Origin of the sequence: Treponema ruminis, assembly GCF_014201975.1 — a bacterium.
Lineage (GTDB): Bacteria > Spirochaetota > Spirochaetia > Treponematales > Treponemataceae > Treponema_D > Treponema_D ruminis.
Genome location: NZ_JACHFQ010000005.1, coordinates 288,358 through 392,488, shown reverse-complemented (window position 1 = coordinate 392,488; position 104,131 = coordinate 288,358). Strand labels below are relative to the sequence as shown.

Annotated in this window: 75 protein-coding genes (1 of these 75 cut by a window edge); 49 read left to right on the top strand and 26 right to left on the bottom strand. The window is 45.9% G+C overall.

Annotated elements, in window-relative coordinates:
* Positions 1–92: 92 nt before the first annotated feature.
* From HNP76_RS09525 to HNP76_RS09515, 3 genes are all read right to left on the bottom strand, one after another.
* Positions 93–851 (bottom strand): Rpn family recombination-promoting nuclease/putative transposase, encoded by a 759-nt coding sequence (locus tag HNP76_RS09525; protein WP_184659861.1) that lies wholly within the window; start codon positions 849–851, stop codon positions 93–95.
* Between the two features lie 291 nt (positions 852–1,142).
* Positions 1,143–1,385, bottom strand: coding sequence for a hypothetical protein (locus HNP76_RS09520; protein WP_184659859.1), 243 nt, complete (start codon positions 1,383–1,385; stop codon positions 1,143–1,145).
* A 52-nt stretch (positions 1,386–1,437) separates the two neighbouring features.
* On the bottom strand, positions 1,438–2,418 hold the full coding sequence (locus tag HNP76_RS09515) for a hypothetical protein (protein ID WP_184659857.1): 981 nt from the start codon (positions 2,416–2,418) through the stop codon (positions 1,438–1,440).
* 155 nt (positions 2,419–2,573) lie between these two features.
* Here HNP76_RS09515 and HNP76_RS09510 point away from each other — a divergent pair, with 155 nt between their 5' ends.
* The 3 genes from HNP76_RS09510 to HNP76_RS09500 all read left to right on the top strand — a co-directional run bounded on the left by HNP76_RS09510 (position 2,574) and on the right by HNP76_RS09500 (position 5,734).
* Positions 2,574–3,263 (top strand): M15 family metallopeptidase, encoded by a 690-nt coding sequence (locus tag HNP76_RS09510; protein ID WP_206173036.1) that lies wholly within the window; start codon positions 2,574–2,576, stop codon positions 3,261–3,263.
* A 212-nt stretch (positions 3,264–3,475) separates the two neighbouring features.
* Positions 3,476–4,966 carry a glycine--tRNA ligase gene (locus HNP76_RS09505; protein WP_184659856.1) on the top strand — a complete coding sequence of 497 codons (1,491 nt, stop codon included), beginning with the start codon at positions 3,476–3,478 and terminating at the stop codon, positions 4,964–4,966.
* 3 nt (positions 4,967–4,969) lie between these two features.
* Positions 4,970–5,734 (top strand): aldo/keto reductase, encoded by a 765-nt coding sequence (locus HNP76_RS09500; protein WP_184659854.1) that lies wholly within the window; start codon positions 4,970–4,972, stop codon positions 5,732–5,734.
* Here HNP76_RS09500 and HNP76_RS09495 read toward each other — a convergent pair.
* The 4 genes from HNP76_RS09495 to lepB all read right to left on the bottom strand — a co-directional run bounded on the left by HNP76_RS09495 (position 5,727) and on the right by lepB (position 11,643).
* Positions 5,727–7,001 carry an HD-GYP domain-containing protein gene (locus tag HNP76_RS09495; protein WP_184659852.1) on the bottom strand — a complete coding sequence of 425 codons (1,275 nt, stop codon included), beginning with the start codon at positions 6,999–7,001 and terminating at the stop codon, positions 5,727–5,729. The two genes, HNP76_RS09500 and HNP76_RS09495, sit on opposite strands and share 8 nt — an antisense overlap.
* 319 nt (positions 7,002–7,320) lie before the next feature.
* A complete protein-coding gene (locus HNP76_RS09490; protein ID WP_184659850.1) occupies positions 7,321–9,261 on the bottom strand; it encodes a motility associated factor glycosyltransferase family protein in 1,941 nt (646 codons plus the stop codon).
* Entirely contained in the window at positions 9,242–11,116 is a 1,875-nt protein-coding gene (locus HNP76_RS09485; RefSeq protein WP_184659848.1) for a PASTA domain-containing penicillin-binding protein, read from the bottom strand. Before HNP76_RS09485 ends, HNP76_RS09490 begins: the two co-directional genes overlap by 20 nt.
* Positions 11,107–11,643 carry a signal peptidase I gene (lepB, locus tag HNP76_RS09480; RefSeq protein WP_184659846.1) on the bottom strand — a complete coding sequence of 179 codons (537 nt, stop codon included), beginning with the start codon at positions 11,641–11,643 and terminating at the stop codon, positions 11,107–11,109. The genes HNP76_RS09485 and lepB overlap by 10 nt, the downstream gene beginning before the upstream one ends.
* Before the next feature lie 63 nt (positions 11,644–11,706).
* Between lepB and HNP76_RS09475 the strand changes: the two genes are divergently transcribed.
* From HNP76_RS09475 to aroC, 5 genes are all read left to right on the top strand, one after another.
* A complete protein-coding gene (locus HNP76_RS09475) occupies positions 11,707–12,888 on the top strand; it encodes a peptidoglycan DD-metalloendopeptidase family protein (protein ID WP_184659844.1) in 1,182 nt (393 codons plus the stop codon).
* A gap of 29 nt (positions 12,889–12,917) precedes the next feature.
* Positions 12,918–13,151, top strand: coding sequence for a zinc ribbon domain-containing protein (locus HNP76_RS09470; RefSeq protein ID WP_184659842.1), 234 nt, complete (start codon positions 12,918–12,920; stop codon positions 13,149–13,151).
* A gap of 62 nt (positions 13,152–13,213) precedes the next feature.
* A complete protein-coding gene (locus HNP76_RS09465) occupies positions 13,214–15,430 on the top strand; it encodes a polysaccharide deacetylase family protein (RefSeq protein ID WP_184659840.1) in 2,217 nt (738 codons plus the stop codon).
* A gap of 132 nt (positions 15,431–15,562) precedes the next feature.
* Positions 15,563–19,390, top strand: coding sequence for a pectinesterase family protein (locus tag HNP76_RS09460; protein ID WP_184659838.1), 3,828 nt, complete (start codon positions 15,563–15,565; stop codon positions 19,388–19,390).
* Between the two features lie 91 nt (positions 19,391–19,481).
* Complete coding sequence (gene aroC, locus HNP76_RS09455; RefSeq protein ID WP_184659836.1) at positions 19,482–20,585, top strand: chorismate synthase; 1,104 nt, start codon at positions 19,482–19,484, stop codon at positions 20,583–20,585.
* Here aroC and HNP76_RS09450 read toward each other — a convergent pair.
* Complete coding sequence (locus HNP76_RS09450) at positions 20,582–22,162, bottom strand: D-alanyl-D-alanine carboxypeptidase family protein (protein ID WP_184659834.1); 1,581 nt, start codon at positions 22,160–22,162, stop codon at positions 20,582–20,584. The two genes, aroC and HNP76_RS09450, sit on opposite strands and share 4 nt — an antisense overlap.
* Positions 22,163–22,377: 215 nt before the next feature.
* Here HNP76_RS09450 and HNP76_RS09445 point away from each other — a divergent pair, with 215 nt between their 5' ends.
* The 14 genes from HNP76_RS09445 to HNP76_RS09380 all read left to right on the top strand — a co-directional run bounded on the left by HNP76_RS09445 (position 22,378) and on the right by HNP76_RS09380 (position 51,561).
* On the top strand, positions 22,378–23,334 hold the full coding sequence (locus HNP76_RS09445; protein ID WP_184659832.1) for an ACP S-malonyltransferase: 957 nt from the start codon (positions 22,378–22,380) through the stop codon (positions 23,332–23,334).
* Positions 23,335–23,348: 14 nt separating this feature from the next.
* Positions 23,349–24,098, top strand: coding sequence for a 3-oxoacyl-[acyl-carrier-protein] reductase (gene fabG / locus HNP76_RS09440; RefSeq protein WP_184659830.1), 750 nt, complete (start codon positions 23,349–23,351; stop codon positions 24,096–24,098).
* A gap of 32 nt (positions 24,099–24,130) precedes the next feature.
* Complete coding sequence (fabF, locus tag HNP76_RS09435; protein ID WP_184659828.1) at positions 24,131–25,375, top strand: beta-ketoacyl-ACP synthase II; 1,245 nt, start codon at positions 24,131–24,133, stop codon at positions 25,373–25,375.
* 12 nt (positions 25,376–25,387) lie between these two features.
* Positions 25,388–25,825 carry a 3-hydroxyacyl-ACP dehydratase FabZ gene (fabZ, locus tag HNP76_RS09430; RefSeq protein WP_184659826.1) on the top strand — a complete coding sequence of 146 codons (438 nt, stop codon included), beginning with the start codon at positions 25,388–25,390 and terminating at the stop codon, positions 25,823–25,825.
* Positions 25,826–26,031: 206 nt separating this feature from the next.
* A complete protein-coding gene (locus HNP76_RS09425; RefSeq protein ID WP_184659824.1) occupies positions 26,032–26,826 on the top strand; it encodes an ABC transporter substrate-binding protein in 795 nt (264 codons plus the stop codon).
* A gap of 8 nt (positions 26,827–26,834) precedes the next feature.
* The gene (locus HNP76_RS09420) at positions 26,835–27,494 is read left to right on the top strand and encodes an amino acid ABC transporter permease (RefSeq protein WP_184659822.1); all 660 of its coding nucleotides are present in this window, start codon (positions 26,835–26,837) and stop codon (positions 27,492–27,494) included.
* A gap of 15 nt (positions 27,495–27,509) precedes the next feature.
* Positions 27,510–28,268 (top strand): amino acid ABC transporter ATP-binding protein, encoded by a 759-nt coding sequence (locus HNP76_RS09415; RefSeq protein WP_206173037.1) that lies wholly within the window; start codon positions 27,510–27,512, stop codon positions 28,266–28,268.
* A gap of 105 nt (positions 28,269–28,373) precedes the next feature.
* Positions 28,374–30,869, top strand: coding sequence for an adenylate/guanylate cyclase domain-containing protein (locus HNP76_RS09410; protein ID WP_246462608.1), 2,496 nt, complete (start codon positions 28,374–28,376; stop codon positions 30,867–30,869).
* A complete protein-coding gene (locus HNP76_RS09405; protein ID WP_184659820.1) occupies positions 30,832–33,606 on the top strand; it encodes a FecR family protein in 2,775 nt (924 codons plus the stop codon). The genes HNP76_RS09410 and HNP76_RS09405 overlap by 38 nt, the downstream gene beginning before the upstream one ends.
* Complete coding sequence (locus HNP76_RS09400; protein WP_184659818.1) at positions 33,596–35,104, top strand: hypothetical protein; 1,509 nt, start codon at positions 33,596–33,598, stop codon at positions 35,102–35,104. The genes HNP76_RS09405 and HNP76_RS09400 overlap by 11 nt, the downstream gene beginning before the upstream one ends.
* Positions 35,105–35,128: 24 nt before the next feature.
* The gene (locus HNP76_RS09395; protein WP_184659816.1) at positions 35,129–37,234 is read left to right on the top strand and encodes an InlB B-repeat-containing protein; all 2,106 of its coding nucleotides are present in this window, start codon (positions 35,129–35,131) and stop codon (positions 37,232–37,234) included.
* Between the two features lie 15 nt (positions 37,235–37,249).
* Positions 37,250–50,038 (top strand): FlgD immunoglobulin-like domain containing protein, encoded by a 12,789-nt coding sequence (locus HNP76_RS09390; protein ID WP_184659813.1) that lies wholly within the window; start codon positions 37,250–37,252, stop codon positions 50,036–50,038.
* A 74-nt stretch (positions 50,039–50,112) separates the two neighbouring features.
* Entirely contained in the window at positions 50,113–50,493 is a 381-nt protein-coding gene (locus tag HNP76_RS09385) for a hypothetical protein (protein WP_184659812.1), read from the top strand.
* 24 nt (positions 50,494–50,517) lie between these two features.
* A complete protein-coding gene (locus HNP76_RS09380) occupies positions 50,518–51,561 on the top strand; it encodes an SAM-dependent methyltransferase (protein ID WP_184659810.1) in 1,044 nt (347 codons plus the stop codon).
* Between the two features lie 176 nt (positions 51,562–51,737).
* On the opposite strand, the gene HNP76_RS09375 is transcribed toward HNP76_RS09380, so the two are convergent.
* The gene (locus tag HNP76_RS09375; RefSeq protein ID WP_184659808.1) at positions 51,738–52,646 is read right to left on the bottom strand and encodes a homoserine O-succinyltransferase; all 909 of its coding nucleotides are present in this window, start codon (positions 52,644–52,646) and stop codon (positions 51,738–51,740) included.
* Between the two features lie 70 nt (positions 52,647–52,716).
* Here HNP76_RS09375 and HNP76_RS09370 point away from each other — a divergent pair, with 70 nt between their 5' ends.
* The 4 genes from HNP76_RS09370 to HNP76_RS09355 all read left to right on the top strand — a co-directional run bounded on the left by HNP76_RS09370 (position 52,717) and on the right by HNP76_RS09355 (position 56,992).
* Entirely contained in the window at positions 52,717–53,697 is a 981-nt protein-coding gene (locus HNP76_RS09370; protein WP_184659806.1) for an alpha/beta hydrolase fold domain-containing protein, read from the top strand.
* A gap of 2 nt (positions 53,698–53,699) precedes the next feature.
* Positions 53,700–55,196: a peptidase U32 family protein gene (locus tag HNP76_RS09365; protein WP_184659804.1), complete on the top strand. Its 1,497-nt coding sequence runs from the start codon at positions 53,700–53,702 to the stop codon at positions 55,194–55,196.
* Positions 55,197–55,298: 102 nt separating this feature from the next.
* Positions 55,299–56,027 carry a hypothetical protein gene (locus HNP76_RS09360; RefSeq protein ID WP_184659802.1) on the top strand — a complete coding sequence of 243 codons (729 nt, stop codon included), beginning with the start codon at positions 55,299–55,301 and terminating at the stop codon, positions 56,025–56,027.
* On the top strand, positions 56,024–56,992 hold the full coding sequence (locus tag HNP76_RS09355; RefSeq protein ID WP_184659800.1) for a metallophosphoesterase family protein: 969 nt from the start codon (positions 56,024–56,026) through the stop codon (positions 56,990–56,992). The genes HNP76_RS09360 and HNP76_RS09355 overlap by 4 nt, the downstream gene beginning before the upstream one ends.
* A 23-nt stretch (positions 56,993–57,015) precedes the next feature.
* On the opposite strand, the gene HNP76_RS09350 is transcribed toward HNP76_RS09355, so the two are convergent.
* Positions 57,016–58,827 (bottom strand): RelA/SpoT family protein, encoded by a 1,812-nt coding sequence (locus HNP76_RS09350; RefSeq protein ID WP_184659798.1) that lies wholly within the window; start codon positions 58,825–58,827, stop codon positions 57,016–57,018.
* Positions 58,828–58,948: 121 nt separating this feature from the next.
* On the opposite strand from HNP76_RS09350, the gene HNP76_RS09345 reads away from it, so the two are divergent.
* From HNP76_RS09345 to HNP76_RS09280, 14 genes are all read left to right on the top strand, one after another.
* On the top strand, positions 58,949–59,125 hold the full coding sequence (locus tag HNP76_RS09345; protein ID WP_184659796.1) for a hypothetical protein: 177 nt from the start codon (positions 58,949–58,951) through the stop codon (positions 59,123–59,125).
* 45 nt (positions 59,126–59,170) lie between these two features.
* On the top strand, positions 59,171–60,385 hold the full coding sequence (locus tag HNP76_RS09340; protein WP_184659794.1) for a hypothetical protein: 1,215 nt from the start codon (positions 59,171–59,173) through the stop codon (positions 60,383–60,385).
* Positions 60,386–60,401: 16 nt separating this feature from the next.
* Complete coding sequence (locus HNP76_RS09335; protein ID WP_184659792.1) at positions 60,402–63,314, top strand: BspA family leucine-rich repeat surface protein; 2,913 nt, start codon at positions 60,402–60,404, stop codon at positions 63,312–63,314.
* A gap of 22 nt (positions 63,315–63,336) precedes the next feature.
* Positions 63,337–65,886 (top strand): leucine-rich repeat domain-containing protein, encoded by a 2,550-nt coding sequence (locus HNP76_RS09330; protein WP_184659790.1) that lies wholly within the window; start codon positions 63,337–63,339, stop codon positions 65,884–65,886.
* Between the two features lie 375 nt (positions 65,887–66,261).
* Entirely contained in the window at positions 66,262–67,131 is an 870-nt protein-coding gene (locus HNP76_RS09325; RefSeq protein WP_184659788.1) for an Rpn family recombination-promoting nuclease/putative transposase, read from the top strand.
* On the top strand, positions 67,128–67,343 hold the full coding sequence (locus HNP76_RS09320) for a hypothetical protein (protein WP_184659786.1): 216 nt from the start codon (positions 67,128–67,130) through the stop codon (positions 67,341–67,343). The genes HNP76_RS09325 and HNP76_RS09320 overlap by 4 nt, the downstream gene beginning before the upstream one ends.
* Positions 67,344–67,453: 110 nt before the next feature.
* Entirely contained in the window at positions 67,454–68,515 is a 1,062-nt protein-coding gene (locus HNP76_RS09315) for an NAD(P)-dependent alcohol dehydrogenase (protein WP_184659784.1), read from the top strand.
* A 46-nt stretch (positions 68,516–68,561) separates the two neighbouring features.
* Positions 68,562–69,524, top strand: a complete 963-nt coding sequence (locus HNP76_RS09310) for a CobW family GTP-binding protein (protein WP_184659782.1) — start codon at positions 68,562–68,564, stop codon at positions 69,522–69,524.
* A 140-nt stretch (positions 69,525–69,664) separates the two neighbouring features.
* Positions 69,665–70,891, top strand: coding sequence for an iron-containing alcohol dehydrogenase (locus HNP76_RS09305; protein WP_184659780.1), 1,227 nt, complete (start codon positions 69,665–69,667; stop codon positions 70,889–70,891).
* A gap of 170 nt (positions 70,892–71,061) precedes the next feature.
* Positions 71,062–72,462 (top strand): 3-phosphoshikimate 1-carboxyvinyltransferase, encoded by a 1,401-nt coding sequence (gene aroA / locus HNP76_RS09300; RefSeq protein WP_184659778.1) that lies wholly within the window; start codon positions 71,062–71,064, stop codon positions 72,460–72,462.
* A 2-nt stretch (positions 72,463–72,464) separates the two neighbouring features.
* Complete coding sequence (locus tag HNP76_RS09295; protein WP_184659776.1) at positions 72,465–74,147, top strand: formate--tetrahydrofolate ligase; 1,683 nt, start codon at positions 72,465–72,467, stop codon at positions 74,145–74,147.
* 175 nt (positions 74,148–74,322) lie between these two features.
* The gene (locus tag HNP76_RS09290) at positions 74,323–75,060 is read left to right on the top strand and encodes a hypothetical protein (RefSeq protein WP_184659774.1); all 738 of its coding nucleotides are present in this window, start codon (positions 74,323–74,325) and stop codon (positions 75,058–75,060) included.
* 162 nt (positions 75,061–75,222) lie between these two features.
* Positions 75,223–76,167 carry an ABC transporter substrate-binding protein gene (locus tag HNP76_RS09285; protein WP_184659772.1) on the top strand — a complete coding sequence of 315 codons (945 nt, stop codon included), beginning with the start codon at positions 75,223–75,225 and terminating at the stop codon, positions 76,165–76,167.
* A gap of 97 nt (positions 76,168–76,264) precedes the next feature.
* Positions 76,265–77,221 carry a DMT family transporter gene (locus HNP76_RS09280; protein WP_184659770.1) on the top strand — a complete coding sequence of 319 codons (957 nt, stop codon included), beginning with the start codon at positions 76,265–76,267 and terminating at the stop codon, positions 77,219–77,221.
* On the opposite strand, the gene HNP76_RS09275 is transcribed toward HNP76_RS09280, so the two are convergent.
* Positions 77,218–78,732 carry an RluA family pseudouridine synthase gene (locus HNP76_RS09275; RefSeq protein ID WP_184659768.1) on the bottom strand — a complete coding sequence of 505 codons (1,515 nt, stop codon included), beginning with the start codon at positions 78,730–78,732 and terminating at the stop codon, positions 77,218–77,220. The genes HNP76_RS09280 and HNP76_RS09275 overlap by 4 nt on opposite strands.
* Before the next feature lie 123 nt (positions 78,733–78,855).
* Here HNP76_RS09275 and HNP76_RS09270 point away from each other — a divergent pair, with 123 nt between their 5' ends.
* The 4 genes from HNP76_RS09270 to argB all read left to right on the top strand — a co-directional run bounded on the left by HNP76_RS09270 (position 78,856) and on the right by argB (position 82,434).
* Positions 78,856–79,164, top strand: coding sequence for a hypothetical protein (locus HNP76_RS09270; protein WP_184659766.1), 309 nt, complete (start codon positions 78,856–78,858; stop codon positions 79,162–79,164).
* A gap of 11 nt (positions 79,165–79,175) precedes the next feature.
* Positions 79,176–80,111 (top strand): tRNA glutamyl-Q(34) synthetase GluQRS, encoded by a 936-nt coding sequence (gene gluQRS, locus HNP76_RS09265; protein ID WP_184659765.1) that lies wholly within the window; start codon positions 79,176–79,178, stop codon positions 80,109–80,111.
* A 123-nt stretch (positions 80,112–80,234) separates the two neighbouring features.
* Positions 80,235–81,512, top strand: a complete 1,278-nt coding sequence (gene argJ / locus HNP76_RS09260; protein WP_184659763.1) for a bifunctional glutamate N-acetyltransferase/amino-acid acetyltransferase ArgJ — start codon at positions 80,235–80,237, stop codon at positions 81,510–81,512.
* A gap of 19 nt (positions 81,513–81,531) precedes the next feature.
* Positions 81,532–82,434: an acetylglutamate kinase gene (argB, locus tag HNP76_RS09255; RefSeq protein ID WP_184659761.1), complete on the top strand. Its 903-nt coding sequence runs from the start codon at positions 81,532–81,534 to the stop codon at positions 82,432–82,434.
* A 35-nt stretch (positions 82,435–82,469) separates the two neighbouring features.
* Here the strand turns inward: argB and HNP76_RS09250 are convergent, their stop codons facing one another.
* The 6 genes from HNP76_RS09250 to HNP76_RS09225 form a co-directional block, all read right to left on the bottom strand.
* Positions 82,470–83,450 (bottom strand): PLP-dependent cysteine synthase family protein, encoded by a 981-nt coding sequence (locus HNP76_RS09250; protein WP_184659759.1) that lies wholly within the window; start codon positions 83,448–83,450, stop codon positions 82,470–82,472.
* A 41-nt stretch (positions 83,451–83,491) separates the two neighbouring features.
* Positions 83,492–84,922 carry a lanthionine synthetase LanC family protein gene (locus tag HNP76_RS09245; RefSeq protein WP_184659757.1) on the bottom strand — a complete coding sequence of 477 codons (1,431 nt, stop codon included), beginning with the start codon at positions 84,920–84,922 and terminating at the stop codon, positions 83,492–83,494.
* A 170-nt stretch (positions 84,923–85,092) separates the two neighbouring features.
* Positions 85,093–86,262 (bottom strand): MalY/PatB family protein, encoded by a 1,170-nt coding sequence (locus HNP76_RS09240; RefSeq protein WP_184659755.1) that lies wholly within the window; start codon positions 86,260–86,262, stop codon positions 85,093–85,095.
* A 257-nt stretch (positions 86,263–86,519) separates the two neighbouring features.
* A complete protein-coding gene (locus HNP76_RS09235) occupies positions 86,520–88,250 on the bottom strand; it encodes a bifunctional metallophosphatase/5'-nucleotidase (RefSeq protein WP_184659753.1) in 1,731 nt (576 codons plus the stop codon).
* Between the two features lie 113 nt (positions 88,251–88,363).
* Complete coding sequence (locus tag HNP76_RS09230; RefSeq protein WP_184659751.1) at positions 88,364–89,530, bottom strand: trans-sulfuration enzyme family protein; 1,167 nt, start codon at positions 89,528–89,530, stop codon at positions 88,364–88,366.
* 49 nt (positions 89,531–89,579) lie between these two features.
* Positions 89,580–90,005: an RrF2 family transcriptional regulator gene (locus tag HNP76_RS09225; protein WP_184659750.1), complete on the bottom strand. Its 426-nt coding sequence runs from the start codon at positions 90,003–90,005 to the stop codon at positions 89,580–89,582.
* A gap of 154 nt (positions 90,006–90,159) precedes the next feature.
* On the opposite strand from HNP76_RS09225, the gene nifH reads away from it, so the two are divergent.
* Entirely contained in the window at positions 90,160–91,011 is an 852-nt protein-coding gene (gene nifH / locus HNP76_RS09220; protein ID WP_184659748.1) for a nitrogenase iron protein, read from the top strand.
* Between the two features lie 134 nt (positions 91,012–91,145).
* Here nifH and aroF read toward each other — a convergent pair whose 3' ends face one another.
* The 4 genes from aroF to HNP76_RS09200 all read right to left on the bottom strand — a co-directional run bounded on the left by aroF (position 91,146) and on the right by HNP76_RS09200 (position 95,840).
* Entirely contained in the window at positions 91,146–92,159 is a 1,014-nt protein-coding gene (aroF, locus tag HNP76_RS09215) for a 3-deoxy-7-phosphoheptulonate synthase (RefSeq protein WP_184659746.1), read from the bottom strand.
* Between the two features lie 375 nt (positions 92,160–92,534).
* Positions 92,535–93,575, bottom strand: coding sequence for a tRNA (adenosine(37)-N6)-threonylcarbamoyltransferase complex transferase subunit TsaD (gene tsaD, locus HNP76_RS09210; RefSeq protein WP_184659744.1), 1,041 nt, complete (start codon positions 93,573–93,575; stop codon positions 92,535–92,537).
* Between the two features lie 12 nt (positions 93,576–93,587).
* Entirely contained in the window at positions 93,588–94,958 is a 1,371-nt protein-coding gene (locus tag HNP76_RS09205) for a divergent polysaccharide deacetylase family protein (RefSeq protein ID WP_184659742.1), read from the bottom strand.
* A 57-nt stretch (positions 94,959–95,015) separates the two neighbouring features.
* Complete coding sequence (locus tag HNP76_RS09200) at positions 95,016–95,840, bottom strand: sigma-70 family RNA polymerase sigma factor (RefSeq protein WP_184659740.1); 825 nt, start codon at positions 95,838–95,840, stop codon at positions 95,016–95,018.
* Between the two features lie 488 nt (positions 95,841–96,328).
* Here HNP76_RS09200 and thrH point away from each other — a divergent pair, with 488 nt between their 5' ends.
* Positions 96,329–96,937: a bifunctional phosphoserine phosphatase/homoserine phosphotransferase ThrH gene (gene thrH, locus HNP76_RS09195; RefSeq protein ID WP_184659738.1), complete on the top strand. Its 609-nt coding sequence runs from the start codon at positions 96,329–96,331 to the stop codon at positions 96,935–96,937.
* A 47-nt stretch (positions 96,938–96,984) separates the two neighbouring features.
* Here thrH and HNP76_RS09190 read toward each other — a convergent pair whose 3' ends face one another.
* From HNP76_RS09190 to HNP76_RS09170, 5 genes are all read right to left on the bottom strand, one after another.
* Positions 96,985–97,377: a toxin-antitoxin system HicB family antitoxin gene (locus tag HNP76_RS09190; RefSeq protein WP_184659736.1), complete on the bottom strand. Its 393-nt coding sequence runs from the start codon at positions 97,375–97,377 to the stop codon at positions 96,985–96,987.
* Positions 97,378–97,387: 10 nt separating this feature from the next.
* Entirely contained in the window at positions 97,388–97,828 is a 441-nt protein-coding gene (locus HNP76_RS09185; RefSeq protein ID WP_184659734.1) for a putative toxin-antitoxin system toxin component, PIN family, read from the bottom strand.
* Between the two features lie 89 nt (positions 97,829–97,917).
* On the bottom strand, positions 97,918–98,751 hold the full coding sequence (locus HNP76_RS09180; RefSeq protein ID WP_184659732.1) for a pseudouridine synthase: 834 nt from the start codon (positions 98,749–98,751) through the stop codon (positions 97,918–97,920).
* A 3-nt stretch (positions 98,752–98,754) separates the two neighbouring features.
* On the bottom strand, positions 98,755–100,107 hold the full coding sequence (locus HNP76_RS09175) for a citrate/2-methylcitrate synthase (RefSeq protein WP_184659730.1): 1,353 nt from the start codon (positions 100,105–100,107) through the stop codon (positions 98,755–98,757).
* A 96-nt stretch (positions 100,108–100,203) separates the two neighbouring features.
* Complete coding sequence (locus tag HNP76_RS09170) at positions 100,204–101,217, bottom strand: DNA/RNA non-specific endonuclease (RefSeq protein ID WP_184659728.1); 1,014 nt, start codon at positions 101,215–101,217, stop codon at positions 100,204–100,206.
* A gap of 66 nt (positions 101,218–101,283) precedes the next feature.
* Here HNP76_RS09170 and asnA point away from each other — a divergent pair, with 66 nt between their 5' ends.
* The 3 genes from asnA to HNP76_RS09155 form a co-directional block, all read left to right on the top strand.
* Positions 101,284–102,321 (top strand): aspartate--ammonia ligase, encoded by a 1,038-nt coding sequence (asnA, locus tag HNP76_RS09165; RefSeq protein ID WP_184659726.1) that lies wholly within the window; start codon positions 101,284–101,286, stop codon positions 102,319–102,321.
* A gap of 1 nt (position 102,322) precedes the next feature.
* Complete coding sequence (locus tag HNP76_RS09160) at positions 102,323–103,324, top strand: radical SAM protein (RefSeq protein WP_184659724.1); 1,002 nt, start codon at positions 102,323–102,325, stop codon at positions 103,322–103,324.
* A gap of 110 nt (positions 103,325–103,434) precedes the next feature.
* On the top strand, positions 103,435–104,131 hold the 5' portion of the coding sequence (locus HNP76_RS09155) for an aminotransferase class IV (RefSeq protein ID WP_184659722.1). The gene runs 161 nt beyond the window's last position; the window shows 697 of its 858 coding nt (coding positions 1–697); its start codon is at positions 103,435–103,437; the stop codon falls past the right edge of the window.

Here is a 104,131-nt window from a genome sequence, read left to right as displayed (position 1 = left end):
TAAGTGTCTACTATTTGGGATTTTCCCTTTTATTTTAGTGTCTACTTTTATGGATCCCTTCTTCTAAATGTGTCTACCATTTGGGGTATATTTTACTTAGCCGCTTCAACGGCCTTCTGTTGTGCACCTTGCGCAAGCCCTTGCCGGAGACCTTCCTGTTTTGCAGCCCTGGTTATATCCCTGTCATGTAAATTCATAGCGGCGTAATCCCTCCTGAATTTTTCGTTGTCCTTTATCTGCTCAACCAGCGAGGACAGACGGTTTGTAAAGTCGTCTTCTCCTGGCTCGTTCGTGTGGATGAAGTGAAGAAAAGTTCTAACCTGCTCGTCTTTTTCTTCACTGTATGCACTTGCATTATAGATGACCTTCAAGGATTTGTCATTCAAATTTACTGCCGGATTCTCCAAACATGTGTTTTTGAACGTGTAACATGGGAGGCCGTAATACTTTTTCTGCTCGTCTTTGAACGGGTCGCGTTTGCAGATGAAGAGGATGTAACTGTCTTTCAACTCTGAATAATCCTGCCCCTTCATGAGACTGTCCATGTCTATCATCGACTGGTAATAGCGGGTGCGTTTGCCAAGTGCGTCCTGCGGGTAGGATTGCATCTCTACATCTATGATTTTGTCCGTGTCCTTTAGATACACGTCTAGCCGGACTCCCTTCGTTGTGTAATACGGTGCGATTGTCTTTTCCAACTCAGGGTATTCGATGTGGTTTACTTGTATGTGCAGAAGCCGCTCAACAAGCTCCGCGCAAATCTCCGGATTCCGCAAGACTTCCTGGAACATGCCATCGTCCATAAAAGTCAATTCGTCAACAGGTTTTGGTTTGAAAATGCTTTCTGTCATAGAAACTCCCATAAAAGTGTATTTGAGAAAGAAAGAATCCGTGTGCGGCCGATCACAAATGTTCTTCTAATTCTCATATATATTTATTTCCAAAAAAATTCGATTTTCGGCAATGTAAAACAGAAAAAGTCAGAAAAATCCAAAAAAAAATTGGCAGATTGATGTGGTGAAGGATAGCCTTTAGTGTCAACAGAATCGCAAGTAGGAAATAAAAAGTTCAGCCCCAGTTGTCACAATTTCGTGGCTGGGGCTGCTTTTTTTGCTTTGATAGAAGTTTTGTTTTTGGAAAATTTATTTTGCGGTGGCCGGTTCGCGGTTAAGTTCTTCTTTTAATGCAAGTACTTGCTCCAGAGGAAGTGAACAGCCTTGTGATACAGTTTCCGCAGTAACTCCGAGTTTTAGCAAATTCTTCGCGTTTTCAATGGAGGCAGCTTCCTTGCCATACTCAACGCCATCTTCAAAGCCCTCGGCACGGCGGTTACGGTCATAGTCTTCCTGATTGAATTCTGTGAGAAGGTTTCCGACAATGTTCATCCGCTGCTCCTTGAAATAGCCCTCCTGCGCATAGTCGCAGGAGAGTTTTTTGTTAATGCATAATTAAGATTTCGTCCTTGAGCGCCAGCACCTGTTCCAATGGCAAGGAACAACAGTCGGCAATTTCTTCAGCAGAAAGTTTGTTGAGTTTGAGCAAGTTCTTCGCGTTGGAAATGGTAGCTTGTCGTTCACCATACTCCACGCCGTCTTCAAATCCTTCGGCACGGCGGTTGCGGTCATAGTCTTCCTGATTGAATTCTGTGAGAAGGTTTCCGACAATGTTCATCCGCTGCTCCTTGAAATATCCGTCTAGAAAATTGCCCTTGATGGCAAAGTCCACGGCCTCGTTGATTGCGTCTTCCGGTTTCATTCTCTTGTCGAGGTTCGCCTTTACGCGGTCAACGAAGACACAGTAATGATACAACGACTCGCACTTTTTTTGAAGACTTTCGTTGTGATTTTTGTTGATGTTGATTACGGTTGCCGTCCATTCGAACTCTCTGCTCTCATCTTTGAGCTCAAATAATTCGGAAAGCCTGTATTTTACGATGTCGTCTTGTTCCTGCTTTCCGTTGTAGAAGACGACAAATTTTGGGGAAGGTATCTTGATTCTAGTCCGTCCGAAAATATCCAGATTCCGTTTGGCGACTTCCTTCTGATAAAGCTGGGAGAAGTAAATCAGCCCTCTGAGCGGCATGTTGGGATTGACCGTGGACTGCTGCTCAAAGAGGTGCATCTCCGAGTTTATCAGGAAGGATAAGTCATTCTTCATGGTGACGTAAATGACGTCGTCAATCGTGGTGATTTCTAGAGCTGAAATGTCGGTGTAGTTTTTGTCGCTAAGTGCGTTGTAAAGCGAGAGAAGCCAGCGCTTACTTCTGTCATCTTTTCCGCTGTAAATCGATCGGAAGAGAGTGTCACGAAATGTTCTTTTCGTTGCGTCAATGCCCGGCAGGGTAGTTGATTTTATTTTAGCCATCTTCTCCTGCATTTTCGTTCGATTCTTCTTGATTGCCTTTGTTTTCTTTTTCATACGAACTCCTTTGGATTAATGTGTGTAAGCTCTTTTTTCTTACACATATTAATTGTCTTTAAAAGTGAGTTTTCGGCAGTCCAAATCGAAAAAAGTCAGAAAATTCCAAAAAAAATCGGATGATTTTTAGTTTTTTTGCTATAATCATTTGGAAAATGAAAAAAATATTTGTTTTGCTGGCTTTTTTTCTTTCGGGGCTTTGCTTTGCTCAGGGGAAATATCCTGTTGGGGAGAAAATTGAGATGGATTTGAACGACGAACTTGAATCTTCTTTCTATATAATTGAAATATCTGATGAACTTTTTGCCCGTATGCAGGGAAAGTCTTTTAAGGCTGACTGCACAATTCCGCGCTCGGAGCTCCGCTATCTTCATGTACTCCACAAGACTTTGGACGGAGCGACAAAAGAGGGCGAGCTTGTCTGCAACGTTAAAATCGCGGACCTTCTTCTGGGGATTTTCAAGGACTTGTATGCGGCCGGCTATCCAATCGAAAAAATGCGTCTTGTGGACGAGTATGATGCGGACGACGAAAGAAGCATGAGCGACAACAATTCTTCCTGCTTCAATTTCCGCTTTATTTCCCACACGACGACTGTATCAATGCACGGAGCGGGGCTGGCGATTGACATCAATCCTCTCTACAATCCCTACTACAAGCTTGTGAAGGGCAAGCCCAGCATTGAGCCTCTTAACGGTGCGCCTTATCTTGACCGCAGCAAAAATTTTCCATATAAGATTGACCACAATGACCTGGCCTACAAGCTTTTTACAAGCCGGGGTTTTGAATGGGGCGGCGACTGGAAGGGCGTAAAAGACTGGCAGCACTTCGAGTTTATCAATTAAAGGGGGAAAGCCTTCCCCCTGGTTCGCACTCTGGAAGCTTTGCTTCCGGCATTGCTCACACACCCCCTTCAGCGGGGCAAGTTTACCTGCTTTGCGGCCCCGCTACGCCCCGATTTTTCTAATTGTAGAAATCTTCAAAATTTGATAAAATCTCCTTAATTATTTTTTATCCGTCTGCTCCACGCCAGGGGTGGATGAAAGGAGAATTAAAAATGGCAAAAAATGAAAAGGTTGTGGCTGATCCACACGCATGTACTTTGGACAAAATCATTTCACTCTGTAAGCGACGCGGTTTTGTATATCAGGCTTCCGAGATTTACGGAGGACAGGCTGGTGCATGGGATTACGGCCCGCTCGGTGTTGATTTCAAACGCAATATTCAGAACGCATGGTGGAAGGAAATGACCCAGCTCCATGATGATGTTGTTGGTCTTGATTCCGCAATTTTCCAGCATCACACAACATGGAAGGCTTCTGGTCACGTTGACCACTTCTCAGATCCGATGGTTGACTGTCTTGAGTGTCAGGCCCGCCACCGCGCAGATAAATTGATCGAAGATTTCGTTGCCGCAAATCCGGACAAAGATCCTGGAAAACCAGTTGATACAATGACTCACGAAGAAATGAAGGCATATATCGATGCCAACATCAACTGTCCTACATGTAAAAGCGAGAACCGCAAATATACAGCTGTCCGCGAATTCAACCTCATGTTCAAGACATATCAGGGCCCAATCGCAGATGAATCACACCTTATCTATCTCCGCCCGGAGACTTGTCAGGGTATCTTCACAGATTTCAAGAGCATCGTTCAGTCAAACCGCATGAAAGTTCCTTTTGGCGTTGCTCAGGTTGGTAAATCATTCCGAAACGAGATTATTTTCAAGAACTTCATTTTCCGTACCTGCGAATTCGAGCAGATGGAAATGGAATATTTCTGTAAGCCTGGAACAGAGGACGAGACTTTCGAGCGATGGAGAAAAGACCGCTGGAATTTCTACCTCAAGTACGGTATCGCAGAAAAGAACCTCAAGTGGCACCACCACGACAAGCTCGCTCACTACGCAAAAGACGCTTACGACGTTACATACAACTTCCCGATTGGCTTCGAAGAGGTTGAGGGCATCCACTCTCGCACAGACTTCGACTTGAGCCAGCATCAGGAATATTCTAAAAAGGACATGAGCTATATCGATCAGGAAGACGGAAACAAAAAGTTCATTCCTTACGTAATCGAAACTTCTGCAGGTCTCAACCGCAACTTCCTCATGTTCCTCTGTGAAGCATACGAAGAAGAAAACGTCGGCAAGGACGGAAAAGAAGACTACCGAACTGTCCTTCACCTGCATCCGAAATTGGCTCCAATCACAGTTGCAGTTCTTCCATTGATGAAGAAAGATGGTCTTGCTGAGAAAGCTAAGGAAATCCAGCACGCCCTCAAGGAAGACTTCGTAACTGACTACGATTTGAGCGGAACAGTTGGTAAACGCTACCGCCGCCAGGATGAAGTCGGAACACCGTTCTGCGTTACTGTTGACTACGACACAATCAACGAAAAGAACGACGACGGCTCTGTAAACAACAACTTCGGCACAGTTACAGTCCGATTCCGCGACAGCATGGAGCAGGAGCGCGTAAAGATTGAAGATCTCCACGCATTTCTCACAAAAGCAATCAAGGAATACAAGCCCGTAAATCGCTAATCTATGGACTATATCGCTTTGGGTAAGTCAAATCTTCTTGTTTCTCGGACGGCGTTTGGTGCGCAGGGAATCGGGGGAATTGACGACCCGGAGACAGCATTCCAGATGATTCGCATGGCCTATGAAGACGGCGTGAACTTTTTCGATACTTCAACTAAGGCACCGGAAAGCGAACGTCGTCTTGGCAAGGCCTTGAGCGATGTGCGTGAAAACGTATTTATCGCTACAAAAAGCTCTCCCCGCAATGGTGGCGAGCTTGCAATTGATATTGATGTAAGCCTTCGCAATCTCGGCACTTCTTACATCGACCTTTACCAGCTCGAAAATCCTGAAAACCTTCCCAAAATCAATGACGGCACTGAAATAATCGAAAAACTGATTGAATTAAAGTCTTCGGGTGTCGTGAGGCATTTCGGCATCGTAACGGATTCCATGGATGTCGCCGAGCGTGTCCTTTATTCTGATGCGGGCTGGGAGACGATTCAGTTCCCCTTTAACATGCTTTGTCCTGAGAGTGTGGAAGAACTCACACGAAGATTTTACGAAAAGGACATTGGCTTTATCGCGATGCAGCCTTTGTGTGGCGGCGTAGTAACGAACCTGCCGCTCGCCCTGGGCTATTTCCTGCCTTTTGAAAACGTAGTCCCAGTCTGGGGAGCCAGAAGTCTGGACGAACTCCAGCAAATCCTCTACTTCACAAAAAATCCGCCGCGTCTTGACGAACAGTTCTACGAAGAAGCTGATAAAATAAGACAATTTTTCAATTAATATAAGCCTGGACGCCTTTGAGCTCGTCTTTGTTGAGGACGCGGACAATCTTATTCTTGTCGTTGTCTGTGATAATCGTTTTTGGATTTCCGCTTTCATTCTTTTCGCCGACCAGCTCAACAATCGGTAATCTTGGATCCGACGGATTGCTTTCTGCAACCTGGGCGATTTTTCCGTTTGAGAGATAAACGTAAGTTCCAATCGGGAAGAGGGAAACTGCCGTAACCAAGGCTTTGATTACAACGTCGTCATAGCGCTTGTCTTTGTTCATAAGAAGCTCGATTGTAGCCTCGTAAAGTGAGCGCGCTTCCTTGTAGTGACGCGGAGAAGTAATTGCCTCGTAGCTGCATGCGACCGAAAGAATCTTGCCGTAAGCCGAAATCTTGTTGCCTGTAAGTCGTCGCGGATAACCCTGGCCGTTTTCGCGTTCGTGGTGCTCCAAAACTGCAACCTGAATCGGAAGCGGGAATTCGAGTTCCTTGACGATATTGAAGCCCAGGACCGTGTGGGTTGCCAGAAGATTTCTTGCCTGTGGTGAAAGGGCCTTGTTCGTGAGGTAAAGCTGGGGCGGAAGTTTAATCTGGCCGATTTCGTGAATTATTGCCGCAACACCAAGGTCAATCAGCTTCTGCATAGGCATGTTGATCTGCAATGCAATTACAATCGAAAGAATTGTCGAGCGCAGACAGTGGCTTGTAAGGAAGTTTTTGTCCAGCTTGTGCTCTTCGCTAGGCTGAATGCGGAGAAGATATTTTTTGTTTGCCTTGACGAATTCGATGAGCAGCGAGATTGACTCGGAAAGCTCGCCGATTTTCATTTCCTTGTGAGTGACGTAGCGGGTGAAAACGTGCTGGGTGTAATCCATAAATTCGTTATAGACTGTCAGAACGTTTTCCATGCGGTTTTTATTTGGATTATTCTTGATTTCGAGATTTATTTTTGAGAGAGTTTCCTTGAGTTTTGCGTTGAGGGCGTTTGACTTGTCCTTGTATTCGTCGTTCAGTGTGTCCAGAAGGTCGAGGTCAACATTTTCAAATTCTGCCGGTGGAGCTGAGGGTGCGTCTGTGTTTACAACTACTTTTGGCTTTGTATCGATTACTTCAGCGGATTCAGAATAAAGGGTTTTGAAGCCCCATTCAACGAGACGTCCCTGAAGGGCTTTGCTGAAACCGATATTTTGGTCGAGAACTATAAAATGTTTGTCGAGGATAAGCGGAGCGCCAAAGCGTTGCCCATCCGATAATTCTGCTACATTAAACGAAGTCATAGAAATCTCCAGCTATAATATCGGCAGAAAATGTGAAAAACTTGAATTAAAATGGAGAAAGGTAAAAATCCGGCGAAAAAAAAGACAAAAAGCCTTACACGCTCTTTGTCTTTCAAAATCATGGAGACCGAAAATGTTGCTCACTTGCATTTCACAGCTACAAGGAGCCTTCATTTTTCGCGGCACAGGGTGTCTGGATGTTACGTTCTTTTGACAGCGGACGAACACATCCTGTACTGCACGGTACAATAATATTTTCGGATATTTGTCAGGGGAACTTTAGGAAAAAAAATGAAAATTGAAAAGGGAAAAGGTGCTTTTAGCCCAGAAGATTCTGGTATTGGGCCACGCTGTTCATCAGTTCCTTGTAAATCAGGCGGGATTTTTGCAGGGATGACTTGATTTCGTCTGCCAGAGGCGGGAGATTTTGGAAAAGTTCAGAAAGGCGTTTTTCGCTTGGAAAGACCAGAGATGCGATTTCCTTGTACTCGGAGTGGAGGATTTTTGCGTCGATTTTTTCAAGCTCAGGCAGGGCTTTTTGGGGCACAGCGGATTTTATGCCGTCATCAGCGAGCCGGAAGCCTTTTTTGGCGGTGGCGTAAAGTTCTTCGAGACCGGATTTGAGGTTTGAGAGGGCAGTGGTGAAGAATGAGTTTGAAGTTGAAGTTTTCCGCGGCTCAGGCACAGCCTTCGCCGAGACTCGCTCAAAACCTGTCTCACAGGTTTTGCCGGCTCCGCCGTCGCTCCCTACCCTTTCTACAGGGGTATTTACCCCCGTACCCCCCTTGCTGTTCAGAAATTCCTTTTTTTGCTCGGATTTTTCAGGGCGGGAAAGAATTGTGTCCATGCTTGCGATCTGGAATCCCGGGATTTTGAGTGATTTATTTGAGAGAGTGTAGCTTTTTATTGAGTCTTTGAATTCTTCCTGCTTGCTTTCGAACCACCAGGCGAACATCTTCATTTTGCTGTCGGTCAGAATTGGCCGTCCTTCGTAGTCTGATTCCTGGCTCATGCCTGCTCCGAAGAGAATCTGGGAGCCTTGTTTTTCGGCGGTTAAAAGACGCGTGGATTTTGTGTGAATCGCTTCTTCAAAAGTGGAGCCTTTGATGTGTGTCTGAAAACCCGGGTATCCCAAATCGAGGCCTGCGCAGAAAATTTCTTTTGCTCCGATAAAGCGGGCAAAATCCCAGGCTGTCGTTGAGACTGAGCCGCCTGCTACAAGTTCTCCCTTGCTGCCGATTTGCTTTTCGATGTACTGACCCAGCGGGAAAAGCGAGGCGCACATGACGATTTTTTTGCACTCAAAGCGAAAAACTGCGGGATAAGCCGCGCTTTCTGTAATCAGAATGCTGGAAGGGCTTTTGAGGCCCGCGATGTGTCTGTAAGCGTAATATTGAGGGTCGGCGAGAATCACAAAATCCGGCTCTACTCCTGCCCTTAGACAGGCTCGCAAAGCTGTGTCCACGGCGATTAAAATTGACCGCTTTTTTAGTTCTGCAAGATGGGGCAGGGCTTCTTCGAGAGTTGGACCAGCCGCTAGAATTACGCACGGTAAATCTTTTGGGCAAGAATCTTTGTAAATATTTACGCCGTCTGTCTCTGCAAGAAAATGCAGGTTCCGGCAGGTGTTTTTTAGCCAGAGCTTTGAGAACTTTTCGAGGGTGGATGCGTTTATTTCGACCTTGCGCTTGTTGCGCTCAATCAGCGAGCGGAGGGCCTGAAAGTAGTCGGCTGCGTGCTGGCTCTGGGCTGCATTTTCACAAATCGCCGTGTGCTTTAATCCTGCTGTATGCTCAATCAGGCTTACAACGCTGTCGATTCCTGTTCCCAGCGCAATGATGAAATTCGCGTGTTTAAAAAGAGGCTCCCAGTCGACGAGGGAAAGTGCCGTAAAAAAATATCGCGGATCTGATTCGACTATTATAATCGTGTCATTTGGGTAAAGGTTTGCGTATGAAATCGGGGCATAGCCAAGTCCGCAGGAGAAAAATGCCGCAGAATAAACTTCGGTCAGCGAGGACTTTGCCGTTTTTGCCGCCTGTTCCGCCTCACGAAGGGGATTGTAGGCTGAGTGAAGGAATTTTCCGCCCTCTTTTGCCGTGGGGCAGTTTGATTTGGACGGAAGGATTTCAATCGGTGCGATAAGGTGATCTGGAATGTCGTCCGGAATGTCAGCTTCGCTTTGAAGGGAGAACATTTTTGCCAGATTGGGGAAGCGGCCCATGAAGAGACGAAGATTTTTATTCCAGATAGAGTTCAATTTCCATGTTCTCCGTGATTGGCGTTCCTGCCGGCGGCTCCTGATTCTTGACCCAGCCGTCGCCGTTGATTTTTATCCTAATGTTCCTGTAATTGAGAAGGGGGAGCAGCTGTCTTTTTGAGACTCCGTGGAAGTCTGGCACGGTTCCTTCGAGGACGATTGGCTTGGTGCCAGCGATTGAGACTGAGCCCGGGTGAGCGAGGCTTGAAGCCTTGCCTCGTGCCATTCCCAGATGGTCGATGATGACGTCGGCTGCCTTTGCGATTACCGGGGCTACGATTCGGCCTGCGTAAGTTTCTCCCTTTGCCTTTTCGATTACGATGTAGAGAATGATTTCCGGGTTTTCAATCGGGAAAATGGCCATACAGTTGGAAACGAAGTCTGTTGTTGAGTAGGCGCCTGTGTTGGGGTCTGCCATTTGAGCCGTACCGGTTTTTACGCCCAAAGAAACGTCCTTGAGGTCTGCCCTGTGGCCGGTTCCGCTTGTTGCGACTGTTTCCATGCATTCGAGGATGTAGTCAGTTGTTGATTTTTGGAAAACCCTGTCTCGGAGAATAGGCGTGTGAACAAATTCTTCCTTGCCCTCGAAATCCGTGATTTTATTGACGAAGCTGAGCTGAACCGGCACGCCGTTGTTTGCGATTGCCGTTGCCGCCTGAACCATCTGCAGGGCACTTACAGTGATTTCCTGACCGATTGCGATTGTTGGCTTTGAGCGGGCTGACCAGAGGCGATCGTTCGGGTTGCGCAGAACTCCCGGAGTTTCGCCGGATATTTCCGTGCCCGGCTTTTCACCGAATCCGAGCTGGTGGAGTTTTGCAAGGAAGGGCTCTGAGTCAATCTTTTCGCTCATCTGGGCCAGTGCATCGTTGCAGGAATATTTGAGGGCCTCGCGGGCAGTTTCCCATCCGTGGTGGTCGAGACAGGTGATTCTGATTGTCTCACGGCCGGTCTTTTTTGAGAAAATGCCGTCGCAGAGGAAAATGTCTTTTGTGGTGATTGAGCCAGTGTCAATGAATGAAGCAACCGAGAAAATCTTGAAGACTGAGCCCGGCTCGTAGCTGTCGCTGGCAGGCTTGTTTTTAAGCTCTGTTTTTGATGCGCTTGAAAAGTCATTGAGGTTGGCGGAAGGCAGGCTGATGTAAGAAAGGACTTCGCCGGTTTTTGCTTCGGCCGCAATCAGCATCATTGACTCAGCCTGAGTGTCTTCCATTGCCTCATGGGCGATTTTTTCGAGATTTGACTGCAAGTTTGCGTCGATTGTGAGATAGATGTTCTTGCCCTGGACGACGGATTCTCCATCAGTTTGCGGTGGAAAGAGGGTGTCTTCCATGGAATATTCGATTCCGGCCAGACCTTTGCCTTCCTTGCCGACAAAACCAATCAGCTGGCTTGCAAGTTCGTTTTCCGGGTAAACGCGGCCCTGCAGCTTGTCGAATTTTACGACTGAAGAAAAACCGTTGTGGCTGCAGGCCTTGCGTAATTCTGCGTAAGTGTTTGAGTCTATATTTTTTTTGATGTATGTGAATGATGAATTTTCTGATTTTGAAATAAGGGCGAGGATTGAAGATTCGCTTTCGTTGATGATTGGTGCGATGACTTCCGCGAAATTTTCCTTGTTCTTGATTGACTGGGGCGAGGCTCCAAAGTCGTAGAAGGCAGCCGGAACAGCCAGAGCCTTTCCGTTCCTGTCCAGAATTGAACCGCGCTGAACTTCGGTGAGCTCCGTGAGAGGGGCTGGCGGCTCAGTGAAAGCAAAAAATCCGTATTCAACGATGACATAAGCTGACAAGAGGACTGCACAGACAATCAGAAAAATGAGAGGGCCTTTTTTGATGTAGCCGTTTACTTGCATAAAACCTTTCCAAGAATATTTCGCTCAGAGACGAATCCGTAAGTGCGGGAATCGACCGAAACTTCGTGATTGTCACCGATTGCGAGAATGTAGCCCTGAGGCACGCTGGCAGAATCTTTGAGCTTGAGATATTGAATCTGACTCAAAGGAATCGAAAAATCTCCTGCCTTTAAAATATAATTATAATCGCTATTGCTTAAAATTTCTAGTTTATCTCCACCGAGAGCGATACATCTTTTTACAACTATTTTATTGTTATACAGATAGATGACCACATCCCCGCGCTCAGGCCCCTTCCACTGGAGCAAAAGTTTTTCTCCGTAGGGCTGGGCGATTCCGTAAGCGCATTTTGAGACGAAAAGCCTCTCTCCGTCTTTGATGGCCGGATACATTGATTCGCCTGAAACCGTGAGGATTTCAAAGACAAAGAGCTTGAGCAGCAGGCCCAGGATAAGCCCCAGACAGACAATGAGACAGAGAATTTTATTTGATTTTGAAAAATGAATTCTTTCGGGTAAATTTTCCATTTTCAGCTTTCAACTTTCAATTTACTTCTAATTTACTACTTTTTTTCTTCCGATAAAAGACTTATGGAGATAATTAGTTTCGTTGGCTCTTCGGCGGCCGTTAAAAAAAGTTATTCTAGCTCAAATTTTACTCTTCCCCGAATTTCAAAGGTTCAGAAAAAAAATCCTGTGCATAAGTCTCCTGAAATCGTGGTCGCACTGGACAAGGCCTATTCAAAAACTGAAAGGCAGTTTACCGTCGCTGGAATTTCCAAGATTCTCTCAATTTTCGTTCTCTTTGCATTTCACCTGATTGTGCCATATACGGTTTTCAATCTTCTTTCTTTTGTTGACAATCACACGACTTCAATCGTTTTTGACTCAAATTCTGATTATGAATACGAGGCTTTGAGCGGTGCCATGTCCCGCTTTGCCATGTACGACACTCTGGCTGACAATGTTGATGAAAACGGCAACGTTCTTTCTGAGGACGGCTCGATTCTTACGGCTGCCAGCGTTGGAATCGGCGAAAAGGTCACTTTCCAGAATTATACCGTAAAGGCCGGAGACTCAATCAGCACGATTTCCCGAAAATTTGGTCTTTCAAACATTTCGACCCTGATTGCAGTCAATGACATTTCAAACGTGCGTACTCTCCGTTCAGGTCAGAAACTGAGGATTCCTTCGACTGACGGACTTGTCTACAAGGTTCAGGCCGGAGACTCACTCAATTCTCTTTCAGTAAAATATCATGTCAGCGTTGAGGAAATCCTGGATGCAAACGACCTTTCAAGCGACACACTTGCAAAGGACATGGCTCTTTTCATTCCAGGCGCAAAAATGGACACAAACCAGCTCAGAAAGGCTATGGGCGAACTTTTCTCATATCCGATTAAGGCTGCATGGCGGCTCACATCAAGATTCGGTCCGCGTTCTGACCCCTTTACAGGCGTTGCTTCAAATCACACTGGAATTGACATGGCTTGTCCTACAGGAACTCCGATTCGCGCTGCAATGAGCGGTCGTGTAGCTTACGTCGGCTGGTCAAATATCTTCGGAAACTACATAATCATCAATCATGGCGGCGGTTATCAGACACTTTACGGCCACATGTCTCAGACTCTGGCTAAAAAAGGACAGGCTGTTGACCAGAGCACGAAAATCGGTCTCGTCGGTTCGACAGGATATTCAACAGGCCCTCACCTTCATTTTACGGTTTACAAAAATGGAAACCTCGTGGACCCATTAACATTGCTGAAACGCTAAAGTGGTGTTAAAATATGGAAGAGGTTTTTATGGATTTTGTATGCGTCTGTAACAATTGTGGAAAGACAATCGAACGTGAATTCCATTACTGCCCCTGGTGCGGTAAAGAAAACGTTGAGCCAAGTGATGCTTCTGTTCTCGAAAATGTATTCGCTCAGCTTGAGGTAAAGCAGGCCAACGACAGGAATTCCCGCATCAAAAAAATCGAAAGCAAAATCGCCGAAATTGAAAAAGGGTTAAATGAATTAGGAATTAGCAATTAACAATGAGTAATTGGACGAAGCGAATCTTTTTTATTTTTTCATTTCTCCTTGCTAATTGCTCATTGCTCACTTCCTTACACGCACAAGTCAAATTTGAAAATCCCCAGATAAATGCAGACAGCAAGTTTTTGTTTACAGTCAGTCACAATCTGGGCGGAACCATTCCCTATAAAACGCTTTTTCTTGCTGATGCCACAAAGACTGAAGCCACCAAAATAATCACCTGCTTTCCTGAGCGCATGGAAATGCTGGCGGGCGGCTCTGTCCTGCAAGTTCGAAACCGCTATGGCTCAGCCCGATATTCTGTTGCCGATTCCACTTTAAGCTGGATCAGCCGTGAAGATTCAATTCCTGCCGATGCAAAGGCCATGCTGCCCCAGGCTGTGAGCCCGGACGGAAAATGGGCCTGCTTTGTCAAAAAAACTGATGCCGCGACCGGAAAGCTCTACCTTAAAAACATGTCCACTCTCGAAGAATTCCTTCTCAACGATAAGTGCGACTTCGATTTTGATGAGGTTCCTGCAAAATGGGCTGGAGACGGAAGCGTCTTTGTCTACGAAAAGGCGGGAAACCTTTACTTCGGCGACCCAAAGGCAGTTTATCAAAAGGTTCAGATGGACGAAGAATTCCGCAAGATAGGCGAGGGCACAATCAACTGCGTCACCTGGGCTTCTTCAAAATACCTCATCTACATCAACCGGGATTTAGTCTATAAAATCAGCGCCAAGGAACTTTACACCCGCACCCTTTATTCCCAGATGGTCGGAATCGGAATCGTAATCGGCCGCCTTCCGCTTGGATTCGACGGCCGCAAGGACAAATTCTGGGTCAACCCGTTCATAAATCAGATTGTCACAATCAATTCAAATTCAGTGATTTCAAGCTACCGGGTTAATGGAACGGCATCTTCTTATCTTACAAGCGTTTATTCAAAGCCCTTCAAGGACATCAAGGGCTCTCCTGTTGACTACGACGTCTTTTTCTGTACCGACGGCAGCCAGGTTCTCTGGGTCAATTTAATCGGCCTGGAGGACGGAAAACGCAATTCCACGGTTTACAGGCTTTCTGACGAACTCAAGGAACTCAACCGGGTCGAAAATGCAACCCATCCCCTTCTTTCTCCTGACGGGCGCAAGGTTGTCTTCGCTTCTCAAAAACTTGCCTACATCTACGATTTGGGTTCTTGGCTTGAACTGGGGCGTCTTGGCGGTGAGTCAGTTTACTCATATGTCTGGGGAAGCAATTCTCTTCTATATATAGGTGGTGAATCCACAGTGCGCGAGTGGAAGCTTGGAGAAAACAACCGCTTTGCAAATACAGGCCGGGTTCTCTTCCTTTCTGCGGCTCAGGCTGCTTTCTGGAAGCCCAATGCCGAGAATATAGTCTGTGCCCAGAGCGCAGGCAACAAGGCCACTTTCTACGACTACGATTCCTTCAAAAATGTCTGGCAGGCCAGCGTGGAAGATACCCGAACTTCATTTGAGTACATGAAAAAGGCTGAGGTTTCAGTCTACGCCGTTCAGAATGCAAAATATCGTGTTTACACAGGCCTCACGGATAACAAGCTTTTTGAAAACGCCCTTTATATCCGCAATTTTGCTGGCAGCGGCACTTCATACGCAGTTTACCCGGAGACGGTAAAGCCGGGCGACGAGCGCAAAAAAATTGCCCTGGTTTTCGATGCCCTGGATTCAGCTGACGGACTCACCCACATTCTTGCGGTGCTGGCCGGCTACAATATCAAGGCAACTTTCTTTTTGAACGGAGAATTTATCCGCCGCTATCCTCTGGAGTGCAAGCAGATTATTGAAAGCGGACACGACTGCTGCTCAATGTATTTTTCAACGGCTGATTTGACCGAAAAGGGCTTTATCATAAACGAAGAATTTATCCGCCGGGGACTGGCCCGCAATGAGGATGAATTCTACGCGGCGACTGGCCGGGAACTTTCCCTCATGTGGCATGCTCCCTTCTACAAGGCTAACCGTGAAATCAAAAAGGCCGGAGAGGCGAGCGGCTACCGTTACGTTGAGGCTGGCCGTCTTGCCCTGGACACTTACACTCTGGAAAAGGCCGCTGACGGCAAAAAGTGGTATTTGGGCGCAAAGGATCTGGTCAAGCTTTACGTTGATGCCGCCGAACCAAATATGATTATTCCGATAAATGTCGGTCTTTCTGCCGGAACCCGCACAGATTATCTTTACGAAAAGCTTTCCCTCTTGATTGGAGATTTTTTGGATTTGGGCTACGAATTCACTCTCGTCCGAAATATAAAATAGAAAATTAATTCACGACTGGGAGCCATTTTTGGACTGTCATCCCATAATTTCTTTGCCCTGCAAACTCACTTTTATTTTTTTTGATTTACGAAAAATCCTGTGGTAAAATGAATTCCAGAGGTGAACTCGGATATGAAAAAGTTTTTATCTAATTTGTTTTTGGGGATGCTCTTTTTCGTGGCATCTTTTGGTCTTTCTGCACAGACTCGGACTGTTGATGTCTGGGACTTCGGCGGCGTTGAAGAAAGTGATGCGCAAAATCATATTGCAATTTCTGACATTGAAGGCCTGGAAGAACTTGGCGATGACGGCAAATTTACCGGTCCAAGTGAGTACACTTTCGGCGATCTGACTTTCAAAGTTGATAAAAATGACCGTGCCTACAATTCCGGGGCAAAAAATGCAGGTTCACAGAGCTACGTTCACACCACTTTTGATGACGGCTACGAGTCAAACGGTGTCTGGTACTGCAACGGCAAGGGCGGCGAAAACAAGCGCTACCTGCTTTTGGAGAATGTCAGGGCTGGCGACCTCGTTACTTTTTATGCCCAGACAAGCAACGGCGGCGACGAAAAGATTCATTTTTCTTCACTGGACGAAGAGGGCGAGCGTGACGACATTCAGGATGAAGTCGATTCAATCACAAACGAGGCAAAAATTTATTCATATATCGCGCTTTCTTCAGGCTCTTACAAAATCTACTGCGATGCAAGCGTAGGAAAGCCGGTTTATTTCCGGGTTAAGCGAGAGCGCGGCGTTCAGGTTTCCGGCAACCTTTCTTCACTTCCTGCCGGAGAGCCTGAGCTCAAATTCATCCTCCGCGAAAAAAATCTTGAATTCAAGGCAAAGATTTCCGGAAAGAGCTACTCGGTCGGTCTTCCTGCAGGCTATTCTTTTGTTGCGGCTCTGGGCGGAATCAAGGGCTATGGCGTCAGAAAAGACTCTAAAATCCTTGAAATCGATGCAAAGGCCTCATCAGAGTTAAAAAAGGACATTGCAATTGCCGAGCAGACAAGCTTCCCGATTTCAGGCAAAATTTCCGGTTTCAATATGGGCTTTGCTCCAAAAGCAGGCTCGAAAGTCCTTCTTACCCCGGAAAAAAATCCTTCGGCCCTGCCGGTTGAACTTTCCATCAAGGCCGAGAACGGTGAGTATTCTTATTCCGGTGAAATTGAACCTTCCGTTTTCTACACAGCAAGTCTTTATGATATAAATGATTACGAAATTACAAGCGATTCTTCATTTGAGGGAAGCTCATCTTTTGAAAAGGACATTACTGTTGCAGCCCGAAAAACATACGACGTTTCAGGAAAATTCTTCGGCGAAATCAAGGAATTCCCTAAGTCAGTTCAGTTCAAGAATATTGCAGACGGCTACATCTATGACGGCCGGGTTTCAACCTTAAACTACTCGGTTGAGCTTCGCGAGGGCGTTTACGAGGTAATCTGTGAAACTTCAATCGCCCGCACGGTCAATCACATTGTCGTAGAAAAGGCTCCTGTAATCAAAGATATTAAAATGTCACTCAAGCAGGACACAATCCGTCCTCTCCCGCCCAAAAAAGAACTCTGGGTTGGACCAAAACGCGGTCAGTATCCTAGCGTTGCAGAAGCTGTTGCGGCGGCAAAGGCCATGAATCCCCTTCAGGAGCGCGACCGAATCACAATCATGATTACTCCGGGTGTCTACAGAAATCAGCTGATTGTTGACGTTCCTTACATCACACTCAAAAATGCTGACCCGACAAAAGAAGTCAAAATCACCTGGTACTACGGAATCGGCTACAAATATTATTCTGCTGACGAAAACGGCTGGTACAACGAGGACCTGGCCTACGACAAATTTGCCAAAAAAACTGTCGCAAAATGGGGCGGGGCAACTTACATCAAGAGCGTGGCAAAGGCTTTCCACGCCGAGGGCATCACATTCGAAACTTCTTTCAATAAATATGTTACTGACGAGGAAATTGCCGATGGAGTTGAGTGCGAGGGCTTTGATTTCGTCCGCAAGCTCAATTCTGATGTGCGCTCAAAGGCTGCGACCGAGCGTTCTTGCGCGATTCTTGTTGAGGGCGACGAGGCAGAATTCTTCGACTGTAAATTCCTGGGAAGTCAAGACACCTTCTACACCGGTTCAAAAATCAAGGGCTATCTGAGAAAGTGCTTTATCGAGGGAAACACTGATTTTATCTTCGGCGACGGTAATTTTGTCTTTGAAAACTGCGAGATTCGTTTTGCGGGCTATTCTGACAGGGCCAGCGCTGGCTACATTACTGCTGCCCGGACAGAAGCTGAGGCCAAGGGCTATCTTTTCCTCAACTGTCTTATTTCAAATGACTCAAATGCCTTTAATGCAGCCGGATATTTCGGCCGTCCGTGGGGAAAGGATGCCGCTGTTGCCTGGGTCAACACTGTTTACGGCTCAGAAGACGTAATCACTCCGGTCGGCTGGACTGACATGAGCGGAAACAAGCCTGAAGATGCAAGATTCCGCGAGATTAACACGACTTGGGCTGGAAATGCAGTCAAAACTGACGAGCGTACAAAGGACACGATTCCTCAGATTACAAAAGATTTCGTCATGAAGGTTTATCTGGGTCAGTGGAAGCCTGAATTCTACACTGAACCAAAGCCTGCCAAAATCAAGGCAAAAAAGCCTGTCTTTACAAGCGATGACGATCTTAATCTGGTTTATCCGGGCCACACAATGACAGTCAATTATACTCTCGGAACTGCTGATGCCGATGACATGTCCCTCATCAAGTGGTACCGGGACAAGGACGGAAAATCGACCCTGGTAAAGCAGACTACAGGCTACGGCGACAAAACTTATCTGATTCAGTCAGAGGATGCCGGCGGTTCAATCCGCTGCCTCATCATTCCTCAGATTCGAAGCGGAGACAGTGCAAAGCCGATTGAGGTCAAGCTCGACAAAAAAATCAACGAAGGATTTTCTATTCCTGCAAATGCAATCGCTGACAGGGCCCGCGTAAATGGTGCGGTAAATGTTTTCCTCGCTTCGGACTCAACCTGTAAGGATTACAGCGCGCTTGGAATGTGGACTGAAGGCAAAATCCAAAAAGAAGGCGGCTGGGGCGAATTCCTGCCAGCTTACTTTAACGGCACGGTTTCCGTAAAAGATTATGCCAACGGCGGACGCTCAAGCCGAAGCTTTATCAACGAAGGCCTGCTGGACAAAATCGAAGTGAATATTTCAAAGGGCGACTATCTTTTCATTCAGTTCGGTCACAATGACTGTGCAAATGCCGCAGGTTACCTTGATGAGCGCTATGTTCCTCTTGGCCGCCCAGACAAAAAAGGCATTTATCCTGTCGTTCCGGGCAAAAAGGACGAAACTCCTGCTAACTACAAGGCCAAATACGGCGAAACTTTCTATTCTTATGACTGCGGCGGAACTTACAAATGGTATCTTTTGCAGTTCATCGAAGTGGCTAGAAAGGCTGGGGCAACTCCTGTTCTTGTAACTCCGGTTTCAAGGCTTTACTACACTTCTGACGGAAAAATCCGCCCTCACCACGACTCAACCGACACAGGAACAGGCACTCAGACCACTGAGAACAACGCTTATGTTGAGGCCGTCCGTCAGCTGGCAAAAGAAGAAAAGGTGATTTTGATTGACGCATTCGAAATGACCAAGGCCCTGTACGAAAAAGCCTATGCCGACAAAAAGGACAATTCCGAGGCTCAAAAACTCATGTCCGAAGGCGACAGCACCCACAACAACAAGCTGGGAGCCTTTGTCATCGCAGGTCTTTTCGCAAAGGCAATCAAGGCCCAGATTCCGCCGCTGGCAAAAGGCGTAGTTAAGCCCGCAAAAGCAATCGGCGAAAATGCCGACGGCAATCTGACTTTCACTGTTGACAGCAAGGGCCGCTTCAATTGCGCAAGCGAATACTGGACGCTAAGCACCCAGAAGATGCTGGATTCCTTAAACAAATAGAACGAGCTAACTTTAACTGATTCTTATAAAAGAAACCGTGTTCCTTCTGAGAGCATGGTTTCTTTTTTTTAATTCTGTTATAATCTTTTCCATGGCACAGAATACAATCGGAACAATTTTTAAAGTAACAACCTTCGGCGAAAGTCACGGAGCAGGTTTGGGCTGCATCGTTGACGGCGTTCCTGCCGGAGTCAAAATCGACGAGGCACGAATCCAGGCTGCTTTGGACAGACGAAAGCCTGGGCAGAGTTTTGGCGGCAAGAACAATGCTTCCGTCACAGCCCGCAAGGAAGACGACAAGGCTCAGATTTTGAGCGGCATTTTTGAAGGTAAAAGCGAAGGTACTCCGATTGGAATCGTGATTCAGAACACAAGCCAGCATTCAAAGGATTACGGGAATTTGGCAACGACTTTCCGTCCGGGACACGCTGATTTTTCTTTCTATTCAAAATATGGTTTCCGTGACTATCGCGGAGGCGGACGATCTAGCGGTCGCGAGACTGCGGCCCGTGTTGCTGCCGGTGCCATTGCCCTTCAGGTACTCGAATCTTTGGGCGACATCAAAATCACTGCCTACACTGAGCGGGCAGCCGGCGTTTCAATAAACAAAGTTGATTTTTCTGAGATTGAGCAGAATGCCTTGCGAGCTCCTGACAATGAAGCCGCTGCCAAAATGAACGAAAAAATCGAAGAAATCCGTTCCAACAAAGACAGTGCGGGCGGAATCATTGCCTGCCGTGTTTCGGGGCTTCCTGCCGGACTGGGCGAGCCCGTTTTCGGAAAGCTTGATGCAGAGCTTGCCAAGGCGATTTTGAGCGTTGGAGCCGTCAAGGGAATTGAATTCGGTGCGGGTTTTGGTGCTGCGGATTTGACTGGCAGCGTAAACAATGACAATATGCGCGTGGACTCTGACGGAAAGGTCGGCTTTGAAAGCAACAATGCCGGTGGAATTATCGGCGGTATTTCAAACGGTAACGACCTCTTCTTCCGCGTTGCGGTAAAGCCTGTTCCGAGCATTTTCCAGAGCCAGAAGACAATCAGCGTGGACGAAGCTGGCATTTACAGCGACTGCGACCTTGTGATTGAAGGCCGCCATGACGTCTGCCTTTGCCCGCGAATCGTGCCTGTTATCGAGGCGATGACGGCGATTGTTCTGGCAGACCTTATGCTCCAAAACAGAGCAAGCAGAATCTAAAGCCTCCAGCTTACGAGGGCTCCAATGATTCGGCCGGGAAGGCTGGCTCTTTCGTAGGTGCGGTCGGCTACAAGAGGGACTGTCTCAAGGACTAAGTCTCCCAGCCTGTACTGAATCTGACCGTAGACTTTTCCCTGTTCGACACCGCCGTAGATGAATCTTGGAATATCCTCTCTTGCTTCTATGCATGCGGCGTCTTCGAGGGCTGTCTTGCCTCTTACATGAGGAACTGTGAGGGCCTTATTCCAGGCAGGAACCAGCCGCACGAATTTTCCGTTTGTGTTCTTTGAGCCGATTGCCGGAACCGCGTAGAATTCCGGGAGCTTTTGGGCCGGATTAAAGTCTGCGAAGTTCTGGAAAGCCCATTCCATCATTTCCGTGCCGTCGTGAACCCTGCCGGCATTACCCTGTTTTGAGCCGACTCCTGTTCCCATCATCGTGACTGAAATATAGCGCACTCCGTTTCGTTTTGCCGTGAGGGCGAGATTGTAGCGGCTTTCGTAGATGAAGCCTGTCTTGATTCCGTCACAGCCTTCCATTAATCCCAGAAGAGGGTTGGTGTTTTTCTGATAAATTGCAGTTGAGTCTCCCCGGTCTTTTTGCCATGAAGGGAGATTTTTACCCATGGGATATTTGATGCTCGGTGCTGAGTGAAATTCTTCGACCGACTGAGGAAAGCGCCTGATGTATTCGCAGCAGAAAGCGGCAAGTTCCCGGGCTGTTGTCAGGTTGTGCTCGTCGTAGCCGCTTGGCTCAACAAAGTGGGTGTGGGTCAGTCCGAGGGCGGCACATTCTTCGTTCATGCGCTCGACAAAAGCCTTTGTGCTGCCCGAAATGTAATCGGCTACGGCCAGGGCTGCGTCGTTTCCTGAGGCAACCGCAAGTCCCTTTAAAAGTTCACGCAAGGTGACAATCTGCCCCTGTCCCAAAAACATGAGGGAAGCATCTTTTGGCATGTTGATTGCCCAGCTTCGCTCCGGAAGGGGAACAACGTCGTCGAGGGAGATTTTTCCTTCTGCCGCATCCTTAAAGACAATGTACATTACGAAAAGTTTGGCGATTGAAGCCGGTGGAATGACTGCATCGGCATTTTTTTCGAAAAGAACGCAGCCGTTTGACGCATCGATAAGAATTGCCGAGCCGGCCCAGACGTCTAGCTTTGTATTTGGCATAGAATATGGAAGATTTTTGAGGATTGCCGTGCGTTCCTGGGGGTAAAGTTCGTTGAGAAGGGCGGAAAGCTCAACTTCCTGCTCCGGGGAAAGGGCTTTTGAGTTCTCAGTCTGTGTGAAGCTTGCGGAATAGCTGATTAATGCATAGCTTAAAATTGCAAGCACGATTACTGCGAATGAGGTGAGTACGAAAGTTTTTTCAACTGCGGAGAAAGAATTGAAAATCTGGAAAAAGTTCTGTTTTTTGGCGGATTTTTTTGCCTTTTTAGAAGAGAAAGAAGCCGCCGGGATTTCGTCCAGTTCTGAAATGAATTTTACTTTGGATTTTTTTTGTGGATTATCCAGTTTTTTTGCTTTTTTACTTCGCTCGTCGATGAATTCATCTGTTACATCATAAATTTCCATGGGCAGATTATAGCAGAAAATTTTAAGAATGGGAATTTGATGTTTGGGGGCGTTACGGGGGATCCCCCCGTAGAAGGGGTAGCCGATTCTTTAGATGAGGCGCAGGGGGAGACTTCCCCCTCTTCTGACACTTGAATATTTTCTTACATTCCTATAATATGAACTTATTGATTATGACATTTTTTGAAATTTTGTCATATTGAAAGGAGAAGCAAATGGCTAAGAAGTATGCATTTTTGTTCCCGGGACAGGGCGCACAGGCTCAGGGAATGATTAAAGATGTTTGTGAGGCTTTCCCTGAAGCCCGCAAGGTCATTGATGAGATTTCCAAAGTTACAGGAAAAGATATTCCGAAATTGCTCTGGGAAACTGAGCAGACAGAATTAAACAGAAGCGATAACAGCCAGCTTGCAATCACTGCGGCTAGTCTTGCAGTTATGGCAGCCCTCAAATCTAAGGGAATCGAGCCAAGTGCTGCAATGGGATTCTCTCTCGGTGAATTCCCTGCTTTGTATGCCGCTGGAATCCTTTCTTTTGAAGATGTAATTAAAGTTGTTTGCGAGCGTGGTTCAATCATGCAGAAAGTTTGCGAGCAGATTGCAGAAGAAAGCGCAGGAAATGCTCCTGGAATGAGCGCAATCCTCGGTCTTCCACCAGAGAAAGTTGAAGAAATCGCAAATGGAATCGAAGGCGCTTATGCCGCAAACCTCAACAGCGTTAAACAGACTGTAATTTCAGGAACTGCTGACGGTCTTACAAAGGCTGAGGAAGCTGCAAAGGCTGCCGGTGCCCGCCGAACAGTCCGCCTTGCAGTTGCAGGTCCTTTCCACAGCCCTCTCATGCAGCGCGCCGCTGACAATTTCAAGGTTGCTTTGGAGCCATACACATTCTGTGACCCGAAAATCACACTTTTCTCAAACGTTACAGGCAAAAAGGTAACTGAGGGAGCTCCTGCAAAGGCAAGCGCAGTTGACCACCTGACTCACCCGGTTCGCTGGACAGACGAAGAGAAAGTTCTCGCTGACATGATTGGCGAAGACAAAGACAATGAATGGGTAATCCTCGAAGTTGGTCCTGGAAAAGTTCTTTCAGGCCTCTGGGGACAGACAGAACTCGGCGCAACTTTGCCTTGTACATCAGTTAATACTGCTGATGGAATCAACGCACTGTAAAAAAGGAGAAGATTATGTTATTGAAAGATAAAAAAGCACTTGTAACTGGTTCAAGCCGTGGTATCGGTAAGGCTATCGTTGAGGCTTTCATTAAAAACGGAGCTGAGGTCTGGGGCTTGTGCTCTAAGCCAAGCGCTGCTAAAGAAGATTTGGAAAAGCTCGCTTCTGAAAACGGAGTCGCTTTCCACGAGATTTATGCTGATGTCGGAAACGCTGAGCAGGTTACAGAAGTCGTTAAGGCTGCCCTTGCTGAAGCCGGAACATTCGACGTTCTCGTAAACAATGCCGGAATCACACGCGACGGTCTTTCTTTCCGCATGAAGAAAGATGACTGGGACGACGTTCTCCGCGTAAACCTCACAAGCGTATTCCTTATCAGCCAGATTGTTTCAAGCAACATGATCCGCGCAAAGGACAAGAGCTGCTCAATCATCAACATGGCTTCTATCGTCGGTCTTCACGGACAGGGCGGTCAGGTCAACTATGCAGCATCTAAGGGCGGAATCATCGCTTACTCAAAGGCTCTTGCAAAAGAAGTCGGAAGCCGTGGCGTTCGCGTAAATGCAATCGCACCTGGATTCATCGAGACTGACATGACTGCCGTTCTCAAGGACGACATGAAGGCTCAGTGGGTTGAAGGCCTGCCACTCAAGCGCGCCGGAAAGCCAGAGGACATTGCAAATGCGGCCTTGTTCCTCGCAAGTGATTTGAGCACATACATCACAGGTCAGGTCATCGGAGTCGATGGCGGTATGGGCTGTTAAAAAAGCAAAAAAATTTTAGGAGAAAATAAATTATGAGAAGAGTAGTTGTTACTGGATTGGGATGTATTTCACCTTTGGGAAATTCTGTTGATGCAACTTGGGCTGGAATCAAAGCTGGAAAAAGCGGAATCAACACTATCACACATTATGACAATGCAAATTTCAAGGTAAAGTATGCTGCTGAAGTAAAAGACTTCAAAGCTGCTGACTATATGGATTCTTCTGCTGCACGCAAAATGGCTTTGTACACACAGTACGCAGTTGCAGCTGCTAAAATGGCTCTCGAAGATTCAAAATTGATGGGAAATGCTGAGGTTCTCGAAGACGCTGCAGTTTACCTGGGTGTTGGTATCGGCGGTCTCGAAGTTACAGAGAACACAATGAAGGCTTACTTTGAGTCTAACCAGACACGCATGTCTCCGATGACAATTCCTATGCTCATTCCAAACGAGGGTGCAGGAAACATTTCTATGGCATTCGGCTTGCACGGTGCTACACACACAATCGCTACTGCATGTGCTTCTGGTACAGACGCAATCGGTAACGCTTTTGACCAGGTTCGCTCTGGCCGCTACGATGTAATCCTCGCTGGTGGTGCTGAGTCAACTCAGTGTGGTTACGCAAACTTGGGATTCAGCATGCTCCACGCTCTTTCTGCTGGATACGCTGACGATCCTACAAAAGCAAGCCGACCTTTCGACAAAAAACGCGACGGCTTCATCATGGGCGAAGGCTCAACAATCCTCGTTCTCGAAGAATATGAGCACGCAAAGGCACGCGGTGCAAAAATCTATGCAGAGGTTGCAGGCTACGGCGCTTCTTCTGACGGATACCACCTCACAGCTCCAAATCCGGACGGAGTTTGCGGTGCAAAATGTATGACAATCGCAATGAAAGACGCTGGCGTTAAACCAGAGGAAGTTACATACTACAACGCTCACGGAACTTCAACAAAATTGAACGATTCTGGCGAGACAAAAATGCTCCACATCGCTTTCGGTGACGCTGCTCCAAAACTCCACATTTCTTCTACAAAATCAATGACAGGTCACTGTCTCGGAAACGCAGGTTCACTTGAGGCTATGATTTGTGTTAAGGCAATCGAAGACTCATACATCCCTGCTACAATCAACCTCGACGAAGTTGACGTAGAGGGCGGCTGTGACTTGGACTACACTCCAAACAAGGGCTTGGATATGCCAGTAAACGTTGCGATGAGCGCAAACTTCGGTTTCGGCGGCCACAACGGCTGTCTCGTTTTCAAGAAAGTAAACTAAGGGGAGACTTTTATGGAACCATTTACAGATATTGAATCGCTTTTGCCACATCGTAAGCCTTTCCTTTTCGTAGACTCAATCGACAGCTACGATGAGAACGGATGTGTCTGCCACCGAACTTTTACTGACGAGGATTTCTTCTTCAAGGGACACTTCCCTGAGTATCCTGTCGTTCCTGGCGTCATCCTGATTGAGACAATGGCACAGGGCGGCGGTGCTGCTTTGAGCTTGCAGAAAAAGTTCGACGAAGGAAGCCTCTTCTTCCTCGCAACTGTAAACAACGTAAAGTTCAAGCACCAGGTTCGCCCGGGCGACAAAGTCCGCATGGAAGTAACAAACAAGCGCTGCACCAAAAACATGGTAGTCCAGGCCGGCAAAGCATACGTAGGAGAAACATTGTGTGCTCAAGCCGAATGGATGTGTCTGGTTGGTAAGGGTAGCGAGCGTTAAAAAATCGCATGAGATGCGATTTTAGCGAGTCTCGGTGAGAGCTGAGCTCGAACCGCGGGAATTAATCTGCCTGATAAATGCTTGGTTTAATTCTTTAAACTATTGCATAAATATACGAAAATTTTGTATAATTATTACACAGGGGACGACGGCGTTTGGGCGTACGGAGTCCCCTTTATCTTTTGTATTACTTATAGGAGTTATATATGAAAAAAATCGCAATTGTTGCCGCAGTTTTGGCTTCGGTAGTTTCACTCATGGGCTGCAACAAAAAAGCAGAAGCTGGTGAGTTCACTGTTGAAAAGGGCAAGTTCAAAGTCGGTATGGAAATCGGCTACCCACCAATGGAATATTTTGACGCTGACGGAAAAACTCCGATGGGCTTCGACGTTGAGTTCGGAAAGGCTTTGTCTGAGAAACTCGGTCTTGAAGTTGAGTTCATCGATACAGCATGGGACGGAATTTTCGCAGGTCTTGAGACAAACAAATATGATGTCGTTATCGCAGCCGCTACAATCACACCAGAGCGCCTTGAGTCAATGGAATTCTCAAAGCCATACGTTGGAAACGGTCAGACAATCGTTGTAAATGCAGCAAGCGGATACCGCCCAGTTTCACCAAAAGAGCTTGAGGGCAAAACAGTTGCATATCAGGCAGAGACAACTTCTGACATCTTCATGGAAAAACAGGCAAAGGCAGGTCTCAAATTCACTCCTGCTGAATTCGACAAAGTCCTCAACGCTTACGACGAGCTTAAGCTTGGCCGCTGTGACGCTGTTGTTTCAGACGCACTTGTTTTCGCAAATTATGCTGATGATCCTTCTTACGTTTCAACATGGGTTGGTGATGCTGACGAGTATTTCGGTGTTGCAATCCGCAAGGGCAATTCAGTTCTCTTGGACAAGGTAAATGCCGCAATCGATGAAATGAAGGCTGACGGTACATTGAAAAAACTTTACCTCAAAATCTTCGGCTCTGACTTGAGCGACACAGTTAAATAGGATATAAAATGACAGCTTTACAGAAAATTATTGGCTGGATTCCGGCGCTTTTAGACGGCGCAAAAATCACAATTCTTCTCACGCTTACTTCTGTTGCCGCAGGAATTGTAATCGGACTTTTCCTTTCGCTTGGAAAGATGTCAAAGGACAAATTCCTCAAAAAAATCTGTGGCGCATATATTTTCTTCTTCCGGGGAACACCGCTTTTGATGCAGCTGTATTTTCTGTATTTCGGTCTTCCGAAGATTTTCCCGGTTCTTACTTTGCGCAATAAATTCCTTGCCGCTTTCATTGCTTTCGGCCTCAATTCGGGAGCATACATGGCTGAGTACATCCGCGCTGCGATTCAGTCAATCGACAAGGGCCAGAAGGAAGCAAGTCATGCGCTTGGTTTCAACTACTGGCAGACAATGGGGCTCATTATCGTGCCTCAGTCTATCCGCCGTCTTATTCCTGCAATCGGTAACGAGTTCATCATGGTCTTGAAGGACGCATCCCTCGTTTCCCTGATTGCTTTGGAAGACATCACAAAGGTAACACGAAGCATCGCATCATCTTCAGGCAACGAGCTTGTTTACGTTCCTGCTATGATTTTGTACTTGATTATCACCGCAGTATTCTCGGTTGTATTCAATAGAACAGAAAAGCGTTTCAGCGTTTATGAATAAGGTGGGGGAGCAAAAATGAGCATTATTAAAACTGAAAATATCGATGTTTCTTTTGGCGACCTTCATGTTCTTAAGGGCGTTTCGCTTGAAGTTCAACCCAAGGAAGTAGTTTGCATTATCGGACCTTCTGGCGCCGGTAAATCAACTTTCCTCCGCACTTTGAATGGTCTTGAAAAGTTCAGCAGCGGAAAGATTTTTGTTGATGACAATCTTTTGGACGAGTACGCAAACGGGAATCACGTTTTCAAAATGCCCAAAAAAGAGCGGGCTCAGGTCCTTCTTGAAATGGGAATGGTTTTCCAGAGATTCAATCTCTTCCCTCATAAAACAGTTTTGCAGAACGTAATGATTGCGCCTGTTCACGTTAAAAAAGTGAGCAAGGCAGACGCAAAGGCTCGTGCGATGGAACTTCTTGCGCGAGTTGGTCTTGCCGACAAGGCCGATGAATATCCGAGCCGTCTTTCAGGCGGTCAGCAGCAGCGTGTTGCAATTGCCCGCGCCCTTGCAATGGAGCCGAAAATCATGCTTTTTGACGAGCCGACCAGTGCCCTTGATCCGGAGCTAGTAGGCGAAGTTCTTAGCGTAATGCAGGAGCTTGCAAAAGAGGGCATGACGATGATTGTCGTAACCCACGAAATGGGTTTTGCCCGCGAAGTTGCCAACCGAGTTCTTTTCATGGAAAGCGGTTCAATTGTCGAAGAAGGCAGCCCTGACCAGATTTTTGGAAACCCGAAAAGCGAAAGACTTCAGCAGTTCCTTAAAAGCGTCCTGTAAGTCTCAACAAAATTTTAAAATTACTTTTAAAAAGTCGGTAGAGATACCGGCTTTTTTTGTCGATAATATAGAGAATATCTTTTAGAATTTTATGGGACTCGTAAATTGACGGCAGCAGAAAAAACTTTGGACTACGGGGACTTTGTTCCTGCGAAAAAAAAGAATTCTCCAAAAATCGATGAAAGTCAGGGCAGCTTTGTCCGTGTGAACCCAAATGTCACTAAGCTTTCCATCGATGGTGATAAAATCACGCTAGTCTCAAAACTCAGTCCCTTGCCGGAAAAATTTGAAGAGCCGGAAAGCCTTGCACAGCCAGAAAAACCTTCAGAGCCGGTAAAAATCATTGGCGGTGACGACTTTGACTTTGCTGAGCCGGATGCCTTTGTTCCCCGCCGCAGTGATGAAATCAAGAAATTCCTTGCTGATGACAGGCGTTCATTAAGGCTTGAAAAAAATGCGGTCCAGCTGCTTCAAAAGTTCGAGGACAAGGAAAGAAGCAAAGAGCAAAAGGCGGCCAGGGTAAAGCATCCGATTGGCGTTAAGCTGGTCGTAATCATTTCCTTCCTTTTGATTGTGGCAGTCGGCGGCGTAACCTATGCTGTTTCTTTCTTCGTAACTCAGGACACCCGCTCAAATGCCGAGGAAAACAACCTTGCAATCAACAGCCGCACGGCAAGCGACACTGAAAACCGAATCAACTCTGCTGTTTCAAGCGTAACGATGTTCCTGGACTTGATGACCGGGGCCGTAAAGGATGACGACAGCGCCAAGGAAATTGAAAAGCTCTTCTTTGACCGGAATCGGGATATAGTCGCTGTTTATTATTCCCGCGCTGCTGACCGGGGAATTTTACTTGCCAGCAACAAATTCCTCGTCACCCACGAAATTGAAAAGGAAAACGTGCTTTCTTACATTCAGCAGGAAAGTGAAAGCGGCGAAAAGGCCAGAAACGGCTCCTTCGAGATTTTAAATGCGACTCCATTCTTTAATTCTCCGCTTATTTCGATTTTCTGCCCCGCAACTTCTTCTTCCGGCGATGGATTTGTCACCTTCCTTTATTCAACGGAAGGAATCGGCGAAAGTTTTGCTTCGGGCAGCATAAACCAGTCTTTCTTCGTCAACAATGACGGAATCGCCTTGATTCACAGTGACCTTGAAAAAATGAATTCGGGCGTTGATTTGAGTTCCCTCAAAATCGTTCAGGAAATGCTTTCAAGCCCAAGCAGCAACGGTCAGATTCCGTATAAAGATGAAAACGGTGACGAATACATCGGAGCTTTCCACAAACTGGGAATCGGAACCGGCGGCGTAATCACTGTCGTAAAGACTTCCGTAATCCTTGAGGGCGTAAAGCGAATCACTTATCGTAACATCTGCATCATGTTTGCGGTCGTGGCCCTTGCAATCCTCATAATCTACTTCTTCGCAAAATCCCTGAGCAAGCCATTGAAGGCCCTGACCGAAGTCGTCAACGAAGTCAACAAGGGAAATTTCAACACAGAGCTTTTTGACGACCTCAAGCTCAAGCGCAAGGACGAAATCGGTGTCCTTGAGAGAAGTACCAAAAACGAGCGGGAGATTTTGAACATGGTTTCCCGCCTCACGAACAAGGGCGTAACAAAGGCAGTAATCACTAAAAAAATCGACTTTGATCCTCATCTTAAGGACATTACTATTTTCTTCAGCGACATCCGCGGCTTTACTGCAATTTCTGACGGCTTCAAAAACCGCTTCGGCGAGCACAGTGCGGCTGAAATCATCGGCTTCTTGAACGACTACATGAGCCGCATGGTCACCTGCATCAACAAAACCGGCGGCATCGTTGATAAATTTGAGGGTGATGCAATTATGGCCGTCTGGGGCGTTTTGCGTACGGACAGCCTGGACTGGGAAAAAATGAATGAAAATTCAGTGACAAGGCTCACGATGGAAGAGGCCCACCGAGAATACGTTAAGGCGGACGCCCTTTCTGCCGTTACCTGCTGTATCGCAATGCGCTATTCACTGATGAAATACAACAAGGATGCGGCTGCCTTTACCGAAGCTCACAAAAATGACCCTCTTGCAAAGTACAAGCCCCACATCAGGATTGGTGCTGGCTTGAATTCTGGCAGGGCGACAGTCGGCTTCATGGGCTCCTTTGACAAAATGGAATTTACTTCAATCGGCGACTCGGTAAACTTTGCCAGCCGTGCCGAAGCCTCAAATAAACCCTGCGGAACTGACATTCTGATTACACAGGACACTTACGACATCCTCAAAAAAGACTTCATTCGCTGCGAGGAAAACAATTTCATCATCAAACCAGCCAACATTTACAATGAGATTGTCGTCGAAAAAATCCCGGTTGAATTTGAAGTCAAGGGAAAGGGAAAACAGCATTTTTACGGCGTAGTCAATATGCCGAACTTCGATATAGCCAAATTCTTCTCGACAGAGAAGGAAGAATATGAAGTTGACCTTGATTGTGAGAGAGCGGTTGGACCTGCAGGCCCCAAAAACTTGAAGGAAGTGAGGGAACTGCTGGGAATTGATACTCCTGATTTTGAAAAGGTAAATCTGGATGCGGAAGAGAATAAAATTCAAGTCGCTGCTCCGTGATTTTTTTGTAGTCAGCTTCTGCCTTTCGACCGCAGGTTTTTTCGCGTATCTTTTCTGGCAGGATTTGAACTCATTCACAGTCCGTGGTGACAAAGTTGAAATCGGAACAATCTCATTCAAGCACAACGTTGCCCAGCGCAAATTTGACGACCGCGTTGTCTGGGAACGCATTGCCACCGGAACAAAACTCTATTACGGCGACACAATCCGAACGGCTGATCTTGCAGAAGCTGTCCTCATGCTAAGTGATGGCACGGTCATCGATTTGGGCGAAAATACCATGATTAAGGTTGATTTGAATGCAAACGGCGGAGTTGAGCTTTCAATTTCCGGCGGTGACATTCAGATTGACTCGACTACGGCCCGGTCTGGAATCGCGCTAAAACTTGACGACGGCTCGCGGGTAAACGTGGGGGCGGGTTCTTCACTGGCGGCAAAATCAGATTCAGAAAACGGAATCCACAATGTCGAGGTAAAAAGCGGAAGTGCCCAGGTCGTGACCGAAAGCGGCCAGACAGCCGACCTTGCCTTTGGAGAATCGGTCAACGTTGAGAGGGGCAGGGAAATCCAGAAAAATGCAGTTACGGTAATTTATCCGCCAAAAGAACTGAAAATCCTCAACACGAAAGATGAACTTCTTCCTGTCCGCTTCGAATGGAAGTCAATGGACGGCGAGGGAGTTACGATTCAGACTTCATATTCCCGGGATTTTACGAAAATCGTGACCAGCCGGGAAATTTCAAATTCTTCGAGCGCGGAAGTCCGGGTTCAGAACGGAATTCTTTTCTGGCGGCTCTTTTCTGAAAAAACTAAGACGGCCCCGGTCACAGGCAAACTCACAGTCGAAAAGCTTGAGCCAATCGAAGGAATCTCTCCGGCCAGCGCGGCTTCCTTCCGCTACAGGAATAGTCTTCCCCGAATTTCATTCAGATGGAGCGGAAACGAATACGCCGAGCGCTACAGGCTTTTGATCTCTTCAACGGCCGACATGCGCACAATCGTTTCTGACAGCGAAGTCAGCGGAAATTTCTTAGCCCTTGATTCACTTGAGGACGGAGACTACTGGTGGCAGGTCACGCCATACTATTCAATCAATAATCTGGGCTATGCCGGGGCAAGCCAGGCCCAGCCATTTAAAGTCGTAAAGAGCCTGCAGATTCGAAGACCGGAACTTGCGGCCCCTGCTGATAAGACCCAGATTTTTTACAAGGAAAATGTTCCGACAAATTTTATCTGGAAGAGCGAGCTTAAGGATGCTGACTACGAGCTTTCAATTGCCCGCGACTATGATTTTAACAACGTCGTTTATTCAGTAAATACTTCTGAGACCCGCTTTGTGAGGGAATTTTCTCCGGACCAGCTGCGTGACGGAACCTATTACTGGAAGGTTTTGAGGAAATCTGGCGACGCTGAGGACAAAAATCCTGAGTCAGAAATCCGTTCGTTCAGGGTAACGCGGTATGTTCCACAAGATAACAAGCTGCTCTATCCGCCGGAAAATGTTTCTATTGAGGGACCAAAAATTACCAGCACGGCCTTTATGTGGAAGCTTTCGGACGAGTATTCTTCAAAAGCAAAGGCTACAGTCCTTCAAATCTCTTCAAGCCCAAGCTTCACTACAATTCAGATTGAAAGGACGACTTCGGCAACAGTTCTGGACAACATGAATCTTCCGGCCGGAAATTACTGGTGGCGGGTCGGCGTGCGCGATGAAAACGGCGGCCTTACGGGGCTCACTCCAAGCAGGACTTTCACGGTTCTTTCGGAGCTGACTCCGCCTGAAATTCTTTCTCCGGCCCAGAATCAGGAGCTGATGATTTACAACTATGCCCCGGTTTCAGTTTCATGGAAAGACGTTCCTGATGCTGAGTATTATACAGTCAAAATTTGTGATTCAAAGGGCAATCTCATAAAGCAAAAGGAAAATGTCCGCGACACAAGTGCCAGCTTCGTTCTTGAGGACGGAAGTTACACCTGCTCTGTCCAGGCGATTGCCAGTGCGACAAGAATTTCCGTTGCCAACGAAAGGAATTTCTCTGTCCGGGCTCCTTCAACGATTCTGGCTCAGTCACCGTCTAACGGCACTCGAATTGCAGGACTCACAGCCCTCAGAAACCCGGTGATTTTCAGCTGGCTTTCCGGCAAGGACAAGGCAAAGGGCTACAAATTCATCCTTTCGAAGCTGCAGAAAGACGGCTCATATAAAGTCGTGAATACAATCGATACGACAAAAAATACCCTTTCACTCAACCGGCTTACCGAGGGCACTTATTCATGGAAAATTGCCGCCTCAACCATGACCGGAATTCCACTCGATTCAAAGAGCCTGCGTTTTGTGATTGAAACGACACCGGAACTGGCAAGCCCTAGTCTTGAATTTCCTGCCCGAAATTTTGTTATTGACGGCGAATATCTTAAAAAGAACCGGGCGATTGAATTCAGCTGGAAGGAAGTCACCGGGGCAACGGCATATAATTTCCTCCTATATAAAGTGGATTCTTCCGGCGGAAGAAAAGTCATTTACAGCGAAAAAAATACCAAGGCTTCAAACGTCAGAATCAAAAATCTGGCAATTTTCGAAGTCGGAAAATTTGAATGGGCGGTAACTCCATATTCTTACGCAAGGGACGGCTACCTTGAGCAAAAGGGACCTGCTGCCGTCAGTTCTTTCAGGATTGATTTTGCCGCACCGACCAAAGTTGAAGGCATCCAGCCGGGGAAAATGTATGGAAACTAAGACCAGAAACCTGATTCGCCTTTTTCTTTCAATAATTCTTCTCATTCTGGCATTCCCGCTTGCTTCACAGGAAGCCTTTCCTCAGAAAATTGAGTGGAAGTCAAACGCAAATGCCCTGGAATACAAGGTCGAGCTTGAAAATCTTAATACCGGAAAAAAAGAGATTATTACGACTGAAAAAACATCTGCTGAACTTTCCCTGCCTCCTGCCCGCTACCGTTACCGGGTTCATGCCTACGACTTTTTGGGCAAGGAAGCAAGCCTTTCAGCATGGACGAATTTTGAAGTTTTTAAGGCAAGCAAACCAAAAATCAATAAAATAGAAAGAAAATTGCAGGTTCCAAAAGACGGCGGTTCAATTGGAATTTCTGTAGACATCGCTGACGTGAACAAAAATTCAAAATTCGAGCTGGTGAATGAATCCTTGAACGGAATTATCAGCGCGTCGGATAAAATGAACATGGGGCAGAGCAGTTCTGAAACTGACAGCATTTCTCATCTTGATTTTAAGAACGTACCTCCTGGAAACTGGCGTCTTCGTGTCACAAATCCAAGCGGACTTTCTTCGCTCTCTGATATAATCGTTGTCGATGGCGAAAAAATGTTCACCGATGTTGAGGTTGCCCTGATTCGTGAAGAAGCCGTAAAGGAAACTGAGGAAAAAGTCCGCCGTGAAATGGAAGAAAAACTCAGTGCTGAAATCGAAAAGGCGATTGCCCTGCACGATCTGGACAAGGAAAAGGCCGAAGCTGACCGGCTCGAAGCCGAAAAACGGGCCGAAGAAGAGAGGCTTGAAGCGGAAAAGCGGGCCGAAGAAGAGAGGCTTGAAGCTGAGCGGGCTGCCGAAGAAGCCGAAAGACTTGCGGAAATCGCCCGGGCCGAGGAAGAAAAGCGTGCCAAGGAAGAGGCAAAGAGGGCTAAGGAAGAAGAAAAACGCCGCCGCAAGCTTGAAAAGAAAAAAAACGGCTACCAGTGGAAGGATTTTATTCTTGAGGGCGGACTTGGACTTACGATGAGGCTCTATGACGAGTCTTTCAAGGAGTCCTATGATGAGTCATTTTCACCGGCTTTGAATGTCCGAGCCATGTATCTTCCCAAAAAGACTGAATCTCGGAAAATCGGCCTGGAAGTCTGCTATTTCAATCAAAAATTCACGCATGAGACGAATTTCTTGGCTGCTGAGTTGATTTCTAATGTGTTTGATGCGAAAATTGTATGGCAGCAAAAGCTTGTGCCTGCCATGTATTTGCAGTTAAAGGGCGGGGCTGGAATAAACATGCTCCAGAAAAGCATTTCTTATTCTTCCTCTTATCTGGCGAGAACTGCTTCGGATGACGCGACCTATTATTATCCTCTTGCGGCCGGAAACCTGTCAATTTTCTGTAATGCCTTGAAATTCATTGTCTTTGAAGTCGGGGCTGATTACAAGCACGTTTTTGCAGGTTCTTCTGCTTTTGGAATGGTTACGCCTTACGCCTGTGCAGGAATAAGATTTTAAATTAATAAAAAGGAGGTGCGGAAAATGAATGTACGGTCTGCCGGAAAATTCTCAGTTTTTTCTCTGATTTTAATCCTTTCCCTCCTCTTTTTGTCCTGTGAAAATAAATCTGACTATACCGAAGACATCGAAAACGATTATTCTTCAAAATATACCTTCTATTCTTCTGACCCGGAGGAAGGAGAATTTTTCTGCGTGGACTTGTCCTTCCCGATTGGCAAAACGGTCTCTCAAAAAGACTTCCCCAATGAAGAGTCGGCTGGCTTTAAGGGGCGCAAAACCGGCTACAAAATCAAGGGCTGGTCTTATTTCAAAAATCCAATGACTGGCAAAAAGGACTTTACGGAGTCTGACGAAAAATTCGAAATGAATTCAGACGGAACGGTCAAAAAAATGCTGGTTCTTTCTGTTCCTGCGGCCTTTGTCGTCAATGAATGGGAGCCGATTAACTATTCTGTTACCTTCTACGGAAATGGCGGTGTGGACTCAGCAGGAAACGGCGAGCAGACTCAGGCAAATTTCACTTACGATGAAGCCAATGTCCTCAATAAAAATCCCTTTAAATATCAGAAAAATGCTTTTGCCGGCTGGGGAAAAAGTCCGGACCAGGACCCAAAATATCCTACATATCTTGACGGTGAAGACGTCTTTAACCTCACATCCGAAGATGGCGGAAACATAAAGCTCTACGCCCTCTGGCTCAAAAATCTTGTCGTCGTTTCTTTTGATGCAGGCGAGGGCAGCGGTTCAATGGAAAAAGTCAAAATCACGCTGGGTTCTTCCCTTCCTGATTACGAGGCCATGGTCGCGGCATTTACACCACCGGAAGGCAAAAAAATCGGTGGCTATCATTCATTCCATACTGACGAAAGCGGCGGAGTCCATTATACAGGCTGGTACGAGCCGGGCCACGTCTTTACGGCAGAAGATTATCCCAACGAAGACATGACTCTGATGATTCAGTATCAGTGGCTTCCATATTTCGTGCATTTCCACAGCAACAGGTCGGAAAGCGGCGAAGAGGTTTATACACAGTATTTTGAATGGGGCCAGGCTCAGTCACTCATGGTAAATCCTTTTGAATACTGGGGATTTGAATTTACCGGCTGGAATACTGAAGTGGACGGAAGCGGACAAGATTATGCGGACGGCCAGGTTCTTTCTGAAAAAGTGGAAGCAGAAACGATTATCAATCTTTATGCCCAGTGGAAGGAACTTGTAAGAAAAGTCACTTTTGAGGCCAACGGCGGAATCGGTACAATGGAAGAGCAGGAATTCAGGGGCCGTGACCTTCCAAAATCTTTGAGCGAAAACAAATTCACTCGCGAGGGATATTATTTCATCGGCTGGAACACGGAGCCTGACGGAAGCGGAGTCTATTATGCCCCGGAAGAAGAAATCAACGGCGGAAACTGGTTCAGCGAAGACAAAAAACTTTACGCGCTTTGGGATATAATAAACTGGCAGGTAATTTTCGATACTGCTGACGGAAGTCCGATTGAAAGTCAGTGGGTCAGTCATGAAGGAAATGCAAGCAGGCCGGAAGATCCGGGCAGGCTGGGCTACACTTTCGACGGCTGGTTCAAGGACGAAGAGAGGACGGAGCCCTTTGATTTTGCAAGTCCGATAAAGCAGGACACGACGATTTACGCAAACTGGAATGTCGAGAGCCGGGTGGTCAATTTTGACTTGAATGAAGGTGACGACGAGCCATTTGCAAGCGTTACAATCACTTTTGAGGATTTGCCATATTATTCCTACAGCACGCCATCCCGAAAAGGATATTTCTTTATGGGCTGGGAGCCGGGTGCCATCACGCCGGCGAACTGGTCAACCGAAGAAATTACAATGGTTGCAAAATGGAAGGCCCGGGGAAGCATAGTCGGCAGTCTTCCGCCTGAAGTAGACGTAGAATTTACCCCGGAAGGAATGATTTTCGTGGCAGCGCCAGGATTTGAAAGATACGATTGGACAATTGACGGCACAAAACAGGCCGAAACAGGAAACAGTCTGACAGTAACATATGCAGATTTCTCGGATTCAAAACTTCATCAGGTTCTCGTAATCGGAAACCCAATAGACGAAGAAGATGACAGCTTTGCCGCAATATTCAAATTCAGGGTGCGCTAGGAGAGGATGATGAGAATGAGAAAGATTTGCGTGATGCTTGTGCTGCTGGGGCTGGTGGTTTGTGGCGCGTGGGGAGCTGAAGCCAGTAAGTTTCGTTGGACTAGAATTGCGGACGGTTTCTGGCAGAATGGAAATTCATGGCAATATGAAGATAAGACTGATAATCAATGGAAAAATGCTGATGATTGGCCATGTACTTCAACTACAGATGATGCAAATGACTCTGTTTTTATAAATACAAATGAAGGTGAGGCAGTCTCATATACTATAAAATTAACAGAGGATGTTAAGCTCGAAGCTTTGAACATTGATACCAAAAATGGAACATCCGTAACTATTGATTTAAACGGACACAATCTGATTGCTAATACAATGGCTTTAGGACATGTCGGAGATGACGGTGCTTCTGGTTCGGCCACATCTGCATTGACTTTTATCATAACTGACAGTTCTTCTTCAGCGACAAAGGGAAGTTTTTCAACAGGTACTGTGCATTTAACCAGTTCATCAACTAATTCAGTTATAAGGATTACAAATGATGTAAGTGTTAATATTACATCCACGTTAGATAATACAAGTTCTAGTCAGAGCGGACGACTGAGCGTAACAGGAGATGGAACAGGAAGTTTTAATACTCCGGGAGGAACTTCCGAAGCTTTCGTTACTGTAAATTCAAATTTAGTAAACCATAACGGCCACACAGTTCCAACCCCGATTGCAACAGATACATACTACTGGACTGGAAATGCAGGTGATTCAGAATGGACAACAAGCGGTAACTGGGCTCCAAATGCAGATGGCTCTGGTCATGTTCCGAATGGAGATTATCCTGGTCATGCTGATAATGAGACAGCGGTGTTTGGTGAAAATGTAAGCGAAATAAAAGATTTTCAGATTGGAAGTGAATCAGAAAACTGGACAATATATTTACAAAACAATGCTGAATCTACTGATTATAAAGGTGTTAGGATAACTTCCATTACGCATAATAATGAACAAATTGTAATTAATGAAAACAGCAAAGGTGCATTTTGGTTTAATTGTGCGAATGATAGTAAAGTAGGTTCTATTCATGTAAAGAATGGAGGGGTAAGGTTTCAAACAGGCAGTCTAATTATTGAGGGAGATTTACAAATTGAAACTGGAGTTGATGTAGTATCATGGAATACTTTTTTTATTGATGGAAAATTTATAAACAATGGTATAATTTCTTTTTTGGGCGGAAACACTTATAAACTTTCTGGAAATTGTGAAAATAGCGGAAAAATAAACCTGGGAAATTTTAGCCTTGAACTCAACGGTGGATATTCCGGCACAGGTGAACTATCACTTGCTTCAGGCACAATTAATTTTGCTGGTACAACAAATACCGTTAAAAAACTGACTGTGTCCGGGACTGGAAAAATCAATAATAATTCTTCTGAGGCTGTAAAACTTGCTAATGTAACCTTACCCGATGAGACAAATAATGTAATTTTCAAAGGAGACTTTACAATAGAAGAGGTGGGTGATGAAAAATTCCATGCTGCCTCTGCTGGAACATATTTTATAGACGGAGATGTTGATTTTTCAGGATGTAAGGAATTTGAGCATAATGGCTCTGATGGCCACGGTGCGACAATTTTCTTTTATAACACAACTTCAACTAACACAACTTCAACAGCTCATACTTTCAAAACAAAAGAAGGAATGAAATTATACCACTTTTATTTTGGCGGAAATGTTAATATTGATTTGAATGGTGAAGTAACTGTTGCTGATGAATGTAAAATGAAAATTACTAAAAGTGAATATATGCCATCTTCTTCGTATACAGCAACTTTTACAGGAAGCGGTTCCTTAAAGGGAAATCGTGGAGATGAATCTGTAGATATTTGTGCTTCAAGCAGTGGGATAGATGAAAAGTTTGTCGTTGATGCAAATGTCACTTGTGCAGGAAATTTTTATCAGCGGGCAGGAACAAAAGTTGTTGTCAATGCAGGAAAGACATTGGATGTAAAAAATGATTATCGTGGATGCGGTGGAAGTTCAGATCCTGCAAATGAGCTTACTGTAAACGGAACTATTTCTGTTGGAAATGATTTTGGTGCGGGAAGTGCGCCTTTTGATACAGGCGCAAATGACGCAAAAGTAACGATAGCCACTGGCGGAGAATTAACTGTTGGTAATGATATTAAATATGCAAAACTCTTTACAAATTATGGAACAGTCAGTGTAACAAAATCTATTACTGGTGTTTTAACTCTTGAAAATCGTGCCGGCACAATAACAGTTAATGAATCTATTTCCGGTATGACAGAACTTAATAACTGGCAGACAGCGCTGCTTTCAGTAGCAAATACAATTTCTGCAACTGATATTTTTAACGGCGGTACGATAAAAACGGCAAATCTTACCTCTTCTGGTAAAATAAATTCAACTTCATTGCTTGTGTTTACCGGGACTGACGGTAAACTTTCGCTTAACCCTGCGGAAACAAACATAATTACCAATATAGAGATTGATTCCGAAAAGAAAGTTAAACTTGATAATAACATTACAATCAGTGGAAATGTAAAAAATAACGGTACTTTTGATGTAGATGAAAAAACTGTTACTTTTAAAGGCGGTTCAGAAAAATCAGAAATCACCGGAAATACAATAGATTTTGTTGATGTAGTAATCAATAAAGATGTAGATTTTAAAAATTCGAACAATTTTATAAACCTAACTTGCGAACCGGAATCAGCAGCTACAAGCGAAATTTCTATTAATTTGGAAACTTCAGAAAAACAGATTGTAAGCAATAAATTGACTCTAAACGGCTCTGAAGGTGCCAAAGTCAAACTTGCAGGAAGTGGAAAATTCGTAACAGCCGGTTCTGATTCTGAGCATTTTATCGGACAATATCTTCTGATTGGAAAAGATGTTGAAATTTCTGACAATGATACAACCGTAAAAGCAGGAGCCTTCCTTGCAAAGAAATCTGAGGCAGATGGCACTAATTATTCAGTAATCAATCCTCATGGCTGGAAATTTGAGGGCATTATTTACAAATGGACTGGAACAGATTCAACAGAACCAACAAATTTTCATCTTCCTGCAAACTGGGAAATCGGGGTTGTTCCTGATTCGTCTGGAATTGTAACTTATGCAGAGTCTGTTACAAATCAGCCTGTGCTTACTAAGGCTGTTACAATCGGGCACATAACTATTCCGGCTGGCTGTTCACTTGATTTGAACGGAAATAATTTTGAGGTGACTGGAATTTGTGATGAGCTTCCTGAAGGTTCAACTTTTGATATTTCGAATGCTTTTGTAAACAGCGGAACTGTCATTTTAAAAGGTACTGAAACTGTAAGTCTTCCGGCAGGCAAAGTTGATGAGCAGGGAACATGGCATTACAAGGGAGGCGGAAGCGGCACTGTCAAAGAAATTGAGAATCTTGCCTACAAAAATCTTATAATCAGCGGAACAATTGGCGTGGCTACTGACTATACTGTTGTGGCAGGTGATGGAATTTCTTTCGGAACTGACTCAGAAACTGCTAAAATTACAGGTTCGGCTCATTTCGGAAGTCCTGTTACGCTTGCAAATGATGCGATAATTGGCACCAGCGGTGCTTCAATAATATTTGATAAATCTATAAACGGTGAAAAGAGTCTTTCCCTTGCAGGCGGAAACATTGAATTTGAGGAAGATGTTGGAAGTGAAACTCCGCTTTCTTCTATTAATGTAACTGACGATTCAACAATTACCAGAACGGCGGCTTCCCTAATCAATTTGAATGCTAACATTTCGATTGAATCCGGCAAGAGCCTGACCTGTGGGCACGATATAAAAATCAGCGGAAACGTGGCGAACGACGGAACTATTGATGCAAGCGGGAAAAAACTTGAAATCAAGGGAACTGGTGAGTCAAACCAAATCGAAATCAGCGGAAACGGCACGATTATTGTTGCGCCAGCTGATTTTACGGCGGACTACCTTTCAATCGGTGCGGACCTTGTCATAAAGGAAGGAACTGATGTAAAGACCGGCTCTCACAAGGCATATTCCGGCATGGTTAATACAAGTCTTCCTGCTGCAACATCAGATCCTGAAAAAATGGCTTATGCTGCTCTCTTCAAGAATGGCTGGGATTTGGGTTATGAATTTGAGTTTATATGGCAGGGTACGACAGATAATTCTTGGGGGGAAAAGTCAAACTGGGATGTAGGAATTGTTCCAGGGGCTGTCTCAGAAAATACAGTCGGCGTTGCTGTTGTTATCCCGGATAGTATAACTGTCTCAAACTACCCGAAACTTGACGGCCCTGCTTCTGCTTACGAAATTGCTACGCTTTCTGTCGGTACGGAAAATGCTTCTCCCCACAACGCTGTTTTAACACTTTCTTCGGTTGTTTTGAAAGTAAGTTCTAGTCTTACTAATTATGGCATAATATCTTATGCAGGAAATGCAAGAATCACGAATGGTACAACTCCAATTAATGATGTTTTAAATGGAGGAACTGTCGAATATTCTGGAACTACAAGCCAGACGGTTACAAAATTTTCATCAACTACGCAGGATGACTATGTGAATCTGAAGATAACAGGAACTGATGTTAAAATTGATGATAAAATCAGTGTCGCAAAAAATCTTAATATCATGCAGAATGATTTCTCTTCATCTCAATTTGGTTCCCTGCTGGTAAACAACGCTTTAACCTTAAAAGGTGATTTATTTGTTGCAACAGCCTGCTCTTTGAAATCCAATTCAGCAGGATCCATTATTTTTGCAGGCTCTTCCGAACAGACAATTGATGTCGCAGCTGAGCCTGCAAATGCACAATTCGCAAATCTTGAAATTAGCTCAGGTTCTTCAATAACGACAGCTTCGAACTTTACAATTACCGGCAACCTGACGAACAATAATGAAACAGGCGGATTTAATGCGTCTGCTGGAACTGTCACCTTCTCGGGTGCGGATTCGACAGTTTCCGGCAAGAACGTTTTTTATGATGTACGCTCAACTGGTGCAAAAATCACTTTTTCTGCATCAAATACTTTCAACAATGCAGCATTCACTGGTGCATCTTCAACTGTGACATTTGCGGCATCAAATACATTCGATACAGCTTCGTTTATTGGTGCTGGTTCAACCGCAACATTTGCTGATGAAAACACCTTCGCATCACTAAAATTCAATGGTGCAGGCATTACTGCAAAATTTGCCGCAAACAAGGAACAGACTATTACGGATTCATTCTCTTCGATAGGAACTGCCACCGGAAAAGTTCACCTTACGACAGCGGCATCTTCTCTCGTGATTGATGACAATCAAAGCGGAACTTGGTGGATTCTCAATTTCCCTTCCGAAAAGGGCAAGGCTCTTACCGCTCCCGATTTTGTTTACACTGATATTTCCTATTCAAAATCAAAATATGACATTGTTCACGCCTGGGCTCCTACAATTGATGAAGGGGCAGAAGATTCTACTTTGAACTGGTTTTCAAGAAACTATTACTGGATTGGCGGCTCCGGCACTGACGGCTCAAAATGGGAGGCAAGCGCAAACTGGAAGCACAGGAACGATGCCGGAAACCTTTATCCAGTACGAAAATGGCCGACCTATGACAAAAAAAGGAATTCGATTTTCATTGAAACAGCGAGCGGAAATAAAGACTTGATTCTCGAAAATGCAGTAACCATGAAAAATCTTGCCGTAAAGGATGGTGCTGCGATTGATTTGAAAGGCTTTACTGTCTCTGCTGACGATTCTGATAATGCAACGAAGGATTTTGTGAACAAGGGCACTGTCAGGCTTTACGGCGCAAGCGGTCAGATTGATTCAAGCGTAGAAAACGGCTCTGGAAGCACCGTTGAGTATTATGCCGAGGCCGCGGGAACGACTTCTGCCTTTGTCTGGGGAAATGTCTATGAAAATCTGAATATTCTCGGTCCATTTGCAATGGATTCTGACATCAGTGCGGTTAACCTAAAATTCGGAAAGAATGAATTTTACGGAGCTTCTGCGGATTCAGTCAGGAAATTTACTGTCACAGGCTCAGCTTCAATTTTAAACGGAAGCGGAAACGCGCTTTATCTGAAGGGTGAAAATGTTTTTGCAAATCCTCTTGCAATCGGCGACTCTTCTGTAAGTCCTGCTCTTTCCGGCGGAAACATCATTCTCAACAGCGACGGCAACCTGCGACTGGCTTCCGTGGTCTGTGATTCCCTTGAAGTCCAAAGCTCGGTTAAATTTACGCAGGATGTAAGTTCCCCTGTTAAATTTTCCGGGGCTTACTCAACGGTAGACGGAAATAATGTCGCTTTTGCGGAAAATGCAACTTTTACGGGAAGCGCAATAAATCTTCTGGGACACAACACTTTCGCTAAAGCCGCTTCATTCTGTGAGGACATAACTCTTTCAGGCAGCAATACTTTTGCGGATTTTATTTGTAAAACTCCGGGCAGCACACTGACTTTCACCCCCAACACGACTCAGACCGTCTCCCAATTAACGATTCACGGCTCTGATGCAAGCAAAATCAACCTGACTGGAAGCGGGGAGTGGATGATTTCTCCTGCTGCGGGTGGACTTAATCATTCGATTGCTCATGCGGTCATCACTAATTCGAATTTTACTGATTCTGCAAATCCTGTCATCGTTTATGCAAAAAACGGTTACAACACAGACGGAACTGGCAACACCAACTGGATTTTCGCGGGGCATGAATATGTCTGGACGGCTTTGGATTCTGCTTATCCTCATGAATGGAATAGAAGTGAAAACTGGAGCCCTAAATCTGTTCCGGGGCGCTATGCTGATGTAAAGATTAACCAGCTGGCTGGCGGAAATTATCCGGTTCTGAGCGGCGATTTGTATCTCGACAAGGGAAGTAAAGATTTTGCCCTTGATGATGACGGTGACGGAAGCCCTGACAGAAATGAAAGTCTTGCAAGCTGTCTTACAATTGCTTCGGGGGCGGTCTTTGACTTTAACGGCTTCCAGCTCACTTTGAACACGCTGGTAAACAAAGGAAGAATCCGGCTTGTGGGTACGGAAGTTATTACTTCTGACGGAGCTATTGGAATTGCCCAGCTTCCTTTGGACTCAAATTCTTTCCTTACGGGTCTTTTTGAATATTACGGTGATTTTGGTCTTCGCGTATCCCCGAATTTTGGCGACAAGTTCTCCCTTCTTGAATTTACGGACGGCTCTAGCGGTCAGATTTCCGGGGCGATTTCGGTTTCTGGAGAAACTTTGATTTCAAACGGAGCAGGAAAGTCTCTTGAACTCACCGGGGATAACACTTTTGCCGGTGACGTACAGATTAGCGGGGCTGGAAATGTCACGCTAAAAGGTCAGAAGAGTGATACAAGTCCTCTTAGCCTGACCGGAGCCGTTGATTCTTCAAAATTGACTATTAAAAGCGACGTCGTTCTCAACGGAAACGTCACGACTGCTGATACTCAGGATTACGAAGGAAAAGTCACCCTCAATGCGGGAATTGTTTTCAATGCGGCTGATTCACGTCTATCTTTCGGCTCGGACATCTTGAGCGGAAATGAAAATTCTGCCCTCACTTTCGAAAGTCCGGCTTCTTTGGGCGGAAACGTCACGACGGCTCTTTCTCAGACTTACAAAAAGAACCTGACTTTGCTGGCTGACGTGATTTTTACTGCTGGAGCTGGTGTGAAATTTGATTCTGCTTCCGAACTGAGCATTACTTCGGATAAGTCTGCGAAATTCAAGAGTCCTCTTTCTGCAAACTGTGACCTTGCAATCACGGTTCCCCTCTTTGACTTTGATTCCAACGCCTCTTTCAAGCATACTGACAGCACAAAAGCCCTTACCCTAAAGTCTGGAACTGCCCTTACATTTAAGAATGTTGCTTTTGATGCCGGAAAACTGATTATCGACGAGGGGGCAAGCTTCACTCAGACCGGCGTAAATCTTGCGACCGCCGTTCAAAAGGTTTCTGCAATCGAAAACAATGGTTCCTGCGTTTGGGATTCTGGCAGCGAGGGCGGAAGTCTCCTGCTTGCCGGAAGCATTTCTGGCAGCAAGGCCGACCAAATCATCTTCAACAAAAAGAATGTAAGTCTCTCGGCTACTCCGATTACGATTTCCGGCGTCTTCTTTGATCTGACGGTTCCGGGCGGAATAAATGCCACAAACGGCTCTGGTCTTGTCGTCCGGCGGAACTTTACCGTTTACGGAAGCTACCTGCACAACAGCCAGAGCCTCACTCTCGGCTCGGTAACTTTTGATGACGGAAGAAAATACGCCAGTGCAAACAATGATGACGGCTCAGCCGGCTTGATTTCTTCTCCTTCAAACCTTGGAAGCGTAAAGATTGTCCAGGAAGGAAGCGGCAAGAAATTCACCTCGAATATAGAAGGTCTTTCATTCTCTTTGGACGATGCTAGTGTCGCAGCCGGAAGCATTGAATTTGCAGAAAAGCTCAAGGCCCTTTCCCTGACAAACGCTGAAAACACCAATTTTGCAATTCTTTTTGATTCTGCCTGCGAAATTACTGAAGCCGTCACTTTTGGAACGAGCGGAAACGTAATCCTGGGAACAAAAGAAGACTCTGCCTGCGTTTTTGCAAACACACTTGAACACACGGCGGGCGACACAAAACTTGCAGGCTCAATCCTGTCTTCTTCGGCAAAATTTGCAAGAACCCTTCTCACTCAGAACGTAAAGATTGACTGCGGCTCAAATTCCGTGATTTTCACCGGCGACCTCGATTCTGATTCTTCGGATTCGCCCCGAGCCCTTTCAATTGGAAACGAAACTTCACTCACCAGCGTAAAATTTGAAAAAACTTGCGGACTTGTAAATCCTCTTGCTTCACTTCTTGTTTACGGAAATGCTGAATTCGGCGGAAATCTTATTTCTGAAGAAATCGTAAACCTCAAGGGCAACGTCATTTCCTTTGCTGACGTAAGCCTCCTTTCAAAAAAGAAGTATATTCTTCTGGACGGTCAGAATTCACGGACTGTGGGAACTGCTTCCGGCAGCCTGACCTTTGCCTCTGACCTTTTCGTGGACATGGATACAGAGGCTTCCCTCACGCTTTCTTCTGATATAACATGGCAGAAAATCTTCTGCGGCTATTCAGGAAAAATCACTTCCGGGGCAGTCAAGCTCTCTGGAAAAGACCTGATTCTCTTTGGTCCGACCTACAGCCCTGATGACCCGCGCTATTCCGGCTCTGATTCAAGATTCGCTTACTTCGGCTATGATTCTCTGGCCTACAAGCCGGCATCTGCATCTTTGGGCTTCAAGTCAGAATTCTTGACAAGCGGAAGTCAGGTCATTCTTTCAGGAAATTTCTACGCCAACGGACTTGATTTGTCTGGCGCTTCTTTTGTAATTCCAAATCAGGCGGCTTCAAATCCAATCTTCAATTCAAGCAGCGACGTCACCGAAAGACAGTGGGGACTTCCTTACGCAGTTGCCTTTAATTCTGAAATCTCAAATTGTTCGGCTTCTTCCCCGGAAGGCTCGGCTTTCGTTACGGCCGCAAAGGCTCAGAATGTCACTGATAAGAGCGGAAATACTGGTTTCCAGTTTGAGCTTCCTCAAATCAGCGGGGCACACTCAGTCTCGGATTCTGTCATCTGCCTGACTTTTGACATGGCTCTGGAAAACTCAAAGGGCGAAGTTTCAAGCACAATCGCGCTTGTTTCTTCTCTGGAAAAGGGCGGAATCTTCTACAACGGAAAATCCCTTGCCTTTGACGGAAAATTCTACACGGAATCCGACGGAACTGACTGCTCTCTCCCTCTTTCGGAATCAAGTCTTGCCCTTACTGACATTCCGGCTTTCACTCCGCTTTACCTCAAGGTTTCTTCCGCCGCAAACAATTGGAACACTGACGCGACCGCATCTTCTGCAGGAAGCGAGGACAGCACTGACAGGAGTGGAATCCACCGCAACAGAACGACAGACCTGTCTTTGTTTGAAGGACTTTTCTTTGCGGCAGACGGAAAAACTATGTGCCGCAATTACGGAATCGGCCAGTGGAGCGAAAATTATGCTGACTATTCTGATGCTCCGATTTTTGCCACAGTCGACAGGGCTCGCCCGGTTCTGGTTGACCTTTTTACCGGCCAGGAACTTCACTCAACAAATACCGGTACGGCTGATTCTCAGAAATTCTATGATTCCCACAACTTTATCGAACTCAGGTATTCTGAGCCAGTGGACATCGGAAACCTTATGGCTGGGGCGGTCGAGCAGAATCAGAATCAGCAGGCCCAGACGGAATTTAACTCTGCTGAAAAACACGGCGGTGCAATCACAAATAACTCTGGCTCCGGAGGCCTGACTCTTGCAGGCTTCGTTTCAATCGAAAAGGGCGAGCTTACGTCCGGCTACAAATCAGGTTCGGCAGGCTCATATTCATTCAATTCGGACACCAACAAGGCTCATGCCCTTTACCGAAAATTCTCAAAAAATGCCGGGGATGAAGAGCAAATCTTCCCAAGCCGGGTAAGGATTTCTGTCGCAGGCTATGTTGACGAAGAAAATCCTCTCTCTCTGGACGGAGCGGAATTCCACAACTGGATTGGCTACATCGATTCAAGCACAAGCCCGGCCGGTCAGGTCATTCCTCTGGCAAATAAATTCATCACTGACCTTGCAGTAGATTCTGAGGGCCAGCCTGTCAAAAATATCTTTGATGAAAACAATTCTTCCCGCTCACTTTCAGTCAACGACCGGGCATCTTCTTCACCGTCTTCTCTTTACGGCGACTGGGATTGCAGTCACCCGGTTTTTGCCGCCTACGTCACCAACTTTAACGACTCTGATCCAAACGTAAGCTGGAATTATGGCGACAGCGACTACAGGCAGTACGAAATGCTGGGAACGGTTAATTCAAACACCAACGCCTATATCGACACGATTGAAATGCACCTCTTTGACAACACTCAGAATTATTCCGCTGACGACCTCTATAAGTGGGCTGCCCGAAAAGGCTGGTCTTCTTCCGGAAGCAACGTAATTCCTGGCTTTGAGGCTCCTGAAAGTGCCGGTGGTAGCCGGGCAATCCCTCAGTCAGCTGCCATGACCCACGGTGGAATCAGGCGAAGCTCACTTGACGGTGCAATTTCTGCCTTTAGATACAAATATTCTCTCGATGACTTTGAGTCTGACTTCCGTCCTTTTGCAGAAAGAGACATTTCCCAGCATGTAAAGAGTCCTATTTTCCGAGGTGAGACACTTTCCGAGACATTTACCGACAACGACCAGCCTTATCTGGGACTTACAATCAACACAAATGACTCAAAGCTCCCTATCCGAACGACATTTACGGTAACTTATGAGCCGAAAAAATCATTCATCACGGATTTGGCCGGAAACCGCCTGCTTCATACTGATTCAGGCTCCGATAAAAAAATCCTCCACACAATCGATATTACTCCGCCGTCATTTACGATGACGATTTCTCCGGTTGGTGAAAATAAAATTTACGCAGTCTTCACCAAGCCTCTGGCCTACAAGGGAACTTACCTCAGCGAGCTGGGAGGTGAACTTCCTTCGGTTCTTGAAAAAATCGCTTCCAACCTGGAATTCGTTTACTCAGAGGAAGACAATGTTGATACGACTTCGGCTCCTGACGGTGACAAGGCGATTTCAATTCTTTCTGCTGAGCTTGCCGTCGGAAACATGGATTATACGGCCATTCTCTTTACCCTCGACCGAAAGATTTCCCTTGATGACGTCGAAAAAATCTGGATCCGCATCAATGATTTGGGAGAAGGAACGGCAACCCTCTTTGGAGACGTTACTGCTTCCTACATTCAGGATAAGCTGGGCAATCCTGTTCCGGTTCACACCTGCCATGCCCTCAGCGATTTTGCAATCAATGCGGTGAACATGCTTTACGCCTACTCTGACAATACTGATGATGACGGCTGGGATGAACATGAAATTTACGGCCAGGGCCTTGCGCCAGAGTCAAGCGACTATGCGGTTCATGATTTCAGCGAGGACGGTGAGAATTACAACCGCCTGCGCTCAGGAAGGGATATCGTCTTCCAGTTTGAATTCTTTGATTCTGAGGATGACAAGGGAAAATCAGCCCTGAAGAACGGTGAGGCCCTTGCCCTTGTTTATGACGAAAAGGCAAACATCCGCCCGGAATGGAAAGGCAGCAAGTACAATCTTCTTACGGAAGGAGACTGGCGAATCTGGCTGGATAATCATTTCGAAGCCTTCTCCCTCAGCTATAATCCTTCTCCGCTTTCGGCATCTTTGCCATCTCCGCCGCTTTTTGCTGACGTCGAAGGTTCTGACATTTTGAAGAACATGACCTGGAGAAACGAGGATTTCAATATTGAAGCCGGAAAGGAATATCAGTTCTTCTTTAAGATTCTGGATTCAAGCGGAAACGTAATCCAAATCAACCATGACGGCGACACAAGAACTCCGCGCATTCCTCTTTACACCTTCCGAATGCCAAAAGAGCGGATTTCAGCCGGTGACTTCTCATATCTGGACTTGTGGTCATTCACGACAAGAGACTTAACAAGGCAGAGGGGCGGAGTCACAATCCTCAACAACGTAATCAATGCTGCGTTAGGCGAAAAGACAGCAATCGAAGTGAACATGAAGAATGACGGAAACCTGAACGTCTTCGTCATGACCCTGGACGGAAACATAATCAAGCGGCTTTCAAAAGGCTCAGTCAAATCGGGCACACACTACTTCTACTGGGACGGCAAAAACGGTGCCGGAAAGCCTGTTGCCCGAGGTCTTTATTTCATCCGCGTCTCAGGCAGCGGAATTGATGAAACCCGAAAGGTCATGGTCGTGAAGTAGGGCTGACGCTGGGATTTTTCAGTCATTTTCCTATGATTGAAACTTTCTCAGCTTTTCTTCATAATAATCAGGTTATGAAAAAAAACAGACAATCAGAGCGTTTTGACGATTTCGCCCGAATTAATTGCAGCGAACTGTGTATCGTCAGTGGCGTTCTGACAGACATCAGCAAAGAGGGATTTAAGGCAGAATTCAATGCTCCCTGTGATGTCGATGCCGAAAAGGAATATAACGTTCAGATCCGTCTTTCAAGAATAAGCGCCGAGCCTCTGGAATTGATTGCCCGGCCCATGTGGTCAAATTTTGAAGACGGAAAAACTTCAATCGGCTTTTATATTCTCCACTCAAAGGACACAGCCCGTCTCGAAAAGTACATCAAAATGCTCAAGGAAGACTTGAATTCCGAAGACGACACAGGCATTATTTCCTACGACACAGAATCTTTGTTCATATAAATCTCAAATCAGGAAGTCTCAAAAATGACAAAAATCGAGAAACTGCAGGGAGTGGCTTTTCTTGCCTTTCCCGAAATGAAAAATCTTCTGGCCTCTGAACTTGCTGACCGCTTCGGCTACGGAAAAATCGTCGAGTCTGCAACAATCAGCGGAAAGTCATTTGCTTCTCAAGGTTCTGCCGTCTGGTACGGGGATCTTCTTTACTGTCCTGATTTCAGCATTGATTCCTTAAATGAAGATGGGGGCAGCCTGCCTTACTGGGCAAGGACCGTCATGGCCCAGCCTTTTTTGCTTCACTTTGACTCAATCGGCGAGGCCGCAGGCGAACTCAAAAATATCCAGCGAAACTGGGCTCCTTACCAGTACCAGCTTTTCCGCCGGGCAGCCTTGATTCAGGACAAGCTTCCCTACATCAATTTAAAAGTGCGAAAATTCCCTGTGAATATCCCAAACAGCCCGATCGGCCTTTACACTTTGCTTGACGACAAGACTCTTATTGCTTCGGCTCAAACAAATTCGCCTCTTCCGGCCGGCAGCCTTCAGTTTGAGGAAGACCATGAAAATCCGCCCAGCCGGGCCTATCTTAAAATTCAGGAAAGCCTTTCCCTTTATCACTGTTTTTTCGGCGTGGATTTCCCGAAAGAGGGCGACAAGTGCTTTGAAGCCGGTGCCTGTCCGGGCGGCTGGACCTGGGTTCTCCGTCAGCTGGGAGCGGACGTCCTTGCAGTTGACAGGGCAGAACTTGCTCCGTCATTGATGTCTGACCCGCATGTAAAATTCATGGCTCACGACGCCTTTACTTTAAAACCAGAGGAAGTATGCGAGTCTTTGCAGTGCGAAAAACTCGACTGGCTTTTGAGCGACGTAATCTGCTACCCGGAGCGTCTTTTTGAATGGATTAAAACATGGCGTGAATCTGGCCGTGCCAAAAACATTATCTGCACAATCAAAATGCAGGGCGCAATCAACTGGCCGCTAATCGCCGACTTCGCCGCAATCCCCAATTCCAAAATCGTGCACTTGAATTACAACAAGCACGAGTTAACGATTATGATTCGAAATTATTAATCAGAACGCATAGCGACTTCTTAAAAGCCGATAAAGTGCAAATCATGCGGAAGCAAGGTTCGGCCCTGAATCCACTTTGTGCGGGCGAGCGCAGCGAGTCCAATTTCCAAATTCGCACAACCGTGGATTCCTAAGGGACGGTTCTTGCTGGAAGCATGATTTGAGCTTAGCCGATATTACTGGAAGTCGTATGGGGTCTCTTGGTAGACGTAGTAGTTGAGCCAGTTTGAGTAGAAGAGGTGCGCCGTGCTTCGCCAGGTGTTTATCGGCGAGCGGGTGCAGTTGTCCTCAGGAAAGTAATTTTCCGGCAAATCTATCGGAAGGTTTTTGTTTCTGTCCCGCCAGTATTCGTGGGAAAGAGTTTCCGTGTCGTATTCCAGGTGGCCCATCATGAAGATTGAGCGGTTGTCCTTTGATTTTGACAGTGTGACCTCACCTTCTGAATTTTCTGCGAGAATTACAAGGTCATCCTTGGCTTCGATGTATTTTCGGTCAACAGTGGTGTGTCGGCTGGTTGGAACCGGGAAAACGTCGTCAAAACCCCTCATGAGAGGATCTGCCTTTACAGTGCGGTGATTCGGCAAAATTCCAAAGAGTTTTTTGGGCAGGCCCTGCTTTTGAATTCCGTAGTTGTGGTAAAGACCCGCCTGTGCACCCCAGCAGATGTAAAGGGTAGAAAAGACGTTTTTCTTTGCGTAGTCCATGATTTTGCAGAGCTCTTCCCAGTAATCAACCTGCTCAAAAGGCATCTGCTCGACAGGGGCGCCCGTGATAATCATGCCGTCGTATTTGTGACGGAAAAGCTCGCTTGAAGGAATGTAAAATTTTTCAAGATGCTCGCCTGAAACGTGGGTTGATTCGTGCTCTTCCATGCGAACGAGAGAAATATCGATTTGAAGCGGCGTGTTTCCGAGCAGGCGCAAAAGCTGGGTCTCTGTTGCCTCTTTGGTGGGCATGAGGTTGACGATTGCGATTTTGAGAGGACGGATATCCTGGCTGGCCGCACGGTTTTCGGTCATCACGAAGATATTCTCATTTTCAAGAATGCTGCGTGCTGGCAAATCTGATTGAATCTTAATTGGCATGATGACCTCACTTTCTTTTGATATAGGGCCTAGTGTAGCAAGTTTTTCTTTTTTTTACTATACTTTATTTATGAATAACGATAGAAGAGCTGCCATTAAAAAGCTTAAGAGTCTGTATCTTTCTCCCAAAATTGACATAAACGATTTCAGGCTTCGTTTTGATGAAACTTTTTCTTCCGTATTTTTGCCCAACAATGTTGAGCTTGAGGAAAAATCCTTCCAGGGCATAAAGTGCGACATGATCGTACCTGAAATGTACGCCTCAAACCGAGTCCTGATTTATGTTCACGGCGGAAGTTTTGTCGGCGGGTCAAGGGCTTCTTACAGGCCTTTTGTTGCGGCTCTTGCAAACGCCACATCGAGCAGGACTTTTCTTCCTGAGTTCAGGCTTGCTCCCTCTCATCCATTCCCGGCCAGCCTGGATGACATTAAGCAGGTTTTCCAGTCGGTCTTTATTGAGACGGAAACGGCCCTTTCAATGAGCACTGACAGCGAGGATTTTACCAAGGTTCCTGAAATCCTAATCATGGCTGACACCAGCGGCGCTTCAATTGCCCTGGGCTTGATTTACGGTCTTCAGGGAAAGTACCGCGAGGCTATCCGTCAGGTTGTTCTTTTCAGTCCCTGGCTTGATTTTTCTGAGAAAAACGACATGTTCACCAGCAAAAAGGTGAGCGATGAGATTTTTACGGCTGATTCAGTCCGCCTTGCAAGCGAGCACTACACATATCAGGAAAACTGGAGCAATCCTCTGGTTTCGCCGCTCAAGGCCACAAAAGAACAGCTTGAAAATTTTCCGCCTGTTTTCATTCAGATGGGCGAAAAGGAAATATTCTACGATGATGCCGTTGTTTTCAGCGACATGCTCAAAAATTCCGGCGGCACATGCAAGCTCGACGTATGGAAGAAGATGCCGCCAATGTTCCAGCTGGCAGACGAAAATCTCTATCTGGCACATCTTGCGGTGGAGAGAATCGGTCAGCTGATTACGACGAAAGACCACTCTAACGAAAGTGTCCACGAAATTCAGCTCGAACTTGAAAGGAGTTAATTATGGAATTGGTTTGTCCTGCAGGTAATATTGATAAACTCAGCTACGCTTATGCTTACGGAGCAGACACGGCTTACATCGGTCTCAAAAGATTTTCACTCCGTATCAAGGCCGACAATTTTTACGAAGACGAGTACAAGCGTGTAATCGAACTTAAAAAGAAATATCCTCAGAAGAGGCTTTTCTGTGCATTGAACATCGCTTTCCACAATCATGACCTCAAGATGTTCATGCAGAACCTCGACTATTTCAAGCAGTACCCGATTGATGCATTCATCGTTCAGGATTTGGGCATGGTGCCCATTTTGCAGAAGGAATTCCCGGGCACTCATCTGCATCTTTCGACCCAGGCTTCCTGCATGAATAAAGAAGCCGTCAAAATGTATCATTCTCTGGGCTTTAAGCGTGTCGTTCTTGGCCGCGAAGTTTCCCTCGATGAAATCCGCGAAATTAAAGACGCCTGCCCGGAGATGGAGCTTGAGTGCTTTGCCCACGGAGCAATGTGCATCGCTTATTCAGGCCGCTGCCTCATGAGCGCCTATCTTACAGGCCGTTCGGCTCAGTCAGGCTTCTGCTCTCACTCTTGCAGATGGGAATACGACTTGGGCGTAGAAAAGAGCAAGCTCAATCTTGAGGGCGGAAAGATTTCTGCTGAGGCTGCCAAAGAAATTGCCCAGTCAGGAATTTTACGTTTGCAGGAAAGACAGAGACCGGGCGAGTTCTTCCCGGTTTTTGAGGGCGATGATTTTACGGCAATCCTTTCTTCAAAAGACCTCTGCATGATTGACCATCTGGCCGACATGAAAAAGGCCGGAGTCGATGCAATCAAGGTTGAGGGCCGCATGAAGTCAACTTACTACGTTGCCATGGTTGCCCGCGCCTACCGAAAGGCACTCGATGCCCTTGAAGGAAAAATTTCCGCAGAAGAAGCCGCTCCTTTCATCGCATCCCTTGACGACGTTGCCCACCGCGAGGCTACGACAGGCTTCTATTACAACCGCGGAGACGCAGACAAAACAACAATCGGTGCAAGTGATTCTCCATATCTGCTTGCGGCCGCCATGGGAAATCCATATTCAGACCAAGAATGTGAGAAAATCCTTGCGGCAGGACAGAAACTTGTCGCAGACCGCCAGGCTGAGCTTGCTGCAATGCACCCGAACGCCCGCGAGGCCGTTTTGCGTGACCTTGAGCAGCATCCGGAAAAGGTCATCAAGACTGTAGAAAAGCGAGAGGGCTGGAAGGTTTATCCTTACGATGCCCTGAACAGAGTCGATGCAGGCACTGAGCTTGAGTTTGTTTCACCTTCTGTGCTGGGCCGAAAGGTTTCTGGCAGCGAGTACGACTTTATCAACCCGAAGACCGGTGAAAAGCTGGACTGGGTAAACGCCGACCACGACTGTGCAATCTACACAGGGGTTCCGGTCGAAGAAAACACCCTGGTCCGAGTCAAAGACCCGGAATATGTAGAGGGCGAGATACGCGATTATGGCAGATAGTTAAGCCCGCCATGCCGTGGAACCCCGAAGTTGCGGAACATAGTGAAGCAATGAGCGTTAGCGAAGGGTGGAAGGGCAGCCGCTAGAGATTTTTGCGCCAAAATGAAGAAAAAACTTTTTGTATTTATTTTTACACTGGTTTCTTCTCTTTCATTCGCTGAATTCAACGACGGAAGGCTTACAAAATTCATCAGCTTTGACCTTGCTTCCACGACCAGCCGGGGAATCGAGCAGTATAACAGGCTTTTTTCCTCGGAAGTCGCTCTTCTTTCCCACTGGTGGGAGGGGCTGGCCGGCTTTCAGGCTTACGAAGATTCTTTTGACCTGACTTTCGGGGGCCAGCTTTGGTTTCCCTTTGCCAACTGGTATTTTGAGACGGCCCGGATTGCTTTGGGCTGTGGCGGCAGATACCATTTTCAGCGCTACAAGGACATTTCTTCCGAGCACGACTATCTTTTTAACACGACTTTCCGCTATCAGAGCAAGTCAGGCACGACCATCACTTTTTATGGCGGATATGGCGGAAAAGCCACGAAAATAGACGCCCTTTCTTCTTACGTTCCCTGGATTTATGACGATTACCCTGAGGCCGGTTTTCTGGTCGATAAAATCTGGCAGAACGGATTTGAAATTTACTTCGAGCACGCCCTCAACGATTTCTATTCTTACCCACTTTTTTGCTCGCCTCACTACAAACTCGGGGCGGCCGTCAATCTTGATTCAGGCCTTCGCTTTGGCGGCGACATTTCCATGCGGATTGCGGACGGTTATGCCACTTCTCCCTACGTTGACAGTCTGATTTTTAAACTTTCTGCGAGGTACACATTTTGAAAAAGCTTGCCTCACTTTCCCTTAGTTTTTTATTGCTCCTTTTTCTGGCTTCCTGTTCTGCCTATGGATTTTTCTGGGGCCAGTTCGCCGAGGATGACGTTGACGAGCGTTCTCCTTCCATGAAAAATCTCGGGACTCTGGATTTGTCCTCTCAAAAACTTCAAGTTTCTTCGACCTACAGTTTTCTTGTCTTTACGGATTCTCATTTCGGCTCGGAAAGGGAAGAATTGGATGAGGGGGCTTTTTTGGCATGGCTTGACGACTGGTTCAAAAAATATTCTGAGGGCGAGGACAAGGATTTGACTAAGATTCCCCGCTTTGCAGTGAATCTGGGGGATACGGCTGACGGCGGAAAGGAAGAGCAGTTTAAGGAATACCTTCGCTTTGAAGAAAAAATAAGGGCTCTTGCCGGAAAATATCTTTCTTTTGAAAATGAGCCTTCAAGTGCCTTCAAAGTCTACTCTATTTTGGGAAATCACGACCTTTACCACAAGGGCCAGTCCCACTTCATGGAGCTGATTTATCCCCACACTTCAAGCTATATCCTCAACATCGATGCTGATTCAAAAGATTCTTGGCCTGGATTTTCGTATTATTTCCTCGACAGCGCGAACGGAAGCCTGGGCACAAAGCAGCTGGCCGATTTTAAAAAAAAGGCCGGGGATGATCCTCGCCCAAAAATCGCCTTTTCCCACTATCCGATTTACGCCGGCGGCAGCGATATGTTCATGCTCATTCAGAATACCCTGGAGCGCAACACGATTTTAACCTATTTTGCAAAAAGCAATGTGAGGCAGGTTTACGAGGGCCACGCTCATTCTGACTATGGCTTTGACTTCGAGAAATTCCGCGAGGATGTAATCGGCTCTTTAAGGTTTACTCACAGGGCAGAAAAACAGTGTGCAATTGTCACCGTGAATGAAGTGAGCCAGCAGGTGCACACTGAAATCGTTAAGTTTAATTAGCAATTTCTTCTGCTGATTTCTAATTATTTCTTTTCCCACTCGACATTGACCATGCGCTTTTCGATGTTCTGAATTCGCTGGAAGGTGAGGCAGGTTGCCTTGTGGATGCGGAGGCCTTTTTTGTTGGTGTAGGCTACGATTGGGTCGCCCGGCTGAGGATTACAGCAGCCTGCAAAATTGAACTCAACGTTTTTGGTGCCCTCGACGATGATTTTGCCCGTGTATTTGCTTCGTTCCGCAAGTTCAGGATTTTCGCCCTTGGCAGAGCGGTGCTTGCGCTTTTCTTCCTGAATTGCCCGGCTTCTCTCGTTCTGGGCGTCCAAATCCCTGGCCCTCTGTTCTGCCGCAGCCTTGTCCTCGAAGGTCGGGTCGTTTGCAAGCAGCCATGAATGGATTCTCTGGCGGGCCTTGCTGGTTTTGACTACCTTGAGCTGATTTTCGGTGGGGTGAGCCTGAGGATTTGTGATGATTTCGATAATCTGTGTATTCTGCAGGGCTTGAGTAATCGGAATGATTTTGCCGTCTGCCTTTGCACCGACGATTTTTTCGCCGACTCCTGAGTGAACGTGATAGGCAAAGTCGATTGCGCAGCTTCCTTGCGGCAGATGAACTACGTCGCCTTTTGGCGTGAAGACGTAAATTTCATCGCCCAGAAGTTCGCCCTTGAGTTCTGCAAAGAAAGTTTCGTCGCTGAGGTTTTCTTTTTTTAGGTTCTGCAGCTGGTTGAAAATTCCAAGAGAATTGACGTCAACCTTGTCGTGGTTCATGCCCTTTTTGTAGAGCCAGTGAGATGCGACACCGTGCTCGGCCATATTGTGCATGTCCCGGGTGCGGATCTGGATTTCAAGCGGCTTTCCCTCACAGACGACCGTGGTATGAAGGGACTGGTAGCCGTTTGACTTTGGCATGGCGATATAGTCTTTGAAACGGCCGTCCATCGGTTTCCAGAGGCCGTGAACGATTCCGATCAGCGTGTAACATTCTGCATTTGTGTCGCAGATTACGCGGAGGGCCAGAAGGTCATAAAGTGATGAGGCCGGAACGTTTCGCTTCTGCATCTTTTTGTAGATTGAGTAAAAGTGCTTGGCACGGCTCGAAATGCTTACATTGATTCCGACCTTTTCCGCAGATTTATAGATTGCGTTTACAGCCTTTTCAAGATAAGTTGCCCGCTCGTCCTTTTTGGTGGCGACGATAGCCTTAATCTGCTGGAAAACATTTGGGTTTGAGTATTTGAGGCTCAGGTCTTCCAACTCGTTTTTGACGCTCTGCATACCCAGCCTGTCAGCCAGCGGAGCCCAGATGTCGATGACTTCCGCTGCAACGAGCCTCTGCTTTTTTTCTTCGATATTCTTGAGGTTGCGCATTCGGTCGAGGCGGTCTGCAAGTTTTACGAGGATAACGCGCACGTCGTCAATCATGGCAAAGAGCATTTTTCGGATTGAATCAGCCTGCTGAATCGTGGTGGCGTTGATTTTCATTCCGGTGATTTTTGAAGTGTCTTTGACGATTTTGTAAACAGTGTCGCCGAACTTGGCTTTTACTTCATCGTGAGAAATTCCTTCGACTTCGAAAATTGAGTGCAAAAGACCGGAAATGACGGTGTCAATATCAAGCTGACCTTGTGCCAGAATTGCCGCAACACGGATTGGATGGAGATAATATGGAAGACCGCAGGTGCGCTTGATGTCATTTGTTTTTTCGCAGAGAAAGTCCCAGGCGAACGTAAAACGATTTTTTTCTTCTTCAGAAAAATTGCCGAAAGTCTTGAAGAACTGTTCAATCAAAACTGCTGGATCTGTTTCTGTCTTATTGGTCGAAATATCAAATCCCATAAAATTCCCATCCTTACCATAAGATAACACAAAATTAAAATAATGGGTAGAAAATAACGAAAAATCTCTATAAATAAAAAAAATTATTGAATTTATGAAAAAGCGCGTTATAATCTTCAGTATGGAGAAAGTTTTATTTAAAAATAATTGTCACACTGGGCTTGCCATGCCCAAAATCTTCCATATAATCCGATTTGCGATAAGGCCAAATCTTTCTTATTTTCTAAAATCAATCACACAAAAAATTTCTTCTCTCGTAAAAACAAGTCCGCTTGGTTTTGCTTCGTTTGAGGCATAGCCGGCGGTCTTTTTTATATAAAAAGTTTCATTTGGAGGAGTAAAAATGAAAAGTAATGGGAAGATGCTCGATACAAGCTTGAGCATGACGGAATCATTCCGTCCGAAGATGGCACGACCGGGAGCATTTTTGTCTCTGGTTCGCAAGTTTGTCGCGCTTTTTGCGGCAACAGCATTTCTGTTTGCATTCACTTCATGCAGTTCTGATTCGGGCGGCGGAAGCGATGACAATCCACTCACACCACCAGCAGAAGAAATTACCGACGTTCAGAAAAAAGCCGAAGGAACCTACACAATCGGCGAAACGACTTACACTGTGGAAAATGGCAAAGTCACAGTAAAAAAAGAAGATGGTACAACAAAAGAAGTCGGAGAGATAAGCAAGGAAGGCGTCATCACAATCAAGCAGGATGACGGCACAACTACGGAAATCACTGCGACAACAGATAAAGACGGAAAAACTACAACAACCGTCAAAATCGAAACAAAAAAGGAAGACGGAACCACCGAAACAAAAACATACACTGGTGATTTGAGCACTGGAACTCTCACAAACAATGACAATCCAGAAGAAAAGCTGGAAGTCAAAAAGACTGAGCCAGAAAAGCCAGCCGAGAATCCAGAAGAGCCGAAAACGGATGACCCGAAAGAAGACCCAAAACCAGAGAATCCGAACCAGGACGATCCGAAGGAAGACCCGAAAACTGACGAGCCGGAAAATCCTGATCCGGAGAAGCCAAATCCTGACAATCCGAACAAGCCGGAAGACCCGAACACTGACCCAAAACAAGATGACCCGCAGGAAAATCCAAATCCAGAGAATCCGAACCAGGACGATCCTAAGGAAGACCCAAAAACAGATGAGCCGGAGAATCCTGACCCTGAGAAGCCAAATCCTGACCCAGAAAAACCTGAGCCAGAGAATCCTGAGCCAGAGGAACCAGAACCTTCGGTAACAGCAGGCAGCTTTGAAATCACAATCGATCCAAACTCAAAAATCATTGTTGAACCTGCTGTAACTGATACCACAATCACGCTCACTGCAGAAGATGGCTTCACCGGCTACACATGGCTCATCGACGATGGCAAAAAAGTCACTGAGTTCGATGGTGCGAAAGTTAGTGAAGACGGAAGAATTCTCACTCTAACACGAAAAAGCCTTACAAGGGACGCCAAATATCCGGTTTCGCTCCTTGCGATAAAAAATGGCATTCCGTACAGCGCAAATATCCTGGTGAAAAATGTAACAGACCGGAACTAAAAAAGGGAGAAGATAAATGAAAAGAAAAATATTATCGGCACTTGCGGCCATTACGGCACTGGCACTTGCTTCGTGCTCAATGTTCAACAGCGGTTCTGAAGAAGACTCTTCTCAGCCAGCATACATCAAAGTCGGCGTAAAAGACATCTCTCGCTCAGCTTTGCCGAACGTAACAAAAGAAGATGAATTTGAGCAATTCACGCTCACAGGAACTGCGGAAGACGAAAATGTTCTTGCCGTAAAAGAAACCTGGGCTACAGACGAAACTTTAACAGCCTGGACAAAAATGAAAGAAGCAAGCATTCCTGTAACAGAAGGAGCAGGCTACAGCTTCACTCTCTCAGCCGTAAAAGGCGGAGCAACATGGCAGGGCAGCTGCGCAAAAACAATTCAAAGCGGAAAGAACACACTTACTTTCACGCTCTCACTCAGCGCACTTTCTGCAGAAGGCAAGGGAAATCTTGAAATCACCCTCAGTTTGCCGGTAAGCGTAAAAGCCGTTGAAGCAAAACTTACAAACAAGGAAGACCCAAAAGTCACCGGAAAAACAGAATTCAAGGGTGGAGAAGAATCAGGCTCTGTTTCATTTGCCGCAAAGGACATTCCTTCTGGAAACTACCTTCTCACATTCAGCCTTTTTGGCGACGAGGCAAAAACATTAAAGCTCGGCGAATGGCGGGAATATGCGGGAATCACAAAGGGTCTTACAAGCTCATCAACTGACAAAATCAGCGAGCTTGAGGAAATTTACACGATTGACCTTGAACTCGGCGAAGGCACTTTGCAGGGCACAATTCCAGGCTCATACACTCGCTACTCAGACAAAATCAGCCTCCCGGATGCAAAAAAAGCCGGAGACACTTTTGACGGCTGGGTTGACGGTAACGGCGAAGAAATTACGGAAATCAAAAAAGGCACAGTAGGAAACATTACGCTCAAAGCAAAATGGCTTGGCGGAATCTACGTTACAGCCGAACAAGTCAAAAATGGTGAGCTCAAGACAAAACTCCTTGAAGCCAAAGGCGCAAACCTCAAAAACGTAAAGGTTGTTCTCCCGGAAGGCATAACAAGTATTGAATCTTCTCTTTTTGAAGGCTGCACTTTCCTTTCAGAATTCACAATCCCTGCTGGCGTAACTGAAATCGAATCATCTGTATTTAAAGGCTGCTCTGCACTTTCAGAAATCAAAATCCCTGCAAAAGTAACAAAAATCGGAGCATCTGCATTTAAAGACTGTACTTCTCTTGAAAGCTTCGAATATGACGGCACTGCAAAAGAGTGGGCAGAAGTTGAACGAGGCTCAGACTGGCACCAGAATGTTCCTGCAACAAAAATCGAGTGTACTGATGGCTCAGTAGACCTTGACTATGACGGAAAAGAAAGAATCTCGCCAATCGAGCTTGCGCTTGGAAAAGTGGAGCTTTCTGGTGACATCAAGCTCACATTTGACAAGGAAACTGGAATATTTACGGCAGAGGAAGGTTTTGATAGCTATCAGTGGTATTTAGGGGGCTCGGAATATACAAAGGGTAATGAACTGACTGGAGGCAAGCCAAACCAATTCAAAATATCCAAAAAGCTCGACATTGGTAGGATGAATTTTTACATCACAGTGATTGCAAAGGATGCTGATGGAAAAGTTTATGCTGCAGAACATGATCTACTTGAGGACATTAAAGTCGTAAAAGTTACTTTTGTTGAAAATGCTGACGGCACAGGTGACTTAACTGCAAAAACAAAAACAACTTATCTTTACACTTTTGATGACTTCCGGTTGGATGAAGGTATTTTTATTAGAAAAGGCTACGAACTGGTATGCTGGAATACAAAGGCAGATGGAAGCGGAACTTCTTACAAAGTGGACGATAAGATTCCGGCTACAGAGGATATTACGCTTTACGCACAGTGGAAGGGGATTGTTAAAGTAAGTATCAGTTCAATTGATGCAGTTCTTTCCGAACTTGATGTCAGTGCCAGCAAAAATGTGGAATATTTTACGAAAAGCCCGCAGCCTCCTGCCGGGGAAATCAAACTTGCTTACTTTGATGATGAGAAAAACTGCCCTCTCTGGTATGACGAAAAATCAAGAACACTCTTCTATTATCTTCCAAAATGGCTTGTCTTGGAAATGCCGGAAATGTCAGATGCGTTTTTTGCCAACTTGTTTAACATCAAAGAAATCGAACTTTCTGATTTTGACACGTCAAATGTTACATCTATGGTCGGAATGTTCGCTGGCTGTAACTCCCTGACCAGTCTTGATTTGAGCAGCTTTGACACGTCAAATGTTACAGATATGAGCGATATGTTCTCTTGCTGTTCTGCCCTGGAAATCCTTGATTTGAGCAAGTTTGACACGTCAAAGGTTACAGGTATGAGCTTTATGTTCTCTGGCTGTTCTGCCTTGGAAAGCCTTGATTTGAGCAGCTTTGACACGTCAAAGGTTAGTGATATGAACTGTATGTTCTCTTTCTGTTCTGCCCTGGAAAGCCTTGATTTGAGCAGCTTTAAAACGCCAAATGTAACGAACATGACCGAAATGTTCGCTGTCTGTTCTGCCCTGACCAGCCTTGATTTAAGCAGCTTTGACACGAAAAAGGTTACAGATATGGTCGGAATGTTCAATAGTTGTTCTGCCCTGACCAGCCTTGATTTGAGCAAGTTTGACACGTCAAATGTTACAGATATGCCCTTTATGTTCGCTGGCTGTGGCGCTCTTACCACAATCTACGTTAAAGAGGAAACAGACTGGAGCTCTTCTATTAACCTTTTAGACAGCACCGAAATGTTCAAAAATTGTGAAAAACTTGCCGGTGGTTCTGGAACTGCATACAGTGAAAAGAATCCACAAGACGTAACCTACGCCCGCGTAGATGGCGGCACGGATGCTCCAGGCTACTTCACTGTAAAAAAGCCTGCTGTAGAGTAACACTAACACGAGGAGATGAAAAATGAGAAAACTGACAAAAAAAATATTTGCCCTGCTCGGCTCGTTTGCCCTTGCGGCGGCTCTGATTTCCTGCGGCGACATTGCCACAGGAGACGAAACACAGAATCTGAGTGAAACACAGGGAAAAGCCCTGGTTATCGTAAATATTGAAAGCGGCCTGCGTTCTGCCACCCTGCTTCCAAGCGACCTCACGGAAGATAAAATCACAGAGGTTGTGCTCCGTGCAAAAAAAGTTGAGGATGACCCAAAAAGAACCGCAGATCCGTCAGATGGATTTGATGTTTACCGTGTGTGGACAAGCTCAGAATCACAAACTGCAATCTCACAGATGAAAGCCACTACGGATATTATCGTTGACATTGCAACTTATGACTTTGAGCTTCTCCTTTATAAAAGTTCTGGCGAAGGCGGCTCTATTCTCTGCGAGAGTGCAAAACTTACCCAGACAATGCACTTGGGCAACAACACTCTCAACTTTGCCGCAAAATACGTTTCAGACGATAGTGCTACGGGCAGCCTCGAAGTCTATTTCAAATTTGAAAAGAAAGACTATGTTTCTGACATTAGAGTAAAACTTATGGACTTTCAGGAGTTCACTAAGACTAACATGGGTGAAGATGATAGTGGTTATGTTTATGCTTACAGACATAGCGAAGCCAGCACCGATGAGACATTCAAAGAATTGTACAGTAAGACAGGTCTTGAACCAGGTGATTACGTTCTCTTTATTTTGGTATCTGAAATCACGCCAGAGGTTCGTGAGGTTGAAACTTCCCGGCTTATTAACGTATATCAGAAACTCGTCCGCATCGCCCCATTCTGCAAGACTTTTGCAGAGATAAGCTTGGACGATTTGAATACTGATTACACAGTAAGCTATGTGTTGCCGGAAAATTGTCCTAAGCATAAGTTTTCACAAAGTCGTTATACAAGACATTATCCATTGATTCTTCCTTCGAAAGACGACATGAAATGGCCATTCCACAAATTCATCGGCTGGTATGTTAACGAAAACTATGAAGGCGAACCTGTTTACTACATAGAGCAGGGAACAAAAGGCGACAAGACATTCTATGCGAAATTCGAAGAAGACAGCCTGCTTGTCATAGATGATATTTCTACTCTTGATACGTTGGGTGAGCAACTTGCAGCTGCAAATGAAGCCGGACTAAAATCCGTTACAGTAAAAATCACGGACAAAATCCCCCTCGATCCGCTCGGTGAAAACTGGATGAAAGATGCCAGTGTTTATAATGAGTCTTCGCGTAACATGGAGTATAAATATACAAGTAACGCATTTGCTCAAATTACCAGTGTTCTTGAAGGCTTTATGAAGAGCTCCTCTACCAGTGATAGTGGAGAATATAACGGAATGAAGATTGAGCTTGACCTTACCGAAACAGGTATTTCTTATCTTCCGACTTATGCATTTAGTTTTAGGAGTTTAAGGGGCGATAGCTCGGATTGGAGGGATGCAGATTTTGGCTGTCTGACAGGTCTAAAGCTTCCTGATACGGTGACAGCCATACTTCAAGGTGCACTGCAAGGTACAGATATTACATCTTTTGAAGTCCCTGCGAATGTTACAGGAATAGGTATTGATGCATTTTATAGATGCTCGAATCTCAAAAGCATTACGATTCCTGCAGGCGTAATTGAAATAGGCGTGGAGGCATTCGAGGGTTGTAATAGCCTTGAGGTTGTCGACTTTGCAGAAGAAAGTAAGTGCACAAGTATCGGGAAGTGGGCATTTTGTGAATGCTCGAATCTCAAAAGCATTACGATTCCGGCAGGCGTAACTGAAATAGTCGATTGGGTATTCGCTGGTTGTGATAACCTTGAGGTTGTCGACTTTGCAAAAGGAAGTAAGTGCACAGCTATCGGGAAGGGGGCATTTTGTGACTGCTCGAATCTCAAAAGCATTACGATTCCTGCAGGCGTAATTGAAATAGGCGTGGAGGCATTCGAGGGGTGTAATAGCCTTGAGGTTGTCGACTTTGCAGAAGGAAGTAAGTGCACAACTATCGGGGAGGGGGCATTTTCTAAATGCTCGAATCTCAAAAGCATTACGATTCCTGCAGGCGTAAGTGAAATAGGCGAGGCTGCATTCGAAGATTGTAATAGCCTTGAGGTTGTCGACTTTGCAGAAGGAAGTAAGTGCACAGTTATCGGGACGAATGCATTTTATGGATGCTCGAATCTCAAAAGTATTACGATTCCTGCAGGCGTAACTGAAATAGGTATGTCTGCATTCGAAGATTGTAATAGCCTTGAGGTTGTCGACTTTGCAGAAGGAAGTAAGTGCACAACTATCGGGGAGAGGGCATTTTGTGAATGCTCGAATCTCAAAAGTATTACGATTCCTGCAGGCGTAACTGAAATAGGCAATTATGCATTTGACGAGTGTGAAAATCTTACAGAAATCAACTTTGCAGGCACAAAAGAGCAGTGGGGGAGCATAAAAAAAGGTTATAATATTTTCCCTGCTACGGTAAAAGAAATCAAATGCACAGATGGAGAGACTAGCTATACTTATGTCGGGGGGAAATGATAAAACTCGACATAAGATTTAGACACGGAGGAAAAAAAATGATTTTGGCTGTCCAAAACTATTGTTGCGTGAGGGATTGTAGGGGCGCGAAGCGTTCGACGTTCGGTTTTACCGAACTAAGAATGAAGCGATAGCGGAACCAGAAAAAGCCGGCCCCCGCCAAAGGCGGGGGACACGCCCTTTTATTTCCCTTGACTTTCGCTAAATTCTTCACTATCTTTCATATCGTAAAGGTTGCAGATCAAACCTATTGTCCCAGTTTATTGAACCATCTTCCTTTCGCTCTCTGCACGGTATTTACCACAAGTCTTCTGAAACTGGCAGTTGGACTAAGGCACAGTCGTGTCTTTATCTCACTGAACAAGGAAGACTTTTATGACAGAATCTATTTTCCACCCAAAGCCAGTTGACGAACTCACATTCACAGACGACGGCATGTTTCAGGCGGTCTTACGTGATCCGGATATTTGCGCAGAACTCGTCGAAAGGTTACTTCACATCCGCGTGAATCATGTCGAATACCCCGAACTTGAAAAGACAATCGCCCCCTACTACACCACAAAAGGCGTTCGGCTCGACGTTTACATCAAGGACACTGATAAAATCATCGATGTTGAGCTGCAATCTTACCCGCAGGAAGCACTGGGAAAACGCACTCGATATTATCAGAGCATGATTGACATGGACAGTCTAATGAAAGGTCAAGACTATTCTGAGTTGAAAGATAGTTACATTCTATTCATTTGTAAGCATGATCCGTTCAAAGACGAAAACAAAAACTTTTACGGACTTCCATGCTACACATTCAGGAACATCTGCGAAGAAAATCCTCTCGTAAATTTAAATGACAAATCCCTCAAGCTCATTTATAATGCAAGTGCATACGAAAAAGAAGTGGACGAGCGAATCAGATCGTTTCTACACTTCATCCACACGAACGAACCAGGGAAGGACGATTTCTCGAACCGACTTTCAGCTTTGGTTGAGAAAATCAAGGATAATGAGATCTTCAGGAGGGATTACGCCGCTATGAACTTACACGACAGAGATTTAACACGAGCCGCTAAAAAAGAGGGAATTATACAGGGAGCTGCAGAAGCAAAATTTCAAGCAGCTAGAAATTTGTATGCAAATGGTATCTCCCAGGAAATAATCTCAAAATCGCTGGATTTGCCTTTGAACAAAGTTTCTGAGATCCTTGGGCAAACTACAACGAAAAATCCAGGAGGGATTACGCCGCTATGAACTTACACGACAGAGATTTAACACGAGCCGCAAAGAGAGAAGGTATTCTAGAAGGTGCTGCCCAAAAAACTATTGAGGCGGCAATAAACTTTTATGCAAATGGAGTATCGGAAGAAATAATTGCCAAATCGTTAGGTTTGCCTCTGAGCAAAGTGTCAGAACTTCTGAATCAACAATCAATGAAATTTTCAGCCGGGGCTACGCCGCTATGAATTTAGGCTTGAGGACGTGAAAGTTCATTCCTAACAAAAAAATTTGACGGCAACCGATTGCTGACTTATACTATTTTTATAAAGTATACAATTTTAAAAGGAGTGTATTTATGAAAGGATTTGCAATGCTCGGCATTGGTAAAGCTGGTTGGATTGAGAAAGAACGTCCTGTTTGCGGGCCTCTTGATGCAATCGTAAAGCCTTTGGCTCTCTCTCCATGTACGTCTGACATTCACACTGTCTGGGAAGGAGCTTTGGGAGACCGCCACAACATGATTCTCGGTCACGAGGGCTGTGGTGTTGTCGCTGAGGTCGGTTCACTTGTAAAGGACTTCAAGGTTGGTGACAGGGTAATGGTTGCTGCAATTACTCCTGACTGGTCTTCTCTTGAAGCTCAGGCCGGATACCCAATGCATTCAACTGGAATGTTGGCCGGATGGAAGTTCTCAAACTTTAAGGACGGTGTTTTCGGTGAATATTTCCATGTAAATGATGCCGATGCAAACCTTGCATTCCTTCCTGATTCAATTTCTCCAGAAGAAGCATGTATGCTTTCGGATATGGTTCCAACTGGATTCCACGGCGTTGAGCTTGCAGACGTTCAGTTTGGTGATACTGTCCTCGTAAACGGAATTGGTCCTGTTGGCCTTATGTCTGTTGCAGGTGCAAACTTGCGCGGTGCTTCCCGCATTATTTGTGTTGGTACTCGCCCTGCTTGCCGTGAAGCTGCAAAAAAATACGGTGCTACAGATTTCATCAGCTACAAAGAAGGCCCGATTGACCAGCAAGTTATGGAGCTTACAAAAGGCGCTGGTGTAGATAAAGTTGTAGTTGCAGGCGGTGGCGTTGAGTCATTCGAGGCTATGATTAAGGCTCTCAAACCGGGCGGAAAGATTGGTAACGTAAACTATCTCGGTTCCGGCGACTTCGTAACAATTCCTCGCGTAGAGTGGGGTTGCGGCATGGGCCACAAGCAGATTGTCGGCGGTCTTATGCCAGGCGGACGCTTGCGATTGCAGAAGCTCGCGAGCCTCGTAGAATGTGGTAAGCTCAATGTAAAACATCTTATCACACACCGCTTCGAAGGCTTTGAGAAGGTTGAAGACGCCCTCATGCTCATGAAGGACAAACCAGCCGACTTGATTAAACCAGTCGTAAAAATTTCTGACTAAAATCTAATGCCGGGCTTTATGCCCGGCGTTTCCTTTATTTAAAAATATGAAAATACTTGTTGTGTCTGGCTTTCTTGGTGCAGGGAAGACCACTTTTATCAAAACTCTTTCAAACAAAATTGACAAAAAAATCGCCGTTCTTGAAAATGATTATGCGGCGGTGAACATTGACGAGGACATTCTTAAAAATCAGACTGATTTGAGCGTGTGGGAGCAGACCGAAAAATGCATCTGCTGTACAGGTAAGTCCGACTTTGCGATGGACATTCTTACTATTTCAAACACGCTGAACCCTGATTTCCTTATCGTTGAGCCTACGGGCGTGGGCTATCTTTCAAAAGTAATCGCCAACATTCAGAAAATCGAATACGAGCAGATTTCCCTTCTTTCACCTGTCACTGTGGTTGATCCTTCTGCTTTTGCCAACTGCATTAAAAATTACGGTGACTTGTACCGCGACCACATAAAATTTGCGGGCACTGTCGTCCTTTCAAAGTGCGATTTGCATTTGGATTCACTGGCACTTGAAGAAACCGTCTCCAAAATAAAAGAACTGAATCCCTGTGCGAATATTATCCAGACCCACTACGCTTATCAGGGCGAGGAATTCTGGCAGGGGCTTTTCAGAAAAAATCTCGACGGCTCGGTTGAGATTCCGCCACAGAGCGAGGATGGACTGTCTGAGGCTGAACTGGGAACGGAATTTGAAAGCCTTAGCATTGAGGACTCCGAAATTCCTTCGGCTGGCAGGCTTGTCGCCTTCATGGAAAATTTGATTCGTTCCCGCTACGGAAAAATAGTGCGAATCAAGGGAACTGTTAAATGCGCTGGCGAGCTTTTGCGCGTGGATTTTGCAGGTGACAAATATTTTATCGAAGGTGCGGAAGAATCGTCGCGGAATTGCCTGGTTGTTATCGGAAAAAACTTGGATTTCTATTCAATTAAGAAACGCCTGGAGAACAAAAAAGGCGAGAAGATTCCGGGGCATGGGCTGCAAAATCTGAGGTGATTAAATGTGGTGTGGTGCCTGCTCTCTTTCGAACGCGCTGCAAAAAAAAATAAAATTTGACGGCAACCGATTGCTGAATTATACTAATTGATGACTTAATAGTTAAAGAATAAGTCTGTATTACAAAAAGGAGGTACATTGTGCAAAGATTTACTTTGCCTCGTGACTTGTATCACGGAAAGGGAGCGCTTGAGGCACTCAAATCACTCAAAGGTAAGAAGGCTGTCATTTGTGTTGGTGGCGGTTCTATGAAAAAATTCGGGTTCCTTGACCGTGCCGAAAAGTATCTTAAAGAAGCCGGAATGGAAGTTATGCTCATCGACGGAATCGAGCCAGATCCATCTGTAACAACCGTTATGAACGGTGCAAAAAAGATGCTCGAATTCCAGCCTGACTGGATTGTTGCTATTGGCGGCGGTTCTCCAATCGATGCTGCAAAGGCTATGTGGATTAAATACGAATACCCGGACAGCACTTTCGAGGATATGTGCAAGGTATTCGGCATTCCAGAGCTTCGCAAAAAGGCTCATTTCTGTGCTGTTTCTTCAACTTCTGGTACTGCTACAGAAGTTACAGCATTCTCAATCATCACTGACTACGACAAAGGTATCAAATATCCAATCGCAGATTTCGAAATCACTCCTGATGTAGCAATCGTTGACCCAGAGCTTGCAGAGACAATGCCTCAGAAGCTCGTTGCTCACACTGGTATGGACGCAATCACTCACGCAATCGAAGCTTATGTTTCAACTGCAAACTGCAACTACACAGATCCGCTCGCACTCCACGCAATCAAAATGATTCAGGCTGATTTGGTAAAATCATACAACGGCGACATGGCTGCCCGCGACCGAATGCACGACGCACAGTGTCTGGCTGGTATGGCTTTCTCAAACGCTTTGCTCGGTATCGTTCACTCAATGGCTCACAAAACAGGTGCTGCATTTGAGGATGTCGGCGGCTTGCACGCTCACATCATTCACGGTGCTGCAAACGCAATGTACCTGCCAAAAGTCATCGCTTTCAACGCAAAAGACCCAACTGCTGCAAAACGCTACGCTGTTATCGCTGACTTCATGGGATTGGGCGGCTCTTCTGAGAAAGAAAAAATCGCTAACCTCATCAAGTATCTTCGCGGCATGAACGACGACCTTAAGATTCCTCACTCAATCGGAACTTACGGCGCAGACAGTTATCCTTGCGAAAAAGGCTTCGTTCCAGAGGACATCTTCTTGAAACGCCTGCCAGAAATCGCAAAGAATGCAATTGCCGATGCTTGTACTGGCTCTAACCCACGCCAGCCAACTCAGGAAGAAATGGAAAAACTTCTCAAGTGCTGTTACTACGACACAGAAGTTGATTTCTAATTATTAGGGTGTGACCGCCGCTTAACAGCGGCGGTCGTGCTTTCCGTGGTTCCGTGCTAACCGCACTCCATTCCTTCGCTTCGCTGCGGAACTGCTTCGCAGCCACTCCAATCACTCACACAATTGTCAACGACTTTTTTTTACTTCACAAATATGTTATAATTCTATCCATGAACATCATTGTTTCAAAAAGCAGATTGTCGGGCGCAATCACTGTTCCCGGTTCAAAGTCTCATACAATCCGTGCGCTTTTGCTGGCTACAATTGCAGAAGGCACTTCTCATATCAAAAATCCCCTGCCAAGTGCAGACTGTCTTTCAACTGCGGCGGCAGTTCCCCTCATCGGTTCAAAAATCGACCTCAATCTTTCTACTGAGGGTGAGCCGGGCACGGAATGGATTGTTGATGGAGCTGGCAAAAATCTTCATCTTCCAGACGATGTAGTAAATGTCGGTGATTCCGGCTCCCTTTTGTATTTTTTGACACCGGTTGCGGCCTGTTTTGAGGGCACTTCGGTATTTACAGGTGACGCCAGCATCCGAAAGCGGCCTGTCCTTCACGTCGTTGATGTCCTCAATCAGCTTGGGGCAAAATCTTTTGTAACACGACCTGGAGCAAACGGCTGTCCTCTGGTAATTACTGGCTCCATCAAAAAAGGCGGCACTGTCCGTACTCCCGGCGAAATTTCAAGTCAGTATATTTCCGGCCTCATGTTTGCTGGAATCCTCACTGAAAATCCAATCAAAATCGAACTTTCAAATCCAAAAGAAACTCCATACCTCACAATGACTCAGAAATGGCTTGAAAAAGTGGGCGTTGACTGTTCAGTTTCCGAGGATTTTAAAAATATTGAAGTCACTCCATGCAAATCTTTCAAGGGCTTTGACGTTACGATTCCAAGTGACTGGGAAGGAGTTGCTTTCCCTCTGATTGCAGCCCTCATCACGGACAGTAAAATCACGATTGAAAACGTGGATTCGAGCGGAACTCAGGGTGATGATGCAATCGTCGAGATTCTGCAGTCAATCGGCGGTGATATTATATGGAAGAAAGATGAAGAAACTCTGACTGTTTGCGGCGGAAAATGCTCAAAAGACGGAATCGGCCGCCTTTCAACTGAGAATCTGCCAAACGGCGAGCTTCATGTCAAAATTTCTGGTTTTCCGGATGCGGTTTGTGCCCTTTCTGCAATTGCCTGCTTTACTGAAGGAACTGTGGTTATTGAGGATGCCGCTGTCTGCCGGCGCAAGGAAACTGACCGCCTCAAAGTGCTTAATGTTGAGCTTACAAAACTTGGTGCGGAAATCGAAGAGCGTGAAGATTCTTTGATAATTCACGGCCATTCGCCAGTCTTAAAGGACGGTTCTCCAAATCCGGCTTTCAAGATGCACGGCGGAATCTGCGAAAGCTACGACGACCACCGCATGGCAATGTCTCTGGCTTGTCTGGGGCTTGGCCTATCAAAAGATGAAAAAATCATCGTCAACGATGCGGAATGCTGTGCAGTAAGTTTCCCGCATTTTTATGATGTGATGAATAAAATCGGAGCAAATTACAAGGAAGAGGTGTAAAAATGACAGATATTGAAATTGCACAGAAAAACAAGATGATTCCAATCACGGAAGTTGCACAGAAAATCGGAATCACCGAAGAAAATCTTGAAATGTACGGAAAATACAAGGCAAAGCTCACGATGGAAGAGCTTCGTGCCCTGCAGAAAAAGGCAAGCGAGCCTAAAAACCGCGGCAAATTGATTTTGACTACTGCACTCACACCGACTCCTGCCGGTGAGGGAAAATCAACTGTCTCAATCGCACTCGGCGACGGACTCAATAAAATCGGCAAAAAAGCCGTTATCGCCCTCCGCGAACCTTCACTCGGCCCTTGCTTCGGCGTAAAAGGCGGTGCTTGTGGCGGCGGCTATGCCCAGATTGTCCCGATGGAAGACATCAACCTTCACTTTACTGGCGACATTCACGCAATCTCAATCGCAAACAACCTGATTGCAGCCCTCATCGACAACCACATCAAGCAGGGCAACCAGCTTGGAATCGACCCGCGCACAATTTCATGGAAACGATGCGTTGACTTGAATGACCGCGAACTCCGCAACATCGTAGTCGGAATGGGCGGAATCGCAGACGGAATGCCGCGCGAAGACCACTTCTGTATCACCGTTGCAAGTGAGCTCATGGCAATCATCTGTCTTTCAACATCAATTTCTGACCTCAAAAACAGAATCGACAACATCACGGTCGCTAAGACTTTTGACAAGCGCCCTGTAAAATTCGGCGAACTCAAATGCACAGGCTCAATCGCAGTTCTTTTGAAGGACGCAATCAAGCCAAACCTCGTTCAGACTCTGGAAAAAAATCCTGTTTTCGTTCACGGCGGACCTTTCGCAAACATCGCTCAGGGAACAAACTCCGTAAACGCAACGATTTGTGCCCTTGCAACAGGCGATTATGTCGTAACAGAAGCTGGCTTTGCGGCTGACCTGGGTGCAGAAAAATTCATGGATATCAAGTGCCGGGCTGCAGGCATTTCCCCGGATGTAGTCGTAATCGTTGCCACAGTCCGCGCCCTTAAAATGCATGGTGGCATGGCGAAGGCTGATCTTTCAACTCCAAGCGTAGGAGCCTTGCAGGCAGGATTTGAAAACCTCGCTGTTCACATCGAAAATATCGCAAAATTCGGAGTTCCGGCCGTTGTAGCAGTAAACAAATTCATCACTGATACAGACGAAGAAATTGCACTTCTCGAAAAACTTTGTGAGGCCAAAGGTGCAAAGGCTGTTCTCTGCGAAGGCTGGGGCAAAGGCGGCGAAGGTGCCACAGAGCTTGCAAAAGTTGTTGCCGAGGTCGCTGATTCAGGAAAAGCAAAATTCAATTATCTTTATCCTGCAAACCTTTCTTTCGTTGACAAAATCAAAATCCTCGCAAAAGAAATTTACCGCGCAAAGGATGTTGACATCGCACCGGCTGCCCTCAAAAAACTCCGTGACTTTGAGGAACAGGGCTACAAGGATTTGCCTGTCTGCGTTGCAAAGACTCAGAACTCAATCAGCCACGACCCGAAACTCATGGGCGCTCCAAAAGATTACATCTTCCCGGTACGCGACGTTCAGCTTTACTCAGGAGCAGGCTTCGTCGTAGCACTTGCCGGTGAAATCATGACAATGCCAGGCCTTCCAAAGCTTCCTGCCGCCCTCAACATTGACATCGATGACGACGGCAACATCAGCGGTTTGTTCTAAAAGGGGCGTTGCGGGTACTCCCGCAGAGAGGGTAGGGCACAACGAAGTGTGACCGTAGGGGGAGACTTCCCCCGCATGATTTTACCTTGGAGAAAATATGTTCAAATTCTTTTTGAAAAAAAATTTTTGCGACGGCTGGGATAATTTTTTCTTTCTTATCGTCTCAAATATCATTATGATTGCTCTGCTTGTTGGCTCGTTCCTTGCGGTCCGATATTCAGCTGAGATAAATCCTTATCTTCCAAATCTTGCGATTGTGCTGGTTTCGGGAATTGTTATGACCGCACTTTTCGCATGGGGAGCAAATGCCGCGAAACTGGCAGATTTTTGCTCAGGCTCATTCGGGCTTTTCTTCTCGGCAATTAAGTCGGTCTGGAAAATCGGATTTGCCTTTGGCGTCATGCTTTCCGCAGGGCTTTTGATTGCGCGCTACGCAATTTCTTACTATGTTTCACTTTATCTCAGCTCTGGAAGCTACGTCGGGCTTGTCCTCACGGCTCTTTTGGGCTGGTTTGTCCTGATTTCCCTGATTGCCCTTCAGTGGTTCATTCCGCTTTATTTTTTGCAGGGCAACAACGGATTCAAAAAATGCCTCAAAAAATCCTTCATTATTTTCTATGATAACGTCGGATTTTCAGTTGAAGTTTTCATCTATAATATTGTGCTTTTCGGTTTTTCATGCATATTCTTCATGCTCATGCCGGGCCTGAACGGAATTCTTCTTTCATCAACAAATGCCCTCCGCCTCCGTCTATATAAATATGACTGGATTGAAAAAATGGTCGAGCAGGAACCTGATTTTGAAAAAGACCGTGACCGCCGAAATGAAGTGCCTTGGGACGAATTGATTGCCGATGACAAGGAAAGCCTGGGCCCTCGAAACTGGAAAAGTTTCTTGTTCCCCTGGAAATAGCCGCATCCATGTGCTGACGAGAATTTCTTGACGGAAATTCTCGCGGTCAACTGCTCTCTGCCACATCCTTGTGGCAATTTTTTTTATTCTGAAACTGATTCTATTGATAGAATTTCTGTAAAGGTATAAACTGAATTATTCATTTAAAACAAGGAGAATATGATGAAAAAACTTCTTTCTGCTGCTGCTACAATTCTTGCTGTTGCTTGCCTTTTGACTGGCTGCAACGAAAAAGACAGCAAAATTAAAATCGGTGTAATCCAGCTTGTTGAGCATCCGGCTCTCGACAAAAGCTATCAGGGCTTCGTTGACGGCTTGGCTGAGGCTGGCTATGTAAATGGTGAGAACATCACTATTGATTATCAGAACGCTCAGGGCGAGCAGGCAAACTGCGTCACAATCGCAAACAAATTCGTAAACGACAAAGACAACTTGATTTTCGCAATCGCAACACCGGCTGCACAGGCTGTCGCAAACCTCACAAAAAAAATCCCTATTCTTGTAACAGCCGTTACAGACCCGGAAACTGCAAAACTCGTAAAATCAAACAAAAAGCCGGAGACAAACGTTTCTGGTACATCTGACCTCACTCCTGTTGCCGCTCAGATTGCTCTTCTCAAAAAGATTGTTCCAGAGGCAAAAAAAGTCGGTCTTCTTTACTGCTCAAGCGAAGCAAACTCAATCTTCCAGATTAACATCGCAAAGGAAGCTTGTGCTGCAAACGGCCTTGAATATATCGAAGGTTCAGTTTCAAACTCAAACGAAATCCAGCAGGTAACACAGAGCCTTGTTGGCAAAGTTGATGCATTCTATGTTCCGACAGATAACATGCTTGCAGCTGGTATCGCAAACGTAGCAATGGTTGCAAACAACGCAAAACTTCCTGTAATCGGTGGCGAAGAGGGAATGGTTGTTTCAGGTGCATTGGCAACATACGGAATCAACTACTACGAGCTTGGAAAACTCACAGCAAAACAGGCTGTTAAAGTCCTCAAGGACGGAGCTAACCCGGCTGACATGCCAATCGAATACCTCGAAAAATTCGATTTCACATACAACAAAGAAACAGCTGCTGCAATTGGCGTTACAATTTCAGACAATCTGTAATCAGTGATTTAAAAATCTGAAGGCTCCCGGTGCTGAGAAGTGACCGGGAGTTTTTTTTCGCTTTTAACTTGTTTTCCTTTCTGCTACAATCTTTCCCATGAAAAATAATTTTCCACTTTCTGGACTTTTCTTCGCTACTGTTTCTATCTTTATCTGGGGAATCACTTTTGTTTCTACAAAATATCTTCTACGCTCCTTTTCATCTTATGAAATCCTTGTGCTCCGTTTTTTGCTTGCCTATGCAGGCTTGTGGATTTTACGGCCACGCAGGCTCCATCTTTCTGAACGCAAGCAGGAACTTTATTTCATGCTGGCGGGATTTTCTGGCGTTACCGCTTACCAGTTCATGGAGAACATGGCAATTTCCTATACTTCCGCTTCAAACGTAAGCATCATCGTTTCAATCTGCCCGATTTTTACGGCGATTTTCGCCCAGATTTTTTTGAAGGAACGCCACCTCACAATGTATTTCAACATCGGCTTCCTTCTTGCCATATTCGGAATTGCACTCGTAAGCTTTAACGGCGTTGTTGAATTCCACCTCAATCCAAAAGGCGACGTTCTTGCCCTCTGTTCAGCTCTGTGCTGGGGCCTTTATTCAATCTGTGTGTCAAAAATCAATTCCCTGCGCCTCGATTCTATTCAGGTAACCCGTCGTATTTTCTTCTGGGCGGTGGTCTTCATGCTGCCTATTGGAATTTTCTCCCTCCTTCGCTTTGGCGCCGCACTTCCGGCAGGAGAAGGCTTACAGATTCAGAACAATATTTCAGTGTTTTTTGACTCCGCCTTTAACCTCAAGCGATTTTCAAACCCGCTCAACTGGCTTAACCTCTGCTTTTTGGGCCTGGGTGCAAGCGCATTCTGTTTTGCAGCATGGAACATCGCCTGCGAAAAGCTGGGAACCGTTCGTGCAACAGTCGGCATTTACCTGATTCCTGTCGTAACGATTGTTTTTGCCTTCTTCGCGCTGGGAGAAAAAATCTCTTTAATGGGAGCCATTGGTGCCCTGCTGACGATTTCCGGCCTCTTCGTGAGTGAAATCAAGAAAAACTAAAATTCGGGCTGACATTCAATCGTCATGCGCTCGCCTGTGACCGGGTGAGTGAAGGTGATTTTTCTTGCGTGGAGCATGAGCCGCTCGCCCTCGTCACAGTGACCGTAGAGAGTGTCGCCGATAATCGGGCATCCAAAACCGTGAGAGTCCGCGCTTGCAAGACGCAGCTGGTGGGTTCGTCCCGTGTGAGGCATGAAAAGTACCCTGGTTGCGTTTCGCGGGAATCCGTCAGGGGCGTGGTAGCGTTCCACTCCCAAAATCTGCCATTCCGTGACCGCGCTTTTGCCATTTTCTGCATCCCAAATCTGGTGGGGGCGGTTGTCTACGTCGAGACGGAAAAAAAGCTCCATCTTGCCGTGGGGGGCGATTCCCATTTTGGGGAGAATGTCGTCAAGCAGGGCGACGTATTCTTTTTGGACTTCCTTTGCCTCAAACTGACGCATCATGGTGCGGTGGGCTTCCTTCGTAAAGGCAAGAATCATCACGCCGCTGGTTTCCATGTCGAGCCGGTGGACGGCAGTCTGAACGATTTCAACCTTGTCGCCGAAAAGCCGTTTGAACCGCGATTCGATGCAGTCCTGTTTGTCCTCTCCGCGGCCGGGAACGCTCAAAAGCCCGGACTGTTTGTTCACCACGCAGATTGAGTCGTCCCGGTACAAAATCCGGAGTCCCAGTATTGCAGGAAGGAGAATCCCGCAGCGCTCGTCACAAGGGGGAGTAAGTTGAAAATCTGGGCGGTCCGGCTTCGCCGTCGGGCTTTCCGCACTTCCGCTTTCGCTCCATACCGCACGCGGTACGCCTTCGGCGGTGCTACAATCCCTCCCGCTTGGAGCAGTATAAGTCGTTTCTGCAAGTGAAATCGGCATCAATTCATGCGCAAAGGCATAATCAAATAATTTTGGTGCGCAGCAGTCGCCGGTTCCGGTTGGGGGCAGTTTTCCACCGTTGTAGTTGGCACAAATCTCTTTGAGTGTACGAACCTTCCCATCAATGCAGTGAAATTTGTAAAGCGCGTGGACTTTTTCAAGCGATTGGGCACAAAGTTTTTCGCGCAGCTTCCGTAAATCTTCATAGGACTTCTCAGCATTTTTGCTGCCCCCACGAATCAACTCGCTTCCACTTTTCAGTCTCTTCGTGATTTCATGAATCTCCGCATCATTTTCAGAAAGCGCTTCTTCAATCTCTTCACTGGAAACAATCGGGCTTACGAATTGAAAGTTGAAATTTGAAAGTTGAAAAAACTTGGTGTCAGCGTTAGGATTTCCGTCCTTTTCATTGTTGGTTGCTGATTGCACATTTCTAATTTCTTTCGCGTTCCCTGAGTTGGTCACAAGGTTTATTTCGTCACCATTTTTGTCCTTGCAGACAAGGGCTCCCAGCATCACGCCCTGATTTTTGCGTTCCTCGCTTACGCGGGCAACTTGTGCCAGAACTAGCTCGCCTTTTTCCAGCGATTGAATCAATTTTTCGAGAATCTTTGCGGCTTTTTCTTGTGGAAGTGGTGGAAACATTGTGGGAATATTCTATAATGGAAACGAAAAATAAAGAAGTACTGAAAACCTTCCGAAAATAAATAATAAGGTTTCGTTGCGTTTAGGCAATGATGTTTTGGTGTTTGGTTTTAGGGGGATAAAATGACCATTACTATCGATGAAACAAAAATCGTTCAGACCGTCAAGAACATTTCCATTTTGCTCGTGATTGCGGCAATCTTCACTTTTTTGGGACTTTCAAGCAAAATTTTCCACTTCAGCGAATCAAATCCTGTCATGTATGAGATAAACTACAACCGTCTTTCAACACCGGGCAAGGGCGTTGCAACTTCAATGAAGAAAACCGGCGAAGTTCAGTCAAAAGTCCTGGGACCAAGGCGTGGAAACGGAAAGGGTGGCTCGAAATTCTTTGACGAAGTTGAGAAAGTCCACGGTTCTTCCAGCAAATAAGAGAATCAATAATGCGCGGACGTTTTGCTCCTTCTCCAAGCGGGCGGATGCACCTGGGAAACGTGTATTCAGCCCTGCTTTCCTATCTTTCTGCAAAAAAGGGTGGCGGTGAGTGGATTTTACGCATCGAAGACCTTGACCGCCAGCGCTGCAAAAAAGAATATTCCGCCCAGCTCCTTGAGGACTTGCTTTGGCTCGGCCTTAAATGGGACAATTTTTCAGAAGCCTCAGGCGGACTTTCCGGCGAGTTTTATCAGTCCAACCGCGATTCCTTCTATATAAATGCCTTTGACTTGCTTTGCGAAAAGGGGCTTGTCTATGACTGTTTCTGCAGTCGTGCCGATTTGTTTTCAGCTTCCGCTCCTCATGCAAGCGACGGAAGCCCTGTATATTCAGGAAAATGCCGCAATCTTTCAGAATCAGAAAAATCTCTTCTATATAATAAGCGGCTTCCTGCAAAAAGAATCATAGTTGAGGAAAAATCCTGCTCATTTTCTGACGGACATTACGGCAATCAGGTCTGCCAGCTTTCCCGCGACCTTGGCGACTTTGTAATCCGCCGTTCTGACGGAAACTTTTCATATCAGCTTGCCGTCGTCGTGGATGATGCTCTCATGGGCGTTGATCAGGTTGTACGCGGGCGTGATTTGATTTCTTCGACCTTCAATCAGCTTTATCTTTATGAAAAACTTGATTTTCATCAGCTTCCGCAATTTTTTCATCTTCCTCTTTTGCTGAGTGCTGACGGCCGCCGTCTTTCCAAGCGTGACAAGGACACGGACATGGGCTTCCTTCGCGAGAACTTTTCCGGTGAACAATTGATTGGAAAAATCCTTTTTTTGTGTGGCTGTATCGAAAAAGAAGAAAGTTTATCGCTTGAAGAGGCTTTGAGCGTCTTCGATTGGGAAAAAATCAAAAAAGATGATGTTTTTTGTTCCACTTTATAGAAGTCCATTGAAAAATTAACAAGAAAAAAGATTGCATATTCTTTCGTATTTTCATATAATTATTGAATATTTATGTAATAAATTTGCATAAATATTCATTTTCTTTGCATACAGGAGAAAATTATGGCATTTTCTTGTAATTTCATTGACGGCGGCGTTACTGCAGCCCAGGGATTCACTGCAAACGGTGTTTTGAACAAAATCAAATCAAGCCGAACGACTAACGACACGGCTCTTATTTTCAGCGAAAAGGTCTGCAATGCAGCAGGCGTATTCACACAGAACCGGGTAAAGGCAGAATGCGTTAAACTTACCCGTGACCATATCGCAAACGGCAAGGCTCAGGCTGTAATCGCCAACTCAGGAAACGCAAATGCCTGCACAGGCAAAGAAGGCTATGACAACGCAAACAAGGAAGCTGTCGCAGTCGCTGCAAAAATGAACATCAATTCCGACGACGTTCTCGTTCTTTCAACTGGTGTAATCGGTCAGCAGCTTCCGGTTGATAAAATCCTTAATGGCTTGGACAAGCTGGCAGACGGTCTTTCAAAAGAAGGCCACAAGGAAGCCCGAATCGCTATCATGACGACTGACACCCAGTACAAGGAAGTTGCCCTTGAAACTGTGATTGGCGGAAAAAGTGTCCGCATGGGAACAATGGCAAAGGGAAGCGGCATGATCCATATCAATTTGGGAACAATGCTGGGCTTTATCACGACTGACTGTGCAATTTCTTCACAAATGCTCGAAAAGGCCTTGAGAATTTCTGCAGCCGGAACATATAACTGCGTTTCAATCGACGGCGACACTTCTACAAACGATTCCCTTCTCATTCTCGCAAACGGAATGGCTGGCAACGCTGAAATCACTTCTGAGGGAGCTGACTTCGACGCTTTCGTCGAGGCTTTGAACGCCCTCAACACTCAGATGGCAAAGAAAATCGCTGCTGACGGTGAGGGAGCAAGCCGCCTCGTTACCTGTAATGTAGTCGGAGCTGACACTGTAGAAAATGCGCGCGGTCTTGCAAAGGCTGTAATCTGCTCAAATCTCGTAAAGGCTGCTTTCTTCGGAGCAGACGCCAACTGGGGCCGAATCCTTGATGCAATGGGCTATTCAGGCTTCTTCTTCACACCGGAAAAAACTTCTGTTTCATTCCTCAGCCGTGAGGGTGCAAAACGCTACTTTGAGGACGGAAGTCAGAACGGCGGCAAGGAAAATTCAATCAAAGTCTTTGACCACGGAGTTCCGCTCAATTTCGACGAAGACCTGGCAAAGAAAATCCTCACCGAAGAAGCTGTTGACATTCTCGTAGAGCTTGAAGACGGTTCGGCTAAAGGCACCGCATGGGGCTGCGACCTCACATACGACTACGTTAAAATCAACGGAGACTACCGAACTTAGTAGGAATCAGGAGAAAATTATGTCAGAGAATACAGAAATTAAAGGAAAAATCGACCCGCGCCTGGATAATGAGCACTGGTCTAACGTTTTGGTTCAGGCTTTGCCTTATTTCCGCCACTGGGTTGGAAAAACTGTCGTTGTAAAATACGGTGGAAATGCCATGCTCAACGAAGAGCTTAAGGCTGCCGTAATGAAGGACATCGTTCTTTTGAATACAATCGGAATCAAAGTCGTGCTCGTTCACGGCGGCGGTCCTGAAATCAACCACATGCTTGAGCGTGTCGGCAAGGAATCAAAATTCATCAACGGCCTGCGCTACACTGATGCCGAGACAATGGAAATCGTTCAGATGGTTCTTACCGGAAAGCTGAACAAGGACATCGTCGGCATTCTTTTGCAGGAGGGTGGCAAGGCTGTCGGTCTTTCAGGCGTTGATTCAGGCTTGCTCCGTGCAAAAAAAATCGACAAGGACGGAGCTGACCTGGGCTTTGTAGGTGAAGTAACCGAAGTTCACCCGGAAATCGTTCAATCACTTTTGGACAAGGGCTTTATTCCTGTCGTTTCAACAGTTGCTTTGGGCGAGCAGGGCGACATGAGCCGCTACAACATCAATGCAGACACTGCTGCCGCAAAAATTGCAATCGCGCTTGGAGCCGAAAAATTCGTTCAGCTCACAAACGTTGCTGGCGTTCTCCGCGATGTAAACGATCCGAAGTCTTTGATTCAGCGCATTCACCTTGAGGATGTGCAGAAGTTTTACGACGACGGCACAATCTCAGGCGGCATGATTCCAAAAATCGAGTGCTGCGTAATGGCAAGAAAGGGCGGCGTTCCTCGTACCCACATCATCGACGGCCGCGTACCGCACTCGCTTTTGATTGAGATGTTCTCAGACCGCGGTATCGGAACCATGATTTACTAAAATGAAAAGGCTGCCCAAACGGACAGCCTTTTTTCTTATTTATACATATTTGTTGAAAGATATTTGAAGGCGTTGTCGGCTAGAATCACTACTATGTTCTTGCCTTTTGCTTCGGGGCGTTTTGCAATCTGCGTTGCCGTCCACAAGGCTGCTCCTGCTGACTGACCTACAAAGAATCCCTCGTTTTTTACAAGTTTCCGGCCTGTTTCGTAAGCGTCTTCTGCCACTACATCAAAACATTCGTCATATTTTGTATCGAAAATCTTGAAAAGCTCAGGCACTTTGTCGTCCGGCACTCCGTTGAACTTCAGAACGCCGTCGATTGTGTTGCGCTCCGGGAATTCCGGGTTTTTGAGCGACTGTGGAGCCGGCTGAGCACCGATAATCTTTACATTCGGGTTCTTTTTGCGGAAAAATTCCGTGAGTCCTGAAAGTGTTCCGCCTGTTCCGACGAGCTGAACGACATAATCAACCTTGCCGCCTGTTGCTTCCCAGATTTCCGGGCCTGTTCCTTTGATGTGAGCTTCGGAATTGGCACGGTCGCCGCACTGATTCAAGTAATACCAGCCGTTTGCCTTTGCAAAATCGTTCATAACTTTGTAAAGACCTGCAAGCGAAAGTCCTGTCTTGAGCATTTCAGCAAAGCCCGGAACATCTGTTACCTGCAAAAGTTCTGCTCCCAAAGCCTTTAAAATCTGTGAGCGCTCAACTGAAACCTGAGGCTGAATGACTGCAACGAATTTGTAGCCCTTGGCGTTTGCGAAAGTTGCCTCACCAATTCCCGTGTTGCCGCTCGTGTAGTCAATCAATGTCATTCCCGGCTTGATGTCGCCGCGTTTTTCTGCTTCCTCGATGATGTTGAGGGCTGCTCGGTCTTTTACGCTTCCAGATGGATTGAAATATTCGAATTTGCCGAGGATGTTTGCCTCAAGGTTTTCGGATTTTTCGTAGCGGTGAAGATGGACAAGAGGTGTGTCTCCGACGAGTTCTGTGATTGAATCATAAATTTTTGCCATAGTTCTATTCTCCTTATAAAATTCCGTGTTAGCGGTGTTTTTTAGTTAAAATTGTTATATTCGATAAGCTCGATCAGGCTTTCATTTTTTTCTGCTGCGGCAAGTGAAAGAAGCGACCATGCGTTTCCTGCGCTTCCGATGTAAAGGCCGGTGTAAGAGTGGACGTCGGTTGGAATTGTGCGCCACCATGCTCCGCTCCATCTTCGTACCGATTTCTGGTGATAGATGTCGCCGTCTGCATCCGCAACGAATGACTGTCCGACCACGGTTTTTGCCGCTCTCTTTGCATATTCCAGGAATTCCGGATTTTTCGTGAGCTTGTAGACTGAAACAAAGTGCTCAAGTAAGCCCGGAGTTCCGCAGCACAATGCCTGACTCTGCCAGTAACCGCGGCTGAAAATTTCCGGTGCACCAGCCTTGATGATTCCCCGGCTTAGGCGCAAAACCCAGTCCAGATAGTGCTTGTCGCTTGTGATTTTATAGAGCAGATGGAACAGAAGTGAAGTTCCTGCTGGACCGTGACATGTGCTCAGATAGTAGAACTCAGTTGAAGGGCCGCGCTCAAGGCTGTCGAGGTAAGGCACGAGGACTGCATTTTCGTCACCAACTGCAATTCCTTCTATATATTTGGCAGCTTCTTTTGCCGCGTTCAAGAATCTTTCTTCTTTTGAAAGATTGTAAAGAATTGCAAAAATCCAGCCGACTCCGCTTGTTCCGTGCGCGCTGTTTACCCAGAAAACATCTTTCGGGAAATCGATGATTGTCAAATCAACGACATTCCAGTAAGTTCCGCCGCGTGGGGCAGGCTTTCCCTTGCTCAAAAGGAAATCGCCGAAACTTACAGCTGAATCAAGATATTTTTTGTCGCCGGTAATTTTGTAAATCGCTGAAAGATATGTGACAAATCCTGCGTCTCCGCACAAATCATTCTGCTCGCTCCAGTAAATTCCTGAATCAGATTTTTTTGCCGCCGCAAGAAGGTCGTCGGCAACTTTAATCACATAATTTTTGTAAGATTCATCGCCTGTAAGCTCAAAAAGCTTGAGGACGAGGTAAGCGCTTCCTGTCGGGCCGTTGTAGTAGCCTGCTGCCCAGCCCGGCATGTTTTTTACATGAACGAGTTTTGAAGCGCCGCTTGCCTTTGCATTCAATGTGCGCTCATAAAAAGCAGCTCCTTCATCAGTTTCGATGATTTCTTTTGCAGCTGATTTTGCTTCTTCAAGATATTCTTCTTTTTTTGTAGCCTGGTACAAGCGAAGGTAGAAAAGACCGACACCAGCTGAACCGCCGTAAAGGGATTTTGGTGTAAGCATCGGATAGTCCGTAAAATCTTCTTTTGAATCCGGGCTTTGATTCCAGCGTGAGCCGAACGTGCCGAATTTTTTTGTCGTTTTAATCCAGGAAGCAGTCTGCTCCGCGAATGTCACATAATCGTCCGTGTTATATTCCTTAAAAAGTACGTTTTCTGCCATCAAATTCTCCTTTTTAGCAATTTTTATTTTCATAATTACCTAGTAGGTTACTAGGAATACTTAGAATATATCGTTATTAGCCTACTAAGTCAATAGCTAAAAGAAAAATTTAAAGAAAAAATGCCGAGTTTTGCACTGTCCGGCAAGTGTAAAACTCGGCATTTGGTTTTTTATTGAAGTGCTTTTGATATTCTTTCCAACGCTTCCTGAAGAAGGGCCCGCGGAGTTGCGATGTTGATTCGCTGATAGCCTTCGCCTTCAAGACCAAACATCGTTCCGCGGTCCAGCCAGACCTTTGCCTTGTTTACGATGATGTCGTCAAGCTCGGAGTCTGAGTAGCCGTATCCAGAAAAGTCCAGCCACAAAAGATAAGTTCCTTCCGGCTCAATCAGCCTTGCCTTTGGCAGTTTTTCCTTTACAAAAGTTCGGACAAAATCAAGATTCGATGCCAGATGTTTTTTCAGCTCTAAAAGCCATTCTTTTCCCTTTTCATAAGCGGCCTGAGTCGCCGTGAAGCCCATGAGGCTTGGCTCGTCGTAGCCCGTTTTATCGCGTTCGTCGTGGAATTTCTTTTTGAGGGCAGGATTCTGGATGAAATTGACGGAGAACTGAAGTCCTGCCAGGTTAAAAGTCTTGCTGGCAGAAGTCGAAATTACTGAATTCCATGCGGCTTCCTTTGAAATCGTTGAAAAGACCGTATGCTTGTGTCCTTCAAATACGAAATCATTGTGAATCTCGTCCGCAAAAACAAGAACATTGTGCCTGAGACAGATTTCTGAAAGCCGGGTCAGTTCTTCGCGTGTCCAGACCCTTCCCACAGGATTGTGGGGGCTGCAAAGAATAAAAAGTTTGACATCATTTTCTACGATTTTCCTTTCAAAATCCTCAAAATCAATCTGCCATTTTCCGTCTTTTTCAAAAAGTGAGGAAGTTACTAGCTTGCGCTTGTTGGCAAGAATCATGTTCTTAAAAGGGTAGTAAACCGGAGTCTGAATTATGACCGCCTCGCCCTCAAGGGTAAAAGCCTTGATTGCACAGGCAATGGCAAAAACAACGCCCGGAGTCGTTACGACCCAGTGGCGGGTAATCTCAAAATCATGCTCTTCCTTCTGCCATTTTTTGACAGACTCGTAAAAATCTTCGCCTGGAACGGAATAACCGAAAATTCCGTGCTGAACCCTTGCCTGCAGGGCTTCAAGAATTGCCGGCGAAGTAGGAAAATCCATGTCGGCCACCCAAAGCGAAAGTACATCGGCTGGCTTTCCTCGGGCTACGGCAAGGTCGTATTTGATGGCGTTAGTATTTTTTCGGTCAGTAATTTTGTTGAAATCGTAAGACATTTTTTGCTCTCCTGTTTTTTTTGATTTAATAAACCTATTAAAATAGTAGGTAATAATATTCTAATATATCCCAAAAAATTATACAAGGGCTAGGGATTGGAGCACCACACGAAGTGTGTTCCGGAGCGACCTTTGGGAGCGTAGGAATGGAGCGCGGTTAGCGCGTAAGTGAAACGAGCACGATAACTAAAGTGCTCGAAAAAAGCCCGACCTGCTCACCATTAGGTGAGCAGGGAGCCTCCATATTTTAAGGGATTTTATTTGATAGTGATTCGGCCTGAACCGTTCGGATTTTCGTAATCAAGAAGGTAATTTTTGTAAGAAGAGAGAGGACTGTTTGCTGTTGAGATGTGTGTTATTCCGTCTTCACCTTTTGCAAATGATTTTACATAGGCAGAAGTCATCAGATAATCTTCACTGACATAGTCCTTTACGAGTTTTGTGTTTGCGAGCATTGCAAATCCGTCACCCATGTTACGCAGTGTGTAGTTCATGCCGCCTAATGTGTAAGTTTTGGCGAGGTCGATTGGCTCGTAAGAAGCAGTCTCTTTGTTGTAAACCTGGATGTCTCTTACGCGATATTCTGTTGGTGCGCTAGTCCAAAGTCCTTCAGCTGAAGTTTTGATTGTGTTTGGAATTGAAGTGTCGATTGTGAATTTGATTCCAGCTACATGCAGGAAGCCTCCGTTTTCGCCTGTTCCGACATTTCTTGCTCCGAATTCGAGTGCATCAAGAATTTCCTGACCTGTAAGCTCAACGAGACACATTACGTTTCCGAATGGCTGAACTTTTTTTGCGGAATTGTAAGAGTATGAACCGGCCGGCAAATCTGCCCGGATTCCACCGCCGTTTGCGATTGACATGTCGCATTTAAGCTGCTCGACTTCGTTGAAATAGTAGTAAGCGGCGTCTGCAACGAGGTCGCCCAGGTTTGTTTCCTGCTTTCGGATAAGGCGGGATTTTGGATTTTCCGGCTCGTTGATGTAAAGAGGGACATCAGAAAGCGCGATTTCTTCGTTCAATTTACCGTCAACTGTTGATACCAGGTCTTTTACGATGGCTGAAATTTTCTCGTCACTTCTGTCATAGCTTTTGATAAGCTCGGAAGAAGCGCCCTTGTCAGAAAGTGTAAGTTTACCGATTGCTGCGAAATAATATCCTGTCTGTGAGAGAAGAACATCTTTTCCGCTTGAGTCCTTTACGAATTTTTCTGGAACTGTTGAGTGTGAGTGAGCGTCGATAAAGGCATCGAGACCGTGAGTGTTTTCGATTACATCAACGCTTGTCCATGGAGATGAAGCAGGATCGTCACCAAGATGGCCGAGAGCGACGATATAATCAGCTTTTTTAGAAACTGCATCGATTGCTTTCTGAACCATGCTGTAAAGTTCTTTTCCGTCATCGCCAGCACCAATTTTATAGATGAATTTTGTTCGTGCTTCGTCCATAAAATATACAGGAGTTGATTTTGTGTAAGTCTCTGGAGTCATGATTCCGATGAAAGCAACTTTTGTTTTTCCGAATTTGAGGATTTTGTATGCATCTGTTACAGGCTTGTTGTTTTTTGCCAGAAGAAAGTTGCATGAAAGATAAGGATATTTTGCTTCCTTGATGATTTCGAAAAGTCTTTTTGTACCATAGTCGAATTCATGGTTACCGATTGTTGCGGCATCATATTTTGCGGCATTCATGATTTTGACGATGCCTGCTCCCTTGTCCATTGCGCCATAAGCAGTTCCCTGAATGTGGTCACCTGCATCAACAAGAGCGACCTCTTTTCCCTGAGCCTTGAGGTCATCGCGGAGTGCGACGATTGAACCGTAAGAAAGACCTGGTACTTTCTTGCCTTCTTTATCCTTTACAGTGTTTGCGATGTAAGTGTGAACATCATTTGTGTAAAGAATTGTTACTTCTCCACGAGGCTTGCCCCATGCAGAAACAGCTGAAATGAAAAACAAAGATAAAATTAGACCAAAATATTTTTTCATTTGAAGTCCTCCAAATTTTATAAAGGCCTATATTACTGTTTTTCACAAGCTTTGAGTAGATGCTTAATCTGTACGAAAGTAGATTTTTACTTTTTCGAGAAGAAGGACTTGCTTTAAAAGTCTGACTGCAAGGCCTGGCTTAAATCTTCTATCAAATCATCCGCGTTTTCAATGCCCACGCTCAGCCGGAGAAGAGTGTCCGTGATTCCGCGTGCATTGCGCTCTTCCTCTGGCACGTCAACGTGAGTCTGGGTGGCCGGGTAGGTAATCAGAGTGTCGATTCCGCCTAAGCTTTCCGCAAAGTGAATGATTTTTACGTTTTTCAAGACTCTTTCTACAGTCTCCTTGCTGTCAACATAAAATGAAATCATGCTGCCAAATCCGCTGGCCTGACTTTTTGAAATCTCGTAGCCCTTGCTTTCTTTAATTCCAGGGAAGAGGATTCCTTTTACGCGGGGATTTTTCTTAAGAGCCTCGACGATTTTAAGCGCGTTCTGGCACTGGCGGTCGAGCCTGACGGAAAGGGTTTTGATTCCGCGAACCAGCATGTAGCTGTCAAATGGAGGCAGGGCTGAGCCTGTTGTCTTTGTTATGATTTCAAGTTTTTCTGCAAGATTTTTGTCGTTTGTCGTGACAAAGCCTGCGAGTGTGTCGTTGTGGCCGCAGAGGAATTTTGTGCCGCTCTGAACGACGACGTCCGCACCGAGCAAAAGAGGCTGCTGTAGGTAGGGCGTGAGGAAGGTGTTGTCAACGATTAAAATCGCACCGATTGAGTGGGCATAGTCCGCCGTCTTTTTGATGTCAGTGATTTTCATCAGGGGATTGCCTGGCGTTTCAATGAAGATGATTTTTGTGTTTGGCTCAGCGGCTTTTTTCAGGTTTTCGACCTCAGTCGTGTCGGTGAAAGTCGTGTCGAAGCCCAGCTTTTTTCCGATTGAGTTCAAAAATCGCTCAGTTCCGCCGTAAAGATCGTCCGAGCAGATTACATGAAGTCTCTCTCCTTCCTTTTTATTGAGGATAATCGCATCGAAAAGGGCCGTGATTGCCGCAAGTCCGCAGTTGTAGGCAAAGCCAAATTCTGCCTGATCAAGCGAAGCGACCAGTTTTTCAAGATAGTCGCGGGTCGGATTTTTTAAGCGCGAGTAATCGTAGCCGGTTGACTGACCAAGAGCCGGATGTGCAAATGTTGCCGACTGATAAATTGGAAGAGCTATTGCGCCAGTCTTATCGCAGGGCTCGTAGCCTGATTTTCCCGTAACGCAAATGGTGTCGATGTTCATAATATTCTCCTAAATTTTAACCACAGATTCACACAGATATACACAGATGTTATATGCAATAATCGTATCCGTTGAACTGACGGTTTTTCTCTGCAATTTGTTCCAGAGTGTTTGAGTCAACGAAGTTGTTTATTACCGTGTTGAACTCATCCCAGAAATCATCGTTTCCCACAGAACTGACTGTCGGCGTGTCCGAGATTGTTCTAGGATTCAAATCTCCTTCCATTGCACGCAAAATTTCTCCGACCGTGTATGATTCCGGCTGGCGGGTCAGCTTGTAGCCGCCGTTATTTCCCCTTAAGCCTGTTACAAGCCCTGATTTGCTCAGTTGAATCAGAATCTGCTCCAGATATTTTGAGGAAAGGTTGTGCCTGTGCGAGAGCAGTTTGAGAGGAATGTAGCTTTCCTGATTCTGCTCTGCAAGTTCCGTCATGATGAGTAATGCATACTGTCCTTTAGTTGAAATTTTTAACATAGCTTATATTCCTATCTTTAAAGATTCCTTAACATGATGTTAATCTGCGATTTTCCCGCTCGATACCTATTGACACAGTAGGTTAATATCATAATAATGCAATAAACCTAGTTTTGCAATAGGTAATAGAAAAATAAAATAAAGAGGTGCAAAAATGGCAAAAAAACTTCGGCAGATAGCTATTTACGGAAAGGGTGGAATTGGAAAATCAACAACCACACAGAATTTGACAGCAGGATTGCTTGAACTTGGAAAAAAAGTTTTGGTTGTTGGCTGTGACCCTAAAGCTGATTCAACACGACTTCTTCTTGGTGGTCTTCATCAGAAAACTGTTTTGGACACAATCCGTGACAACAAGACAGAAATTCAGCTCGATGACTTGCAGAAAGTCGGATTCAAGGGCGTTCGCTGCGTAGAGTCAGGCGGACCGGAGCCAGGCGTTGGTTGTGCAGGACGCGGTATCATCACTTCTATTTCTATGCTTGAAAACCTGGGTGCTTATACAGAAGATTTGGATTATGTTTTCTACGACGTATTGGGTGACGTTGTCTGTGGTGGTTTTGCTATGCCAATCCGTGAGGGCAAGGCTCAGGAAATCTACATCGTTGCTTCAGGCGAAATGATGGCTTTGTACGCTGCAAACAACATCTGTAAAGGTATTGCCCGCTATGCAGAGCGCGGTGACGTCCGATTGGGCGGAATCATCTGTAACAGCCGAAACGTAGACCGCGAGCTTGATTTGCTCCGTGCTTTCACAAAAGAGCTCAACACTCAGCTCATTTACTTTGTTCCTCGAAACAACATCGTTCAGCAGGCAGAAATCCGCAAGAAGACTGTAATTGAGTATGCCCCGGACAGCTCTCAGGCACAGGTTTACCGTGATTTGGCTCAGGCAATCGATGAAAACACAAACTTCACAATTCCAACTCCAATCACACAGGAACGACTTGAAGAAATTCTCATCGAAAACGGAATGATGGAGCCGGAAGGAAACTACTCAATCTAAAATCGGCAGCGAGCCTTTTGCAATGTGCAATCAAGGGGGAAACAATGGGAGGGGGAATGTCTTCCCCCTGCGTCACACGATGTTGTGCCGCACCCCCTTCTAGCGGGCTCAGACGCCGCCCGCAACGCCCGCTTTTATACTGTCCTTCCTTCAACGGCTGCGTATTTACCTAGCACCTTCATCAAGTCGTCGAACTGGGCAGGAGTCAGGCTCTGCTCGCCGTCGCAAAGTGCCTTTTCCGGGTTGTTGTGCACTTCGATGATAAGACCGTCGGCACCAACGGCAACCGCCGCCTTTGCGAGAGTCGGAACCATCCAACGGATTCCACATGCGTGGCTTGGGTCGATGATTACTGGAAGGTGAGTTTCTTTCTTTAAGTATGGAACGATGCTGAGGTCAAGGCAGTTTCTGGTGTAGTTGTCGAATGTTCGGATTCCCCGCTCGCAAAGAATTACGTTCTCGTTTCCGCTCGCCATGATATATTCCGCGCTCATCAAGAATTCTTTTACGGTTGCGCTAAGGCCTCTTTTAAGGAGAATCGGATTCTTGAGTTTGCCGACCTCTTTGAGAAGGTCGAAGTTCTGCATGTTGCGTGCACCAATCTGAATGATGTCAACGTCCTCGAAAAGCGGAATCTGGTTGATTGCCATAAGCTCGGTTACGATTGGAAGTCCTGTTTCTTTGCGTGCGATTTTGAGAAGTTCAAGACCTTCGGCTCCCAGACCCTGGAAAGAGTAGGGAGAAGTTCTCGGCTTGAATGCACCGCCTCGCAAGAATCTTGCACCGCTGGCTTTTACAGCCTTTGCGACTTCGATAATCTGCTCTTCTGTCTCGACTGAGCAAGGACCTGCCATAATCGAACAGATTTTACCGTCGCCGATTTTATTTCCCTTTACATCAATAACCGTGTCCTCCGGATGGAAGCTGCGGCTGGCCTGCTTGTAGGGAGCTTTTACCCGCTGAGCGCTCTCGACAATATCGTTTGCCAACAGTTCTTCTGGAGTGATTCGGCTTGTGTCGCCAACAAGACCCCAGAGGGTGACGTCTTTTCCCTTTGACTCATGGATTTCAAGCCCCTTTTCATTGAGGTTCTTTTTTAACTCTTCAATCTTCTGCTTTTCAGCACCGTTTTTCAAAACAACAATCATTTTATTCTCCTTGTGTGTAATTCCGAACGCGTTTCGGAATCTTGGACATAAAAAAAGGACTTCCTTTTGTGGAAGTCCTTATAATTGCCAAGTAATTTCGCAACTTTACGCATTAAAACACGGCGTTTGACTTCCACTGCGGACACGAGAAAAATAAAAATAGCCATAATAAGAGTAAGCCTTCGTAAAAGAAGCGAACTGGCTAGAGAAAGATTTTTCTGTCGCATAAGAAGTGTTGCGATTCATGTGGATTATTTAATACCTTTTTAAGATTTTTGTCAAGCCTATCTTCTGCCAAAAGCTTCCAAATTCGCTAGCCCGCGTTTGAATTGCGCGGCGGCCAGCGTTCTTGCCGCCGTAGCAATTTAAGCGGGACTATCTTCGCCCAAATGCTTCGAGGTTAGCTAGTCCCCGCTTGAATTGCGGAATGCGCGCGCATGCTGTTGTGTCTAGTCCGCTTGTGTCGCCTCGCTTTAAGAAGTGGTAGGCTACTCCTGCAATCATGGCTCCGTTGTCACCGCAGAGCTTTAACGGCGGGAAGATGCACTTGATGTCGGTGCGTTCAGCGAGGATTGCACGAAGTCTTGAGTTTGCCGCAACGCCACCGCCTGCAACAACTGTTTTTATTCCTGTGTCCTCAACTGCTCGGAAAAGACGCGAAGTGAGCGTTTTGCAGGCTGTTTCCTGGAAAGCCGCGCAGATATTTTCGTTTGTCTTTTCGTAGCCCGGTTTTAGGAACATGTCTGCCTGATGGATTACGGCTGTCTTGAGCCCTGAGAATGAAACGTCGTAGCGGTTGTTTTCACGCTTGTCGAGTTTTGGAACCGGGAAAGCGAATGATTTCGGGTCGCCTGCCTGAGCGAGCTTGTCGATTATTACTCCGCCCGGATAACCAAGTCCGTAGAATTTTGCAACCTTATCAAAAGCCTCGCCAACGCTGTCATCAATGGTAGTTCCCAAAACTTCAAGGTCATCAAAGCCGTTGACTTTTGCGATGATTGAGTGGCCGCCTGAGACAAGCAGACCAAGGTAAGGATATTCGATATCGTTTGCAAGATGAGCCGCATAAATGTGCCCGAGCATGTGGTTGATTGCGATAAAAGGCTTGTTTGTGGCCCATGCAAGTGTCTTTCCGAAAGTGAGGCCGACCAAAAGACTTCCCATTAAGCCCGGTCTGTTTGTGGCGGCAATAGCGTCAACCTGGTCGAGAGTCATGTTTGCTTCGGTCAAAGCCTGTCGTACAACCGGCAAAATCCATTCAGCGTGCTTTCGACTTGCAATTTCCGGCACGACTCCCTTGTAAACCTGATGGAAAGGAATTTGTGTCGCCACAACATTCGAGATAATCTTTTTTCCGTCTTCAACAATTGCACATGCTGTCTCATCACAGCTTGATTCAATACCAAGAACTTTCATGTCTCTTCCTCTTTATCTCAACATACTTGGCGTGGCGAATCTGTAGCCAGCCGCTTTCATTTCAGGGTACATCTCCGCGAGAAGGTCGGGGAGAATCTTTACGCTTTTGTCCACATGACCGATTACGAGGGCCTTTCCGTGCCTGTTTGCATAGGCCAGTGTTTCCCTCATCCTTTCAAGCATTTTTGCCCTGTCTATGTCATTGTCCAGATAAGGGCCTGCTTTTTCAAAAATCGTCATGTCCCGTTCAAGTGCGGCCTGCGGAGCCTTTGTTTCGGCCGTTGTCCGCGAGTCAAAAAAGTATATTCCTTTTTCGGCACAAACTTCAAGAACCGCACCGATTTTTATTTCATTTGCCGTTATGAGGGAGCCTTCGTGGTTGTTCATTCCGCGAACGCCCGGTCCAAGCTCGGCAAGATTTTCCTTTATAATAGAAGCAATCTGATAAGAATTCATGTCCGCCGTGATTTTTCCAGGCCCCGGATCAAGATTCAGGTTCATCGACTGCATGGGCTGATGCAAAATCACTTCCTTTCCTGCGGCGCGAACGGCGTCAGCACAGGCCCTCGACTGGAGCAGTTTCGGCAAAACCGCGATTGTAATCGGGAAGGGGAGGGATGCGTATCGCCTGGTGTTCTCAACGCTGCGGCCTGCATCATCAATTACGATTACGATTGTCGCTCCCTTTGCAGCCGGAGGAATGTCGAAGCGGTTTCGGGGAACGTTCTGCTGAATAGTCTCCTGCTCTTTGGGTGGCATAACAGATGCAATCTGCGCCCCGCTATTTTTTTGCGGCTGAATATTTCCTGCCTGAGAAGTGTGGTTTGAAGGAAGAGTCTTTACGGCAGAACTTTCTTTCATTTCCTTTGTGATGATTTTTGGCTGGGAAGAAGAGTTCTTTTTTTCAGCCTTATTATTTTTCTTTTCTACAGTTTTTTCTTCCTGCTGCCTTACCGGCTGAGTCTGAAGGGGCTGAATTGTCGGCGCAGATTTTTCCTTTACGACTGTATTCTTCTGAGAATCTGCCTTTTTTGCAGGCGTTTTTTGAGTCTTTTTTTCTTCTTTTGGAGTATTCGCTTCCTTTTTTGGAGCCGCTTTCTTTTCCTGAGTCTTTGCTTTTTCTGCCTTTACTTCAGGCCTTGTCTTTTCGACTGTTTTTTCTGATTTTGCAGCCGGTTCAGCCTTTGCAAGAACTTCTGTTTTGGGAAGATTTTGCTTTTCGCCCTGATTCAGAAGGACGCTGAGGCCAATCGCAAGCACACAGATTAAGCACACTAGTCCCGAAAAGAGCGCGACTTTGTTTTTTGCAAGCTTGACCTTTGGCTTTTTTGCCCGAGTACGTGATGTCTTTCGTTTTTTTGCTGGAACTGTTTTTTTAGGCATAGAACTTTTCTATTTTAGTGCTTTTTTGAATTCTATTCTATGCGCTTTTGAAAAATTTTATGCCGTATACAATTCCAGTGTCTTTTCGTTCAGGGCTTTCTTGATTTTCTGCAGGGCCTTTATTTCTGTCTGGCGGATGGTTTCTGCTGAAACTCCCAGTGACTGGCCGATTTCCCGCAATGTCGGTGCGTGAACCAGTCCGTCAAAATTATAGCGACCGGAAATTACAAATCGTTCCTTTTCAGAAAGTTCCGAAACCAGCTGCTTGATGTTGCTTTTTGCGATTTCGATGAAGAAATTGCGCTCCGGGTCGTAGGTAAAATCCGGGATAAGCTCGCCGACTGTCACGGTGCCGTCTTCCTTGCATTGTGAGTCCAGGCTTGTGCATGTGTAAAGACAGTCAAGTGCGTTGTTGAGTTCAGTTTCTGAGATTCCGAGTGAGCGTGCGAGATCCTTTTTGCTTGCTTTTTTGCCGGTAACTTCCCTGTACTCGTTCTGGATTGTCGAAATCCGGCGCAGAACTTCTTCCTTGCGCTGGGGAATTGAAATGATTGCCGTTTTGTTATGAAGAAAACGGAGCATGTACTGCAAAATCCATGGATAGGCATATGTCGAGAAGCGGTTTTCGTAGTCCGGTGAGAATTTTTCGGCTGCCGCCATGAGTCCCATATTTCCTTCCTGAATCAAATCCATTACGGAAACCTTGTATGTCTTCTTGAATTTATTCGCAATGCTGACAACGAGACGAAGATTTGAATTTACGAGGCAGCTTATGGCCTTTTTGTCTCCTTCAGAGATTTTAACTGCAAGCTCCCGCTCACTTTCGAGGCTTAAAAGAGGGTATCTCTGAATCTGTTTCAAATACATCTCATACATTTTCATAATCAACTCCTGTCTATCTTAAATCCATAAAAGTGTAAGCATGAACCGTGCCAAGTTTAAAAATAAAAAGCAAAAAAAGAGAAAGAAAAATGTAACTCTATATAATATAAAGAAATAGAAATTAGAAAAAAAGTGTTGCTGAGAAAAATAAAAATAGGGAAGTGTAAAAAATGTTATAAAAAATTATTTCATGCGTATAAATTTTTGCACACTGGTGAGAAAAAAAATAGAAGTGTATAAAATTTTATATAGGGCAATCAACTTGCTGCGGCTGTTCCACCCTTACGCTAACGCTCATTGCTTCACTACGCGAAGCAACTAAAGGGGTTCCATAGCCGGCCCGAATTTATTTATCAATAAAAATTTTAACTCAGTATTTTACAATTTCAAGTTTTTTGATAAAATAAATCAATAATTCTATAAAAAGAAACAAGTAATTGAATGAAAAGTTGATTTCAGAATGTTCTCTTTTCATTTGAGGAGATTTTATGTACGTTACATGTTTGGATATGGAAGGCGTTTTGGTTCCGGAAATCTGGATTGCTTTTGCTGAAGAAAGCGGAATCCCAGAACTTAAACGCACCACTCGTGATGAGCCTGACTACGACAAGCTCATGCAGTTCCGAATCAATATCTTGAAAGAGCACGGACTCACCCTCAAGGACATTCAGAACACAATCGCAAAAATTGCTCCTCTCCCTGGTGCCAAGGAATTCATGGACAAGCTCCGCGCAAAGTGCCAGACAATCATTTTGAGCGACACTTTTGAGGAATTTGCAGCCCCTCTCATGAAAAAAATGGGCATGCCTACAATTTTCTGTAACTCCCTCGAAGTTGATTCAAACGGCTTTATCGTTCGCCACAAAATGCGCTGCGAAAAATCTAAGCTCACAACCGTAAAGGCCCTGCAGTCAATCGGCTTTGAGACAATCGCTTCTGGTGACAGCTTCAACGACCTTGGCATGATTCAGGCAAGCAAAGCCGGCTTTCTCTTCCGCACAACGGACAAAATCAAAGCCGACTGCCCGAACATTCCTGCCTTCACCGAGTTCGATGAGCTTTACGAAGCAATCTGCAAAGTGATTGACGAAAAATAAGGCTTAAAAGCAGCGGCTTTTAAAAGACCTTTGGGCAGAAAAGCTGGCTAAGTGCGCTTTATCTCGAAAGTCACATTTGGATTGCGTTTGCTGCCCTCGAGTGCCTTTTGTATGCGCTGCTGCTCTTCCGGCGAATCGGAAGTAGAATCCGCAATTTTGAGCGAGTCCCAGTCTTCGTTTTGAGCCCGAAATTTAACCTTACCCATAGCCCTGTCAAACCCGGCCAGCAAGTCTTGTCGGGTTTTATTTTTGATGAACTGCTGGAAATATTCGGAATTTTCGATTTCGGAAAGCTGCTTGGTAAAGGCGTAAAGTGCAAACTGGTTGATTGAAACTCCCTGCTGTTCGGCCATAAACTCTATGCGCTCTTTAAGTTCATGTGGAACCCTGATAGTGAGAACGCTTGTCTTTTCTGCTGACTCAAATTTTGAAACTGCCATAAAGCCCCCCTTATTTACTTTTGCCCCTGATGACCTTTTGCATGAAATCTGCGGGCGTGATTACCGTTACTCCGTCAAAATGAAGGTCGCTGTTGCAAGTGAAATCCCTCACGTTTTTGGTGATTAAATAGCGGGAATCGGATGCAAAAGCCAGCTCCATTATGAGATTGTCACCTTCGTCCTGCAGATTTGGCCGCAGGAGATACTTAATATCAATTTTGACACTTATGTAGGCGATGAAATTAAGCACATCCCAGACATCTTCTTCGGTGAGCTCGAAGAGTTCCAGTGAGCTTTTTCGTAAGCAGACATCGCAATATTCTACAAACACCGGTGTGGAAATGACAATTTGCAAATCGCCGTTTCGAACCATTTGAAGAATGGCGTGTGATGCCCCGCTCTGAGAATACAATGCCTGAAAAATTACGCAAGTGTCTAATACCACTCTCATGATTGAATGATAGCATATATGCTTGCACTTTGCAAGAAAAAAAATTATAAAAAAAACTCTCCGTAAAATCACGGAGAGCATGAATTTTCTTACTTGCTTAAAAGCTCAATTTCCTCTTCGGTAAGTTCCCTGTAGCCGCCGAGGGGAATGGCCGGATCAAGCTCCAGCTGCCCCATCTTTACTCGCTTTAAGTACACGACTTCATTTCCCAGCTGGGCGAACATGCGCTTTACCTGGTGAAATTTTCCCTCGTAAATCGTAAGTAAGCAGTCAATTACGACATCCTGTCGTGACGACTCGCTTTCGCGATTCGCGGTTTCATTTGCTTTTTGCCGCATCCGTGCGGCGGATTTGTTGTTTTCTTCATTGCTCATTGTGAATTGAATTTCTGCCGGTTCTGCATCAAAACCGTTTTCGCTTCCTTCGCGGTCAATCCAGAAGCCTTTCGAAAACTTTTCTGTGTATTTTGCCTTTTCTTCTTCGGTCAGGCTGTCCCGCAGACCCACGGCGTATGTTTTGGGAGCGTGAGTCTTTGGTGCGAGCAGTCTGTGGGTAAGCTGCCCGTCGGTCGTGAGAATCAGAAGTCCTTCGGTGTCGATGTCGAGGCGGCCCATGCAGTGAAGGTCCCCGCCCAGGAATTTATGGCGCAGGGATTCGTCGAGAAGGTCAAAGACTGTGCGGTGCTCGCCGTCCTTGTTGGCGCAGACTACGTCCTGGCACTTGTTCATCATGATGTAGACGTCGTGCTGGAGGCGGATTCTTTCTCCGTCTACGACAACTTCGTCCTTTGAAATGTCAATCTGAAAGCCCGGATCGTAAACAAATTTGCCGTTTACGCTGACAAGCTCGTCACGGAGCAGCTTCTTGACGTCTTTTCGTGAGCCGAATCCGTGATGAGACAAGATTTTATCGATTCTATCCATTGCTTATCTTTTCTCAATCGGAACGTATGCGCGTTCTGCAGAAATATTCTTGTATGCCGGACGGTAAATCTTTCCGCCTGCGACGATTTCCTCGATTCGGTGGGCACTCCAGCCTGCGATTCGGGAAATTGCGAAAATCGGGGTGAAAAGTTCCTGAGGAATGTTGAGCATGGAATAGACGAAGCCTGAGTACAAATCGACGTTTGCACAGATTTTTTTGCCGTCGCCGTGCTTTTCGTAGAGAATATCCGGACTGAATTTTTCGACCATCTTGTAAAGATTATATTCTTCGTCGAGGCCCTTTTCGTGAGCGAGTTTTGCAGCCCTGTCACGCAGGATTGTAGCTCGCGGGTCGTTGATTGTGTAGACGGCGTGACCCATACCGTAAATAAGGCCTGTGCGGTTGAAAGCCTCTTTGTTGGCAATTTTTTCAAGGTAGCGCTTTACTTCGGTTTCGCTTGACCAGTCTTTTACGTTTTCCTTGATGTCGTCCATCATTGCGGAAACCTGAATGTTGGCACCACCGTGACGGCGTCCTTTGAGTGAGCCGACTGCCGCACCGATTGCAGAATATGTGTCCGTATCAGCGGAAGAAACTACATGAACAGTGAGGGAAGAGTTGTTACCGCCACCGTGCTCAGCGTGAAGAATCAGGGCCAGGTCGAGAAGTTTTGCTTCTTCGTCTGTGAAAGCCTTGTTGTTTCGGATGAGGCGAAGGAAATTCTCGGCTGTTGAAAGCTCCGGGAGCGGATTGTGGATGTACATTGATTTTCCGTCGTAGTAGCGGCGCTTTGCCTGATAAGCGTAGGCAGTGAGTGTTGAGAATCGTGAAGTAAGCTCGATGCACTGGCGCAAAACATTTGAGAGCGAGCGGTCTTCCGGGTTTGAGTCGTAAGAATAAGAAGCAAGGACACCGCGGGCAAGTTTGTTCATGATGTCGGCAGAAGGAGCCTTCATGATCATGTCCTCAGTGAAGTTGTCAGGAAGCTGGCGGAGAGAACCCAGATATTCCTTGAAATGATCCAGCTCAGACTGTGTTGGAAGCTCACCAAATAATAGAAGATAAACGCACTGCTCGTAGCCGAACTGATTGTTGGCCTCGGCGTCCTTAATCAAATCTTCAACATTGTAGCCGCGGTAGACGAGGCGGCCAGGAATCGCGATTTTTTTGTCGTCCTGAACTTCGTAACCGACTACATCACCGATGCTGGTAAGTCCGACGAGAACACCGGTGCCGTTTTTGTTTCGGAGACCGCGTTTGACATCGTATTTGTCGTAAAGGCTTTTGTCGATTGGGTCATTTCGTTCCGCAAGAACGGACAATCTGCCGATAAACAAACTTTCTGATTCTGTCATAGCGTGCTCCTTTGCATATTTGTGTATATTTATGCAATTTTCGTGAAAATATATTCATAATTATACAAATTTGTGCATATCGTTGCAAGAAAAAAATTAGCGCTTAATTTGTCTTTCAATCTCATTTTCCACTTTATCTTCCAGCATCGAGAAAAAGTCCAGCCCGGTGCGGCTTTCCACTTCATCGACCGTCACCTGATAGTCATCGAGAGAGCCTTCGCATTTTTCGTTGGGGAAAATGTAGGCCATTGCAAGCACGCTTTGGGCATCTTCCGGGCTTGCCTTGTCATTTTCGTCTGCGTAGAGCGGGGCCAGAATCACTTTGTAGTAAAACTCCGGCACCACAACCTGATTTTCTCCGATTGTCTTGTATTCTGATGCCGGCTTTTCCAGAACCGGGCCTGAGACAACGTAGACCCGGCCGAAATTTGCTGCCCAGAGCCTCACCTGGCTTTCCAAATCCTTCCAGAGTCCGCGGTTTAGGCTTCCTTTCTGCGGGCTCATGTTGCTCATGTAAAAAGTTTCGCTCATTGCTTTTTCGCTGAATGCAAAATCTGCCGCAGGGGAAAGGTGTCCGCGGTCGTAGCCGGACTTTTTGTAGTCGGCGGGAGTAGCTGAGCCTGTAGTGATTTCCGGGTCGGCACGGAAGTCGTCGCTTCGTTTGGCGTTTTTTACAAGTTCATCTTCTGTTAGGCAGTAGGCGCTCCATTCTGCCTGCTCGTAGCTTTCACGGTAGCAGAGGGTGTAGTTTTCAAATTTTCGGATTTCATGGTCAGTTTTGGCTCCTTTTCCTGTGCAGACTGGAATCTCAAGCTTTTCCGGGAGTGCGACAAGTTTTTTTGCGGGGGCGGACTTTTTGGGAGCAGGCGATTTTTTTTCTTCAGAAGATTTTTCGCTGATTTTTTCTTCTATTAATTGCTTTGTCTCCGAGATGGCTTCTTCTGCCTTTTCGGTAACAAGGGCGACAGTTTCGTCTGCTTCTGAGCGGAATTTGGGGTCGTTTTTATAATGCCAAACGGTAAGGGCTGCGAAGAATATGAGGGCGAGGATGAAAAGTATGCAGTAAGATTTTTGATTTATCTTTCTTTTATTTTTTCGTTTTTTTGACATATCTATAGTATAGAAAAAAGCTGGTCTTTTAGCTATTATATTAGAATACAAAAAAAGAGGATTAAAATGGCTACAGTACAGATTCCAAAAGATTATAAGTCGCTGCTTGGTGAAAAAGAAACTGAGCATGCAATCGTCATGATAAAAGATTTTTTCCAGACTCAGCTTTCAACAGCACTCAATCTTACACGAGTCACGGCTCCGCTTTTTGTTCAGAGCGGCAAGGGCTTGAACGATGATTTGAACGGCGTTGAGCGGGCTGTAAAATTCCCTGTTAAGGACATGGGTGACGCTCAGATGGAAATCGTTCACTCGCTGGCAAAATGGAAGCGTGTCAAGGTTTCAGAAATGAAGCTTCCTGCAGGATTCGGAATTTACACCGATATGAACGCTATCCGTGCTGACGAAGATTTGGACAACATTCACTCGCTTTACGTTGACCAGTGGGACTGGTGTGAGTGCATCAATAAAGCTGACCGCACAATCGAATACCTCAAGTCTGCCGTACGCAAGATTTATGCTTGTCTCAAACGCACTGAATTCTTCATCTACGACCGCTACGAGCAGATTAAGCCGATTTTGCCGGAGAACGTTCAGTTTGTTTATGCTGACGACCTTCAGAAACGCTATCCTGATTTAACTCCGAAAGAGCGCGAGACAAAAATCTGTGAAGAATACGGAGCAGTCTTCCTCATCGGTATCGGCGGCAAGCTCCCTGACGGAACAATCCACGATGGACGAGCTCCTGACTATGACGACTGGATTTCTGACTCAGGCGACGGTCACAAGGGCTTGAACGGCGACCTTCTCGTTTGGAACCCGGTTTTGAAACAGTCATTTGAGCTTTCTTCAATGGGTATCCGTGTAAGCCCGGAAAGCCTCAAGCTTCAGCTTGAAGAGCGCGGATGTCCTGAGCGCGCAAGCCTCGAATTCCACAAGCGTCTTTTGAACGGCGAACTTTCATTCACAATGGGCGGCGGTATCGGTCAGAGCCGTCTCTGCATGTTCTTCCTTCGAAAAGCCCACATCGGCGAAATTCAGGTTTCAATGTGGCCTGACGAAATGAGGGGAACTTGCGAAAAGAACGGAATTCACCTTCTGTAATATGGCTGATACAGTAAAGTTTTCTTCTTCAAGTCTTGAATCTTCTCTTTCTTCTTTTGGCAGGCGCGGAGTTACTGAATTCACCTTGCAGGACGAGGCTATTCTTTCCCACAAGGGCAAGCTGCTTCACTTTCTGCAGGTCTTCCGTGAAAAGGCGGGCGATGTTTTCCTTACCCTGCCTGTCTCAGCTTCTGTGCTCGATCTGGACGTCTGCAAGGCTTGTGCTGAACTTTACTGTACCCTTGAAATCCCACTTGAGGGCCTGAGCAAGGGCAATTCCTATCTTTTTGACAAAAAATTCTATTCACGCCGGGCTGACATGCTCAACACTCTGGGCCTAGTCTTCGGTTTTGACATGAATTTTGCCTGTCAGCCGGGGGATTCTGTAAAGTCCTTCCGTGACAGGCTTGATTTTGCCCTTTCCCTTTACCCCAACCACATCGATTTTCCTCAGATTGACCCGTTAAATGGCGGTGATTCTTCGATTAAAATGCCCAAGCCGACTGCAACTTTTTCGACTCAGGACATAAAGATGACCAAGGAAACTGCCTTTGCCGCTTCCACTTTCTACAGCTATGGCCGGGCGGTCACATGGTTCCTTGCGGTTCTTGCTCCTTTAAAAATGACTCCGTCAAAATTCTTCCAGGACTTTGCCGAGTGGCAGAACCTCAACAACTGCTCCCTTCGTTCCAACTGGAAGCCGGAAAGCGCCAAGCACGCCGAAATCGAAAAGATGCAGCTTGCCTTCCTCAAATTCAAATACGAAGAAAAGAACAAGCCCCAGCTTTTTGAAGTCGTAAATAATGTCGTCCGCCTGAACGGTGCATTTTCGCGCTGTTTCGGAGAGGGCGAGGAAAGCCGCATAGAACTTTCATACAATCCAGACGAGCTCCTTTCCGGGGCCGCAATGAACATCCAGTCCTTTTTCGACAATTCCTTCATGGAAAACAGCACTGTCAAAGTCTTCATGGGCGAAGACGGCGCCGAATGGCGTTACTGCTAGAACTTTAGGTGCATTCAAAATCAGTAAAAGTAGATTGTGCAAAAAAATAAAAGGTAGTAAAACATTTTATATAAAAACATCGTGCATGATGTATGTATAAGGATTAAGTCATGAAAAATGTCGGTTACTACAATGGAAAAATGGGACTGCAGGAAGAAATGACAGTTCCCTTTTTGGACAGGGCTATGTACTTTGGTGACGGAGTTTACGATGCGACTTACAGTGCGAACCGCAAACTATTTGAAATTGACTGGCACGTCGAGCGGTTTTTTAATTCACTCAAATATGTCCAGATTCCCTTTACGCTGACAAAGGAAGAACTCATTGCCGAGTTGCAGAAATGCGTCGATGCAATGGATTCAGACGGAGTATGTTTTGTTTACTGGGAATGTACTAGGGGAACGGCTCCAAGAAATCATCTTTTTCCTGACTGCAAGCCAAACCTTATTATCAATATCACTGAATCAAAAATCACGGATTTAAGGAATCCCTGTAAATTAATCACTATGGAAGACACAAGATTTTTCCACTGCAACATAAAGACTTTGAACCTTCTGCCAAGCGTTCTTGGAAGTCAGAAAGCCTATGAATGCGGTGCCAAGGAAGTCGTTTTCCACCGGGGAAACCGTGTCACTGAATGTGCCCACACGAACGTCAATATCCTGAAGGACGGAACTTTCATCACTCCGCCTCTCGATGAACTGATTCTTCCGGGCGTTACCCGACGTCATTATCTTGAAGTCTGCAAGCGGCTTGGAATTCCTTACGAGGAAAGGCCTTTTACGCTGGACGAGCTTTTTGATGCGG

Coding starts and splice junctions, on each gene's coding strand:
- HNP76_RS09525 (WP_184659861.1), bottom strand. CDS start 851: ATGACAGAAAGCATTTTCAAACCAAAACCTGTTGACGAATTGACTTTT.
- HNP76_RS09520 (WP_184659859.1), bottom strand. CDS start 1,385: ATGAACATTGTCGGAAACCTTCTCACAGAATTCAATCAGGAAGACTAT.
- HNP76_RS09515 (WP_184659857.1), bottom strand. CDS start 2,418: ATGAAAAAGAAAACAAAGGCAATCAAGAAGAATCGAACGAAAATGCAG.
- HNP76_RS09510 (WP_206173036.1), top strand. CDS start 2,574: ATGAAAAAAATATTTGTTTTGCTGGCTTTTTTTCTTTCGGGGCTTTGC.
- HNP76_RS09505 (WP_184659856.1), top strand. CDS start 3,476: ATGGCAAAAAATGAAAAGGTTGTGGCTGATCCACACGCATGTACTTTG.
- HNP76_RS09500 (WP_184659854.1), top strand. CDS start 4,970: ATGGACTATATCGCTTTGGGTAAGTCAAATCTTCTTGTTTCTCGGACG.
- HNP76_RS09495 (WP_184659852.1), bottom strand. CDS start 7,001: ATGACTTCGTTTAATGTAGCAGAATTATCGGATGGGCAACGCTTTGGC.
- HNP76_RS09485 (WP_184659848.1), bottom strand. CDS start 11,116: ATGCAAGTAAACGGCTACATCAAAAAAGGCCCTCTCATTTTTCTGATT.
- lepB (WP_184659846.1), bottom strand. CDS start 11,643: ATGGAAAATTTACCCGAAAGAATTCATTTTTCAAAATCAAATAAAATT.
- HNP76_RS09475 (WP_184659844.1), top strand. CDS start 11,707: ATGGAGATAATTAGTTTCGTTGGCTCTTCGGCGGCCGTTAAAAAAAGT.
- HNP76_RS09470 (WP_184659842.1), top strand. CDS start 12,918: ATGGATTTTGTATGCGTCTGTAACAATTGTGGAAAGACAATCGAACGT.
- HNP76_RS09460 (WP_184659838.1), top strand. CDS start 15,563: ATGAAAAAGTTTTTATCTAATTTGTTTTTGGGGATGCTCTTTTTCGTG.
- aroC (WP_184659836.1), top strand. CDS start 19,482: ATGGCACAGAATACAATCGGAACAATTTTTAAAGTAACAACCTTCGGC.
- HNP76_RS09450 (WP_184659834.1), bottom strand. CDS start 22,162: ATGGAAATTTATGATGTAACAGATGAATTCATCGACGAGCGAAGTAAA.
- HNP76_RS09445 (WP_184659832.1), top strand. CDS start 22,378: ATGGCTAAGAAGTATGCATTTTTGTTCCCGGGACAGGGCGCACAGGCT.
- fabG (WP_184659830.1), top strand. CDS start 23,349: ATGTTATTGAAAGATAAAAAAGCACTTGTAACTGGTTCAAGCCGTGGT.
- fabF (WP_184659828.1), top strand. CDS start 24,131: ATGAGAAGAGTAGTTGTTACTGGATTGGGATGTATTTCACCTTTGGGA.
- fabZ (WP_184659826.1), top strand. CDS start 25,388: ATGGAACCATTTACAGATATTGAATCGCTTTTGCCACATCGTAAGCCT.
- HNP76_RS09425 (WP_184659824.1), top strand. CDS start 26,032: ATGAAAAAAATCGCAATTGTTGCCGCAGTTTTGGCTTCGGTAGTTTCA.
- HNP76_RS09420 (WP_184659822.1), top strand. CDS start 26,835: ATGACAGCTTTACAGAAAATTATTGGCTGGATTCCGGCGCTTTTAGAC.
- HNP76_RS09415 (WP_206173037.1), top strand. CDS start 27,510: ATGAGCATTATTAAAACTGAAAATATCGATGTTTCTTTTGGCGACCTT.
- HNP76_RS09405 (WP_184659820.1), top strand. CDS start 30,832: ATGCGGAAGAGAATAAAATTCAAGTCGCTGCTCCGTGATTTTTTTGTA.
- HNP76_RS09400 (WP_184659818.1), top strand. CDS start 33,596: ATGGAAACTAAGACCAGAAACCTGATTCGCCTTTTTCTTTCAATAATT.
- HNP76_RS09395 (WP_184659816.1), top strand. CDS start 35,129: ATGAATGTACGGTCTGCCGGAAAATTCTCAGTTTTTTCTCTGATTTTA.
- HNP76_RS09390 (WP_184659813.1), top strand. CDS start 37,250: ATGAGAAAGATTTGCGTGATGCTTGTGCTGCTGGGGCTGGTGGTTTGT.
- HNP76_RS09385 (WP_184659812.1), top strand. CDS start 50,113: ATGAAAAAAAACAGACAATCAGAGCGTTTTGACGATTTCGCCCGAATT.
- HNP76_RS09380 (WP_184659810.1), top strand. CDS start 50,518: ATGACAAAAATCGAGAAACTGCAGGGAGTGGCTTTTCTTGCCTTTCCC.
- HNP76_RS09375 (WP_184659808.1), bottom strand. CDS start 52,646: ATGCCAATTAAGATTCAATCAGATTTGCCAGCACGCAGCATTCTTGAA.
- HNP76_RS09370 (WP_184659806.1), top strand. CDS start 52,717: ATGAATAACGATAGAAGAGCTGCCATTAAAAAGCTTAAGAGTCTGTAT.
- HNP76_RS09365 (WP_184659804.1), top strand. CDS start 53,700: ATGGAATTGGTTTGTCCTGCAGGTAATATTGATAAACTCAGCTACGCT.
- HNP76_RS09360 (WP_184659802.1), top strand. CDS start 55,299: ATGAAGAAAAAACTTTTTGTATTTATTTTTACACTGGTTTCTTCTCTT.
- HNP76_RS09350 (WP_184659798.1), bottom strand. CDS start 58,827: ATGGGATTTGATATTTCGACCAATAAGACAGAAACAGATCCAGCAGTT.
- HNP76_RS09345 (WP_184659796.1), top strand. CDS start 58,949: ATGGAGAAAGTTTTATTTAAAAATAATTGTCACACTGGGCTTGCCATG.
- HNP76_RS09340 (WP_184659794.1), top strand. CDS start 59,171: ATGAAAAGTAATGGGAAGATGCTCGATACAAGCTTGAGCATGACGGAA.
- HNP76_RS09335 (WP_184659792.1), top strand. CDS start 60,402: ATGAAAAGAAAAATATTATCGGCACTTGCGGCCATTACGGCACTGGCA.
- HNP76_RS09330 (WP_184659790.1), top strand. CDS start 63,337: ATGAGAAAACTGACAAAAAAAATATTTGCCCTGCTCGGCTCGTTTGCC.
- HNP76_RS09325 (WP_184659788.1), top strand. CDS start 66,262: ATGACAGAATCTATTTTCCACCCAAAGCCAGTTGACGAACTCACATTC.
- HNP76_RS09320 (WP_184659786.1), top strand. CDS start 67,128: ATGAACTTACACGACAGAGATTTAACACGAGCCGCAAAGAGAGAAGGT.
- HNP76_RS09315 (WP_184659784.1), top strand. CDS start 67,454: ATGAAAGGATTTGCAATGCTCGGCATTGGTAAAGCTGGTTGGATTGAG.
- HNP76_RS09310 (WP_184659782.1), top strand. CDS start 68,562: ATGAAAATACTTGTTGTGTCTGGCTTTCTTGGTGCAGGGAAGACCACT.
- aroA (WP_184659778.1), top strand. CDS start 71,062: ATGAACATCATTGTTTCAAAAAGCAGATTGTCGGGCGCAATCACTGTT.
- HNP76_RS09295 (WP_184659776.1), top strand. CDS start 72,465: ATGACAGATATTGAAATTGCACAGAAAAACAAGATGATTCCAATCACG.
- HNP76_RS09290 (WP_184659774.1), top strand. CDS start 74,323: ATGATTGCTCTGCTTGTTGGCTCGTTCCTTGCGGTCCGATATTCAGCT.
- HNP76_RS09285 (WP_184659772.1), top strand. CDS start 75,223: ATGAAAAAACTTCTTTCTGCTGCTGCTACAATTCTTGCTGTTGCTTGC.
- HNP76_RS09280 (WP_184659770.1), top strand. CDS start 76,265: ATGAAAAATAATTTTCCACTTTCTGGACTTTTCTTCGCTACTGTTTCT.
- HNP76_RS09275 (WP_184659768.1), bottom strand. CDS start 78,732: ATGTTTCCACCACTTCCACAAGAAAAAGCCGCAAAGATTCTCGAAAAA.
- HNP76_RS09270 (WP_184659766.1), top strand. CDS start 78,856: ATGACCATTACTATCGATGAAACAAAAATCGTTCAGACCGTCAAGAAC.
- gluQRS (WP_184659765.1), top strand. CDS start 79,176: ATGCGCGGACGTTTTGCTCCTTCTCCAAGCGGGCGGATGCACCTGGGA.
- argJ (WP_184659763.1), top strand. CDS start 80,235: ATGGCATTTTCTTGTAATTTCATTGACGGCGGCGTTACTGCAGCCCAG.
- argB (WP_184659761.1), top strand. CDS start 81,532: ATGTCAGAGAATACAGAAATTAAAGGAAAAATCGACCCGCGCCTGGAT.
- HNP76_RS09250 (WP_184659759.1), bottom strand. CDS start 83,450: ATGGCAAAAATTTATGATTCAATCACAGAACTCGTCGGAGACACACCT.
- HNP76_RS09245 (WP_184659757.1), bottom strand. CDS start 84,922: ATGGCAGAAAACGTACTTTTTAAGGAATATAACACGGACGATTATGTG.
- HNP76_RS09240 (WP_184659755.1), bottom strand. CDS start 86,262: ATGTCTTACGATTTCAACAAAATTACTGACCGAAAAAATACTAACGCC.
- HNP76_RS09235 (WP_184659753.1), bottom strand. CDS start 88,250: ATGAAAAAATATTTTGGTCTAATTTTATCTTTGTTTTTCATTTCAGCT.
- HNP76_RS09230 (WP_184659751.1), bottom strand. CDS start 89,530: ATGAACATCGACACCATTTGCGTTACGGGAAAATCAGGCTACGAGCCC.
- HNP76_RS09225 (WP_184659750.1), bottom strand. CDS start 90,005: ATGTTAAAAATTTCAACTAAAGGACAGTATGCATTACTCATCATGACG.
- nifH (WP_184659748.1), top strand. CDS start 90,160: ATGGCAAAAAAACTTCGGCAGATAGCTATTTACGGAAAGGGTGGAATT.
- aroF (WP_184659746.1), bottom strand. CDS start 92,159: ATGATTGTTGTTTTGAAAAACGGTGCTGAAAAGCAGAAGATTGAAGAG.
- tsaD (WP_184659744.1), bottom strand. CDS start 93,575: ATGAAAGTTCTTGGTATTGAATCAAGCTGTGATGAGACAGCATGTGCA.
- HNP76_RS09205 (WP_184659742.1), bottom strand. CDS start 94,958: ATGCCTAAAAAAACAGTTCCAGCAAAAAAACGAAAGACATCACGTACT.
- HNP76_RS09200 (WP_184659740.1), bottom strand. CDS start 95,840: ATGAAAATGTATGAGATGTATTTGAAACAGATTCAGAGATACCCTCTT.
- thrH (WP_184659738.1), top strand. CDS start 96,329: ATGTACGTTACATGTTTGGATATGGAAGGCGTTTTGGTTCCGGAAATC.
- HNP76_RS09190 (WP_184659736.1), bottom strand. CDS start 97,377: ATGGCAGTTTCAAAATTTGAGTCAGCAGAAAAGACAAGCGTTCTCACT.
- HNP76_RS09185 (WP_184659734.1), bottom strand. CDS start 97,828: ATGAGAGTGGTATTAGACACTTGCGTAATTTTTCAGGCATTGTATTCT.
- HNP76_RS09180 (WP_184659732.1), bottom strand. CDS start 98,751: ATGGATAGAATCGATAAAATCTTGTCTCATCACGGATTCGGCTCACGA.
- HNP76_RS09175 (WP_184659730.1), bottom strand. CDS start 100,107: ATGACAGAATCAGAAAGTTTGTTTATCGGCAGATTGTCCGTTCTTGCG.
- HNP76_RS09170 (WP_184659728.1), bottom strand. CDS start 101,217: ATGTCAAAAAAACGAAAAAATAAAAGAAAGATAAATCAAAAATCTTAC.
- asnA (WP_184659726.1), top strand. CDS start 101,284: ATGGCTACAGTACAGATTCCAAAAGATTATAAGTCGCTGCTTGGTGAA.
- HNP76_RS09160 (WP_184659724.1), top strand. CDS start 102,323: ATGGCTGATACAGTAAAGTTTTCTTCTTCAAGTCTTGAATCTTCTCTT.